Source organism: Verrucomicrobiota bacterium (genome assembly GCA_021413925.1).
Taxonomy (GTDB): Bacteria; Verrucomicrobiota; Verrucomicrobiia; order Chthoniobacterales; family UBA6821; genus UBA6821.
This window is the reverse complement of record JAIOPL010000003.1, coordinates 1-100556: the sequence shown is the minus strand read 5'-3', so window position 1 is coordinate 100556 and position 100556 is coordinate 1. Positions and strand designations below refer to the sequence as shown.

Sequence of the window (100556 nt, the reverse complement as noted above, 5' to 3'; positions counted from 1 at the left end):
GCCCCCCAACCCTTCGGGCGAGGACAAGGGACCCCGTCTGGCGGTGTTGCCTGCTCGGTCAAAGCCCGCAGGGGGATTCTCGCTCGCAGGCGCCTTCCCATCCAGTATCCCTTGCCCTCGCGCGACTCCTCCCAATTTCTTCACACGCTCTTTATGCCACCATGCCAACAGGCTTCCTCCCAGGAACTCCCAAGCCCGGTAAGGCGTCAAAAAGAAATCCGCCGTTCCGGCATGCACCGACATCCAGAGATTACACCCCAGTGAAATAACCAGCAGCACCAGCATGATCGAAGCAATGGGCCATTTCCTCTTCCAGATGAGCAAGAGGATCGGGGGAAAGAAGATATAGAACTGCTCCTCCACGGCCAATGACCAGAGATGGAGAAGGGGCTTAAGGCTCGCCGACGTGTCGAAGTATCCGCTCTCCTGCCAGAAGACGATGTTCTGGATGAAGAGTGTACCCGCTGCCACATGCTTGCCGAGCTGTTCAAACTCATCGGGTAGCAGGATCACCCATCCATAGGCCATGGTGATCACCAGTACGGTGATCAGAGCAGGAAAGAGTCTCCTGATACGCCGTGCGTAGAACTCTTTGAAACTGAAGTTCCCTGCGTTGTGTCCCTTGTACAGAATCCCGCTGATCAGGTATCCGCTGATCACAAAAAAGATATCCACTCCGATGAATCCGCCGGGGATCACCCATGGAAACGCATGGTAGATAACCACCCCAAGCACCGCCACTGCCCGAAGGCCGTCAATGTCAGATCGATATTTAAGCAAGGTCATGACCGGGCATTTTACAGTTAACGCCTTTCTTCTTGAAGTTCTTGGATCGTCCGCCTGATTCCCTGTTCCATCGATAATTCAGGCACCCATTCCAGTTCCTTGGAGGCTAATTTATTGCACAAAATATTTGAGGGGATGTCAAAATCACGTCCAGGCAAATGAACCTTCTCGACTTGTTGCCCGACTGAGTTGCTGATGATGTCTACAAGTTCATTGAGATTTGTTCCTCTTCCCGAACTGATATTGAAGATCAGCTCATCACCTTGATAATCCAAGGCCTTGAAGAAGGCCTCCGCAACGTCGCTGACGTGTAGATAGTCCCGGGTGACCGAGCCGTCACCCCAGATCTCGATGGGTTCTTTGCGAAGCGCCTTTTGAATGAAGGCCGTCACCGCTCCTTGAGCTGATTCAACCCGTTGCTTTGAACCGAATGGATTTGATACCCGGAGAATCACGGGTTTGATATCATGAAGGTCGCGATAAAGCCGGAGATACTTTTCAATGGCCAGCTTGGTAATACCGTACGAGACAATGGGGTTTGTGGGATGCTTCTCATCCAGCGGCAAGTATTCCGGCGTTCCATAGACGGTTCCCCCGGATGAGATGAAAATGATCCTTCCCACCTTCTGCGCGACCATCGTCTCAAGCAGTCTTAGCGATCCCACAAGATTGCTCTCCACATCATAGATCGGGTCCTCATTGGAACTCTTGGGAAGAGTTGTTGAGACCAGATGGAACACTGCATCCATATCCTGAAGACACCTTTTCAGATCCCCCTCGCTCAACATGTCCCCTTCCATCCATTCTACATCCTCTCCCCGATCAAAAGCTCGGTAAGGCTGAACCTTCGGCCTTTCGAAAATCCGTACCGAGTGCCCCCCTTCGAGTAGACGATCACAGATGGCAGAGCCGATAAACCCTCCCCCCCCAAAGACTGCACACTTCATCGGCACTTTACTTGGAAGTTTTCCCATTGAATCACAGCGGCATTTGCACAGCAAAGACCATGCCCCCCTTGGCCTGAATCAGATAGGAAGCATACTGGGCTGGGAGCAGGGCGCTCACCACCTTCCAGATAGGAGCGGCTTCTTCGGAAATATCCTCGATCACCACCCACCCTCCAGCCTTGAGTTTTTTAAATGCAAAGGCGAGAACCGCCACGTTGGCATTAGGGGCATGCAGTCCGTCATCGATAATCAGATCTAGCTTGCCGGGCATCTTCTCACCGAGTTCCGTGATCGTGGTAGCATCCGTCTGGTCGACGAAGTAGGTTTTGATAAGTTCTTCTTCAAACAGAATCCTCTTGTCGACGTCGGCCCCATAGATGAGGGTGCCGGGAAGATACTCACGGAAGGCACGCAGGGAATTTCCGGGCACCCAGATCTTGCCCATATTAGAGACGACATCAGTATTGGTCGTTCCTAGGCCAATCTCGAGCATCGAATCGATCTTCTCGAGATTCTTCAGCACCGCACCATAGACAAAGTGGTAGTCGTGGTTTCGTGACTTGTCGCAGCCATAGGAGTCGAAGACCTTCTTCAGTGTAGCAGCCTCCTCCTCGGCCCCAAGGTCTTTGCAGAACTGTTCCGCCGTGATGGGAGTGAGCGGCGCTTCTCTGAAACGATCGGCGATTGACGCCAGCGTTGGAAAAAGCTGAGTGGCTGATAGCAACGTCAGATCATGGATGGTTTTTTCTAATCCCTGATAATAACCCGAAGTATTGGGGGCAAACTGCCCGAGCCTTCTGATCTCACCGATCTCCCGCCTATACATGAAATTACTGACCGCAAGTTCCAGACTCCTCTTTAGGGAGTAATAAGCATGGTTGATCCTGACAAGGAACGGAACCTTCCTAAGTAATTGAATGACTGTTTCCATGATGATGAAAATTGGATGGATGTGGCTCGGGAGGATACCTCGGGCTTCGGAACTACAAACAGCCTTTTATGGTGCCAATCGAAGAGCCAATTCACGGGCCTCCATGCGGATCGCCTCTGAAATCTCCCCGGCCGTGGTGCCCATGCTTCCTGATGTCCCGATAATGGCCGGAGAGATCTCCAGCATCCTCACCGAGGAGGAGCGTCCCATCAGATCGTCATGAAAGGCGCGTTCCAGCGTATAGCCCAGACCATCCTGCACCCGGCGGTAGGATTGACCCAATGAGCTGAGGTAAAAGGCCTTGTTCACCCGATACAGACGAGTGTCGACCAAGGCTCCGGGAGCGGACGCCACGAGCCCCCAAGGGATCCTCATCCGCCGTTTAAGAAATCCCAGCGCCCTGCTTCCTCGCTGACTTTTATAAAGAGGCGAAAGCATCCTTCTGATCGCCATGAAATCTTCCTTAGGCACATGCCTGCTGACAAAAAACTCGCCCTCACCCTCTCCGGAAAAGATCCCCCCGGTGCCAGGGCAAAAAAGCTTTCCTGTTACTTTGATGAAATCGTCAGCACCCTTCAGAAGATCACTCTTTTCTAAAGCCTGCCGGATCAGGTCACCTTCACCATACCCCTTCCCTTGGATCACAGTCCTCTTGGAAGAGTCAACCTGAACGAACTCCAACTCCTTTCCATAGTTACGGGCCGTCGCCACCAAGACCTCGGATCGGATTCTGGCAGAGCAGTTTTTCGCAAAAACAACCTTCTCAGTGCTCGGGTCCCCCAACCATGCAAGCAGTCCCTGCATATGGGCTTCGGTCCGGTCGCTCGTCGCCGAGAGTGCCACATAGGGTGTGATCCCGGCATCGAGAGATGCAGTGATGAGCAAGGGCGGTCGCTTCATGCTTTTTAGGCAGACCTTCAGTGAATCAGAGAATAGACCCTATAATATTTACCGCTCCAATCCAGATGATATCCCATCGGAACCACCCCTTCGTCTCCACTCACAGCCTCCACGATAGCATCGGCATTGTTTGGAGCAGCCAGATGACCGCTGCGAAGCCTCACCAGAGACAACTCCATATGAACCTCTCGGAGGAGCCCATAGATCGGCGAGTCCTTGCCATCGACCATGACATTGGTCGCATGCTTTTCCTTGAGAATACCGGCCACCTTCCTGATTTCCTCCATGCGCCCTGTGAAGGCGACACTCATCTGCTCCTCCTTGGGCATCCGAAAAACAGACCACCATCCGAGCAAGTGACGCTGCCCCGTATAGGAGATGTGCTGCCACAGGAATGCCATCATGAGTGCAGTAACGAGAATGGGAATCCACTTGGGTCTGAAGAGATCTTCCGCCTTCCCAACAAGCGGCGCCGCCATGAAGAATGCGGGAATCAAAAGTCTCCCGCCCCACGGCTGCCAGCGAAAGATTGCACAAAAGAGCAGGAATGAGCCCATTAAGACACAGCTTAGGGCTATGGTTCCCGATCCCTTTCTAAAAGCAGGGATCAACAAGAAAAATGGGATTAACAAACATAGCCCGGTCTGAACGGGGGAGGGGATCACATCCTCACATCCCAGGAAGTAGAAAAAGTGTAGATTAGGACCTCCCAGTTGAGCTGCCCCGATATTTGTGTATGGATCATCGGGGTTCAGTCCGAGAGATAGCAGCAGATTGCGCGTGACCAACTCGACTTGATGAATCGAAAAATCGGATCCCCATGCAAACTGATTGGCAACATTTTTGATGCAGACTCCCAGTACCGAATCGGGATCATACCTCTCATTAGTCATTCCGACACTTGGCCCCGTGATGGAACAATACGAATGAAGATTTCTGATGGTATTTGGTAGGATGACAATCCCCACGATCATCACTCCTGGCAAAAGGGCGACAGCAAGACTCCTCCAGGCTCCAGCGCGCAAGGTAGCGACCAGAAGAAGGAGCGCTATCGGTGGTAAATAGGATACGGCAGTACCCTTGGCTGCCATGGCAAGACCTGCGGCAAGAGCAGCAAGTAAAAGCAGCGCAACCTCAACCTTCCACTCCTTGCTACAGATCCGCAGACCTATCAGGAGAGGGATTAGAATGAAGAACGAGGCCATAATATCGTTCTTCGCATTGGAAGCCTCAAAAAACACCACCGGCACCAAGGCGACAAAGAGAACGGCAAGTGCCTGAGCTCGTGGACTTCCCTCGATGGATTTGACCATCAGAGTGAGAACCCCACATGCGGCCGTGAAGAAAAACCATTGGCTCAGATTATGCCAAGCATCACCTCCCGAGAGCAGCATCAGGTTCAGCCCCAGAAATTCCGATAACACGGGGTGGCAGTTTTGAAATGGATAGGTGGCGTCGAAATGCTCCACACTTCCCTGCATAAGCCAGTAGATCTGGCGGGGAAGATGATAGGATTGAACATCGTAGTTGCAAGGCGGCGAGGCCATCGCCATGCGGAACATTACGAAGATCAGGGCCGCCATCACCGCAACCATCCAAATCGGCAAACCTTTAATCTTAGACCACACTCGCCTCCACTCTGCACTCCAATCAAACCTTTTGCGCAGAGAGATCAGCAGAGTCGCTGGGATGAGTAAATAAATGCACCAGGCCGCAAAGACCGGCACGAAGGTAAGAGAGCGCAAGAAGGACAGTGCCTCCGTCAGGACAAGGACAAAGCTTCCTAAAAGCACACAAGCAAGAGCAAAACTCCAACGCCAGGATCTCTTACGCGACTCTGAGCGTTGATAAAAAAACAACGCCCAAGAGAGCGTTGCGGCGTAGGGGAGAATACCTAAAAGCGTCATAGCGTGAGCATTATCTGAAGGACATGCGATCCAATCGTTTCATTCTTTAACCTAAAAGATTGTATTTAAGAATGCACCAGATGGCCTGGAATCCATCCTTCCAGTTGATTTTCTTCCCCTCGGCATAGGTGCGCCCGTGGTAAGAGACAGCCACCTCGTAGATTCGCACACCCTTCTTGGAGAGCTTTGCAGTTATCTCGGGCTCGAATCCGAAGCGATTCTCCTCAATCACTATACCCTGAAGGATCTCCCGCTTCACCGCCTTATAGCAGGTCTCCATGTCTGTAAGGTTAAGGTTGGTAAACATGTTGGAGAGAAGAGTCAGAAACCTATTTCCAATCGAATGCCAGAAGTAGAGCACACGATGCTCTTGCGAGCCTATAAAACGCGATCCAAAAACAGCATCAGCTTTTTCCCTGAGGATAGGACCAATCAAGACGGGATACTCAGCTGGATCATATTCCATGTCTGCGTCCTGGATCAGAACGATAGGCGCGGTAGCATGAGCGATCCCAGTTCGAAGAGCAGCCCCTTTTCCTTGGTTCTTCTTATGATGCAACACGCGGATTCTTTCATCGCTTGACTTCAACCCCTGGAGTACTTCTCGAGAGCGATCGGTAGAGGCGTCATCCACTATGATTAGTTCTAGCACGCTCTCTTGAGCGAGCACCGTGACGATCACATCAGCAACAGTTGCCTCTTCGTTGAAGACAGGCATGATCACGGAAAGACAGGGTTTCACTTGAGACATCTTTTTTTCAGATATTGCATGACTTTGCTCCGATCATCTAAACCAGTAATAGTTGGGTTTGAGCGTAAAGATCAACTCTTCTGCCCGTTGTTTCTGATCGCGAGGCAGTTCACTTTTTAAAAGCTCAGACAGGGCGGAGTTACCTCCTGTTTGCATAGCGACGATATCACGATTGATAAGCCAATATGGAGTTTCGAACATATAGCGTGCAGTTTTAGAGCTATATTGCTTGGCGACTATTGCATCAAGCTGATACCATGTATAAAATGGCAATCGGATCACAAAGGATTGGATGGCTATCAATGATATTCCGAAGAACAACAGCCCCAGAACACTTGCTATTCTGGCCCACTGTTTCTTTATAGAGGAAACATCTTCCAGTAGATAAATTGCAGGCATTCCAACCAAGGAAAGGATCGGCAGCAAGTATCTTGGCCCATAACACCAAGTCCCTCGCCAATTGATAAAACATGAATTAATTGCCAGAATGATGGCCGCCGTAGATAGAATCATGACTGCTTCTATTCGGTTCATATTATAGAACCTTCTCCAATAAAAAAAGGCGATCATAATTATTGGAAAACAGGATAAGACTCCCCACTGCCCATCAAATATATATCCCCACATCCCCTTGATGACATCACCCGAAAGTGGCTTGCTTTCAGCAACCCATTGAGAATAACCAGTATTATAGATAGATCCAAATTTAAAATGATTCAGCGCAAGAAGAATTGTACAGAGGAGGCCGACCGGAATACAGAACCAAGCTAATCCGATCAATCTGACCCGATTATTTGCTTCTTTGAGTGATAAAAAGAAGAATGCGAAAAAAGCCGGCAACAGAACGACATATAGAGTCTTAGAAAGAATTAATACTCCCAAGAAGAGAGCACATGCCAATATCCAGGCTCGTACAGATCCCGCTATCACACTAATTCCTTGAATGAGTAATTCGCGGCGCCCCCTGAATGCGGAGTAGAATGCCCCCGAAAGAAACAGCAAGGCGTGGATTTCAAAAATCTGTGCCCTGAAGTAGTACCAACAAAAGGTCATGTAAATTATGCTTAAGACATAAATACACGCCACAGTTTGGCTTTGAGTGAAAAGTCGCACTGTGAGATAAAAAAGCGCGGCACACATTAAAGAAAGCACTATATTATGAATGTTAAGCAACAGTAGCCTGAGAGGACTTATTGGGTATTCCAACTTACCCTCGAGCAGTTGCTCCAATCTCAGCGCAGGGACGTATATTAGGGAATTTATAACCCCATATTTTGGAAACCATTTTCCTGTCACCTCATTCTTACAAAAGAACATACCTTTATCACCCCAGTACTTTGTTGCTATTTCCTCCGGAACACCCAGCTTTCCTTCTTTTAGTAAATGTACGGTTTCTACCCTGACTGCCATTGCATCGCCGGAACATTCTTCGGCAGGCATCATCAAAATACCAGTGACTAAAACTACGATCAGTGTAACAAGAATCCCTAAATCTATTTTTGTCATACTGTTTGATTTTTTGCCGCTTCTATTATCTTTGATATAATCTCTTTCCAGAAACAACGATCATACCGCGTCCATGCATGACATCCGAATGGTAATTTTCTCCCATTCTTCTCATAGGACCATTTAGGTGAAACCTCAAAGGCAAACGAGAGCGCAGGCTCCGCGGGTGCAACCTGAAATGAGGGATCAAATTTGGGCGCCTCAATAGCCCAGAAAACATCCTCATTGTAGGTAAAGCGACTCAGCTCGTCTTCCACGGAATACTGCCGGGCAAAGGGATTGATCCCGTGAAGCGCCGATACTTTTAGATAGAGCCCAGGCTCCATGGACTCGAACGGAGGCTTCCACGCATAGTGCCCCCATCGCGGGTAAATTGATCCAGCAATGATAGACTGCCTCAGAACTCGGAGATAAGACTCCACCCGTCTCAGTGAAAGTCCTCCGTTCCCTGCCCGCCAGAGCCCTGACTTGTGATTCTCGGAGAAACCCTTGAACCAGGGCGCTGCGAGATAGTCCCATCCCCTATCCATCCACTCATTCAAATTGCTGCTGAAGATCAGGCAATCTAGCTGGGCAATCAGGATATAGTAACTCTCCTGAAATCTCTCATAGAAGCGACTCGACTTGAGCAGTCGGTTGTATCCCTCGATTCCTGAGAAAAACTCATCAGAGAATCTCTCGACCTCCTCACCCGACCGTAGGACTCCGGAGAGATCCAGAGACTCAGGCGCGATAAAACAAATCCCATATCCGCTCAGATGCTTGCGGATTGAGGCTAACGAGATCTCCTCATCGGCCGTCAATTCCGACCGATACATCGGAACAACAATCTGGCATTCTGAGTGTTTTGGCATCTCCTGCTTGATTCCTTTTTTAGTCTTCAGCCTTCAGACATTAGACTTTGTATCCCCTAATGCCTAAATCGCTAAAGCCTTTGGCTTTCATTTTACTGGAGGAACCACATTCACTCCCTTGATCCGGAATGCCTTGGCAGCGGCCAGCAAATGAGCGTCGTTGCTATGAATTTCCCGGAATCCGTGTTCCACCGCGCAGGCAAGATGAAGGGCATCGGCTGAGCGCAGGTAAACAGAAGGCGCCAGTTTGCGAAAACGTGTTGTCACGTCGGCAAACAACTCGTGGTTAACGGTGAGCCAAGTCCAGAGGCGGTTCCCTTCATCCAGATCGAACTGCTTCCAGAGGAGAAGAAACTCGGCGGAGGAGATCGTCGCTTGACGCAGATTGCGGTGGAATGTCGCCGCAAGCTCGATCCGTCCGAACTCACAACAGGCAATCTTCCCGCCAGCTGCCGCGAGATCCCGCACCTCCTTGCTGCCATGCTCATTGAGATAGCACTTGGCCAGATAGGCCGTGTCGAAATACATCATGCCCGGTCGCGATCCTCGGAGATAAATCCAGCCGAATCTCCCTTGTGTTGCGCCATCTTCGCGAAACCTCGTACCAGCTTACGATCGGCAAAGGTCGCCCCCGACTCCTCTTCCTTGAAAGGCACAATCCTCGCCACGGGATGCTTCCTGTCGAGAACCACAATTCCCTCATGCCGGGCAGCCCTGCGGACCCAGTCACCGGTCTTCATATGGAGATCCCTGATCGTGATGGCAACCATGTGCTCAAAGTGACACATCTTGAGGATCGCGTCAAAATAGAATTGGCCCCATCTTCCATCTTCCATCTTCCATCTTCCATCTCCCATCTTCTCGGATAGTCTTTCCCAGTTTCATCCTTCATGAATCAGACCTTCTTCTGGCTCTCGACGCTCGACCATCGACCTTCGACTCAGTTGTTTTAGCCCTTTAGCCTTTCGAATTCAGCCTTTAGCCTTTCATCAGGCCCCTCCCCTGGATCCCGATCGATCGGCAGATAATTCTTAAGCATCAGGAAGCGTTTCTCGACCAGGTTCCAGCTCAGCCAAGCCAATCCCAGCACGCAGGGGACGGTCAGCAGAAAATTTACCAAGGGATCTCTGAGTGATGGGCTCATGGCAAAAAGCTGCTGTACCGGATAGGCATAGAGATAGGTTCCGTAGGAGAGATCGGTGCGATGCGTCCAGTCGAAGATCGATACCTTGGGACCATATCCCAGCCATAGCACCAGATAGCCACCGGCCACCGGCATCAGGATCGAGATGAAGGGCTTGAACTGTGATGCCAGGACTAAAAGGAACAAGCATCCCGCAGCGAGTAATGTGCCGTAGGGAATCTTATCCCTCCAGAGCCAGAAATTCATCCCCACAAAGAAATAGCAAAGATAACGCCGGTCCATTTGCTCCATGTCAGCTCCCACAAGCAATCCCTTCGCATAGGCGGCATAGATAACCAATGCCGCAAGCAGCGTCAGCCATCGATGCTTGAAGATGGCGAACTGCCCAATACCCGCCACCAGCAGGTAACAGAAAAACTCCTTCTGAATCGTCCAGAGGGAGGCATTCGCACATCCGGGATAGGGATTGTCATCAAAGACCCCCTTCCAGCTGATGCTGTTGAAGGTCAGTAAGATACAATCCTTGAAAAAATTAATCCCCCAGGAAATCAGCGTAAGGAGATAGGGTGTGCCCCGATGCTCCGGCATGGCACGGAAGGCGGGGCAGATTCCCCAGATCAGAAGCGCGCAGAAGGCCAGAGTCACCATATACGCGGGATAGATACGGAGCACCCGACGCTGCAGGAAATTCTGCATAGAACTACTGTGCAGCCAACTCGCCGTGATTAGGAATCCACTGATCAGGAAGAAGAGATCCACAGCTAATCCACCTGCTGTTTGCTGCCCATGGCTAAGCCGGTTTATCAGATCTACTCCCCTTCCAGCCCCAAGCGATAGCGGATAGGCATGGGCATAAATCACAGCCAGTGCCAGTACAAGCCGGATCAGGTTCAGGTTATTAGTCTTTTGACCGGAGAGATGACCAAGGAGACTGCGGTTGAATGAAATCATGGAAAATAGGGGTTTAGCGTATAAGGCCAGAAACATGGGTCAGCAAGGTTCGGTAGCCGATCTGCTCAGGAATGATCCCAAAAAGCCTCTCAATCGCATGCAGGATGCTGCCGTCCTGTGATATTGGCTCCTCTGGGTAGTCTTCCCAGCGAAGCCCGAGATCGAACAAAGGCTTCAGAGCTGCGGTTCTAGCCCAGAACATCGATCCCGCTGGATAATTGAAGAAGGTGTTTTCATTCGGAATAGCTAGACCCAGCTTTTCGAGAAGGGTCTTTCCTATGGTGTAGTTCTCAAACCATCCCCAGATCATCGGGTCGTCAGGATAGACAATCCCGATGCCTGAATCGGCGGCCATTCTATCCAAAATCGTATCCATCATTTGTCCGCACAGGCCAATCAGATTTCCAGAGAGGAAAGCATTCCATCGTTTCACAAAATCCGGGGGCGCATGCTTGGATCCCTTCGTATGAAAGTGCCCCACGATCTCATAATTCAGAAGCGACTCGCGGAAGCCGGTGAGGAATGGCCCCAGATCCCGGCCCCTATTCGGAAAAACAGCAATCTCACGACACTTCACTCTGTATTTCTCGAGCAGCCCTTTCACTGACACCTTCCCCTCTTTACTCGTCAGACTGATGAATAAGTCGGGCTTCTGACGTGCCGTCCCTAAGGCTCGAATTAGAACATCTGCCTGCTCGGGATAATGCAGATGAAGATGCAGGGCCGCTTGGATTGGCTCCTTATTCCCTTTGACTCGTTCGCGCCCGCTCAGCTCGCCCCGCTGGGGTCCCGCTGTCGCGGGATCTATCCAAGCCGTTCCCACGGCTATGTATTCCCTATCACAATCACTTTTAACCTTTAACCATTCTGCTCCACCCTCCCTCATCACTTCTGTTAGCCACGGGCCTTCTGGCCTCCCTGCCTTCAGGAAATCAATGGTGGGATCACCCCGTACCTCCGGGTGGTGATCACGGTAGATCCCTGGATGAAATCCTGGAAAGGGCTTTCGCAATTCAAGTCCCGCGCGCCATGCCTCCATATAGCGTCTGGCCCAGTCATGACGATTTTCCAGCCAGAGCCTACCCACATAGTCGGGATGCAGCACCTTTGCCAGCATTAGCCCATCCTCATCCAATGGAGACGAGTCACGCTTGCCTCTCCTAGAGAGCAATTCGTGGATCCTCGGAAAGCGTCTTAAAAAGCCGAATTGATCGAACTTCTTTGAATTATCATCGATGGGTTCCGAGCTAGTCACTATACAGGAGGAGTTAACGATCGCCGTTCAGCAGGTCCAGCACCTTCGGGGCAACCACTGATTCAGAGAAGTTCTCCCGGTAATACTTCAGCCCCGCTTCACGACGGCGTTGCCAGAGAGCTTCATCCTGCAGGAGATCCTGTACAGCCTTTGCAAAATCTGCGGGATCATCGGCCACTGCAATCGCATCCTCATATCCAGGCAAACCCTGGACACCGATTGAGGTTGTCACCACAGGCACTCCCATGCGGAGGGACTCTACGACCTTTCCTTTCACACCCGCCCCAATACGCAGAGGAGCCACGACAACTTTCACCTTGTTATAAAGCGAGCGCAGCTCCTCTTCGCTGACCCTCCCAGTCACGACAACCTGCTTACTTGCCCGCGCCTTGATCTCGTCGGTGGGAGCATTTCCGGCAATTGAGACATGAAGATCGGGAAGCTTCTTAGCCATGAGAGGATAGACCTCCTTCAGAAACCAGAGCACGGCATCTTGATTGGGAAGATGTGAGAACCCTCCCACAAAGAGCATTCCATCGCGCTCTCCAAAATCATTTGGAGTCACCGCTTCATTAATTTCTGTGTCTGCCCGGCATTCGATGGGCAGGATATTGATCCTTCGATGAGGATACTTTTCACGCAGTAAGTTCACCTCATCAATGGACGGGTAGAGGATCACATCGCTTTTATCCCAACACTCCTCCTCCATGTTCTTGACTGCTTCAACCGTCTCTTCGGTGAATGATCCCGGAACGAGGATGTTCTGGAGATTCATCCGCTCCACATGGAGGTCATGGCCGTAATAGACAATCGAGGCACTAGAATTTTTTTTGATAGCATTCAGAAATTGGACCGCCACGTGCGGCCTACTGAGGAAGACAACTTTAAGATCGTTACCGAACGCCTTGATCCAATCCTCAAAGCTGAAGATGTAGGGCGCCTTATGCAGAACCTTGATACCCAATGAATTCAACACTTGGACAGACTGAGGGTCATCACATCCATCATAGGACCAGAAAACGATTTGATATCCCCTCCCCGCGAAAAGCTTTAGATAACTCAGCATCTGCCGTGAACCGGCATCCTCATCTCCTCTAGCAGCCCTCTGGTCGATGAAGAGCATGAGCGGATTTACGGCATTCCCCTTAGGCAGCTCTCTCCTTCCACGAAAATGAGTGTTCAAGCAACTCAGCTTCCACAGGCATCCCTTTGTAACTCTGGCTATTTTTGCAAACACAGACAGGAGAAAATAATTACTTCGAATCCAGAAACACTGGTTCCGGAGACATACACTTTTTGAGAAGACGGCTGATCATCCGATACCTGTTCCCATGATGCCATTGCCCCCAGTGCTTGTTCAGGAATACATCCTTGAAATGCCCTAGAAAGGCAGTCGGTCGGAGCAGAATCTCCTGGAGCAACATGCCGAGCGTACATTGCCCTGACCTCCATTCCTGAATCCTCATCTGGATCAGATCTCGCTCAAGTAGATGCCCAGCGTATTGAGACCATGAGGAACGAACGCCACCTCCGGAAATCGTGACGGACTTCTCGAAAGCGGCATCCACCATCTGAAGCATCTTCTCCCGGCGCACGTAGGTATCAGCATGATCCGTGGCCTGACTGGCATGATGGCGCCATGTGGCGAGCTTTTCGGGAATATAGACACAGTTTTCCAGCAACCCTACCCGCATCCCCCACTCGAAGTCGCTGATCGCACCCCATCGGCCGTCGAATAGACCGCATCTACCAAAGACCGACTTTCTTATGAGTAACTGGGTCAGGGACGTGTAGATGGTCAGAAGCCCCGGATGCAGAAGACCATCATGAGGGGCCATGCGCTTGTTCCGTCTGGAGACCAGCTGAGGATTATACATGCCGAGGGTATACCGTTCCCACTGCTTCCCCTCTGGCAATGAAATGCCACTTCCATCAATAATTGTCAGCGCACATTGCGCGATACCGCACTCAGGATGATTCTGGAGCGTTGCAAGCAAACGCTCCAGGCACTCTGGCTCCATCGTGTCATCGGCAGTAGCAATATAGATGAATTCACCTGATGCACGACGGATGCACTCATTGATTCCGGCATAGATCCCTTGTCTGAGAACACGATGGAGGGATACCCGATGATCTGTAGCAGCTATACTTTGAATAAACTCACAGGAGCCATCATCGGAGCCGCTATCGCAGACGATCAATTCCCATTCCTGAAAGGTCTGGTTGCAAATCGAATGCCAGCGCTCCGAGAGATATTGCCTCGCATTCAGAACCGGTATGCAAATCGAAATCTGATGGGCGTCTTTTCTCACTTATCAGCAAAATCTCAGTTTCTACCAGAAATGAATGTAGGATTTGAGTTCATATCTCAGATCTTGGGAACGTTCACCGATTTTCTTGGCTGGAACTCCAGCAACGATCGAATAGGGCTCCACGCTCTTCGTGACAACAGCACCCGCCGCCACCACTGCACCTTTACCGATGCGGACACCAGGGAGAATCACCGAACGGCAACTAACCCAGGCATAGTCCTCGATAACCACCTCTGCAGATTCACAGGCGAAGTCCGGATCATTGACTTGATGCTGCATAGTCCAAACCCAGACACCAGTAGAGAAGTTCACCGAATTCCCAATGGTTAGTCCTCCGCGCCCATCCAAGATACATTGATCTCCAATGCAGCTATGATTTCCAATGGATATCCTGTGCGCATCCCTGATCTCACAACTATTATATATGACTGAATTAAGTCCCAATCTGATTCCGTAAAAAAAGCGGTAAATAAAATGGCGAATCCTCTGACTCGGAATTTTTCCCGAGAGATTGATACAATAAAAACTGAATGATTCAGTTATTTTCATTTTTGAACTAAAGATCGCTCGTATTTTTTAAGCGATAAAAGGCTACACATTTCATACCATGCATGGAAGAAACTCAAAAATACACCCCTCCACCCACCAGTCAACCCTCTTAATGCGAAGAGATTGTATGATAAATCCCTTGAAGTATGCACAAAAAGCAGGATATAACTAAATCTAATGCCTTTATTATACCTGGCCTTCCCTTCTAGTTTAATGTACCTATCATGTTTTTCAAAAAGTTGACGTATTGTGTCAATCCAGAAATGTTTTATTTTATACATTTCGGGAAGAACCATATCCCATATTTGATATCCTTGATTCGAATCAGCGTTCTGATGCACGTCATCTCCTTGAATAGATCGGTTCTTATTAAATAAGAATTGTTTTCTTAATTCTTGCTGCCCCCAGGTTGTAGTAGTGAGTTTTTCTCCAAGAAAATAGAATTGTGTAGGAATGCAAATAATTGATGAAGAATCAATTTTCGCCTTATTTTCCATAATACATTGAACAATATTTTCATTAAATATTTCATCTGGGTCGATTAAAAGCACCCATTCATTTTTAGTAAGGCCTATTAAATATTTCCTGATATAGGAGATTTCAGGCACCCATTCATGGGAAATAATATTCGCACCACTTAAGCGTGCAATTTCTAAAGATCGGTCTGTGGAACCCAAATCAACTACTATAATTTCGTCGCAGAATTTTATATTATGGAGGCATTCGCTTAGATGGCGCTCCTCATTAAAAGTAACAACGACCGCTGATATCAATACAGCAGCTTTATTTTTTTGCATCTGGGATAATAAATAAAATATGAAATTGATCAAGAAATCCTCCGTAGAATTTCCCAAGAATCTGCACCCACCACCATTTTTTGGGGTGCACTAATGTTGAATTTTCGACATCTAATAATTTTAGTCCATAAAATTTAACAAAGTTTCCCAACCCAGTCGGCGTAAAATGCCAAAAGTGCTGATTAGGCATCCATGCATACCACCGATCTTTTTCTATAGTTGGAATGATTCCTTTATAGTTGGCCTGCACTAAAAACAACATGCCTCCTGCTCCCACTTTTTTAATTTCTTGGATAATTAAACCGGGATCCTGAAGATGCTCCAGTACATGAGAAAGTATTATAACATCGTATTTTTTATCAAGATTTGTGTTTGGAAACTCTCCCGTGATTACATTAAGGCCTTTTGTTCTTGCCCTCTCGCTAGCAGTCGTGCTTGGTTCGATTCCTGTAACATTATATCCCGCTTTAAATAACTCGTTTAAAAGAAGGCCTTCCCCGCATCCTATTTCAAGTATTTTCGCATCCTTATGTATGGACCTTTTTAGATGTCGTACTTGCTGGTAAATACTTTTTTTCCATTGGCTAGGTAGATTCTCTATATCCATTATTTGACTGACTTGGGATTCAGTCGCGTCAGAATGAAAATCGTTGTTTTTATAATCGTAAATATCCGGCAGTGGGTGAGTCCATGCGTTATCACATATTTTACACATTATAATTTTTTTATCACTTGCATTTGCAATTATTTTAGAAGCAGAACTATTGCATAATGGGCAGATCTCAAGTGTTTTGTATATCATATATTGTTTTAATTATACTTTAATGCCAATCCATAGTGATTTCGATAAATGTAAAAACTTATATTCTTTCTTTTTATTAATTATATTTTTTATTACCCAAGTAGGCCCGAGTTCTACTCGATTGGCATAGTAATCATGGAATAATATATAACCCCCTTTAACTATAAACTTATCAAAATATTCAAAATCTAAGCGGCATCCTTCTATAGAATGATCTCCATCAATAAATAAAAGATTTATTTTTTTGAAATTATTTACGAAATCTTTTGAATAGCCATGTAATATTTCAATCTTATCAATCACTCCTAAATTTGCCATCCCTTCTTTAAATTGCAAAATCAATTCTTTTTCACCTTTTTCTTTTTCATATTTTTCAGCACTCTCTGTTTCGCCGGCTGCATTAAATGGATCAATTGCAAATACTTTCCCATTTTTTAAGCCTCTAGCTAAGCAAAAAGTGCTTTTTCCTTTCCATGAACCAATTTCCACAATCACCCCATTTTTTACTTTTTTAGAGAAGTAATATAATGCTGCTGCTTCTTCTGGCTGTAGAAATCCTTCGATTAGTTCATAATTCCTGATTTCAATAGGAAGTTTGGAAAACTTTCTTTCGTAGTATTGAGATTTTAGCCTAGTGATCATTAATTTAAAAATGTCTTTTTTATATTATTTGTCATTTCTTATACATTTATAGTCCATTACTACACATCCGTCTCTTGGTGTTATTTTCATTGTTTCTGTATCTGCTTTAAGGCTTGAATCATTATAATAGCTTCTTAGAACATCTCCCCCACCCGACCCCTCTCCAAATAAACAGTAGGGAGCAAGCCATTCTGGAACATTTACCAGACAAACTGTGGCTCCGTGGGGTGGTCTGGGCATCTTACTCAAGAAGTTATAGATCTTTTTATTCTCCCGTCCTACTGAAAGATAAAAACCTCGATAAGTGCGATTCATCCCATTCGTACTGATGAATGTCAGCATGAGGAATGCAACTCCTGCAATTGCCACAGGTCGCCAGTTTTCAGAACTGCTCCTCTTTCCTCCAACAACCCAGCAGAGTCCTGTGGCTGTCAGAATGCTAAGGATCATCGATGGGATGTAGAGGTAGAGTCTGGTCTGCATGTTCTGCATGGGTAGAACCGGTGCGATCAGTAGTACGAACAGAAGTGGGATTAAAATCAGGGGGCTTCTATCCCTCAGGTAGCCACTGACCGCGAGCCAGAGGAAGCCAAGACATAGAACCGCCCAGAATCCGTAGAACGGCCACGACCAAGCCCCGTTTGATGCAATGTAGTCGTCCTGGAAGGGATTGAAATAGATTGCCAGATAGCGGATCAGGTTTCTCAGGAGAATCAGCGGGTCATGGGAGAGGAAATAGGGGCTAAGCGGATCATCAAGATCGTGATTTCTCGACTTGATCCAGAGGATCCGACTCACATAGGCCACCATCAGCACCAAGAGCCCTCCCAATAGAGCGGGATTCCACGAGAAAGGACGCCCAAGTTCCTTCCTACTCCAAGTGATCTGCCAAACCGTTATGCAGGCCAGCATACAGGGAAGCAGAACTGACATCTCCTTCGATCGCAGGGCCAGACCATAGGCGAGAAGGCAGATCAAGGATTTCCAGATTCTTCCCTTCCCGTCCTGAGCCAGGAAGTAGAAATAGGAGGCGACGAGGACAAAAAATCCCGCCAGCAGGTCAAAGACCGCCGAATCCCAGTAAACAGCTCTGAGCGTCGATGTCGACCATCCAGCAAAGAGAACTGCTGAAATCCATGGTAGTACACCCATCCATTTACGGGATGGATTCCCGAGGTAGTCCCGGAGAATGAGACTCATGACGGCGTACAGGAGCAGGCTGCTAACCAGATGGATGAGCAGGAGTACGGCATGATGGGCGACCTCGTTCATCCCGAACAGGGAGAACAGACCCTTAATCAATACAGCCCCGACCGGGCGGTCGTTGTAGGGAGCATTAGGGATGACGTTGAAGAGGTCGCCGAAGGATGTGTTCAGCGTTCTCCACTGCCATATGTAGTCGTCGAACTGGAAGAAATTCGTGCGGCTCAGCCCCCATCCGCAAAAGACAATCCCGGCAAGAAGGATCAGCGCTACATGGATCCATAACTTGGAAAGATCAATAGCCTTTTTCTCACAGAGTTCCATGCGTTTTTAATTCGGCTGGATAGATTGCACGCAACGGGAAATCCGGACAACTTCAATTCCCATCAAGATCGAATCCCGAATGAGGCTCACTTTGCTGCCCGGCACATCATGCCAATCGATAGGAAACTCTATCATTCTGCTCTCTGACGCCTGAAGGAGCAGGCAGAGCTCCACATCAAATGCGAATCCAAGAGTCTGCATTCCAGGTCGAATTTTTCTGTAAGTGTCGGTTTTGAGGATTTTCAGACCGCACTGAGTATCATAGGCGGGCACATTCCCCAGCCATGAAACCAATGTTGCAAAAATGCGGCCGGAAAGATGCCGCTTCAGTGATCGGGTCACAGTTCTGCCAAGCATTTTCACGCGACTCCCAAAGATGGCATCAACTTCTTGGTGATTTTTCCTGATATGCTGCTCGGCACGCATGATCTCTGTTACGGAAACAGCTCCGTCTGCATCGGCAAAGGCCAAAAGAGAGAATTCACGGGCCTCCCCGTAGTCCCACCCCCTGCGAACTGCGCCACCCTTGCCTGTATTTTTCTCCACGAAATGTGGGGGCAAAACGATCGGGCCGCTCTCTGAGCCTGGTGATGTGTATTTGCCAATAACCTGGTTCAATCTCTCTCTCTGGCCAGAAGCCGACCCATCATCCGATACAAGAATGGAGAAGTGAGAGGGCAATACTTCCACCAGGTTCTTCAGAAATGGCTCCAACCTATCTGCATCATTATAATGTGGGATGACGAGGAGTGTTTTACTCACTGATAAAAAGAGGGAAGGCTATTAGGCGTTAACACTTTATGAAGAAAGAGATGAAAATGTTATGGTAAACTTCAGGTTCAGAGAGAAACTATAGTCTTAACCGCTTCATTCTAAACACTTTCTTGTTTCACCCCAGTGCGTGGTACTTCTCGAGTACCTCTTGGGGATCTCCTATCATCTCTAGTTTTGATTCGTGAATGAGGATGGCACGGTCGGCGAAGCGTTCCATGGCTCCTGGATCGTGGGTGACTAGGATGATAGTTTTCCCCTCTTTCTTGTACTGCTCAAAGAGAGCGAAGCATTTCTCCTGAAAGACAAAATCACCAACGGCTAACACCTCATCAAGGAGCATAATCGGAGCATCAACCTGTGTAGCAATGGCGAAGCCTAGTTTCACAGACATACCGCTGGAATAATGCTTCACCTGTAGTTCCATGAAGTTCTCAAGCTCCGCAAAGCGAACGATCTCCTCATACCGCGCGTCGATCTCGCTCTTTTTCAGTCCAAGAATCGTGGCGCTCAGGTAGACATTCTCTCGGCCGGTCAGTTCTGCATTGAATCCCACTCCTAGCTCTAGCATGGGGGCGATACGGCCATGGATGGTGAACTCACTCCCTTTATCTGGCTTATAGATGCCGGCTAAGATCTTGAGTAATGTTGATTTCCCAGAGCCATTACGCCCGATGATGCCAAAGAACTCCCCCTGCTGGATCTCAAAGCTGATGTCGTCCAAGGTCCCCTTAGCCTTCCGCTCGTTTCTCACACCGAACTTCATCAAACGCTCACGCAACGTTCCCCTGCGCTCCTCGGGCAGGCGGAAGGTCTTGGAGAGGTTTTTTACAGTGATGGCGGGAGGCATGCGGAGGAAAGTCTAAAGGATGAAGGCTAAAGGCTAAATCAACTGAGTCGAGAGGTCGAACCAAGCTCCAGGGAAGGAGCGCGGTAGACTACTACTCAGTCGTAGCCCCAACGGGGCGCCACGGCTTCCGGGAGGAAGTGGCGTCAATGTCGAGAGCTTTAAGAAAGAATATAAGGGGGAAGCCTGTTTGAGAAGATGGAAGATGGCAGTTGGGAGATAAAGAAAAGCTGATGGGGAAATCAGTAAAAAAAGTTAAATGTTCGAAGGTGGAAAGGTAGCCGAGGTTTGATGAAACTTGCCGTAATGGATGCGAAGTAATGCCCGGGCAAGCAAACCTGAATGGGGAAAAGCGAAAATAACTGAGAAGAAGATATCTCAAACTCCAAGTGCCAAGGGGTTCCAAACTTCCTTGAAGCCAAATCCCTTGAAATCTTTTTGGTTTACGGTGGCAAATCGATCCACTCCATGATGTTGGAGAGTGAAGGCCAAGCGTGCATCGATGATGTGTCTATAGCCGGCCTTGGTCTCAGTCGCGTAGTCCCAAAGCTTCTTTGAAACAGCGGGATCGTAATCGACGCACCTCCAGGATGGATTCTTCTTCAGCTCAAGACAGTAGGAAGCGGACTCTAGCGCGGTATAGGGTCTCGCAAAGACAGCCGGGTTGCGTAGAAGCATGTAGAGCTCAACCAGAACGAGCTCGCAGAGTACAAACTCCTCGTCCGTGTACTCGATGTCATCAAAGAAACTCCTGGCCGCGCTATGCTGAGCTGAATCGGGATCGGCCGCATGAACAAAGAGGTTGGTATCAGCGGAGAGCATTTATTGATGATCCAGATGGCGACTCTCTATCGCATTAGCCTCGGAACAGGCCTTTGCCGGATCCATAAGATGCCCCCCACTCCCGCGAAGCACGGGCATACTCCAACTTCCTTTCTGAGGTTCGGCTTCCGGCATTGTCTTCACGTACGCTTCCATCCCGCGTCGGATAAGCTCTGCGACAGACCAATCACGGGCACTCGCGATCCTCTTGATTTGAAGGAAGAGAGGCTCAGGAAGCTGGATTTGCGTTCTGGTCATGCCATCAATATGATGCCAACATTATTCTGTTGTCAATATTTACTCCTTTAGAGTGCAGTAGGCTGGATTTTAAGTAGGAATGTATTCCAAACATCCATCTGATTTTTCTCCAATAAGTGAGGGCTTGATGCGACGGTCAAAGGTGGCAAGCACCCCTTTGTTTCTCTTACAAAGGTTTAGTAGGTAAGCATCCGTGGAATGAGCAGATCCAATTGTTAGCCTCTTATCAGAAAGCCATTCGGACAATGAGTAATCATTGCTCCAGAAGGAGTGCTCCCTTGATGCCTTCTTGAATTCCTCAAGGCGGTCGGCCAGTTCCGCCATCGGGAGTGGAGAGTTCGGATAGGCGGGATGTGAGAGGATTCTCAATATTCCATTCTCTGTAATCGGGCATGTGGCCCATCCATGGGCTCCGTATTGAGAAAACCATGCATGGGCTGCAAAATGGTGGATGTGAGCCTCGTCGAAGAGGGCCACAAGGGTATTTACATCCAACAGAAACTTGATCTCGCGACTCATTCGTCCCTGAGTTGATTGACCATCTCCAATGTTACTGGCGCTGCATCCTGAGATCTGGTTACCACCCGAAGCCCATTGCGAACTACTTCCTTCTGCTGTCGTTGTGGGGAGTGTATTCCCTTGCGGATCAAGAGTGAAACTGCCTTCCCGAGGCTCAGACATTGATGCCGGGCGACATCTTTAGCCACCTCCAAGACATCATCTTCAATTTCAAGCGTTGTTCTCATTTTCGCATCATAACATCACAGCATCATTTCGTCAATTTCTTCTCTGTACGCAATAATAATATGACCCAGAAAGTTAAAGGGAAAATGGCGGAGTCGAGCGACGAGAGGTCGAGAGGTCGAGAGCCACTTGGGGGCAGTAAAAGGTTAAAGGTAAAAAGTGGAAAGGTATGCCGAGGTGAAGGAAAGCGGGAGGCTAAAAAACTGAGTCGAGAGACGAAGGACGAGAGTCGAGAGCTAGCAGGAGGCGGTAAAAAGTGCGAAAGTGAAAGAGGAGAGCTTGAGAGTGAATGGAGGATCGTGGGGGTGGAGGTCGGAAGGGATCTATTTCCTGAAGTACCGCACTCCGTTGACCCCCTCAAAATGAGCATCCTGCGTCCAGAGCAATGCCTCATGGCGCAGCGCCGTTGCGTAGATGATGCTGTCCGCCAAGGGAAAGGGAAGTCCAGCCGACTCCAGGGCCAAGGTGGCATCTAGTTCGATAACCCTCCCCAAACTCATCACACCAAATACTTGCGCGGCCATATCCTCACCTTTGTCTCTGAGAACTTTTTTGTAGACTTCGTAGATCGATATTACAGGAACAATGAGTCTATCAGTATCCTCAATTGCCTCGGCGAAAAGTGCAGCTCGATCTGTGCCCGCCAGATATTCCAGCCAAGCAGAGGAATCGACCACATTCACAGGCGATCTTCCTCTCTCTCAATGGTTGTATCCATACCCTTTAGGAATCCTCTCATGGACTTGGGCGAGCGCACAGGAATGAACTCCACGCGGTCGTCATGGTTGAAAACATGCAGTCGCATCCCAGGCTCCAAGCCCATCCGCTTGCGGATCTGACGGGGAATCACTACTTGAAACTTTGGAGAAACGGTTACGGTATTCATATCGATACATAAATTGTATTCCGTTTATTCATCGATGCAAGTTCCGATACCTTGAGTATTTTGTAATCTCTCATCCTAATTCCTAAAAGCGAACTCCTAAATACCTCTTCTAGTCGCTTCGCGACTAGAGATCCTCTACCATCTCGCCTTCTTTCCATTTAAAGACAGCAATTCCCAAGAAAAAGACGAGCAGGCTAACTCCAAGCACATAGCAGTATCCGAGCTTGCTCAGCCCGCCGAGTCCAATCAGGACATAGCGGGAATACTCCAGAATACCGCTCATGGGATTCAGAAATTCAAAGAAACGGTATTTCTCAGGCACATTGCTCATGGGATACATCACTGGGGTGAACCAGAACCCCAACTGGGTCACCACTTCCCACAGACTCAGGGTATCGCGCACCTTCACCACCACGATACTGAGGATAAGGCCTATCCCCATGACCAGAAGGTAGAGGGCGATAACAAGGGGGATGAACCAAAGCATCCGAAGCGACCAGTCGACCCCATCAAGGAGTGCAAAGACCAGAAAAACGATCAGGTTGAAGAAAAAACCGATAAAGGCACCGGAGACAGCTGCCATGACAAGAATGATCCGAGGAAGATAGACCTTTCTAATCATCTGATAGTTGCCGATGAAGCCATTCATTCCAGCCATGGTTCCTTGTACGAAGAAGTCCCAGATGATGATTCCAAGCAGAAGGAAGAGTTTGTAGTGAGGGGCCGACTGCTTCATCACCACCGTGAAGACGATGTAGAGAACGCCGAACATTGCAAGCGGCTTCAGAAGAGACCAGACGTAGCCCAAGATGCTGCCGTAGTAGCGCATCTTGAAGTTTGTCCAAGTCAGCGTAGTAAAGAGACGCCACTGGTAGGCTAGGTTTGAAGTCATGAAAAGTGAGACTTTAGGGATTTAGGCCTTGGGCGCTTTTGGTACTTAGAAAAAAAGGCCTCAGTTCCAAGCTGATCCTAATCGTATTTCTCACAGTCCTCAAAGGAAGCCGCGATGGCGTCCTTCTGTGATACGAGTGGTGAGATGCCGATATCAAGCGGCCATGTGATGGAGAGCGTTGGATCATCCCAACGGAGGGAGCGTTCGTCAGATGGAGAGTAGGGTGAGGAGACCTTGTAGTGGAAGTCGGCGATTTCACTCACCACTAGGAATCCATGAGCGCATCCAGGAGGAACCCAGAGACGCTCGTGAACTTCTGCCGTGAGCCTGTAGCCGTCCCAAAAGCCGAAAGTCGGCGAGCTTTGCCGGAGATCAACCAGAACATCGAAGACAGTACCAGAAGTCACCCAGACGAGCTTCCCCTGTGCTGCGGCTCCAGCTTGGTAGTGGAGGCCTCGGAGGACATGACGCGCGGAGCGGCTATGGTTGTCCTGCACAAAGTCGGCATCGATGCCAAGGTCCCGGAAGGTGTCCCTATTCCACGACTCGAGGAAGAAGCCTCGGGCGTCGCCGAAGACCTTGGGCTTGAGGAGGAAGGCGTCATGGATTTTAGTAGGGAATTTGATCATAGAGAGAAGGATGAAACCTGAAAGTTGAAACCTGAATGAGTAATGAAACCGTCGGATAAGTGGAACGGATTAGTTGCCACTCAAGGGGTTGATCACTTCCATGAAGTCGAACTTCCGGAAGTCTGAATCGGCAGTGTAAATTCTCAAAACGCCATGCTGTTTTAGAATCACAGCCAGGTGTGCATCGGGGACAAGATTTCCCTTCACCCCAACCAAGTTGGATAACTGGGCGTATTCCCCCGCGAATCCCTCCTGCTCGCCGGTCACTCGGCAACGCGGGAGAGACAAGAGGCTTTCTACATTTTCCCAAGCCTGTTGGGCACTTAGCGGGTTTCTGAAAATAGAGGGGTGGGTTGCTATTCTCTGGTAGCCCATGAGGATGCCCCAAGTCAGGCAAAGCAAATCCGGGTCATCTCCCCTGCTCTCCATGAATTGCTTCGCTTTTTGATGGTGAACCGACTCCTGATCAGAAGCATAGAGGAGGATATTCGTATCAATCGAATAGCTCATTGTTTATCCAAAATTCGATACACAGCATCCTTATCGCTAAGATCAATTAGCGCTCCCATGCGACCGGTATTCCATACAAGCCTAGCCGGTCCCGTTGTTCTGTTATTACGAAAAGCCAAGGCGTCTGCCAAGAGACGGGATGCCAATTTCCCCAGGGACACGCCCTCCTCTTGCTGGACTCTTTTCAACTCCTCTAGAATAGGAGACTCAATATCAATGGTAGTCCTCATGATGTATGATGCTAACGCATAACGCATCAGATGTCAAGTTACCTCTTCCGACGCTTGAGTACCTCGCGGAGGTAGGTGCCGTAAGTAGATTTGCCCAGAGGCTCCAGGGAGCGCTCGAAGGCCTCCTCATCAAGGAAGCCCATTTGGAGTCCAATCTCCTCCAAGCAGGCGATACGAAGCCCTTGTCTGTTCTGAATGGCCCGGACGAAGTCCGCGGCCTCGAGTAGGGACTCATGGGTGCCGGTATCAAGCCATGCCGTCCCACGGCCAAGCTTCTGAACCTGAAGGCGTCCTGCCTCGAGGTAGAGGCGATTCAGGTCGGTGATCTCGAGTTCTCCGCGTGGAGAGGGCTTCAAACCGCGCGCCATCTCCACGACGTCGGAGCTGTAGAAGTAGAGTCCGGGAACGGCGAAGTGGCTCTTGGGATGAGATGGCTTCTCCTCCAAGGAGATCGCCTGTCCCTTGGCATCAAACTCCACCACTCCATAGGCGGAGGGATCCGCCACTTCGTAACCAAAGACGGTAGCGCATTCTGTATCTCCATTTGCCTCGGCCAGCGTATCGGTGAAATCGTGCCCGTAGAAGAGATTGTCGCCCAGTACCAAGGCCGCGGGCGCTCCGGCCAAAAACTCAGCACCGATCAAGAAGGCTTGAGCAAGACCATCGGGACTGGGTTGCTCGGCATACTCGAATTGTACCCCGTAGCGGGATCCGTCCCCCAAGAGTCTGCGAAATGAAGGCAGATCATGTGGCGTAGAGATGATGAGAATCTCCCGAATCCCAGCGAGCATCAAAACCGAGATCGGGTAGTAGATCATCGGCTTGTCGTAGACAGGCATGAGCTGCTTGCTGACGCCGAGAGTGAGGGGATGGAGACGGGAGCCGGATCCGCCGGCGAGAACTATGCCTTTACGATTCATAGATTAGGATATGGGAGTTGGTAGATGGAAGTTGGGGGGAGTGAAAGGGGTGTAGCGGGATAGACTGTAGGCTGTTAGGAGGAGAAAAAGCCCAGCAACGAGGGTCGAGAGGCGAGAGCTCAAAGTAGAGAGTTAGATACTGCCGAAGACAGGTGGGATCTCACGCATCATCGAGCGAAGGCTGTGACCCTCGGCCTGCAGTTGATGATCAAGCTGCTCGTCAGGGAGGGATGACTCCAAAATCCGTTCCACTAGGGCTCGTTTGCCGCGGAATCTTTCTGCGTAGGGATGCTCAGGATTCAACCAGTGGGCCAGCAGTCGTGACCGCGCGCCAGAGTTCCAAAGCAAGCGCCCATACTCGAGTCGGGCGATGTCCTGATAGTTTGGATAATTTCCCCAAATGCTCATAGCACCTTCCTTGCCCACTCTGCGTGGGCTTTGTCCCGGGGCTCTCCCCTCTTGAGTTTAGGAATAAGGAGATCATCAACAGAAGGCACGATGACTTCCAGCAGACCATAGGTTTTCCTAAATGATCTGGATTTCCAATCAGCGGGCATCTCGGAAAGAACGGCTATCGGCATGAGGTTGACATGCCATCCGTGGCTTTTCTCAAAATCACTGCCGATCATGGCCTCGTAACCAAGTAACGCCACTTGTTCGCTTTCCGTGACCGGGTCGACATCCATGCTGTTTTCAGGAAGCGGCAACTCAAGATTGCGCTGTGCAGCATGCCACAAAAGAGCCCCAGAACCGATCAGCACCATGCTTCCTGATTCTGTGAGTTGACTCCCCCATTCCATGAGCCAGCTTTCGATCTGACTTGGATTTTTTAATTCCCGAAGAGGCATAGCGAAGTGAAAGGGGAGAAGCTATTTAGGCTGAAGACTGTTAGAGGGAGAAAAAAGTCGAGCGTCGAAGGTCGAGGGACGAGAGCTGCGAAAAGAGAGGGGGAGGATTTAAGGCCGGGGCTGAATGATGATATGGTTCATTTGCTATAGCCTAACAGCCTACAGTCTAAACCCCTATTCAGTCTGATACTGCTTGGTGACCCAGTCCTTGTAGGCACCTGTGGTGATGTTCTGCACCCACTCCTGATTGTCGAGATACCATTGCACGGTCTTGCGGATGCCGGTCTCGAAGGTCTCAGCTGGCTTCCAACCTAGATCCCAGTTGATCTTGGTCGCATCGATCGCATAGCGCCGATCGTGCCCCGGGCGATCCGTGACATAGGTGATCTGCTCCGCATAGCTCTTGCCATCGGCACAAGGTGACAGCTCGTCGAGGATCGCGCAGAGCGTGTGCACCACGTCGAGGTTCGGCTTCTCATTCCAGCCGCCGACATTATAGGTCTCCCCCACCCTGCCAGACTCAAGGACACGACGGATGGCCGAGGCGTGATCCTTCACGTAGAGCCAGTCGCGGACCTGCTGTCCATCTCCGTAAATCGGGAGGGGTTTGCCGGCAAGAGCGTTGTGAATGACGAGAGGGATCAGCTTCTCAGGGAAGTGGTAGGGGCCGTAGTTGTTCGAGCAATTCGTTGTCAGGACCGGCAGGCCGTAGGTGTGATGATAGGCGCGGACAAGGTGGTCCGAGGCAGCCTTACTGGCCGAGTAGGGACTATTCGGCTCGTACTGCTTCGTCTCAGTGAATGCGGGATCAGTCGGTGATAGCGATCCATAGACCTCATCAGTGGAGACATGGAGAAATCGGAAGGCTTTTTTATCCGTGTCGCTGAGGCTGTTCCAGTAGGCACGGGTTGCCTCCAGAAGCTGAAAGGTGCCGACAATGTTCGTCTCGATGAACTCGGCAGGCCCATGAATCGAGCGGTCGACATGCGACTCGGCGGCGAAGTTCACGATCGCTCTTGGCTTATGATCAGCGAGAAGTCTGGCGGCCAACTCGGCATCTCCGATGTCACCACGGACAAATGTGTGTCTGGGATTCCCCTCCAATGAAGCAAGGTTCTGGAGATTCCCGGCATAGGTCAGCTTATCGAGATTGATGATGGAGTCTTGTTCACGGGACATCCAGTCGAGCACGAAATTGGAGCCGATGAAGCCGGCACCGCCGGTAACGAGGATTGAGGGCATAGTAAGTCGAGAGACGAGAGTCGAAGGTCGAAGGCTTTTAGATTACTTGGTTCAAAATAACTCCATTAACGATAGGATTGCTCGGCCATGCTGCCGCCCTTCGCCGTGGGTAAACCCATAGGTATGGACAGTAAACATGATTGGGAGTCGTGACTTGAAAAGCGGGAGGCCGAACAGGGCGGTACAAGATGACATTCCATCATGAATTTTGCCAGATGACCACTACGGAGACGGAGGGAATCCGGAAGCTTGATCTCACGCAAAAAAGCGAAACTACAACAAGAATTCACAGGGATGAAGTAGATGAAAGGGATGCCGCCATAGGATAGTTGACCCCTCATCCCTTTAACTTACGCCTTCAGCCTTTAGACTTACGCCTTTCCTGACACCCACCACTCACGCCATTTGGAGGGAGCCCATTTTGAGGGAAGGTAAAGAAGGGCCGCGAGTGCCACGATCCAGCTGAGAGTGCCAAGAGCGAGGCAGAGGGAGTACCAAGCGGGAGCCTTGAACTTGAAGGTCACTTCATGGGAGCCAGCCGCCACAAAGGTGCCAAGCAACGCGGCCTCGGCCCGGGTCGTCTGCGCAGACTTCCCATCGATCGTCACGGTCCAGTCAGGATGATACGCCTCGGAGACCACGAGCCATCCCGAGGCGGTCGGGGGAAGCTGATAGGTCATCCGCTGGTAGTCATCCATGCGGTTGCCAACAAGAGGGACTCGACCGAATGGCTGTCCCGCCTTACCCTGGTATTGCGCCTGCAATTCGATCTGGTTGGCGCCTTTGGCCATTCCGGCGAAGCCTGGGATCGAGGGATTAGGAGCAGCCATCTCCACCGTAGCGATATTCTGATTCAGGAGTTGTAGAGCGGCCGGCGCCATCGCGTAGCTGTCAGGAGGCAGCGAGACAAAATCATGGGCCAGGAAAGCGGGGTAAAGAGTTCCGGGATTTGCCAGCACCGCGAAGTAGCGGTTCTCAAAAACCACTGGATAAACGGATCGAAAGAAATCCTGCATCTGCTTAGGCGAGAAGGGATCCTCCTTATCGAGCAGGATATAGGCGACACCAACCACATTCATGAAGCTCCTTAACGAATCGCCCGATGCGTTACCGGCCGCTTCCAAATGACGGACCCACTTTAGCTGGAAGTGGCGTAGCAGTGATTCACTGTCGATAGCACGTCCTGCCTTCTCGGGAAGAGTGAGGTAGAAATATCGCCCACTGAGAGGATGAACACGTCCCTGGAGAGGTGCCGTCTTGAGGAAAGCAGCAGCCTGATCATACTCCGTGAAGAGCTGGCGATCCATTCCGCGAGTCCAGTAGGCCGAGTGAATCGGATAGAGTTCAACCAACAGGACCACTCCCACAGCTATCGCGAGTGGCTTGCGCCATGCTGACCTCACGACCTCAGTGAAAAGCATCCAGAAGGCCATCCCCACCGCGGCGGCGAGACAGCAGAATCCACCCACGCTCCAGAATGACTCGGGGGCCCGGATGTCGTTAAAAAGAGGTAAGAACTCCGCAATCTTGAAGACCGGCACCACTAGTACGATCACCGTAACGAGAGCGGATACCAACTTATAATTGGGAAGTAACTGCGATGCGGTTTTGTAGATCAGCCAGCCAATCCAGATGACTGAGAGCCATAGAATCGGGATCGATGTATCCGGCAGTCCTTGGGAGGTCTTAAGGACATTGATGTGCCCGAGCAGAATCCCATCGGGACCGGAAGCGAACCAGATCGAGAGAAGCCAGCACCCGCTCAGAGTCAGGAACCAGCGTCCAAGCTTCGATGCCCGCCACTCGGCAAGATTGGAGAGTGAAAGCGCCAGCGAGAGGGCCAGAAGCGGGATCAGACCAATCTGGAACATCTGGGCATCCCCCATCAGTTCCGGATTACCCTTGGTCAGGAATCCCCAAATGTCGATCCAGAGTAGAGGCGTCTTGAAGGCGTAGTGATGCTTCCAGCCATCAACAGGATCAAAGAGAAATCCCGCCGCGAATCCGAACTCTCTGGATCCAGGCAGAAGGAAGATCACCGCCGTGCCAATCGCAACAAGTATGGCAAACCCATAACCGATCAATGCGCGGCGGAGATGAAGGCGGTTCTGACGAAGGACCTCTGCAGTCCAGATAAGCAGCATCGGCGACATCACAACGGCGATCTTTGTGTAGCTTAATGCAAGGGCTGCAGCAGCGAGTCCAAGTCCCACGATCTCACGTGGAGAGCCTTCCTCTGCAACTGCAACGATCCCTCGCAGGATCAGGGGAGTGAAGACAAAGCAGAGTCCTACAGTCCAGTGTTCGTAGTTGCCTATCGCCACATGGATCGAGGGAAGAAGGATGTACACCAGCGCAATCCATGAGGACATCGAACGCCCGAATCCGAGCCGCTTGGTCAGGGCCCACATGGAGAGGGCGCTCAGCGGAATAAAACTCAAAATCAATAGCTTGAGGGTGATGAAGGAACCCAATAAACCGCCAAAGAGTAACATCGCCGATTTTGCAAGGAAGGTCGCCAACGCCGCCACATCATAGGCTACGGAGCTATGCCCAAGCATGTAATTAGGAGTCCATCCCGCCACTGGGCCCTTCAGCATATCCCAGAGCTTTCCAGTATCCCCGAAAAGTTCCTCTCGGGAAGGGGCCTGAAGCAACCACCCAACCGCAATAATTAGAATAAAGACTAGCCCGCCCCAGAAAGGCCACCGAAGGCTTGTTTCAGAGGGGGAGAGGGATGTGTTTTTCGATGACATAATCAGGATCGTAAGAGGGTTTCAGATAAACTATAAAGGTCATGAAGAAAAAACCTCCCTCCAACTTTGTGGTCTCCATGCCCTTCATGGTAAAATTTTTTGATTTAGAAGTTGATTCGCTCCTTTTCAACAACCAACGGTCTCTTAAGAACCTGTGTGTGGATCGCCCCGATATACTCGCCCAGGATGCCAATGAAGAAGAGCTGGACTGAAGCGAAGAAGAAGAGGCCTATCACCAGCGGCGCCGTACCGACAGGCAGGCTGTACCAAAAGATCAGCTTGTAGATCAGGTAAACCAAGGCAACGAGAAGACTGAAGATTGCCATTACAAAGCCCAACATGGCGGCCAACCTCAGCGGCACCTTGGAGTGATTGGTAATGCCGAGCATCGCCAGATCATAAAGGGTGAAGAAGTTGTTTTTCGTGATTCCGCGCTTACGGGCCGGTTGATGATACGAAATCTCGGCGATCGGGAGGCCGATCTCGGAAATCTGACCCCTGAAGTAGGGGTAGGGATCAGCCACCTTGCGGCAGTAATCCAGGATCACACGATCATAGAGACCAAAGCCGGTGAAATTCTTCACGGTCTTGAACTCAGCGAGGCCCTCCACCAGCAGGTAATAGAGTCGCCGAACTGCGAAGAAGAGGGTCGATTCGTCGCTTGATTCTTTGATCGCAACCACGGCCTTAGCACCCTCCTCCCACTTCTTGATCATCTCAGGAATCAACTCCGGCGGTTCCTGCAAATCGGAGGCTAGATAGATCGCTGCATCTCCCGAAGCCTGCATCAGACCATGATAGGGTGAGCGGATATGCCCGAAGTTTCTGGCATTCAGGATCAACTTCAGCCGGGGATTGCCAGCCGCCAGTTTCCTCAGAATCTCCTGAGTTCCATCTGTGGAGGCATTGTCGATGATGATCTGCTCGTACTCGAAGCCCGGCAAGGACTCCATCACCTTGGCCACCCGAGCCACGAGTTCCTCGACATTTCCAGCTTCGTTGAAGCAACCGGAAACAATGCTGATCTTCTTCACGATGGGGGATGGCAGCCTGGAATCTCTTAGATACCACGCTCATAAATGAGAGCTTTGAGCTCTTCATCATAAGCGTACGGGGTATCAACTCCGTCGATAAGCAGGGGATGATCCTTGGGAATATCAGCCAGAAGCGTCTGCCCCCTCATGATCTCACGGCAGGAGAGTTGCCCTTTCTGAAGCGGAACAGCCAGGTAGACATCCTCATCGGAAATCGATTCCCCTTTCTTCAGGTCGCGCTTGGCATAGACGCCGCGCACAAGAGCGTCGAGGTACTTGACCTCCTCGGCGGGGCAGCGACGCTTCGCGACACCGGGGGTGCCGCACATCCGCTTCACTTTGCGGAAGGTCTTGAACCACGTGTCGATCTGATGGGGTATCGAGCAGTAGGGAGATACGGAGATGCCTCCATCCTCGATGTCAATGTGACGCTCAAAGGTACGGGCCCCCTTCGCATAAGCAATCGTGAGGCTAGCCTCCCAGTCCTCATACTCATGGGTTGAGAGACCGATCGTGTTCTGCGGATAGCGGTTGCGGAGATAATCGATCTGGTTGAGCTCCAGATCGGCCTGCTGGGTCGGGTAGAGGGAGACGCAGTGGTTCAGTCCGAGAGGAATCTTGCGATTGTCAAAGAAGGTTACCAAATCATCCAGATCCTTAAGCGATGATCCTCCAGAAGAAGCAAGCACCGGCTTCTTGGTCTTAGCAATGCGCTCGATCAGGAACCAGTCATTGACATCCGAACTGGCCAGTTTGATGACCGGCAGGTCAAGTTCCTCACACAGATCGACCGAGGCCTCGTCGAATGGCGTGGCACTTGGTATACATCCAGACTGACGAATGGCATCGACCAGAGTGGCGAGATCCTCCTTGGAAAGACGCGTGTCGAGCGTCTTCTTGATGTAGCGGATGTCGGTACGATCCTTGAAGTCCTTGTGGATGAAGTTGTGAACATCACGGAACTGCAACTTGATCGTCGCACGGACATTGTTGAATCGGACAATCTTGGAGAAGGCGTCGATGATCTTCAGACCACGCTCCAAACTTCCCCAATGGTTATTAGCCATCTCGAGGACGAAGAGTTCGTCAAAAAAGTCGCGGTTGATCATTTGTAAAATTGGTTCAGTCAATTACCTTGGCCAGATCGGTGGAGCTTTTCAACCGCAACCACTCTTTCCCTGTGACAATTTCGTCAAACTGTCCATAACCATACCCGGCTTCCATAAATGCGAATCCGACTGCCCGTGCCGCCTTCAGATCATCTGGACTATCCCCTACAAGCAAAGTCTCGGAAGCTATTAGCGAGTGTTTCTTGGCGAGGAGAAGCGCCCCCTCAGACTTGCTGGAAAGAGGCGGTTGAATCGAATCGGGGGATAGGATTTCCCTAAAATGAAATTCCAACCCCAGATGTGCGAGAATCCTTCTGGTCGGAGCTTTGGGCTTATTGGTCAGCACGAAGAGCGCAATCCCCAAGGCTTGGAATTGATGCAGGGCCTCCGGAATTCCAGGATAGGCGACTGAAAAGAGAAAGCCCCGGTTATTGTAATCTGATCGGAACTCGTACAATACCTTTTTTCTTATCTCCTCATCGTGCTGAGGCCACATTCTCGAGAGCATTTCTGGCAATGGGGGGCCGATATGCGTCTTGAGCTCAGTCAGATCCAGGGAGGGATTCACTTGTACGACAGCATGTCCTAATGACTCAAGAATTCCGGGAAACGAATCGATCAATGTCCCATCGAGATCAAAGATAATATTCCTGAAGACTCTTCTAGTCATCTCTTGCTCGCGTAAAGAACAGTGTCAAACCCATTGAATCGATGAGCCCGTAAAGAGAGTCGATAAGCGGGGAAAAGCTTCCTTATCAGTTGGGGAATTTCCCAAAGATGGGTAGGCGTATGGTAAACGCAAACGGCTAGATCTGGCATTCCTTGCTGGATTGTTCGTCGGGCGCCATTCAGAGCTTCAATCTCTGCGCCTTCGATATCCAACTTTATCAGGGTGGGTTTGAAATTCGGCAGCACATCGTCAAGAGCCATCACCTGCACATGGAGATCACCACTCTCGGTCAACTGACTCCCTGCTCCCTGTCCGCTTTGGAACCGTAGCATTCCGGTCTCTCCGCCGATGCCACAGGGATAGAGCAATGTCTCGATGCCCTCTGCTGTGTAGCGGGTTGACGCATCGACCAGCTTCCGGAAATTGATCATGTCAGGCTCAAACGCGGCCACAGCTTCTATCCGGACCCCCTGATCGAGAAAAAAATCAACTGTGTCGCCGATGAAGGCCCCCCCGTCAACGAGTCGCATCGGTTGACGAGGAGGAGGAAGATCCGCAGGAGCATACTGCGTCTCGATCAAAGGAGAGGCCAGCAGGCTCTGGTCAAAGGTCAGGCGGAAAGCCAGATGATCGTGATAGACCTGCCGGCTTACGGGATCCCCAAAAAGCTCGAGTCCTTTCAGGATTTCCTCCTTCCGTTCATTCAAACCAAGACGGGGTGCCAGCCAGAACTCCGGCGCCATTCCGAGGCGCTCGTGGATTTCAAAGTAGGAGATGATCGAGGCGAATCCGATCTCCTTCAGAAGGGAAATGATCGGTGTCGGATCAGCCGCATAATTAAAGACTCCAAGAATAGCCGGAATTCCTTTCGCAGCCAAGGCACAGGCCTCTTCCGAGACCGGCAAATGACAGGGTATCCCATCGACCGTTCTTAAGGATTCAGCCCTGGCATCCAGGAAGGCAAGGACTCGTATTCCTTGGGCGATTGTTGTTTTGGCAAGTTTCCTGCCGCAGTTGCCAGCTCCATAAATGACGATCTCCGGAAGGTCCCGCTCAGGAAGCGGGTGGGAAGCTGTCTCCAGCAGGGCGCTTAGACTTTTACGCAAGATATCCATTAACAATCCTTTAGGGGCTCAACTAGCATATTGGAGAGAAACTCTTCGCGCTCTAGAAAGGGCGCCATATCCTCCAAGGGAGCAGTGACCATGCGTCCATCAGGTAGGCGCTTGGAACTGGTCTTAGGCTCGAAGCCCTGATCCAGATCGAGCGGCACCACCACAACTTGAGGCCCATCCGCGTTCAGGACCCGCGAGATGTCTGCGGCAGGATTCTCCGTGTCGAGAAGATGGGAGGGAAGACCATAGGCTTCCGCAAGTTTCACGAAATCAGGAAAACCGAGACCGCTCTCCGGACCCTCCCCCACAAGGCGACCAAAGAAATTGCGCTGGGTGGATCGAATCGAGAGATAGCCACCATTTTCCAGCACGAAGACTTTCACGGGCAACTTCAACGAGGCAAGGGTGGCAAACTCCTGCACGTTCATCTGCAGACTCCCATCTCCCGCAAGGCAGATCACTGTCCTGCCAGGATCAGCAACGGAAGCGCCGATGGCGGCAGGAAGATCATAGCCCATCGAGGCGGAACCGGAGTTGCTGAACAGGCGCTGCCCTTTTTTCAGAACGCCCGCCTGAAAGGGGGTGATGCAGGCGGTGGCATTCCCGCAGGCAAAGACCGCATCATCGTGAGCCTCAGAGAAAAGAAGCTCAATGAAATGATACTGGTTGATACGCCCGAGGGGAGCAGTGCGATGCTTTTGAAGCACGATAGGATTCCTCTCCACGCGCTCACGACACCAGGAGAGCCAATCTTCGCGTTGCACCAGCTCAGTGGGCTGACCTTGCCCGGACTCGCGAAGCAGAATCTCCAGAAAGTCGCGCACATCGGCCTCAATCGGAAGATCGGCTTGGAATGTCGGCTTGGAGAGTTCAGCCGGGTCGATGTCGACCTGAGCAGTGCGGGCCGTACGGGCAAAGCTCGACCAGTTGTAACTGATCTGCCGGATACAGAGACGGCTGCCGAGAATCAGGACGAAGTCGGCATTCTGAACGGTAAAATTTCCCGCGCGGGTTCCAATGGTCCCCTGCCTGCCGGCATAAAGTGGATGATCAGAGGCGATCAGATCATGGGTCCAGGCCGTGGCGATCGGAACCCGCAGGGTTTCAGCTACCCGGAGAAGCAGTTCCTCAGCCCCCGCAAGTCTCACCCCTGTGCCGGCCAGGAGGATCGGTCTTTCCGCGGAACTGAGCAAGGCGAGCACCTCCTTGGCTTTGGCTTCCAGGTCGGCTCGATCCACTTTTTTGTCATCCTCTGCAGGATTGTAAGGGCGCATTGTATCGGGATCGACTTGTGCGGCCTGGACATCCACCGGGATGTCGATCCAGCAGGGCCCCGGTCTGCCGTTGGAAGCAAGATGGATGGCCCTCTCCAGATGGTACCGAATCGTCTCGGGTTCCGTGATCGTGACCGCGTATTTGGTGATTCCCCGGACCATCCCGATGATGTCCGCCTCCTGGTCGCCGAGTTGCCTGATCCGGCCGATCAACCCATGGGTCTGCATCATGGTCTCCCGCTTTACCTGTCCGGAGATCACAAGCATCGGAATCGAGTCGGTCCAGGCTCCGAAGACACCGTTCAGCGCGTTGATCCCCCCGGGGCCGGTCGTGACGTTAACAATGCCGGGTTTGCCGCTGATCCTTGCGTAGCCTTCCGCCGCGATCGCACAGGCCTGCTCATGATGGCAGCAAATGCGGTGAATCCGATTTTCGATGGCAACGGCATCGTTGAGGTGCATCGCTCCCCCACCAGTGACAAGAAAGACATGGTCGAGCCCTCTGTCGGCGAGAGTTTGGAAGATATAATCGGAAAGACGGATCTGGCTCATTCTAATCCTTTGAGCAAGGTGGCGACAGGGTTCGTAAGATTCAAAGTGCGGATAGTCTCCAGAATGGAATCCGCATTAATGAGCGAACAGACAAGAATAGGCATTTGCGGCGCATGGATTTCCGAACCTGCAATGACTTTGATGCCATGCAACAACTTGCCCTGATTGATAGGGTTTCCATCCACGAAAGCCGCTATGTTGGCATCACGCAGACAAGTATCGGAAAGTAGCTTCAGGGTCAGTTGACCAGTTCCCCAAACAATGATTTTGGGATATTCATTGATCAACTTCCGGATATTTGCATCGATACGGGCCATCAGTAAATGGGAGGCCGCGACATAATCCTCCAAGGATCCTTCAAGTGATTCATCCTTAACGACAGGCGAGCGTTCCTCCGACTTCCGTGCGAACCAAAATAGCGCGGGGTAGGGCATATCCTTCGAGGAGTAGATGATCTTGGTTCCGCTAAGTTCAGGCAAGAAGCGGTTACGACGACAGAGATTGGCCAGACTCGTCTCCGAGAAGTGATTGATGTGTTCAGTATTGAAATCCTGAAACGGGGCCACGAGAAACTCCTTGTAGCGAGAAGCATCTGGCACCTCGATGTAAACCCATCCTCCAGGATTCAGCAGTCGATGCACCAATTCCATGGCCGCCGAGAGGTCCCTAACATGCTCCACGACATGACTAAGGATGATGCCGTCAAAGGTTCCCGCTTCCTCTGGAATAGATGCCAACGTGCCAACCCAAGCATCTCCCTTTGCGAGATTAAGCGTGGCCTCCACGCAAGCCGGCGAAGGATCGATGCCGAAGACATTCAGGAACCCCTTGGACTGCAGGGCGGTAAGGAGCCCTCCGTTTGCGCATCCGATATCTACAATACGGGCGGTGCGCTTGTCGCAGAAACCGGCCACTTGATCCGCCAAGCCGTCTAGACGCTCCTTATCCCAGGGAAGGACGCCGGCACCCGTCGAGGTAGCATTGTCTGCATACTTCGACATGGCGGAGTAGTAAGCGTCATATCCAGCCTGGTCGACCGCGGTATCGGAAAAGACAAAACCGCAGGCATTACAGACAACATAATCGCAAACCGAAGGAAGGAGATGCCCCTCGCTTAATTGAAAGTTCTGGGTATGGATCACCCTGCCGACACGGCAGTCGCAGATCGGACAGTGACGAAGGAGAGCTTTTTCCTGCATGGGTTTTGGATCAGCGTTGGGAAGTATGCCATGAGGCAGTGCGCAGAAGCGACTCTCTCAAGGGGATCTTCATATTCAAATCCATTTCGGACAATGCACGCTTCACGGATGGAACGTAGCGAGATGCTGGAGAGTTGAAGTTAGAAATTGAATCAGAAGGTAGAACAGAACCACCAAGAGTGGAGGCAACTGTTTCAGCGAGATGAGCGATCGTGATCTCCTGATCGGAGCCGATATTGTAGGGACGACATGCCGCTCCCTTGAAGAGAATGGTCCAAAGCCAGATAGCAAGATCAGCTGCATAGAGATAGGAACGATAAGGGGTGCCATTCTTAACCTTGATCTGATCGCCCTTCATGGCGTCCCGGATGAAATTCCCAATGGCGAAGTGTGCATCAAGCGGAAGATGGGGGCCGACAAAGGCAAAGCAGCGGGCGATCGTGGTATCCAAGCCATGCTCCTGATGAACGATGGCGCAAAGGAGTTCACCAACACGCTTTCCCTCTCCATAAGCAGAGTTCTGATCCATTGGGTCGGGAGCTCCCTGATAAGTTTCCGAAAGATGGGTCACTTCGGGAGGCTGCTTTCCATAAACTGCGCCTGAACTGACAAAGAGAAAGCGCTTAGCTCCGGACGCTACCGCGAAATCCAGGGTGCGACGGGTTCCCTTAATAATGGTGTCCAGCATCTCGAGCGGAGCAACGGGACTGCTGGATGTCGTGCCGGCATGGATAACATGTGAGAAGGCTCCCTCGGGAAACTCGAAATCCCTGACATCTCCCTTGATCAAACTGATAGAGGGATGATCAACCAGATGCTGAGCCTTGGCCTCAAATGCCTTGGGATCACGACTCAGTCCTACCAACTCGGAGCCAAGGCTCAGGCTCTCGTTTGCATATGCAAAACTCTCCAACAGCCAGATACCGAAGAACCCTGTGGCTCCGGTCACAAAAATCCTAGCACCGCGAAATTGTTCCCAAAGAGGGCGTGTATGCGCGAGTACATGCTCCAGATCTTCCTCGGGAAGTGGGGGGAATGGCATCGGATCAGTTGATATTTACCATGAAGTTCATGAAGGGAATGCCAATAGCGATTCTTATCTCTTCTACATGTTCTTTATGCTCTCCATGGTGAACTTTTCACCGATCCCGGACAAAGGCTCTAATTGTGTCGATTTCGTAATCCATCATCTCCTTAGTCAGGCCAGGGAAAGTCCCGAGGAAGAGGGCTTGGTTCATGATGGCGTCAGCACCAGTCATCTCACCCACAACACGGAAGGAATCAGGACGATCCTTGCGGAGTTGCACAAAGACGGGTTGGCGAAGGAGGTTTCCCCCGAAGAACATCCGGTTGCCAATTTTCTTGGAATCAAGATGTCGCACCAGATCGGTGTGCTTAAAGGCAGCGGAAGGCTTCACACGGAGCATGAAGCCGAACCAGGAGCAATGAGTCGTGCTTCCAGAAGAATCCCAGCAGAATGACGAGAGTCGAGGGTCGAGAGTCGAGGGCTTATTCCATGCGGTCGCATGAGAAGGGAGGCTAAATTCAAAGACATCTTCCAGATCGGCAAGGCCTGTCCTGAGATACTCCCAATTTCTGGTTCGTGCATCAATGAAAGCCGGTAGCTTCTTAAGTTGCTGTCGGCCAATTGCTGCCTGTGGATCAAGTGGCTTCAGGTTATAGCCGAGGTGGCTGTAGGTGTACTTGTGATCGTAGCCCGGAGGAAGTTCCCCGAGATTCCAGCCAAATCGCTTTCCGCAGGTATCGTCCTTGCCGGAAGGACACCAGCAGTCGCGCCCCCAGTCACGGAAACTCTCGGCATAGGTCTTAAGCGGTGGGCGGGAGATGATATTCACGGCTCCACCTTCTCCCATGGTCAGGTGATGCGGAGGATAGAATGACTGTGTAGAGATATCGCCGAAAGTCCCGGTGTAGGCCACAAGCTGGCCATCGATGATGGCTGGCAGCTTGTGGGGAGTTGTTGGTTTCTGGTTGTTGGCTTCATCCAGCGAAGAACTATCAATCATCAACGAGCAACTATTCTGTTCTGCCAGCTTGATGAGATGATCAAGGCCCAAGGCCTTGGCTCTGGCTATGGGCATCGAGTAGGTACAACCGAGGGCATCGCAATTATCCTCGACCAGCCAGAGATCGTGATTTCGGCAAAACTCAAGAACAGATGCGACATCGAAAGGGTTTCCGAGAGCATGGGCGATCATGACGGCCTTCGTCTTTCCGGGAGAAAAGGCCGCCTCCAGTTGCTCCACCCGGATATTTCCTGTCGTGGGATCGTTGTCGATAAAAACAGGTATGGCACCCAACTGGATGATCGGGGAAACCGTCGTGGGAAATCCCGCGGCAACTGTGATCACCTCGTCACCGGGTGTGATCCGTTTATGATCCGGAAGCTTGTGAGTGGTAAGGGTGGCAAGGGCAACCAGGTTGGCCGAGGAACCGGAGTTAACGAGTAGCGAATATTTCACTCCGAGAAATGAGGCTAACTCTTTCTCAAAAGCCTCACCTTCAGGCCCAAGGGTTAGCCAGAAATCAAGCGTACTTCCAACGGCTGCCTCGACCTCGTCCTCAGTAAAGACGCGTCCCGCGTACGGCACAGTAGTTTCTCCGGGAACAAAGGCGGGGCGACCAGCATCGCCTCCCGGGCGCTGTGCTGAATGGGCACGGGAGGAATATTCCCGCGTCAGGCGCAGAATCTCGGCTTTCAGTTCAGGAAGGGATTTGTTCATAGGTGAAAAGAGTTTTTTACCATGGAGGGCATAAAGAACATAAAGCGAGAAATGATATACTCTTCATGATCTTCATGGTGGAGCACATTAATTCAGGAAGCTTTTGATGCCATCCTTGAGAGCGCGTACATTGAAGTTGATCAAAAGCCCCTGCTTCAGACCTGAAAGTTTCAAGTAGCTGATGATCTGCGCCTGATGAATGGGTTGGAGAGATTCCACGCTTTTTAACTCCAGAAGAATCGTTTGATCCACCACCATATCCATCCGGTAAGCACAGTCTATACGCTCACCTTTATAAACTATCTCCAAAGCTGCCTGACTCACAAAGGGGATGCCTAGAATGGTTAGCTCATGACAAAGGCATGCTTCATAAGCCGACTCCAGCAAGCCAGGGCCAAGTTGCCTGTGCACATCAATGGCAGCACCAATCACTTTAGTAGCTAACTCACTCTTTGCAGTCTTTATCATCTCCATGCTCTTCATGGTAAATTCTCCTGATATTCAGCGATCTGTGATTGGGTGATTTCCAAAGCTGAAACGGTTCCGATATGAACCCGTGCATACCAGGCAACTGTCTTTGAAATCGTCTCCTCAAAGCCCCATTTAGGCCTCCACCCTAATAGTTGGTCTGCTTTTTCAATGGAAAGATTCAAGAGGGTGGCTTCATGTAGGGCGGTAGGATCACTGGCATCAGTCCACTCACCCTTCCGGTGTTTGAGAATTTCCACAACGAGATCGGAAACTGTTCGGTTAGAATCCGGCCCGGGCCCAAAGTTGAATGCAGTTGCAAGCGCTTTGTCATGGACAAGGCCGGACACAAGCGACAGGTATCCGCCAAGGGGTTCTAGGACATGCTGCCAAGGACGAACTGCTCTGGGGTTACGGACGGAGATGCTTTCTTTGTTGTCCAAGGCCCTCATGGCATCAGGAACAATTCTGTCTTCCGCCCAATCACCACCGCCGATAACATTGCCTGCCCGGGCGCTGGCAATGCGAATCGTGCCATTCTGAAAATAGGATTTCCGGTAAGCCGCTGTAGCGATTTCGGCCATAGCTTTGCTCGAACTGTAGGGGTCGTGACCGCCGAGTGAATCACTCTCTTCGTAGTCCCTACCGGACTCATGGTTCTCGTAGCACTTGTCCGTGGTGACAATGACTGCGGAACAATTCGTTGTGAGTCCACGAAGTGCCTCGAGCACATGAATCGTACCCATGACATTAGTCTCATAGGTCTCGATGGGGATTGCATAGGAGCGCCTCACAAGTGGTTGCGCCGCCATATGAATCACGAAATCAGGCCGGAAAGAGTGGATGGATTTGCCAACAGTCTCCCCATTCCGAATATCGGCCACTTCATGCTCTAGTCTACCGACCAATTCAAGCTGATCGAAGAGTGCCGGTTTTGTGTCGGGAGTCAGGGCATATCCACGGACAATGGCCCCGAGATCAAGAAGCCACTCAGAGAGCCAAGATCCCTTGAATCCGGTGTGACCGGAAAGCCAAACCCGCTTTCCTTCGAATGACTGCTTTAAGTTTACCACGTTATGTTTACCACGTTTTCCAGGAGGCTTTATGGTTTTTCCAAAACTCCTCGAGAAGCTGTTTGTCACGAAGTGTGTCCATGGGCTGCCAGAAGCCGCGGTGCTGATGGGCGTAAAGTTGTCCTTCAGCGGCAAGTCTCTTGAGGGGCTCCTGCTCCCAGGTCGTGGAGTCATCCTTGATGTATTCCAGCACGGAGGGCTCCAAGACAAAGAATCCTCCATTAATCCACCCTCCATCACCCTCCGGCTTCTCGATGAATCCCTTAACAGAGTTGCCCTTCACGTGGAGTGCTCCAAAGCGGCCCGGCGGTTGTACGGCTGTGACCGTTGCCTTTTTGCCCGAGGCCTTATGAGCCGAGATGGATGCCGGAATGTCCACATCCCCCACTCCGTCACCGTAAGTCATGCAGAAGGTCTCATTACCAACGTAGTTGGCGACTCTCTTCAAACGACCCCCGGTCATGGTATTGTCACCTGTATCGACGATGGTGACACGCCATGGTTCGGCGTGTTTTTCGTGCACCTCCATGGAGTTCTTCTCCATATCGAAAGTCACATCGGACATATGAAGGAAGTAATTCGCGAAGTACTCCTTGATGACATATCCCTTATATCCGGCGCAGATGATGAAATCGCGTATGCCGTAGAATGAGTATATCTTCATCACATGCCAGAGAACAGGCTTCCCACCGATCTCGACCATGGGCTTGGGACGGGAGGCTGTTTCCTCACTGATGCGGGTTCCCAGACCCCCCGCCAGAATGACGCATTTCATCTAGAATCTCCTACACGCCCGCTTCAAGGAAGGGAAGGTTGGATTGATATCAGCTGCATGTGCTCACACTCGCTCCGTTCAGCGAACCTCTCGCTCAATCAGACATCTCAATCACTTGATATTTAAAAGATGTTAACTTTTAGTTATTTTATTTTTCGTGCAACACGTTGAAGCGTTGTTGGTTGAATCGGTTTTGTGCTTGATAAGCAGATCTTATAATCTATTTTCCTGTTTATGCCTAAACGCCGCGACGGGATCATGACAGTCCGTATTCCCACGGACGAAAAAGACCTTCTTCAAGCCATCGCAGACCATGCCGATGTCACGCTGAGTGATGTTGTCGTGCGTGCTGTGCGTGACTTTATCGAAGCCAACCAGGGTTCCTTGAAGAAGGGTGCACCCAAGCCCAAGGTTCGTCCTCTAGGGTTCTAAAGCTTCCGAAACTTCACTTTAAGAAAGCCGCGTGCGAACCACGCGGTTTTTTTGTGCACTCCTTATCGCGCAAAGGCGCGAACGAAACAGTTATCAGGCCTTAAAAAAGCAACGAAGGTTGATTCTAGCGGATGCCATATGCATCGCCTGAACATAATAGTTGCTGGATAGTGCTTTTAGCTATTCCCCTGAAATTTGCTCTGCGCCCCTGCGGGAGAATGTTTTTCCTTATTCCGCAATTTCGACAGCAACCTTGCGACCATCCTTCTCGGCGGAGGCCCTGAGAAGTTCCCGGATTGCTTGGATCGTACTTCCTCCTTTGCCAATCAGACGACCCACGTCGGTCTGACGCATGGAGAGAAGATAGGTGATCTTGTCACCCTCCTGACGCTGGCTGATGAGCACCTCGTCGGGATATTCGACGAGCTGCTGCACTACGTAGCGCAGAAACTCGTCCATAACCGTATCAATTAGGCTGCCGGAGCCTCGGAAGCCGCAGCGGAAGCCTTGCGAGCCTTCGTGATAAAGCTCTGAACTGTCTGGGAGGCACGGGCCCCGACGCTGAGCCAATACTCGGCGCGATCCAGATTGATCTTGTAGTTGTCACCGGCCTGCTTCGGGTCGTAGTGACCGATGAGCTCGATGAACTTGCCGTCACGAGGGCAGCGCTGGTCGGCTACCGTGATACGGTAGAAGGGATGGTTGCGGGCGCCTTCGCGTCGGAGTCTGATTGCTACTGCCATGGGATTCGGTTCGGTAAGGGTTGGTTTGGAGAGAGGCCGGACATTCCGCCGGAAGCGAAACGGGACATCATTTTTTTCATTTTTCCAGTGTTCTTGGCCAGTTTTTTCATCTGACCAAACCTCAGGAGAAGGTTGTTTACCTCGGTGACGGAATTTCCACTGCCGCGAGCGATTCGTTGGCGACGTCGCGCATTGAGGATATCAGGGCGCTTTCGTTCGCCGGGCGTCATGGATAGAATGATCGCCTCGACCCGCTGCAGTTCTTTTCCATTCACTGCGAGACTAGGGAGATTAGCCGCGCCAGGGATCATGCCAAGCAGATTTTCAAGGGGGCCCATCCGCCGGATCATTCGGAGCTGGCTGAGGAAGTCCTCCAGGTCGAAGGAGGCGTTCTTCATTTTGGCCTCCAGTCGGGACATTTCCTCCACCTCGACGACTTCCGCAGCCTTCTCAACCAGACTCACGATATCCCCCATCCCCAGGATCCGACTGGCCAACCGGTCCGGATAGAAGGGCTCAAACTGCTCCACTTTCTCACCGACTCCAGCGAACTTGATCGGCTGTCCGGTGACCGACCTCAGGGAAAGAGCCGCGCCGCCCCGGGCATCGCCGTCGAGCTTGGTCAGGATCAGCCCCGTCAGACCGAGGGCCGCATGGAACTTCTCCGCGACGCTCACGGCCTGCTGGCCGGTGGCAGCATCACAGACCAGCAGGATCTCCTGGGGACGGAGCAGCTCCTTAAGCCGGACCAACTCCTCTACCAACGAATCGTCAATTTCGCGACGTCCGGCGGTGTCGTAGATCTCGACATTGCCGCCTTGGCTCTCGCACCAGCTCTGGGCACGACGGGCTACTGCAAGGACATCCTTCTCGGAAGGGTCGGGACGGAAAACAGGAACATCGATCTGATCGCCGAGCGTGGCAAGTTGGTCAATGGCGGCAGGACGGACCAGATCGAGGGCGATCAGGAGCGGGGAGCGGGCGGTCTCCCCCTTCATCGTGCTGAAGAGACCGGGATTCTTGAGCAGACGAGCCAGCTTTGCCGAGGATGTGGTCTTTCCGGCGCCATTCAGACCGACGATTAGGATTCGGGTCGGCTTGCCAAAATTGATCGGCGAAGCATCTCCGCCCAGCAACTCAGTCAGCTCGTCCTGGAAGATTTTGACGATCTGCTGACCGGGGGTGACGCTCTTGAGGACCTCCTCGCCCATGGCACGCTCCTTGACCTTGGCAATGAACTCCTTCGCCACCGCGAAATGAACGTCGGCATCGAGCAATGCCATTCGTACCTCGCGCAGGGCATCGGAGATGTTCGTCTCGGAGAGGCGTCCATGACCACGGAGACTCTTGAAGGTCTGCTGGAGTTTGTCTGAGAGGCTGGAAAACATGAGCGCTAGTGAAAAGTAAAAGGTGGGAAAGTGAAAAAAGTTGAGAGAGACGAAGGTCGAGGGTCTAGAGCTGATGAAACTAACCCAAGATTCCTGAACTTTCCAACTCCGACAGCGTAATTGGAGCTGAACAGGTGGAGTTCTCGCAGCGGTAGAGAGCGGCCTTACCCTCGATAGGCCCCATGTTGGCGATGGAAGGAATCCTTTCAGCTAGCCATGCCTGCCCTTCTCCTCCATCTGCTCCCCCTACCAGTAGGATGACTTGCTCGGGATGAAATCCCCTCCTCGCCCACGCAATGAGAGCCTCCGTGTCAGATGCTCCCGGTTTTCCCGCAATGACTACCTGTCGCCCAGAGGACCGGCTGTATTGGAGCGCCACCAAGAGCTGAGGCACCGCAGCGGGCATTCCCTCCAGCGTGCGGCTGGAGAATGCAAAAATGCGCATAGCTTTCTCCGCAGTTACGGCCTCGGGATCACCGAGCATACGTGAGAATCGGAGGAGATTGAGCCCAGCCACCGAATTCGCCGAGGGTTCGGCTCCGTCATAGTCCTCCTTCATTCGGACAAGTAGATGGGGATCCCCCTCGGCACTGCTGAAGTAACCTCCCCCCGCTTCGTCCCAGAAAAGACGATTCATGATGGCTTGCAGGTCCACAGCCCACTGAAGCCATCCTATCTCAAAGGTCGCCTCGTAGAGATCCAGCAATCCCTGGATCAGAAAGGCGTAATCCTCGGCAAAGCCGGTCTCAGGCACCTTCCTACCGCGCCAACTGCGACGAAGTTCCCCGGTGAGGGGATCAGTCAGATGTGCTTTGATGAACTCCGCCGCCTTCACGGCAGCCTCGAGATACTTCACCTCAGCCAAAGCCGCGCCAGCACGGGCAAATGCGGAGATCATCAGTCCGTTCCAAGCGCAGAGGATCTTGTCATCCAGATGAGGTCGGGGTCGTCGGGAGCGTACTTCAAGAAGGATTTTCTGGGATCGGGTAAGCGACTCCCCTTCATCCTCAGAAATCACACCCTGCTGTTCCATGATCATCAGCACATTCTTTCCTGTTAACTCTCCGTGAGGATCGCTTGAGGGATTCACGTTCCCCTCTGGCCTCACGCCGTAATGCTCACAGAAAAGAGCAGCCTCTTCGGATGGGAGTGCCGCCTCGATCTCCTCCTTGGTCCAGACAAAGAAGGCTCCTTCGGCATCCTCTGTGGAGCCTTGCTTAATAAGACTGTCGGCATCTTCAGCCGAGTAGAAGCCACCCTCCGGAGATGTCATCTCCCTCTGCACATAGCTAAGGATATCGCGAACGACTTCGGCATGTCGCTTTTCCCCGGTCATTTGCCAGGCTTCCAGATAGGCGATGGCCAGCTGGGCCTGATCATAGAGCATTTTCTCGAAATGAGGCACGTGCCACTCCCTGTCGACCGAGTAGCGGTGAAAGCCTCCTCCGAGATGGTCATGGATTCCACCCGCAGCCATTCGGTCCAGCGTCCCGAGAACACTGCGTAGCAATTCCTGATTGGAAGTCGAAGATTCAGAACGGGCTTGCCTTAGCAGAAAATAGAGCACCGAGGGGCGCGGAAACTTAGGAGCCGAACCGAAGCCTCCCCATTCCTCATCGTAGGTCCGCAGAAAATACTCTGCGGCCCTTGCTAGAGGTGCCTCGAGATTAGCCGCTGTCGCTGCATCGAACTGAGCGCTGGCTTGAAGGGCCTCCAGCGAACGGGTCGCCTCTTGTTCGATCTTCTCCCTGCTTTGCTCCCAGAGTTGAGAGAGTTGCATGAGTACGGAGGGAAATCCGGCCCTACCATGCCTATTCTCCGGCGGGAAGTAGGTGCCGCCGAAGAAGGGCTTCAGTTCGGGCGTGAGCCAGACACTCATCGGCCATCCGCCACTGCCGGTCAGCCCCTGCACATAGGCCATATAGAGACGGTCGACATCGGGACGCTCCTCGCGGTCGAGTTTCACGTTGATGAAGTGATCGTTCATCAGGGCGGCGATCTCGGGATTCTCGAACGACTCGTGAGCCATCACATGGCACCAGTGGCAGGTGGAGTAGCCGATCGAGAGAAAGATCGGCTTCTGCTCCTCTCGGGCACGAGCAAACGCCTCCTCTCCCCATGGGTACCACTCCACAGGATTCTCCGCATGCTGCAGAAGGTAGGGGGAGGTGCACGTGGAGAGGTGATTCATAGAAGCAGGACTGTTAGGCTTTTGGCAGATTGGACTATTGGCTCAAAGAATTCTGTGTGCCACACCCAACAGTCTAAAAGTCTAATAGCCCAATAGTCTCTCCTGGCGCCTACGGCAGTAGGTCCGGTTGAGACTCGGGGGCCTTATTCCTCGGCGCGGGAAGGCCGAGCTTTGCATAGGCCTTGGGCATCGCCACACGTCCCTGCGGGGTGCGAGAGAGATAGCCCTGCATGATCAGATAGGGCTCGTGGACATCCTCGAGAGTTCCCGACTCTTCTCCGACAGCAACCGCTAGGGAGTTGAGCCCTACGGGACCACCGCCGAATTTATGGATCAATGCCTCGATGATCCGTAGATCCATCTCGTCGAAGCCCTCAGCATCGATGTCGAGCATCTCGAGCGCCTTGGAGGCGGAATCCTTGTTCACCACTCCTCCGGTGCGGACTTGGGCGAAATCCCTTACCCATCGGAGAAGATTATTAGCGATGCGGGGCGTGCCGCGGGAGCGTCGGGCCACCTCGAGAGCTCCCTCCTCGTCGATCGTCATCCCAAGTAGCCCACCCGTGCGCAGGACGATCTTTCTAAGTTCCTCGGCCTCGTAGTAATCGAGGCGGCAGTTCATTCCGAATCGGGAACGGAGCGGCGAACTGATCATGCCAGCGCGCGTGGTGGCCCCGATCAGCGTAAAGCGGGCCAGATTGAGTCTCACACTCCGGGCATTCGGTCCCTGGTCGATCATGATATCGACTCGGAAGTCTTCCATCGCGGGGTAGAGATACTCCTCGATGGCAGGTTGGAGGCGATGGATTTCGTCAATGAAGAGGACACCTCCACGCGGCATCGTCGTGAGCAGACCGGCCAGATCGCCAGCCTTCTCGATCGTCGGACCACTTGTGGTGCGAACCTCGGCCTCCATGGCATTACCCAGGATGTAGGCTAGCGTCGTTTTACCGAGACCGGGAGGGCCGCTCAGCAGGATGTGCTGGAGCGGTTCGTCCCGCTGACGGGCCGCCTCGACCATCAGCAACAGACGCTCGATCGTCTTCGTCTGCCCACAGAATTCCTCGAACATCGGGGGTCGCAGCGACACATCGAACGGCGTGTCCGGGGTCTCGGGATCGATTGAAAAATCTTCGGAGTTCATAAAATAATCAGGAAGAAAGAGATTCCTCAAAGGCGGCGAGGGCGAAGCGAATTCCGGCCGGATCGCGTAGGATCGAGGTTCCCACGAGAGCCGCCTGAAATCTCTCACTCACCGTGGCAATATTCCCGGCATCGAGACCGCTCTCAGCGACCCGAATCGTGTTCTCCGGCAAGCGATCCACCAGTTCAAAGGTGTCGAGTCGGATACTAAAGTCCTTCTCCGAGGATTCTCCCTTAGCAACGAATCCTCCGGATTCCACAGGTGCCTTGAACCGACGGCTGTTGATTCCTACAATCCGCGCACTCTTGGGCAGCGCGTCCACCTCCTCCTCATCGTGCACCTCGAAGAGAGCCTCCATACCGAGCTCCAAGGCCAGTTGATGAAACCCCTTGAGCCTTGGCGCATCAAGCACACTGGCCATGAGCAGGATCGCATCGGCGCCGAAAGCACGGGCCTCACGGATCTGGTATTCGCTGACCATGAAATCTTTTCGAAGGACAGGCTTGGAGACCCTAGCTCGAATCTCCTGCAGTCGTTCCATGTTGCCGCCGAAGTAACGACTGTTTGTCAGTACGGAAAGGGCTCTCACCACCGAGCTCTCTTCATAGGCATCGGGTGCCTCGGCGACATTCTCCAGCCTCATGGCTCCCACACTGGGAGAGCAGGCCTTGATTTCCGCGATCAGTCCGAAGTTTTGTACTAACGCATCCGGAAGAGAGCGTACCGGTGGCGCATCGGCGATCATTGCACGCAGGTCAGCCTCGGAGCGCAAGCGCTTCGCATCGGAGATCTCTTCCTGCACATCTGCAAGAATCCGGTCGAGAATCGTGGGGGTGGAGTGCGCGGACATGAAGAAGAATGAGGCGAACCTATTTTCTAGCCACTTACCCAATCTTACTCAAAGACTCTCTTATAAAACCGTTAAGTTTAGTAGTGATACCAATCACAGGAAGAAATGGCACTATAGCGGCGAAGGAGTTTTGGTGGGTGGCACGGAGGAAGAGTGATGGCTACCTTCAGGTAACCAGAGCGATGACGACACTGCTACACGCCAAAAGAACCAGCCGTAGAGCGTCATTTCTGATGGTGATTGGTATTAGGTCAAAAAAGCTCTTTTCGGAAACCCATCCCTCCCGGAACATCCCCTGATGACTGATCTAAGCAGCCATGCGAAGCAAGGCACCCACGATACACTCTCCCCGTCATGGGAAGTAGCACTCCTGGTGATCGCTGCGCTCTGTTACTACGCCTTTTACTGGAGATGCGGCCTGATGCTAAGCGGAGAGGAAGGTGTAGCAGCTGTCGTAGCCCAGCGCCTGAATGCCGGGGAGCGCCCGATCGTGGACACATTTCTGGGATACAATGTCGGGTGGTTTTATCCCATCGCTTGGCTCTTCAAGTTGGCCGGGCCGAACTATCTTGTTCTGAGGACTTACTTTTTCCTTCTTGGCACCCTCTCCGGCCTGAGCGCTTACTTCACCATCCGATTAGTTACGCGGAAGGGTCTGATCGCCGTGGGAACAGGACTCCTCGTGTTCCTTATGCCTGGAGTCATCGGCAGGAATTACATGGGACTGCTCGGCATTCTGGGAATGCTCACCATTCTCGGGGTCTTTCTCATCCCTTCATACAAGAGGCTGGTCCGACCGCTCCAACTGCTCTGGATGATCGCGGCCGGAGTTTCCATCTCACTCGCGTGGCTTATCAGAATTGATCTCGGGTTCTTTCAAAGCATCCTCTTTCTGCTCACGGCGCTTCTCTATCTTCTCAAACCGGAGCCTGGGTTTTTGCGCCGACTGGGTAGTGCGGCGATTGCCATCCTCATTCTTATCGGATCTTTTTTGGCCATCCAGGGACCGGTTTACCGGGATGCCATCCAACGCGGATTCGGTCCGCAATTTGCGCAACAGTATTGGGTCTGGCCATCAATGATCAGAAACGGCGCCTGTCAACTCGCGCGTCAGCTCTCAAAACCCCGGAATGTGCCAACCATCACGCCGGCGCATTCCGCGATTAGTAACGAATCCCCATCCGCTCAAACTTCCCCTTCCCCTACTCCCGTCTCCCATGAGGAGAACGATTCCTCCTCTTCCGGATCCTACAACGATGTCAGCCTGAAACGTCCTCCCCTGAGCGACATCCTCCACGCGCCTAAATTCAAAGACCGGGTCTTCGCCCTCTTGATTTACCTGCCGGTCCCTGTAGCGCTTCTCTTCATCGGTTGGGGACTTTTCTCCATCCTCAGTTCCTGGATTTCACGCAGTCTTGGATGTTGGCAAAGCGGAGGCATTCTCCTTGTCTCCACGGGCAGTGCCCTTGTGCTCTTCCCCCAGTACTTCTTCTGGCGACCCGACATGGTGCACTTGGCGGAGTTCATGGTCCCCTTCATGGTAACGCTGGTTATCGGACTCTGGCTTGCGACCTCAGCTTGGCGGAACTCCACGTCAGGAAAACGCCTCCTGCTTGTTCTGATCATGCTTCCTGCAGCCCTTGATCTCGGACTCTATGCCATCAAAGGCTGGCAGACAGACAGCGCAGGAAGCATCGCCGCATCTCGGAAGAGGCATCTTGAATTTACGGCCCTGAACGGCGTCCATGTGAAACTGAATCCGCAGGAACTCACCCGCGATACGCTGCTGCGCGATACAATCCTCAGCCATTCCAAGCCGGGTGACTATGTCGTCTGCTACCCTTATTTCCCGATGGTCAACTTCATGACCGACCGACCCTCCTATGAGTACAACCTGTATGCAGACAATGCCCTTCCTTCGCGGCAGTTCTTTGATCAGGCCAAACTCAACATCGAGCGTTTCCACCCGACTGTGATCGTCATTGGCACAGGAAAAGTGAATGATACCGAGTCCTCGCGCTTTCAAAACTGGGCCTCCGAAACCTATGCCTACATCAAGGAGCATTGCACCTTGGTTGCCTCGGACGAGGAGGTGGAAATTTATACCCTCAATCAAAGATCACTTCTGCCTCTTAAAAAACCGCCGGTTCCTTAACGCACCGCACTGATCAGTAACTGCTGATACTGATCGAGGGAGTGCTTGATATCAAACTGGGCAGCCATCGACAGAGAGGCAGTACGTGCCTTCATCAAGGCGGCCGAGTTGAGAAGAAGAGGTTGCAACGCAGCGGCAAATCCTTCCGCTCCTTGCGCCAGCTCGAAAAGCCGTGCATTCGCATGCTCTTCGGTCTCATGAGCCACATCCGCAAGGCCTCCAATCCGGCTACCGACAATAGCCAGCCCGTGAGCCAAGGCCTCAACAGCCACCATAGGCAAACCCTCAGAGAGGGATGGAATTAGCAGAATATCAGCGTTCCCCATGGCCGCGCTGACCTCCTCGGCCGAAGCCCATCCCCGGAAATCAATCCTCTCCAAGATTCCTAGGCGAACAGCCTCAGCCTTCACCTCGGCAAGCAGAGGGCCATCCCCGATCATCGTGCAGAGCCAGGAAAGATCCTTGAGAAGTCCCAAGGCCTGAACCGTCAGGAGTGGATTCTTTTGAACGCTCATCCTGCCGGCCATGAGGAGCCGTGTGGGTTCATGGACCTCCAAAGTAGGTGGAGCTGACATCTCCATCCCATTGAGAATGATCTGCGGTAAGCGTCCGTAGGCCTTCTCAGCAAGTCCTGCTACAAAGCTGCTGACTGCTGTGGTAGCTGCCGCGTCTTTCCAGATCGGGACGGTGAAAGGCTTAATCCAGCGAAAGAGTCTACCTGTCTGCTCGGGCACACCTCCCGGCACATCCCCCAGATGAGCCGTCAGAACATAGGGAACACCCGTCAACTTGCTGGCTACCCACGCAACGGCCCCTGTTGGAACGGCGAAGTGGGCATGAATCACATCCGGCTTCCATCGACGCACTTCGGCTATGGCGGCGGGAATTGCCAATGCCACCCAAGCTGCCATCTCCGGCACACTGCATGTATCCTCACGCTTGCGAAAGGCTCTGAGCCTACGGATCTCCATTCCCTGCTCAACAGACTCAGGGGGAAGATGAGGCATCCCTGCGGTCAGCACTCTGACTTGATGCCCGCGAGCGACCAATCCCGCACCGACTTTTGCCGCGAGCCTGCCGCCTCCACCCCCGATGGGAGGATGCTCGTAGTTGAGGATCAGGATTCTCATCGGGCAGCAACGGCTTTCCTCCACTCCCCAAGAACATGCTGGCACCAGAGAAAGAGCCTCTCATCGCCGCGACCCGCCCGGTGGGAACGCAAAGCCCTCTCCACAAAATTTCCGGCTATCCCTCCGGGAATTTCCGGCACAAGCCCCCCCTCGCGGAACCACTGCCCGAGGGGCGTGCCGAATCCTTTCTTTTTCCGGTAGAGAATCGAGGCTGGAAGAACAGGCTCCAGAGCCTTCTTGAGGATCCACTTGGTCGTCCCGCCGCGCAGCTTTACCGTGTGAGGGAGCTTGCGGGCGAAATCGACAACCTCGAGATCCAGAAACGGAGAACGGGCCTCGAGCCCGTGGAGCATGCTGGCTCGGTCCACCTTGGCCAGAATGTCATCCTGCAAATAGAGGCGGGTGAAGAATTGAGAGGCCCTGTCCACCGGATCGGCATGCTCACCTGCCGATTCCCATGCCGCGATTGCCTCACTGAAGAGCTCCTCGGGTGGCGTGTGGTCTCCGAAGTACTCGTCGATTTGCCTCGGCTCCAGGGGGCCCATCCAGACCGGCAGGCGAAGCCTCTCGTCATAGGAGAGCCCGCGGAGCATCCGCTTGATCTTGAAATCGAGGCTGATATTGGCATGCGAGACCGGCAGGCGCGCAGCCAGCATACGGATCGCCGGATGGAGGGCCCGAGGAACCAAACTCGAGTAGAGGTCAGCGGCATGGAGGGCCTTGAAGGGATCATAGCCGGCAAAGAGCTCGTCGCCTCCATCTCCACCGAGAGCCACGGTGACATGCCTTCTAGTGAATCCGCAGAGGAGCCAAGTAGGCAACAGGGACCCGTCCCCCATCGGCTCATCCAGTCGTGCCAGCAGACCTGGGATCAGCTCCCTAGCGCGTGCGAGATCGAGAATCTCGGATTCATGGACAGACCCGATGAAGGCAGCAGCCTCGCGGGCGTAGGGGAGCTCGTCGAAGCTGGGATCAGTGAACCCAACACTAAATGTCCGTAGGCGCCCCGCCGGCAGATGCCTGGCCGCTAGAGCCGCGATCGCTGAGGAATCAATCCCTCCGCTCAGAAAAACCCCGAGCGGGACATCGGCCATCAGGCGCCGCTTGACGGCCCCATTTAATTTCTCAAGCAACTCTTCGGCCCAAATACCACACTGGGCATTTGTAGGTTCAGAAGCAGAGGGCTCCAACCGGAACTCCCACCACTTGCGCGAAACCCATTGGCCGCTCACAAGATCGAGCGTGCCGCACCAGCCTCCCGGGAGCTTGCCAATCCCCTCGATCACCGAGTGGGGTGCCGGGATATATCCGTAGGCGAAGTATTTTTTTAGGGCGATGGCTGACTCGTTTCTCGGTGAAGACGGATGACGCATTAGTGCCGTCAACTCCGAGGCAAAGGCAAAGACGCCATCTTTTTGAAACCAGTAGAGCGGTTTTTTCCCTAAGCGATCGCGGGCTATGAAAAGTTTGTTGTGAACTTTGTCGAAAATGGCAAAGGCAAACATGCCGTTCAGGCGCTCCAACATCCCCTCACCCCACTCACGGTAACCCTCGAGCAGGACCTCCGTGTCGGAATGATCGCTCTGGAACAAATATCCCTTGGACTGAAGCTGAGCCCTCAGCTCACGGTGATTGTAGATCTCACCGTTGAAAACGATCACCAAATCACCACCTGATGTCGCCATCGGCTGCGCTCCTCCGGAGAGATCGACAATGGCAAGACGGCGGTGTCCGAGATGCATTCCTCGTTCCTCATCAATAAAATACCCTTCAGCATCAGGTCCACGATGGGCCAGCGCCCGGGTCATTCGTTCCAGAACCTCTCTGTCACCCGTGCCACGGGAGGCGACGAATCCCGCGATCCCGCACATCAGCTTTGCGGAAAATTCCTGGTCTGCTTTACCAGGTAGATCGACTTATTCTGACTTTCGTGGAAGGTGCGGGTGATCATCTCGGCCAGCAGGCCCAGCAAGACACAGAGAATTCCCGTCATGAAGGAGAATACTGTCATCATCGGAAGAGGAGTCGCCGTGAAGTAATATCCCTTGTACCGCATCCAGAGCGTCAGAACCCCGAACACAGCCGAGGCCACAAAGAAAATACATCCCCAGAGACCGAAGAGGTACATCGGCTTCATCATGTACTTGTCCAGGAACTTAACCGTGACCAGATCCAGGATGACCTTCAGGACGCGCTCGAGCCCGTATTTCGAGCTGCCGGTGGTGCGGGCGAAATGATTGACCGGGATCTCGGTGATGCGGGCTCCATGCCACTTCGCGTAGATCGGCAGGAAGCGGTGCATCTCACCATAGAGCCTGACATCCTTGACTACCTCCGCCCGGTAGGCCTTGAGCGAGCATCCGAAGTCATGGAGCTTCACCCCGGAGAGCGCGGAGATGAGCTTGTTGGCCAGCATGCTAGGCAGATTGCGTTGAATGGCGCTATCCTGGCGGTCACGCCTCCATCCGGAGCAGACATCATAGCCCTCCTCCAGCTTGGCCAGCATCTTGGGGATATCCTCAGGATCGTTCTGGTAATCCCCGTCCATCGGGATGATCACGTCCCCCGAGGCATGGTCGAACCCGGCCATCATCGCGGCCGTCTGGCCGAAATTACGCCTGAAGTGAACCACCTTGGCTTCCGGATTTTTTGCGGCCAGGCCGTCCAGCATCACTCCACTGCCATCCGTGCTGCCGTCATTCACAAAGATCACCTCGTAGCGGCGTCCGAGACGGTCCATCACCTCCTTGATCTTTGCAAAAAGAGCCTCGATGGCCCCGTGTTCATTGTAGATCGGAATGGTGATGGAAATCATGTCGTACGGTGAAACATTTAGAAAACCGCAACCCTTTTGCGAGGTCAAGGTTGGCGGACCCTCCGGGGATAGGAAATAGGGAATAGGCAATAGGGTCGAAGATCCCCGGCCCCATCACCCATTTCCCATAACCGATACCCATTTCGGCTTTTCTCGTGCTAATACCAATCACAGGAAGAAAGGGCACTATAGCGGCGAAGGAGTTTTGGTGGGTGGCGCGGAGGAAGAGTGATGGCTACCTTCTGGTAACCAGAGCGATGACGACACTGCTACACGCCAAAAAAACCAGCCGTAGAGTGTCATTTCTGATGGTGATTGGTATAAGCTTTCTCTTGTGTCAGGAACAGTCGACCATCTCCCTGCCTCTAACCCTCTCTCACGGGCCAGCGCACTGCACCGCAAGCTCCGTGAGGTGCCTCACAAGCCCGGCGTTTATGTGATCCGCGACCGGTTCGCCAAGATCATCTACGTCGGGAAGGCCCGTGATCTGCGCCGCCGTCTCTCTAACTATTTCACCCCATCCAGCCGGAACCGGGTGGATCTGAAGACTCGGGCCCTGATTGACAGCACGGCCGACTATGAATGGCATCTCGTCAAGAGCGATGCCGAGGCGGTGCTCTTCGAGGGAAAGCTAATCAAGGAATGGCGCCCGAAGTACAACATCAGCTTCCGGGATGACAAGCGCTTCATCATGGTTAGAGTGCAGGTGGCGGATGCGATTCCTCGCTTTGAATTGGTGCGCTTCCGAAAAGAAGATGGTGCCCGCTACTTCGGCCCCTTTGCCAATGCCGGCGCCCTCCGCACCTCACTGCAAGCCATCAAGAAGCAGTTTGGCCTCCGCTCCTGCCGTCCGCTGGAGCCCACCGAGAGGGATTTCAAGCATTGCCTCGACCATGTCATCAAGAACTGCTCGGCACCCTGCATCGCGCGTATCTCGCGCGAGGAGTACAAGATTCGCGTTGAGAAGGCCTGCGAGGTGCTTGAGGGAAAATCGAGGGAGATGACCGCCTCGCTGGAAGAGGAAATGGAAAAGGCCGCCGAGAAGCTTGATTTCGAGAAGGCAGCCTCGCTTCGCAACCTCCTGAAGGATCTCCGCGAAACCAGCAAGCCGATGCGGCGCTTCACCCGCAAATCACTCCCTAACAGCATTAACCCCCGAGAAGATGTCACCGAGCTCAGCGACGCGCTCGGACTGGCTCGTCCCCCGCGTACCATGGAGTGCTTCGATATTTCGAATATCTCCGACAATCACATCGTTGCCTCGATGGTCCGCTTCCGCGACGGCGTGCCGGAGCGTGAAAGCTACCGCCGCTACCGCATCACGTCCACCAAGGGTCAGAATGATTTTGCCAGCATGGCGGAGGTGATCCGACGTCGTTACAAGCGCCTCCTCCAAGAAGCGCTCAAGACGGCACCGGAACTGGCTGATTCTCAGGAAATCCCTACCGAAGCACTCGATAGGTTGGGCAGATCTGGCAATGAAGGGAGTCGCCTCCCAGATCTTATCATCGTCGATGGCGGCAAGGGCCAGCTCGGCATGGCCTGCCGGGAGCTTCAGACTCTGGGACTCCACGACCAGCCGGTGATCGGCCTAGCCAAGGAATTCGAAGAGATCTACCGGCCCGGTGAATCAGCCCCTCTCCGCCTCGACAAAGACTCGGGTGCACTGAAACTCCTACAGCGGATCCGAGACGAGGCCCATCGCGTCGCCAACGGCTACAATGAGCTCCTCCTGCGGCGGCGCATCTCCGAGAGTGCCCTTGATGATGTCCCCGGTGTCAGCGAGGCAAAGAAAAAGGCGCTTCTCAACCGCTTCGGCAGCATCTCTCGGATTAAGAAGACAACACCCGATGCCTTGGCTGAGATTTCAGGTGTCAGCAAAGAGCTGGCTGAGAGAATCCTTTCCGCTCTGAATCAGAAATCCGCGAAGAGAGTTTGAGAGACGTTTACTCCTCCAAGTGACGGTTACGCATGGCGTCGTACCGGCGTGCTTTGCTCGGTTGGTTCTGGCGCTCCCTTCGTTCGAGAGTCATCTGGCGTTTCTGTCGGCTGAGCCTGAGTTTTTCGATTTCCTCCTCCAGCTTGAGAAATCCCTCGAGCCGCGAGAGTTCCATCTTCCCCTCTGCCATCGCCGCACGGATCGCGCAGCCCGCGTGGGGACCGTGCCGGCAGTTGTCGAATCGGCATTTTCCGGCCAGCTCCACGATGTCCGCAAACTGCTCGCGGAGCGTCGCCTCATCTGTCCACATGTGGACCTCCTTGATGCCGGGGTTATCGATGATGATCCCGCCGCCCCGCAGCACCATGAGTTCGCGGGCCGTGGTGGTGTGCCGTCCTTTTCCGGTGCTTTCGTTGACCTCGTCGGTAAACTGGTAGTCACCACCAAGCAGGTAATTGATCACTGAGGATTTTCCCGTCCCGCTGGATCCGATAAACGTGATGGAAACGCCCGGCTTCAGATAAGCCTTCAGCGCCTTGAGGCTGCTCTTTTTCTTTAAGCTAGTGACATGCACTTCCGCCTCCGGATTCTGGGTGCGGATGGCTTCCGCGGCCGCCAGATTCTCCTCTTCAGAGAAAAGGTCGGCCTTGTTGACCAGCACCACCGCTTTGGCCCGACTGCGGCCAATGATCGCGAAGTACCGTTCCATCCTTCGGAGATTGAAGTCGGGTCCCGCATCGGTAACCACGACGACGATCTGGATGTTGGAGGCGATCACCTGTTCCTCCATGCGCTTCCCAGATGCTTTCCGGGAGAAGCAGGTTTGCCGGGAAAGCCTTGCCCGGATGATATGTTCGTTGTTCTCGTCCCCGACCTCGAGCGCCACCCAGTCGCCGACGGCGGGCAGCTCCGCATCCGAGGCGGCATCATGGTAGACCTTACCGCCCATCACCACTTCCAGCTCACGGCCATCTCCCATAAGGGCGCCGTAGGTGATCTTATTGTCGCGGATCAGACGGGCCGGTTCCCAGCCCTTTCCATCAAATGCGGAGAACTCTTCCGCGAAGGCCTCGTTCCAGCCCAGATCCTCGAGCGTCATGCAGAGGTTTCTGATTTTTCTGCGAGTGCGTCACCGATCAGATTGAGGATTTCCTTACGACCCTGCTGATCCTTCGAAGAACTCAGCACATAGGTCGGCTCCTCCTCGGTGATCTCGCGCATGCTGACCAGGAAAGTCTCGATGTTTTTCTGGACTGCCCCTTTGGAGAGTGTGTCTGTCTTGGTAAAGGCCAGGATCAGAGGCAGGCCACATCCGACCATCCAGTTCAGAAATTCCAGATCCATAGCCTGGGGGCTGAGCCGGGAATCGATCAGCACGAAGGTTCCACGGAGGTTGGGGCGGTGTTGCAGATAGTCCGAGACGAAGGCGCTGAATTTACCCCGCTCCTTCTTGCCGACCTTCGCGTAGCCGTAGCCTGGCAGATCGACCAGGTTCCAGGTGTTGTTGATCGTGAAGAAGTTGATCAGCTGTGTTTTGCCCGGGACCTGCGAGACCTTAGCCAGCCCCTGCGAGCGGGTCAGCATATTGATGAGCGACGATTTTCCGACATTCGAGCGGCCGATCAGCGCGAATTCCGGCAGGGCTGATTCCGGGCATGATGCTAGATCGGGAGAACTCGCCTTGAAAGCCGCGGTGAGGATCTTCACGGTTCCCGGCGATGATGAGGTGCCGAAGAGGGTCTCTTCACCCGGTTTCCGGCAGATGCCATGATCTCCACATAGACTTCATCCACGCCCGCCAGAGCGACAGACTCCACTGCCTTCGGAACCTCAGGCAGTGGGATTGAGGTGGCGGTCCCGCTGTCGGATCCGACCTTGCATGCGAAATCCCAGACATCGAACTCCGGAGGCAATGTCTTTCGCCTCTCACGCTTCACATACTTGGTGATCTCAAGCTTGATCGCATCCAGAACCCTCGGGGCTTCCTTGCCCGGAACATGGAGTGGAAAAGTTTTTTTCATCTATTTCTCAGCCTACCACAGGTACCCACATACGAGTGAGTTAAAAGCTGGAGCCGCTTGCCGGATTATCCCTCCCTGCGGTAGGGCTCTGGATCATGGCTTCGCGAATTCTAGTCCAAACAATACATGACCTCTACTGCTTGCCGGATGTCCCCTCTTTCGCGGGGTGCTACAGTGTGGCTTTCGCCAAAAAGGTTTGCCGCTAATCGCGGCATGGTGATCAATACGTGCCCATGGGAATGGGCCGGATAGACTGTAGCAGGAGCGAGCGAGTCAAACCTCGGTTCGACTCCGGCGCTCCATCAAACTCTTTCAGAGCTGATGGAGCCGCTTGCCGGATTCGAACCGGCGACCCTCTCATTACGAATGAGATGCTCTACCAACTGAGCTAAAGCGGCGTCGCAAACTGACGAACTGGAAAATAACGGATTTCCAAACCATGGCAAGATCGGGCGCTCAGGCGCCTACTAGACTGACTCCGAAATCTTCACTCCCCGGCGCTTCAGGATCCGCCCGATAGCCGCGCGGACATCCTCATCTCGGATTTTCTCCATCTCCCCGTGAAGTTGCTTGGGTTGGTCTGGGTTCAACTCGGAACGGGGGAGCTCGATCACCTCATGTCCATCGCTCAAATCCGTTGGGCCAAATCCGCTCGCAGGACTTGAATGATGCAGCAGGGCAAGCGTGGGGCACCCGACTGCGATTCCCAGGTGCATGACGCCGGTGTCCGTACTTACGAGCATGACGGCACGGGTCAATAATGCCGCTGTTTCCTCCAATGTCGTTTTGCTACACAGGTTGATCACCCAAGGGCATGCCTCCTCGATTGCTGCTGCGGTGGCCTCATTATCCTTGCCCCCCGTCAGGATGACTTTGAGATCGCTGACTTCAGCTAGCCACCGGATGGTCCGGACATAAGACTCCACGGGCCAGTTCCTCCATGACAATGTCCTTCCCCCACCCGTCTGGAAGATGAGAAAAGGCGTCTGGACCCAAGCCTGAAACCTGTTCTCGATCCCGCTGAGGTCTTCGGGTTTCGGAGCATAAACCATCTTGGGCAATTGTTTTATTCCCCCTGCGGCCTCGGCAATAACTGTCCCATGCCTGAGAATATGTTCTCCTTCAGGCATCCTTAAGGAATGAGAGAGCAGGTTCTTGAAATTGCCGGCCCTCCACTCGCCACCGAACAGGGCCTTCCGGTTGATGCAATAGGCAAGCGGAACAACCTCCTCATTGCTCCGCAAGAGAATCACTAGGTCGGGTCGCTGGCGTCGGAATCGCAGAAGCAATCCGATCCAAAGAAACGGGGATTTGCCGTAGGGGACCACCTCGTCTACGTCCGGCGTATGACGGGCAACCGTCATCCTCTTGCGATGAGCGCACACGACGATCCTCGCCTGGGGATAAGAGATCCTCAGGCTCCGAATGGCTGCCGTGTCGAACAGGGCATCCCCGATCCCTGTCGTGCTGAAAATCAAGATCAGCTTGGGATCCTTGGGAAGATCGCCCCGAGTCGGCGGAAAAATCGCCGCAAGCACCCGGAATGTGGATTCCGTGATGAACTGGATGAAACGCTTCCACATGGATTCAGTACTATGGGTTCTCAACTGCGACTGAATCAAGCCCCTGGGAAGGTGCGAGGCAATAGGTGGAAAATACTCTCAAGTCTCGACTTGAGGCCCGCAATCCCATTACGTACAATTCCTACTACTTGGAGGGGTGGTAGAGCGGTTTATTGCACCAGTCTTGAAAACTGGAGAGGTCACAAGCCTCCGTGGGTTCAAATCCCACCCCCTCCGCCATCTTTTGAAAGGGGTGGCGAAACTAGGGTTTCTGCAGACCTACCGCGAAAGATCTCCCTGAGTCAGGATCTGATACCCCTCCCCTTGCAGGACGGTCGATGCGCATTCGTTGTCATCCACATGGAGGACCAGCAGGGCCTTGCCGCGGGGGCGCACAAGCAGGGGATAGCTGAAGAGGAGATTCACTTCGGCCATCAGCAAACAATTCAGCACACGCCCCAGATCCGCGGCTCCCTCGGCCAGTTCCACGACCAGCACAGTGGTCTCGACATAGGCAATATCCCGCTCATGCAACAACTTACCCACCAGCACGGGATCGCTGACGATCATGCGGGCAATGGCGGACTCGGCGGAATCCACAATGCTGAAGGCCAAAACAATGACTCCCTTCTGCTCGAAGAACTTCACCACCTCAAGAAGGGCCCCCACCTTGTTGTGAAGGAATATCGAGAAGTGCTTCACGGGAACTCCCGTGACGGTTTCCTTGGTGGCTGGTGAGGGCGAGGACATGGGATTATTTGTAGCAGTAGACCAGAGAAAAATCGAGAGGCCCTTCGGTTGGGCCTTTCATACCCTCCACTCCGATAAAGTACTTCCCGCTTTGAGTCGGCGCAACTCCCGTGGCACTCCGTGTCCCCTCGGCATTGGCCGTATTGTGCCAGAGTTCACTTTTTATGGGCTTTCCGGAGGCATCATAGACCGTGACGTGCAGCAAGGCCCCGGTCGTCGGGGAGGCCGCCACAAACCAATAATTCTCTCCGGCAAAGAGCGTCACCTGAAGGAAGAGGGGCATTCCCTTGGAGAGAGTGCCGCTCCACTCACCGTCACGGATTCTGAACCCGTCGTTCTCAAAAGCCCCGGCCGTTTCCAAAGCCAGCCTGCGGGGGTCCATCGAAATCGGTTCAACCACCTTCAGGAGTGAAGGAAGAGCATCCTGTGCCATCATCCTTCCAGTAAAAACCAACACTAGGAGTACCTGCAGGAGCAGTCGTTCCTTCCTCATGATTTGGAGGGGGTAGGCCCCGGAAGGGGCGAAGGAATCGTCGAGGGGGCTTTCATCGAGGAGCTCAGGATCGCCTTCACCACAGCCGAGCAATCGTCATGAATCTTAGTGTAGTTTTTACGCTGGGTGTCCGTCTTGGTATCTTGAGTCTCAAGCAAGGAGGCCGCTGTTTCCATAGTGCGCTTTACCGCCGGTACAAGGGCCCCTCTCTTCATACGATCGGGAAGCGAGTCGAGTTCCGTGGCGAGCCTTCGGGCTAGTTCTGGCTGATAAAGCGCCCCGGCCCCCTGAAGAGAATCACTGGAAAGCACGACGCCGGTGGCGACTTCCAGGCCTCTCAGCCATGCGGCGGCGGAGGTAAGAACGACCAGATCGCGGTCTTTCTGCCCCATCATGGTGTTTTTAACCTCGTTCTCGGTGGCCTCCAGCTCATCGGCAAGAGCGTCCCAATTGTTGTTATCGGCAAATTCTATGAGACTGTTTCCCCTCCCGAGCAGGCTCTGGCTGACACCTAGCGACTTGGCAAGGGCCATCAACTCTCTGCCGACATTCTTCACCTGTTGGCCGTCCTGAGCCTCCACCGCGACATAGCCGTTGGCCGTGAGAACGCCGACGGCTAGGGCAAGCTGAGGACGCTCAGTGGTTACCGGCGCGGTGGCGGGCGTGACAAGGGTGGCCCAATTGGGTCTGCAGGCCTTGTTTAGCGCGGCAAAGACCTCGCCAGGAGATGGCACACTCAGCGCGTCCAGGAAAACGGCGGCCTTCTTCTGCGGCTCCGTCATGTGGGCATTCACAGGATCCATGGATTGGGCTCCGTGGCAACCGATGGCCATCAGCGCCAGAACGCCAAAATGTCTGCCAGTCAGCATGATTTCTAGATACACCAGATGACCGCATGTTGCCAGAACCGAACAACTCCCCCTCATTCGAGAGGAGCAATATTATCCGCCGCACCGACCTGCCGATCGAGGAACTGCGCGAAGGAATCATCTCCGAACTGACCCGTGGCAACCGCGTGATCGTGGAAGCTCCCACGGGTTCGGGAAAATCGACCCAGATACCCCAGATGCTGCTCGATGCGGGGATTTTGGGCTCTGGTCGCGCTGTGATCCTTCAGCCAAGAAGGCTTGCCGCTCGCATGCTTGCCGCCCGTGTCGCCCATGAACGCAATGGTCGTGTCGGCGACGAGGTCGGTTACCGCATCAGGCTGGATGATGCCTCGAGCTCCGCAACACGACTCCTCTTTGTCACAGAGGGTATTCTCGTCCGACAGATGCTGGGTGATCCCGATCTGCACGGGGTGAGCGCCCTTCTCTTTGACGAGTTCCATGAGAGGCACCTCTACAGTGACATCTCGCTGGCTCAGGCGCTGGAGCTCCAGGCGACTCGGCGACCCGATCTGAAGATCATCGTCATGTCGGCGACCTTGGATACCTCCGCGCTGGCCGAATATCTGCAACCCTGCGCTGTGCTCCGCTCCGGGGGACGGACCCATCCCGTCGATATCGAATACCTCACCCGGGATCCCGGAGAGGAGAAGCCTTGGGATCTCGCCGCCGAGGCTGCCGAGAGCATGCTGAAGAAGACCACCGGCAACCTCCTAGTCTTCATGCCGGGCACCTATGAGATCTCGCGGACCATCTCGACGCTGAGGGTACGGCTGCCAGCAACGATTGCCGCCCTGCCCCTTCACGGGGAACTCACTCCCGCCGACCAGGATGCGGCGGTCTCGTCGGGCGGCAGCCGCAAGGTGATCGTGGCGACCAACGTGGCGGAAACCTCCCTGACCATCGATGGGGTCACCGGCGTCATCGACAGCGGCCTGGCCCGTATCGCGAGTTTCGATCCCCGGCGCGGCATCAATACACTCCTGATCGAGAAGATCAGTCGCGCCTCGGCCGATCAGCGTGCGGGCCGGGCAGGACGCACAGCACCCGGGGTCTGTCTCCGTCTCTGGACCGAGCGTGACCATGCGCGGCGCATACCCCGCGAGGCTCCGGAGATCCATCGCGTCGACCTGAGTGAGGTTCTCCTCACGCTCAAGGCCGCTGGATTCGCTTCCATGGATGCCATCCGCTGGCTGGATGCTCCCAAGGATCAAGCACTGACCCGAGCTGAAACACTCCTGCGTGATCTCGGGGCACTCGATCACGACGGAGAAATCACTCCGATGGGACGCCGGATGCTGGCCTTCCCCACGCATCCCAGATATGCCCGCATGCTTTTGGCGGCCCAAGAGTACGGCTGTGTCCGCGCCGTGGCCCTGATGGCGGCCTTGACCCAGTCGCGCCCGTTGTTACTCCGCACAGACCGCAAGACGGAAGAGGAGCGTCAAGATCTCTTCGGCGGTGGAGGCTCCGACTTCCTGGTAATGGCCCGTGCCTTCCGCTGGGCTGAGAAGAATGATTTTCGCGCAGACCGCTGCCGCCAACTCGCCGTCCATGGCGATGCCGCGCGGCAGACGGCCAAGATCTTCGAGCAGTTCCTTCGACTTGCAGAGAATCAAGGACTTGATGTCGACGCCCCAGCCGCCCCTGACGAGGCATTGGCCCGCTGTATTCTGGCCGGTTTCGCCGACCAGGTCGCCCGTCGGCGAGGCGCTGGTACAAATCTCTGCGACATCGTCCATGGACGCCGAGGACTGCTTAGCAAGGAGAGTGCCGCAGCAGAAAGCCGGCTTGTCGTTGCCGCTGAAATCAGCGAGATCGGCCAGGGAAGCGGCGATGTCCGTGTCCAGCTCTCGATGGTGACCTCCATCGACGAGCAGATGCTGAGGGATCTCTTCCCGAACGAATTCATAGACAGGAACGACTACTTCTTCGACACATCCACCAACCGTGTCGTGAAGCGCACCGAGAAAGTCTTCCGCGATCTCGTGCTGGAGTCTGTCCATCGCGATGCCCAGCCATGCGAGGAAGCCTCCAGCGTCTTGGCTGCCGCTCTGGCCGAGGGGGATCTTCCCCTCCCCACGTGGAAGGAAGAGACCGAAGAGTGGATGCAGCGGGTGCAATGGCTGGCCCACCACCACCCGGACCTCGAACTCCCGACATTCGATGAGACAGAACGCCAACTCGCTCTTGAGGAGTGGTGCAGGGGAGCCGTGGGCTACCGTGAAGTGAAAGATAAACCGGCTCTCCCAGCTCTCCAGTCGCTGCTGACTCCAGGCCAGCGCTCCGCCCTTGAACGCCTCGCTCCCGACCGCCATGAGCTGCCCGGAGGGCGCAAGGCACGACTACTCTACAAAGCAACCGGTCAGGTCACCATGAGCGCCCTGATCCAGGATCTCTACGGCGTGACCTCAGCTCCGAAACTCGCGGGAGGGAAAGCCGAAGTGACGATCGAAATCTTGGCCCCCAATCGCCGTCCCATTCAGATTACCAAAGATCTCAACTCCTTCTGGAAAGAGACCTATCCGAAGATCAAGCCGGAGCTTTCACGCCGCTACCCCAAGCATAAGTGGCTGTAAGCCACAGAAGGATGAAAGCTGAAACTTGAAACCTGAGTAAAAACTTAAAATCGGATGGCATTTGTAACCTGCAGCCCTTTCAGGTTTCAGGTCTCAAGTTTCATCCTTTGCTACAAGTCAGTTCGAGGTCTTCGGGAACTGGGGCGGGTTCTGGACATAATCCGAATCCGACTTCTTTACGGAACTGTCACCCGTCATCTTCTCTTGAGACCAGGTGGCGGCTCCCGAGATGTCTTCCCCAACTCCCTTGAAGGTGTTGCATCCGGCAAGCATGAGAGGAGCCACGATCAGGGGAAGGAGCAGCAGAGTTTTCATGGTAAGATCCATATCCCCAGGCGTACTGCTTGTCATCCCATTTTCTACTCACAGGGATAAAAGGGATTAAGGGGATAGGTGTAAGATGGCGAAATCGTAATATTAGCCCAGATCCAAAGCCCGTAGCGATTCCGTAGCGACCTGCCAATTCGAGTTGTTCAGCAACCCCAACATCCCATTTTCTGGAAAAGGACCGCACTGAAAATCCCTTGCCCAAGTCTTCACTCAACATCCATCACCTTCATCCCCTTGATCCCCGTGAATTCTATTTCTTAACTCTGTCGATCAGCTCCTGAAACGGCTCATACTCACCCGCATAGAACGGATATCCCTCACCCTCAGATCCTTCCGAACCCTTAGGCCGGTAGCGCCAGTGTTTGTAGCTCCAGAGCCAGAGTTCAGGGTGAGTATGGAGACCCGGTTCCAAGGCGTCCCAGCAGGCTTGGGCAATCTGGGCGGGCGTGGTTTCCGCAGTCACGGGAAGCTCGGGCAGATAGCGAACGATATAGCCACCATCCTTTCGCGGGAGGCATTCCACGGGGACAAGGGCTGACCCGGTCCTTAGGGCAAGTTCCGCCGGCAGTCGGGTCACCGGAGTCAGGAGGCGCCCGAACTGTCGGATCACAACAGGTCCCTCACTCGGTTTAAGATTCAGGTCGATCAGCATCCCCATTTTTCCCCCATCCTTGAGATAACGGATGGTCCTTAGCATGGCTCCCTTCTGGGGCATGATCTCCTGGCCGAGAGCGGATCGCCATCCGTCGAAGAGAGGGCCGAGTAGCGGATTCTTTAGGTTCTGGGCGATGACCGGGAAATTTCCAAAATGCCGACAGGTGATCTGACTGAGCCACTCGAAGTTCCCTGCATGAAGGCAGAAATAGAGAGCAGGCCTTCCCTCGACACCATGGGAGGGCATCGGATCGAGTCCCTCGGTGGTGATGATCTCGTCCAATACTTCCTTCGAGAGATTCGAGGACCAGAGAAGCTCAAGAGCCGTTCGAGCAAAGACGCCGTAGGATTTTCTTCCGATACAATCATACTCTGCCTCCGAATAGCGCTCTCCGAAAGCTGAGCGCAGATTCGCAATGGTCACCTCACGGCGGTGAGCGTCCAAGGAGTAGAAGAGTGATCCGACGAAATTTGCGAGCGGGGGGATCACTCTCCATGGCAGAAGGCATACCAAAGCAGAAGCCAACCTGAGGCCCCAATATTCCAGGCGATAGCGCTGACGCTTCCAAAAAGGGAAGGCTCTCAAGCCAACAGCCTGTCCGGATGTAGTCATGTAGCGGAATCGCCAATTCCCTCAACCGACATTTCCAATCTCGGGAAGACCGGCTTGGGTTCGCCACATCGGTATCCCTCGGGTAATGCGGTGATTGCTAATCCCACGAGCTCCAAGGCAGGAAGAGCAATCTGGCGTAGGATCTCGGTGGCGGCCTCCGGAGCTACAGGTAAGAGGAGCGTTGCAGCGGTGCGGGCCGAGAGGATAAGAGTGGAAAGCACGGCATCAAGCCTGTCGGCCTGTTCCGGATCCTTGGCGAGCTTCCAAGGCGCTGCGGAATCCACCAGGGCATTCGCCCTATTCACCAAGTCGACCATGGTCTCGATTCCGGCATGGATCTGGGTGGCATTCATCTGAGCGACAAAGACCTTCACTGACTCGGCATCAGCAGCCAGATGGGCGGCTAGGTCCGTAGGAAGAGCCACCTGCTTTGGCGATCCCTCGCGGTAGCGATGGGTCATGCTCAGGGTCCGGTTCACGAGATTACCGAGGCCGTTCCCCAGCTCGGTATTATGACGCAGGATTAGACGCTCCTCGCTAAAGTCGGCATCGCGCCCCATGACGGCATCGCGCATGAGATAATACCGAAGTGCGGTAACTCCATAGGTCTCCACCAGCGCGGCGGGATCAACCACGTTTCCGGTGCTCTTGCTAACCTTCTCGCCGCGCAGGCTCCAGAAGCCGTGAACCAGCAGATGCGGCATCCGATCATCGCTGAACCCCATGGCATGCAGCATGCAGGGCCAGTAGACGCCGTGGGCTGGGATCAGAATGTCCTTGCCGATCACGTGATGGTCGGCGGGCCAGAGCGTGTCGAAAGCAACCTGGCCCTCTTCTACCTCAACACCATAACCGGCAAAGCTGATGTAGTTGATCAAGGCATCGAACCAGACATAGGTGACAAAGCCGGAATCGAACGGCAGCTCGATCCCCCACTCCAGGCGGCTCTTAGGACGCGAGATGCAGAGGTCCCCTGTGATCTTCGCAGCAGCATTCTTCAGCTCGGTCTGACGGAAGTCAGGGGTGACGAAATCCTTGCGGCTCTCCAGGAAGCTATGGAGCCACTCGGAGCACTTCGAGAGACGGAAGTACCAGTTCTCTTCGTTCAGCAGGACGACCTCGCCCCATTCGGGTCCGAACTCTCCGTCGGGCCCCCGCTCCTTGTCGGTCAGGAACTGCTCCTGACGGACGCTGTAGTGGCCGCTGTAAGTCGCCTTGTAGAGCCAATCGCGCTCCTTGAGATCCTGGAGAATGCGCTGGACCGCCGCCTTGTGCAGAGGGGCCGTCGTTGCCGCCCAGGCGTCGTAGGAAATACCCAGCGTTTTCCAGAGTGTGAGGAATTTCTCGGAAACCCTGTCGGCGAATTCCTGGGGAGGAATTCCTTCACGTTCGGCACTCTGCTGGACTTTCTGGCCGTGCTGGTCGACCCCTGTCAAAAAGAAGACCTCCCGCCCCCTCTGGCGCTGATAGCGGGCCAGCACATCGGCCAAGATCTTCTCGTACGCATGGCCGACATGGGGCGGTGCGTTGGTGTAATCGATCGCGGTGGTGATGAAGAATGGTTTCATGGAGCGGGTGATTCGGCAGACGGCTCAACTCTACCCTCTTCTTTGGCGATCTTGCCACCCCAGGAAAGGATCCTAGCTTTCACGCCGGCAGACTCAGCCTCGGCGATCTGGTGGTTGCGCACATAAAACATGGAAAGACTCGACCACGCTAGCTGGTCATTGGGTTGGAGTTGCGTCGCCTTCAGGCCCGCCTCTATGGCCTCTGGGAAGCGGCCCGTTTTCATGAGGGCCATCCCCAAGGCATGCCATCCGTCAAAGAACAGTGGGTCGATCTCGATGCAGCGACGGTATTTTTCCACGGCAGCCTCGAGTTCCCCCACGGCGACATCCCCGCTGGCCTCATCAAAAAGGTCAAGGAGGGTCGCAGCGTCACCACTCTCGGGCTGAGTTTCAGGCATGAAAACTTCTAAGCCCCTCCGCTGGGATTCTTACTGAGGGCCCTGGGCAGCTTGAGAGCCCTGAGCATTCTGCGCACCTTGCGAGTTCCGGGCATCTCGTCCAAGCATCTTGATCTGAGCAGAGGTGCGGGCGGAACGGAGCCAATCCATGTAGAGTAGGTCCTGCTCATTGGAGAGAATCGTCTTGGAAAGCGTGGCTTGGTGCTCTTTCCACTGGGCATCAGTAAGCGGGGTTCGCTTCACTAGGTAGATGGCAACGCCGCCCCAGGGAGCCGGCTGTAGAGAGCCAAGCTGGCCGTCCTTCAGACCAAGACTGGCCGAGGCCAAAGCCTGCTGCTCCTGCGAGTTCTTCTGGTCGGAAGGAGTGACTCCCGCAAGAGCTGTCGTCTTCACACCGCCGGCTTTTGCAGCATCCGCGAAGGATTTTCCAGCAGCCATGTCGGCACGGATCTTATCGAGGGATTTGGAAGCCGAGTCGGCAAGAAGCTTGACCGCTTTTTCTTCTTTCAGATGAGTAATAATCTTTTCGGAAACCTCTGCCAGTTCAAGTTGGCGGACGGGATTCACTCCATCCACGGAAATGACATAGAAGGAATTCCCCTCCTGAATGATGTCGGAAAGCTCGCCTGTCTTCTGGAGACGGAAGGCCGCGGACGCAACGGATAAAGGGATGCCCGAATCCTTTCCCTTCACGCTCCCGTCACGCTGGAGGCCGGTCACTTTCTCGGGTTGCAGGGCAGCCACCTGCTTTGCAGACTTGGCAAAGGCGCTCCCCTTGGAAATCTCGCCACGGATGATCTTTATGGAACTCTCCGCCTGATCCGCCAGCTTCTGCTGTGCAGCGGCCTTTTCCTTGCCGGTGAGTTTTTGCTGCGCGTCAGGCAGGTCGAAGACCACATAGGTCACGTCACGGCTCTCGGGGGAAAGAAGTCCACCCTTGTTCTTGGAATAAAAGGCGGCCACTTCCTCGTTCGGTACTGTGACATTCTTACCAAATGAATCCCGCTCGAAACGCAGCACCTGAGCCGTGATCGGCTGATAGATCCGTGCAGCCTCGCGGACCTGGCCCTCGCCGATGGCCACGGGTGAGCTGATGATCCGATGCAGTTCCCTGACACGCAAGGAATCCCGGACGATCTCCTCCATCTGTCGCTCGGTAAAGCCATTGGGAGCCAACTGATCCTGGATAAAGGCGGCATACTTAGCCGGATCAAAGGTACCGGCAGTCTGAAGAGAAGGGAGTCCCTTGATCACATTGGCAACTGCCTCGTCGGCAGGGTGAATGCCAAGTAACGGAGCTTGGTTGCGGATGACAAAGAGATTCAGAATGAAATCGCTCACGGAGGCCTCCTCATTCTCTCCCATGCCTCCGAGGTCACGGACGAAATCGGTCAAACCCAGGGCTAGAGCAAGACGGTAACCACGTACCTGATGGTCGATTTCGGCACGCTGAACCACGCGACCATAGATCGAGATCACATCATTGGATCCGAACTTTTGAAATTTGTCGGTGGGGTTGTAGAGCCAGATGAAGGCAACGATCGTCAGTATGGCGATCACCAGCATAAGAACCTGTTGATTTTTACGGATGACGGTCAGCATGGGAAATTACGGAAGAGGTTCTGGGTGATGGGTAATCGGGATAAAAACCCGCGAAAAGTGATCTATCTGACTAATGAGGTGCAAGGGCGAAAGCAAGCACGACGAAGGAGATCGGGAGTGGATCCGTTAAATGGTTAAACAAGTTAAAAGTAGCTATCTGTAGAGAACGAAGACGTTTTGAGATTCTGCCTCCCTTCATCCCTTCAACTTTTCACTCCTGGGAACGGGACTTACTTATTGATCGTCACAGCCAACCTGCGAACGGCTTTCGCAAGACCCGGATCACCAATCATTTCCAGGGCATCACTGAATGGAAACAGCCGGCGGCGGCGCACGTTCTCCTCGGGCCAGCTCTTCAGGAGCTTCGAGATTTTCATCGCGTAGAGTTGAAGAAAGCGGCCGTCGGACATCTGGCATCGGGTCCGCAGATCCTGCCTGATAGTTCCGAGCACCCCCGCTTCTTCCACGGCCTCCATCATGGCAACCTCATGGGATGTCATGTCGGGTTCCTGACGGCCCTTGGGGAAAATCCACCGGTTCCCCGAGGAACTGGTGATGAGCAGGAGATGCAGTCGCCGATCGATAAAGGTGTAGGGCAGGATTCCTAGCTGGCACATGCCGGAGGGCTCCGGTGCCCCGTGGATCGCCATTTCTGCCGTCTGGTATTCATCCCGTCTGGTCACCTCCTCCCCAAGGAAATCGGGCTTCTTGAAGGATTTGCTATCAGCCGCATCCGTAAAAAAGATCTCCGCCAGACGGAGCGGCGCATGTTCCCCCGTAAACTCATCGATCTTCATCTTCAGCCTGCCGAGCTTCATGATATGACGGATACGGGTGATCCGCTGTCCGAGTGTGAAGGGCCAGAGCTTCTCGAACTGTCCTTTGGTGATGCGGATCTCCTGACCGGTGACGGTCCGCCCGGAGCGGTCGCGAGCCGACAGGGAGTAGCGGCTCCCCTCGCGACGCATCCGGAGTTCCTGTCCGCGCTCCCTGACAATGTACCCCTGCTCGATCTCCAGACAGCTCGAGAGAGCCATCTGGGAGGGTGCTGAGGAGAGTAGGAATTTGCGCCTGATGGGCGCCTTGGGTTTCGTTGTCGGCATGATTCTTTTACTAGCTTTTCACCTAATGCTAGGATTGACAACTCGTGCCGCAAAGACATGATATCAAACCCCCTTTTGGGAGGAAACGATGGTGGCTGTAGCTCAATGGTAGAGCTCCGGTTTGTGGTACCGGCTGTTGCGGGTTCGAGCCCCGTCAGCCACCCGTTTTTTAAAGAACTTCAGGAGTACCCCAAGAGCATCTTGAGATTCTTCACCGAATCGAAGCACTCCACCGCAGTGATACGGGCCGCCTTGGAAAGTGCAGGCCAGTCGCTAAGAACCCTCTTGGAGGCCTCGACCGCCTCCTCCAGGTTGCGCACAAAGAGCATCCCTGATTGCGTCGGAAGAAACCGCTCGGCACCCGTCGGCTCCGTCACCACGGGACGGCCCAGTGCCAGAAATGCGGCGGCACGATCACTCAGCCATCCGCTACCCATGATGGCCTCCAACTTCACCGCAGTAAACTCGGCGGTGGCACCTGCAAGATAACGGTAATAGGACGCAGGCGTCCGGGTCAGAGTGTGCGGCGTGGCGACCTTCCATCCCAAGGAACGAAGACGCGCACGCTCGGGGTCATCGGGATTCAGATTCATGGCCAACTCAAAAACCGCCTCCGGAACCCGACCGGGAAGTTCCATATAGGGGGCGAAAGCCGCCTGCTTGGAGTAGTCGTAATACTCATTGCCGATTTCGATATTCCCATCCCAATACCACTGGCCGATCGTTGTGAACCGGGGCTTGCCAGGCCCCATGGGGCGGGGTTGAAGTTTTAGAAGTTCGGTGTCGACCAACGGAAAATAGCTTTTCCAGTGCACGATCGGCTTGGGGAGTCGTGGATCGATCGCCTCCATGCAGAGACCGACGGACCAGAACTCATCATGGGAGGACTGCCCCATCTCCATCTGGTCCATCCAGAAAAGCACCTCGGTCGGATCGAGACTGCAGAGTAGCCGACGGCCGAAGAGATTGGTGAGCGGCGGCTTGATCGAATAACTGAGATTCAGCAGGACGGCATGGGGTGCCAGTTCCTTCAACTCGGCGATCGGCATCCCGAAGGACTTCATGCCCACACCCATTGCCGAAGGATCATGCTCCTCAGGTCCCTTGGATTTCTGTGTCGGGCGAAGCAGTAGGCAATATTCGATACCGTAAAGAGTCATCCGGCGACAGAAGGTCCGGATGCACTGGACATCCTTTTCCGGATTGCCGCTCTCCTGCAGCACCTCGAGCCAGACACCACGACGTCCCATCCGCTTCAGCCCCATGAGATACTGGAGCGGAACGGAAAAGTTCCCGCCACCCTCGGGATACTTGGCCGCAAAACCACAACCAACAAAGACGGGAGGCAGGGAGGATTTCACAGGGATGAAGGGGATGAATGAGATGGGTGAAAGAAAAGACTGCTAAGACAAAATTATCTTTATCCACTTAATCCCTTTCATCCCTGTGAGTTAATTTAGACCCCGGCTCGTTCGAGAAGGGAGGCCAGCACTTTCTCAGCTTCGAAGACTTCGCGGGCGATTTCGAGGGCCGCGCGGCTGTGCTTCTTGTAATCGGCGCGGATAGCGGTGACCGCATCCACAATCTCCTCCATGGTCGAGAAGGTGAGGAGCCCCTCCTTGCCGCCATAGTGGGCAGTGAATCCGGTCTCCTGGGTAATCACGGGACGCCCAGCCGCTAGATAGCAGGCTGTGCGGTCACTGAACCATCCCGTGTTCAACCGTATATACTGGTCCTTGGCGCAGGTAAACTCCCCCTTGGAATTTCTGATGTAATCACGGTAGCCGTTCCAATCGACGCTCAAATCATGAGGCAGCACGAGCTTCCAGTCGTTTTTTCGGAACAGCTCTAACTCCTCTTCCTTCTTGATATCGGTCGCCATCTCGAAGGGTTCCCCAGAGAGTTTAGGAGCCTCGATGAATCGGAGGAACTCGAGCGATTTGCTCCAGAGGTAGTTGGAATCCTTCCAGACGATGTCCTTCTTGCCGCTGGTTGACCAGTTGCAGATCGTGGTGAAGAGGGCTGCGGGATCAGGCACCGGAGCCTCTACTCCCGCACACCAGAGATCGGTCACCACGGGTTGCCGAGTCGGCAGCCATTTGAAATCATGGGTGGGCACAATAAAGGCAGGCGTGCCGATATTCTCTCCGAAGGTGAAAAGGCGCCGGTGCTCTTTCAGGTAATCGATTGTCTCAAACTCCCCTTGGTCGATCTTGATCTGCTCCACGCCGGGATCGCTCTCGACATAGATCAGGTTCCGAATGGTCCTCAAATCGTCGTTCATATCGTGCGATCCACAGATATTGAGCGCACAGTCGGCCTCCTTGTAGAGAGTCCTAAGTTCGGCAAGCGACATCCCGGCAATCTCGGCGGACTCCTTGAAGCGCGCGCAGTAGGCCCAGCGACCCTCAAACCCGTGTTCCCTGGCTAAGCGCCCCAGCGTTTGTGTCGCATAGGAGTAATCGTCGGAGATGTTGAAGGCGACCGGATCGTAGGGATAGTTCAGCGTGTCCTCGACATAAGTGACCTCATGACCCAGGCGCTGAAGCCCAACAATGTAGTGGATATGCTGCCAGATGACCCCGGCGATGGGCATGCCGCCCATGAATCCCAGGACGATGATCTTTTTACGTTTCATGATTCGTTAGTTCCTTTCGGTTCGTGACCGGCAGCATGGTAGAGGCGGGCGTAGGATCCTCCCAAAGCGAGAAGCTCCGGACCAGTTCCCTGCTCGGCGATGCGGCCATGCTCGAGAAGCACCACGCGTCCGAGATGATGGACCGTCGAGAGTCTGTGGGTGATGATGAGGGTGGTACGCCCCTTCATCAGCTCTGCGATCGTCTCCATGATAGCCTTCTCGGTGGAGGGATCGAGTGCCGAGGTCGGCTCGTCCAGAAGCAGGATCGGGGCATTCTTCAGGAACGCACGGGCAATACCGAGACGCTGACGCTGCCCGACACTCAGATGCCCCCCGCGCTCTCCGACCGGCGTGTCGAAGCCCTGCGGTTGGGCCATGATAAAGTCATAGGCTTGGGCGCGTCGCGCCGCCTCGATGATCTCTTCTTCAGTCGCGCCTTCGCGCCCGTAGGCAATGTTCTCCCGGATACTACTGGAAAAGAGAAGGGTATCCTGCAAGACCATGCCGATCTGGGTCCTAAGTGAAGCCTTGGTGACTCCTCGCAGGTCATATCCGTCGATCCTCACGATTCCCGCTGTCGGATCGTAAAAGCGCGGCACTAGGCTCAGGAGAGTGCTCTTCCCAGCACCAGTCCCACCCACAAAGGCCACCGTCTCGCCGGGAGCAATCGCCAGATCGACTCCAGCTAGTACCGGAGCCTTCGGATCGTAGGCAAAGGAGACTCCGGCAAAGGTTATCTCCCCTTTGGCAATCGGCATCGTTATCGCACCGGGGTCGTCCTTGGTCTCCTCCTCGCGGTCTAGGATTTCGAAGCAACGCTGAGCACCTGCGGCGGCACCTTCAAGGGCCCAAGCCGTGTAGGTGAGTTGCTGGATCGGTTGGTAGAGTGTCGCCAGATAAGCGACAAAGACCGTCAGGTCACCAATGCTCAACCTGGCATCGAGCACCTGGATAGTTCCCACATAGTACATGGCCGAGGTTCCCACGGCGATGAGCGTCGTGACGACAAGAGCGCTCTTCATGGAGGTCATGTTCAAGCGGAAATTTGCCTCAAGGCTTCTTGTCGCATGACGGACAAACTGACTCACCTCGAATGATTCTCGGCCGAAAGCCTGGACCATCCGGATCGAGCCGAGTCCCTCCTGAGTCGTCGCGAGAAGATCGCTCTCCCTCTCCTGGATTGTAGTGGACTCCCTGCGAATCCGCTCTCCGTAATGTTGAATCACCCAGAAGAGAGGCGGAATTACTGTCATCGAGACAAGTGTCAGTTGCCAGTTCATCCGGAACATGATGGATAAGGCGCCTGCCAGGGTGACCACTGCTCCGAAGATCGTTGCGAATCCCTTGTTGTAGATCGTCTGGAGTGACTGGGAATCGTAGGCCACACGGAATGAGGAGTCGCTGCTGCGCCTCGTGTCGTGGAACTGAAGCGGAAGGGATTGCAGGCAGCTGTACAGCTGCGTACGGAGATGCAAGAGCGCCTTCAGGCCGATCTTGATCAGAAGTGTGCTGGAAAGGAGATTCACCAGACCCGACACAACGGCTATCAGGGCCATGATCACGCAGAGCGTCAGAGCAGCTCCCCGTGCACTGGTCCAGGAGAACCAGTGGGTAATGAAAGCATGGGCCTCGGCAACTCCGGGTGCCGTTTCGGGCTGGAGAATGCCGTCCACCACATATTTGAACGGCCAGGGGGCCAGCAAGTTGAATCCGATGCCGGCAGACATCAGCGCCACGGCCAGAATCGTCTGCCCTTTGTAGGCACGGAAGTAGCGGAGCGTGCGGAGATAGATGGCCATGCTTACCTCTTGCCTAGGGCAAGAATCCTTTACCTTCAAGCCACGTCATTCAGGACTCTGAACCCGGATTCCGGATCAGCCCAGAAACAGAATCTCCGGATACAACCATCTCCAGAGTCCCGTCTTCAGTAAACCGGTGGATCCTAGAACCTTTGGGAATAACGATTCCCGTCAGCTCAGCTGTACTGAGTAGGGCCTGGGCTCCGGGAGGCATGCCGGCCAGAAGCGCATCGCGTCGTGAGGGATCCAGCTCTCCGAAGATATCATCCAGCAGGAGCAGAGGGGGTCTTCCATTCTCCCGGTTCAAGAGCGCGGCGACAGCCAGTTTCAGAGAGAGCGCGATCGTCCGCCGCTGACCTTCAGAGGCATAAGAGCCTGCAGGAATACCATTCAGGAGGATTAGGATATCGTCCCGCTGCGGCCCGACCCGGGTCTGGCGCAGACGCAGCTCCTCATCACGGCTAGAGAGAAGAGTCTCCATCATCGGGACTGTAGCCCCCGGCTCATAGCGTATCTCAAGTATTTCACCCGAGATCCTTCGGCACGAATCCGCAGCAAGTGGCGCAAGGGAAGCAACCAGGTCCCTTCGGAAGCCTAGGATCCGATCACCCGACTCGGCGAGCGGATGGTCATAGGCCTCGATTTCCCGGCGAGAACGACCCTCGCGAAGGAGCAGATTCCGGGAACGGAGGGCACGGTCGTAATCCCTGAGATCCCGGCCATAACTCCTGTAACTTCCGCTAGTCTGGAGTCCCACGCTATCGAGCAGCTTACGGCGCCGTTCTGCCGGACCGTTCACCAGCATAAGATCATCACTGCCAAACCAGACGATCGTTCCCTGCTTCAGGTATTCCGTACTGGAGGACTGAGAAACCCCATCGAGTTTGAGCGCTCGCGTCGGAGGTGTGCAGGTCACGCCCAGGCGAGTCTCCCCTGAATCACTCCGCACATCACTCCGCACAAGGCCCTCAAGCAGAAAGGCCGCTTCCCCAAACCGAACCAGTTCAGCCAGCGCTGAAGTCTTGGGGGAACGGAGGCGCATCAAGAAACATGCCCCCTCCAAGATCGATGTCTTTCCCCGGGCATTGGGGCCGGTGATGAAGTTCAGACCGGGACCCGGTTCGTAACGCAGTTCCGGGAAACACCGGAACTCCCTGAAGATGAGTTGTGTGATCTGGCTCAATCTCGGAGATGGGGGGTCGCCCCCCTCCAGAAGGGTGGCTAAAGGGCTAGCGAAGAGCCGCCAGCAGAGGGGCCGGATAGATTCCGAGGATCAGAATGCCTGCTCCGAGCAGAAGAATAAGCCACTTGGTGGTTGCAGAGACGGGGATGACAGTTTCCTCGGAGGGTTGCTGCCAATACATCGCTCGGATCACCTTGAAGTAGTAATAGAATCCCGCCGCCACGGTGACACAACCAAGCATCACAAGGCCATAGTGACCTTGCTTCAGGGCGACCTCGAAGATCAGCAGCTTGCCGATGAATCCCGCAGTGAAGGGAATACCGGCTAGCGAAGCCGCGGAGAGAAGCATGGCGCCTGCCAGGAAGGGAGAGCGCTTGGAAAGACCATTGAAACGGGAGATCTCATCACCTCCGGTAGCCTCGGAAACGGCCTGCAGGACTACAAAGGCAAGCATAGTCATGGCAAGGTATCCGGCAAAGTAGAAGCCGATCGCGGGGATCGCCATGAGGGAAGCTAAGCTTGCAATACCCATCAGGAGATATCCGGCATGGGCGACGCTTGAGTAACCAAGGAGCCTCTTCATGTTGGTCTGGGGAATCGCGGCAAAGTTACCAAAGATAAGTGTCAGGGCGGCAAGCAGCGTGATCACCGCGTTGAGCTTATTGGCCAGGGCTGGGATCGCTTCCAGGGAAAGAAGGAAGCGGATCAATACCACGAATCCGGCAGCCTTGGAAGCAACAGACAGGTAGGAAGTAATGGGCGTTGGGGCACCTTGGTAGACATCGGGAATCCAAAACTGGAAAGGGAAGGCGCCCGTCTTGAAGCTAAGAGCGACCAGGATCATCGCGATCCCGAAGAGCAGTGCGTAGAGCGAGGATTCAGGCAGAGTCGAAATGGCGGCGGGCAAAGCCAGGATGTTTGTTGTGCCGGTGACTCCGAAAATCCAGGAGATGCCATAAACGATGAAGCCTGTGGAGAGAGCACCCAGGATCAGGAACTTGGTCCCGGCCTCCAAGGAGGCCGTGTTCTGGCGGAGATAGGTGACGAGCACGTAGAGTGTGATGGTCGCAAGCTCCAACGAAACGAAAATCATGATGAAGTCGATTGAGCTGACCATCCACATCAGCCCCGCGCAAACAAAGAGCGGCAGGATGGCGAATTCACCGACGCCACCGCCCGCACGTTCTGAGGGAAGATACCGCTCCAGAACCGTTCGGTAACCCGGAATCATCAGAAGCGTGACGATCGTCGCAACCAACAGGAACCGGACGAAGAAAACCGAGAGAATATCGGATGTGATGAAGGCGGCCTCAGAGCTTGCCGGAAGTGGCCCGATCTGCGGAAAAAAGCTCAGGGCAAGAACCCCGGTCAGACCAACGGCCCCCAGATAGGCCAGGTAATCCTTGTTGGAACGGTCGGAGAAAGCCTCCACAAGCAGGAGGACGATCCCGAGCAGGACGACAGCGATTTCAAGAAAGAGCGAGTTCACGGAATTCTAGGCGGCGGGTTATCGGGGAATAGCGGTCGTGACCATCTTCACGAGAAGCTGGGGATAGAATCCGACGATCATCAGCGGCACAAGGAGAAGGATAATGCTCCATAGAGCCGTCGGCGTGATGTCCGTCAATGACTCCCATCGGGCCATCATCGGTCCCCAGAAGGTACTGCGGTAGGCGCGGAGCATGTAGATCGCTGAGATCACGACTCCCCAGACTCCGACGATCACCGGAAGGATCATCGCGGGTCCGTAAGCTGTGGCTCCGAAGAAGACAAGAATTTCACCGGCGAAGTTGGCGAATCCGGGAAGACCCACGGAGGCCATTGCTGCAAATCCAAAGAGAAGACCCAAGACGGGCGTGACTTTGGCAAGACCTCCAAGTTCGGAGTAGTCGAGCGTGCCGGTGCGGCGGCGGATTTCCCCGCATAGAGCGAATGCCGCGGCCACTGAAAGACCATGGGCAAACATAAGGATCATGGCGCCGTTCACACCAATGATGTTCAGCGAAGCAAGGCCAAGGAAGATGTAACCCATGTGCATCACGCTCGAGTATCCGATCGTCCAGTCGAGTCGCTTCTGGGCGACCGTGATATAGCCGATGTAGAGGATATTGCCGATAACGAGCAGAAGAAGGAGACCGTTGAACTGGTGCATCGCCTCGGGGAAAAGCGGGAGCGCAATGCGGATAAGGCCGTAGAGACCGAATTTCTTCAGCACACCGGCATGCATCATCGCAGTGGGAGCCGGGGCGCATGCATAGGCAGGAGGCGCCCAGGAGTGGAACGGAAAGAGCGAGACCAGTGATCCGAAGCCGACGAGCAGGATCAGATAGATCACGGAAGAGGGATGGAATGTCCCGGCGGCGGCCATCTGGTCAAGCTGACGAAGATCCATGGTGCGGGAGACTGCTGGAATGCTCAGATAGAGAGCCAGCAGGCCGATCAGTAGGATAAAGCTTCCAAGGCCGAGATAGATCGTCGCTTTCCAGGCCGCAGCCTGGCGGTCTCCGGAACCCCACACGCCGATCATGATGAAGGTCGGAATCAAGGCGAGTTCATGGAAGGAGTAGAGGAAGAGTACATCCAGGGAGGCAAAGGCACCAATCACACCGGCCGAGATGAAGAGAAGGCAGACGTAGTAGACTCCCTCGCGTTTATCGATCTTCGGTGCAATCCAAATGGCAGAGAGGGTCACCAGCGATGCAAGCAACAGCATCGTGAGGGTCAGGCCATCAGCTCCCAGGGTCATGTTGATCCCGAGCTTAGGAAGAATCTTCCATTCGGAGAGAAACTGCCATCCGCCCGCAGTGAGATCGTAACGGGCAAAGAGCGCCACCGAGATCAGAAGATTCAGGACGGCGGCACCGAGGGCCATGACGCGGGGAGCAGCACCGAGCATGATCAGCACGGAAGCGGCCAGAGGCAGGACGATCAGGAGAATGAGAAGAAGGCTCATGTCAGGAAGTAGTGGTGATCGCTAAAGAGTTCTATCGGACGTGCAGGAGCAGGTAGATCAAGCCGACCACGCCGATACCGAAAAAGAGGGCGTAGGCCTGTATATTACCCAACTGCAGGAAACGGAGGGCAAATCCAACTGTCCAGACAAGCGTCGCGCTTCCCCGGACCAGAATTCCGTCGATGAACCATCTGTCGGTGAAGGAGCAGATTCTGGCAAAGCCACCCTGAATGACGCGGACGATCCAGAAGTAAAGATCATCGATGTAGAAGCGATTTTCCAGGAAGGGAATCCGGATCGGATCCTTCGCCACATTGCGGTAGAGGACAAATGCAAGCGCAAGGCCAGCCAGAAAAACACCAAGGAAAATATTGGGAACAAAAGAGGGTACTTCCGGCTCGGCCAGAGAGCCAACCTCATGGAAGAAAAGATGCTCAAAGAAAGGATAACCGGCTACGACCGCCGGAATAGCCAGCAGGATCAGTGGTATGGTCATCACGAGAGGTGACTCATGGGCGTGCTCGGAGTGCTCCGAACGAGGCTTCCCGAAGAAGACAACCATCGCTTGGCGCATCATGTAGAAAGGGGTCAATCCGGCGGCGATAACGACCACCCAGAAGATCCCGCGATGATGCTCCCAGGAGCAAGCCATGATGAGGTCCTTGCTGTAGTGGCCGCTGAAGAAAGGGCAACCGGATAGGGCCAGCATGCCGCAACAGTAGGTCAGGAAGGTGATCGGCATCTTGCCCTTCAGCCCGCCCATCTTCCAGATATTCTGCTCGTGGTGCATGCCGAGGATCACGGATCCAGCCGTGAGGAAAAGAAGACACTTAAAGAAGGCGTGCGTGAAGAGGTGGAACATCGGGAGCGCCGCAGAGACAGCAAGTCCAGCGCCGGTCACCATGTAGCCAAGCTGAGAGATTGTGGAGTAGGCGAGGATGCCCTTGATGTCATCCTGCTGGGTGGCAAGGATACCGGCCCCTAGTGCCGTGATCGCTCCAGTCCAGGCAACGATCTCGGAAGCCTCGGGAGAGGAAGAGAGGATCGGGAAAATACGGGCGAGCAGATAGACACCTGCGGCGACCATTGTAGCGGCGTGAAGTAGTGAGGAGACGGGGGTCGGACCTTCCATCGAGTTCGGGAGCCAGACATGCAGCGGGAACTGGGCCGATTTACCGACCGTTCCGCAGAAGATCAGAACCACCGCAGCGGCTAGGAGCGCGGGATTCTGAATAAAGATCGGGGCAGGATGGTTGATCGCGGCGAAGGTGAAGGTTCCGCCTTCCGGACCCCCGGTAGCTATCCAGAAAAGCAGAATGCCAAGCATGAAGCCGAAATCGCCGATCCTATTCACCAGGAAGGCCTGCTTGGCGGCATCGGAGGCCGAGGCCTTATGATAATAATGCCCGATCAGGATGTAGGAGCTGACTCCGACCAGTTCCCAGAAGATGAACATCATCACCAGGTTGTTAGCGAGGACGATGCCGAGCATCGAAAAGAGGAAAAGGGCCAGGCCGGCGAAGAAGCGCCAGTAACCGACCTCCTCCTTCATGTAGCCGATGGAGTAGATGAAGACGATCGGGGCAATCGTGGTCACCACGACCAGCATGGTGCGACTCAGGGGATCGAGCGCCAGATCGAAGGGAATCGACAAGGTCTGTCCGAAATCAACCCAGTTGAATCCATGGTAAATCCCATCGGCACTCTTGGCGAAGAGGATCCACCCGCCGACGGTCGTCATCAATGCGGAGAGGATGGCCAATCCGGCAGCAAGCGGCTTGCTTGCGCGGGTCACAAAAAGGATCAACGTCGCCGCAACCAGCGGTACGAAAAGGGTGATCCAGGCGATAGTGGAGAGGTTCATCAAAGAAAAGTGGTCAGAATTTCAGCGTGTCGAGATCCTCGACATGGGTGGTCTGGCGAGCGCGGTAGAGGGAGACGATGATCGCAAGTCCGACGGCAACCTCGGCAGCTGCCACGGAGATGATGAAGAAAACCAGGATCTGAGCATTGTAGTTCTGGTGACCCGAGACGAGCCCGTAGCGGGAGAAGGCCACCAGCGAAAGATTCGCGGCATTGAGCATCAACTCAAGACCCATGAAGATCACGATGATGCTGCGGCGGAGCATCACGACACCGAGGCCGGTGGCAAAGAGAAGCCCGCTGGCGATCAGATAATTGGCGAGTGTGGGCATGCGTGTGAGTGTAGGATGCTTAGCGGAGGGTTCGGCGACTCAGGACAACCACTCCGACCGTAGCGGAGAGCAGGAGGACGCCGATGACCTCAAAGGGGAGCCGGAAGGAGTGAAAGAGGGTCATGCCGATCATCTTCACGTCCGAAAGCTGCGGTCCTGCAATCGTGGGTGTCGGGATAGCAAAGGCGGGGTTGGATAGAATCACTTGGGTCATGATCGAGAGGAAGGCGGCCACGACCAGAACGCCTCCGAGAGTCACGCCGAAGTTCAGACGGCGGCTCTTCTCCTCACGCAGGTCCAGAAGCATGATGATGAAAAGGAAGAGCACCATCACCGCACCCGCATAGACCAGCACTTGGATGACGCCGATGAAGGTCGCATCAAGCGTCACGTAGAGGGCCGCGAGGCAGATGAAGGACATGACCAGGCTCATGGCGCAGGAGACGGGATTGCGCAGCAGGACGACGCTCAAGCTGAAGAGGAGCATCAGCGTGGCAAAGAACCAGAAGGCGGCGAGGAGCATGGTGTTCGGAAAAGATGAATTATGAAGGATGAAACTTGAAACCTAAAACCTGAGTCAGAAGGAATTTAAGAGCTGGAGATTGGAAGAAATGGGGATTGGGAAGAAGCTTCTATCTTTTTCACTCTTTTAACCTCGGATCGGTGTTACTTCAGCTCGTTCCACTTGAAGGTGAGACCCTTCATGACACCGCCCAGCTTGTAGAGCGTCTTCTTGTCATGGACCATCTCGGCGCGATTGAGACCTGTGATGGAGTAGTCCTTGCGGAGGAAAATGGCTTCTTCGGGGCAGACCTCCTCGCAGAGACCGCAGTAGATGCAGCGGGCCATGTCGATGTCGAACTCCTCGGGACGCTTCTCAACCTTGCGCCATTTATCGTTCTCGGGGATCTCCATCGGCTTGATGGTGATCGCACGGGGGGGGCAGATGAATTCGCAGAGCTGGCAAGAAACACATTTTTCTCTGCCATTCTCATCGACGACAAGCGTGGGGGCACCACGGTACCAGTCGGGCAGGTTAGCATCCCATTTCTCCTCGGGATACTGCATGGTGACGATTCCCTTGTTGAAGAGGGCTCTTTTCAAGTGCTTCCAGGTGATCGCGAGTCCCGCGAAGATCGCTGGCAGGTAACACTTCTCCGCGAAGGTCAGCTTGGGACGATTGACGACGATAGCCATGGGATCGGTTTGGTTGGAAAGTTTAGTGATGAACGATCATGTCCATGATCAATGGTGCACGACAGCGAGAATGATCGCAGTGAGGAAAATATTGAAGAGCGCGATGGGGAAGAAACCGAGCCAGCCAAGCTTCATCAGCTGATCATACCGGAAGCGGGGAAGTGTCCAGCGGATCCAGATCATGAAGAGGAGAATAACAGACACCTTTGCGAACCAGGCCCCGATGTTCACCAGACCCCAGACCCAGCCGTGAGAGCCATCTGGGATGATCGGCAGACTCCAGCCTCCTAGGAAGATGGAGACGATAGCCCCGGAACCTGCGAACATCGCGGCGTATTCGCCGAGGAAGAACGATGCGAAGTTCATCGAGGAATACTCGGTATGGTATCCGCCGACGAGCTCCTGCTCGGCCTCAGGAAGATCAAAGGGGAGACGGTTCGTCTCCGCGAAGATCGAAACCAGGAAGATAACGAAAGAGACCATCATGGGAATCCAGAGCAGGAAACGTTCCAGACTCACGCCGGCAATCAGGGAGTGGATCAGATCCTTGGGATGCAAGAGCTGATCCAGAGAGAACCCATGCGGCCAGTAGGGAGCCACCAGCCAACCATTCTTAATCTGCCAGTCCACGATCTCATTGATGTTGAGTGTGCCGCAGACCATAAAAATCGGGATGATCGAGAGGCCGAGCGAAAGCTCGTAGGAGATCATCTGAGAAGAGGAACGGATGCCTCCAATAAACGGGAATTTCGAGTTCGAGGCCCATCCGGCAATCGTGATGCCGTAGACGCTGAGGGAAGTGACGGCGAAGATAAAGAGAACGCCTACATTGATATTGGCGATGGTCATCTCGACTCCGAAAAGCGAGCTGCCGAAGGGAAGCACCGCCAGCACCAACAGAGGCGGGAGCAGGACCAGCTTCGGAGCGAGCCAGAAGAAGAACTTGTTTACACCGGCTGGGACGAAGTTCTCCTTGGTCAGGAGCTTCACCGGATCGGCAATCATCTGGCCCAATCCCCAGAGAGGAATATCCTTTTTACCCCCGAGGAGAGTCATCGGAATACCGACTCGGTTCGGGCCGGTGCGGTCCTGAATGAAGGCGCTGACCTTGCGCTCGGCAAACACGGTGACCGAAACGACGCCGAGAACCACGTTCAACAGGATGAAGGTCTTCAGGAAAGTCGTCCAAATAAGGAACACCAACGGAGTGGTCAGAAAATGAAGGATCAGAGCGGTGTCCATGGGTCTCGTTTAAGATCGAAGCCTAAATGTGGTATCCTTCCGCCGTCTGAGTGTCGAGACGCAAGAGAGAAAAAACACTTCTAGGCGCTCCTCTCACTGCGTTATCCGGGAGACATCTTGCGGTATTTTCACTCCGTCAACCGACTCTGGAATACCTCGTAGATCAAGCGGCGTGATCCCGCAAAAACACAGGTGACAGCTCTTTTGCCGCCTATCATCTTGTACTCGAAGAGCACCCGGTGACTTCCCACGCGCAGCCTGTGGAAGCCCTTCAACTCTCAGAGAAAGTCACCGCCCCCACGCCGCGGAGTCAGCCAACTAAAAAAAGTGTCCCGCGCTGAAACGGAGAAGCGGTCTGCCAATCGCTTGTGAATGCGATCTTTCAAGAGTATATCAACATCAATGACCACGAAAGAACAGGCCCTCACGGCGATCAGTGAATTGCCCGAAAACACGGATCTGCTGTCGATCATCCGCGAGCTTTCCTTCCTAGCTGGCATTGAGGAGGCATCCCGAGAAATCCGTGATGGTGAGGGTATGGATTCGCATACCTCCAAAAAGAAATTAAGGGAATGGATCGGCGCGTAATCTTCGCACCAACATCCATCCGTGATCTTGCCGATTCGGTTTCTTACATTTCCCGTTTCGATCCGAATGCAGCAGCAAAATTGGGTGACTCGTTGATCGAGGCGGCGGAACGGATGCTTGGAAAGCACCCCCTGTCAGGTCCAGTCTGCCCAGAGTATCCCGAAGTTCCCTACCGATACTGGCTCCATAAGGGTTACAGAATTGTTTGCCAGATTTCTGAGACTGACGATCAAGTCGAGATCCTGCGCTTCTGGCACTGCGCCCAAGGAGACGTTCCTCTCGTTAAGGAGTAACCATCTGCGCCCGTAGCTTCCTACGAGCAGCCTCTAACTCCCGGGAGAAGTCATTGCCTCCTCACCGCGGAGTAATCTTTCCCCAAGGCTTGGAAGTTTCGATGCGGCGCAAGGCCTGCAAGCGAACCAAGCCTCTGGGAAGAGGAGCGGAGAAGTTTCTGTAGGAAAATCCGAAGGGTGACACGGCTTTGCGGGAGCAAAGTGCCGTTCAAGCTGTAGTTATATTGCCTCGCCGTCTCCCGACGGCCTCGCCCCTTTCGGGGCTGTACTTCGTACAGGCTACTCCGTGCTTCCCAGCACTCGGCGTTGCGAGTACAGCAGAACGCCGCGATGCGCGAAAATCCCAAGCCTTCTATTGAATGCCGACCTTACGAAGCCTCTCCTCCACGTTGGCGAAGTGACGCTCGGGCGAGCAGATCCGACTGAGTTCGGCCGCATCGATGTGCTCCATGACCTCGCTCTCCTCGCTGAGGGTCTGGAGGAGAGGAATCTTCTCGGCCCAGGTCCTCATGGCGGCGCGCTGGACAGCCTCATAGGCATTCTTACGAGCCATGCCTCGGTCGGTGAGCTCGAGCAGGACCGCCTGGCTTCCCCAGAGTCCGAGAGTCAGATCCATGTTCCGCTTCATGTGCTCCGGATAGACCGTCAGGTCGCGCACGAGACGGGTAAGGAGGACCAGCATGTAGTCAAGCAGAGTGCAGGAATCGGGCAGAATAATCCGTTCGGCGCTGGAATGACTGATGTCGCGCTCGTGCCAGAGGGCTACATTTTCCATGGCGGTCTGGGCGTTTCCGCGCAGGACACGGGCTAGTCCGCAGAGACGTTCGCCGGTGATGGGATTGCGCTTATGCGGCATGGCGGAGCTCCCCTTCTGGCCCTTGGCAAAGGCCTCCTCCACTTCGAGCACCTCGGTGCGCTGGAGATGGCGGAACTCGGTGGCCCAGCAGTCGATGGAGCAGCCGATCAGGGCAATCGTCATCATGAACTCGGCATGACGGTCGCGCTGGATGATCTGGGTCGAGATATTGGCGGGCTTCAGCCCAAGCTTTTCGCAGACATAGGCCTCGACCTTCAGATCAAGATGGGCATTGGTCCCGACCGCACCGCTCAGCATGCCGTAGGCGACGCGATCGCGGGTCTCCTTCAGACGCTCGATGGATCGGCTGAACTCATCATACATCACGCCGAGTTTCAGACCGAAGGTCACTGGTTCCGCATGGATGCCATGACTGCGGCCGATCATCGGGGTAAACTTGTGCTCCTTGGCCCGGGCGGCGATGGCCACGAGGAGTTCCTCAAGATCCTTGAGCAGGATGTCTGCCGACTCGACCATCTGGACCGCAAGAGTCGTGTCGAGCAAATCGGAAGAGGTAAGTCCGCGGTGGATCCAGCGGGCCGGCTCGCCGACATGGACGGCGACCTCCTCCAGGAAGGCGATCACGTCATGATTCGTCCTCTTCTCGATTTCGCGTACCTCCTCGATGCGGAAGGTTCCCTTCTCACGAATAGTCTGGGCATCTTCCTTGGGAACGATCCCGAGCTCGGCCATCCCCTCGCAGGCCAGAGTCTCGATCTCGAGCCAGATTTCCAGTTTACGTTGCTCCGTCCAAATGGAGCGCATCTCGGGTCGGCTGTAGCGTTCAATCATCGGAGAAGTCTAGCGTTCAGACGTCGCCAAGGAAGCCTCTTTTGAATGGAGAGGCCCATTCCAATCTCTCTTTTAGGACTAATCCAAAAAGAGTCGCACCGGATTCTCGAGAGCTTCTTTGATTTTAATCAGGAAAGTCACCGCCTCCTTGCCGTCGACGACCCGGTGGTCATAGGAGAGAGCAAGATACATCATCGGACGGATCTCCACCTTGCCATTGATGGCGACGGGACGCTCCTGGATCTTGTGCATGCCAAGGATGCCGCTCTGGGGCGGATTCAGGATCGGAGTACTGAGGAGAGATCCGTAGACGCCGCCGTTGGAGATGGTGAAGCAGCCACCTTGGAGGTCGGAGAGTCCGATCTTTCCCTCGCGGGCTTTCACGGCGAAGCCTACAAGTTCCTTCTCAAGGCCGGCCAGAGAGAGCTTCTCGCAGTCGCGCAGGACGGGAACCATGAGTCCCTTCTCCGTGCCGACAGCCACGCCGATGTCGTAGTAGTGGTTCTCGATGAGTTCGTCCCCCTCGAGTTGGGCATTGATCTGGGGAATTACCTGAAGGGCCTCCACCACAGCCTTGATGAAGAAGGACATGAAGCCGAGCTTCACACCATACTTGGCCTGGAAGCCCTCCTGGACGTCCTTGCGGAGATTCATGACTGCGCTCATGTCGACCTCGTTGAAGGTGGTAAGGATAGCGGCGGTCTGCTGGGCATTGACTAACTGGAGAGCAATTTTCCGACGGAGAGGGGTGAGCTTGCGGCGGGTCACTCGCCCTTCGGGCTGCGCCTTAGGCGCGGGGGATGGGGAATGGGCAATCGGTGATGGGGTGGGAACTGGAGCGGCCTTGGGTGCTTCGGCCACAGGTACTGGCTTGGTCTCGGGCTTTTTCTCAGCCACTTCAGCCTTCAGCCTTTCGCCTTCAGCCTTTTTTGGTGCGGCCGCGGCCGTATCAATCTCGGCGACCGTGGAGCCGATCGGAATCTCGGCTCCTTCGGCGACTTGAATTTTAAGGACTCCGGCCTCCAGGGCTGTGACCTCCGAGGAGACCTTATCGGTATCGAGTGTGAAGAGAAGGTCGCCCACGGCGACATGATCCCCGTCTTTTTTATGCCAGGCGGAGAGAACTCCGGAAGTAATGGATTCGCCGACGGCAGGTACGATGACAGCAACGCTCATGATGGGAATGGTTGGGAGTTGGGAGATTTGTTCGTTATTTACCGCTTACTTTTTCACCGAAAGCTTGGGCAATGAGGTTGGCTTGCTGATGCTTGTGGGCAGCAGTTGTGCCAACAGCCGTGCTGGCACTGGCCTCGCGGCCCGCATAGCTGATGGCGCGTCCAAAGAACTTCATCAGGATCGGGAGTAAATGATGCCAAGAGCCCATGTTCGAGGGCTCTTCCTGACACCAGACGATCTCAGGTTTTGCACCCGCACCAAGATAGGTCGCGGTGATCTTGCGGAGCTCCTCTTCGTTGAGCGGATAGATCTGCTCAAACCGGACGAGAGCACTACGGTCGCTCCAGCCGTTCTTTTCCCTATACGCCAGAAGGTCGTAGTAGACCTTACCGGAGCAGAGGATAAGACGCTCGACCTTTGCTGGATCTGCGGGCTTGGGTCCCTCAAGGATCTCATGGAACGAGCCCTTAGTGAAATCCTCTGTCGTGGAGACGGCCACTTCGGCACGCAGGAGGCTCTTCGGCGTCATGATGATCAGCGGCTTGCGGAAATCGCGGAGCATCTGGCGGCGCAGTGCATGAAAGTACTGTGCTGGCGTGGTGAGGTTGCAGACCTCCATGTTCTGCTCGGCGCAGAGCTGAAGGAAGCGCTCAAGGCGTGCGCTGGAATGCTCGGGACCCTGACCCTCGTAGCCATGGGGCAAAAGCATGACCAGTGAGCTGGGTCGCAGCCACTTGGTCTCTGCCGAGGCGATGAACTGATCGATGATGATTTGTGCACCGTTGGCGAAATCACCGAACTGGGCCTCCCACATGCAGAGCATCTTCGGATAATCCATGGAGTAGCCGTAGTCGAAACCGAGCACGGCCGCCTCGGATAGAGGGCTGTTGTAGACACAGAAACGGGCCTGGTCGCCAGCGAGATGCTGCAGCGGGATGTAACGCTCGCGATTCACCTCGTCATAGAAGACGGAGTGACGATGGCTGAAGGTGCCGCGGCGGCTGTCCTGTCCGGAGAGTCGGATCGGTATTCCCTGAAGCATGAGCGAACCGAAAGCCAGGGCTTCTCCATATCCCCAGTCATAGCCGGTTCCTTTCTCAAAGACCTCGCGACGACGCTCAAGGATAGTCTTGCGGACTTTCGGAAGGATGCGGAAGTCGGCAGGCACTGTCGTGAGACCGTCGACGATCGTCCGGAGGGTCTTCTCACTGATGGCTGTCTTGACCGGCTGAAAGGAGTAGTCGGGCTGGAAGACAGCGGTGGAACCGACAAAGGCCTTCTGGTTGGCCTTCACATCGGTGACGATCCCCTTCTTCATCTCGGCAAGGGCTCTCTCCAGATGACCTTGGGACTTCTTCCAACTGGCGTCGAAATCCTCCTGGGTGAGCGTGCCAAGCTGCTTCGCACGCTCCAGGAAAACCTCGCTTGGGCGCTTGTGGGCACGGATTACCTTATAGAGATCAGGCTGGGTGAAGAGCGGCTCGTCCCCTTCATTGTGGCCATAGCGGCGGTAGCAGACGATATCGATAACGATGTCCCGGCCGAACTCCTGGCGGTAGGCGATCGCGATGCGGGCCGCCTCGGCAACGGCGATCGGGTCGTCGCCGTTGACATGGAAAACGGGCGCCTCGACAGTCTTCGCAATCTCGGTGCAGTAGAGCGAAGAACGCGAATCCTTCGGAAGCGTAGTGAAGCCGATCTGATTGTTCACGATCAGGTGTATCGCGCCTCCCACTTTGTAACCTTCCAGTTGGGAGAGGTTGAAGCACTCTGCGACGATGCCCTGACCCGGGAAGGCAGCATCGCCGTGAATCAGGATCGGGACGACTTTCCGACGGTCGATCGTGTCATCGAGAATGCGCTGACGTGCGCGTGCCTTGCCAAGGACGACGGGATTCACCGCCTCCAGATGACTGGGGTTGGCGGCGAGATAGACCTCCACCTCCTGGCCCTGCTCGTTGCGGCGCGTCGTCTGGTAACCGAGGTGGTACTTCACATCGCCGCTGGCCTCGCCGAGATCGGGATCGTACTTATCGCTGAATTCGTTGAAGAGGATCTCGAAGGGTTTCTTGAGGAAATTCGTCAGGATGTTCAGGCGGCCGCGGTGGGCCATGCCAAGAACGATCTCCTTCACACCGGCCCCTGGGGACCGGAAGAGGATCTCTGAGAGGGCCACCATCATCGACTCGCCACCCTCGAGCGAGAAGCGCTTGCTCCCGACATAGGTTGTGTGAATGAAGTGCTCGAAGCTCTCCGCCTTGTGGAGTGTGCGTAGGATCCTGTAGTGGGGAGTCTCCGTGTCGGCCTTCCCTGCACGAGCCTCGACCCGCTCGCGGATCCAGTGGCGGATACGGGGATTCTGAATGTGCATGTACTCCACACCGAGGGTGTCGCAGTAGATAGCCTTCATCTCCTCGATGATGTCGCGCAACTTCATCGGAACTCCGTCGCGGAAGGAACGGGAACAGACCGTGGTATCCAGATCAGCCTCGGTGAGTCCGAATTCCTTCAGCTCCAGCAGTGGCTGGTAAGGAACCTCATCCACGAGAGGGTTGAGACGCGAGGCCGTGTGACCAAGCGTCCGGTAGGTGTAGATCAGCGCCTCGACACGGCTCTGAAGGGAGGTTTCACCTGCAACTAACTCTGTCGTTGTTGCTGTGGAGGACTGCGTGGAAGAGGTGGGAACGACTGCGCCGATTGGCTTAGCAGGTGTTTTCTGATAGCGCGCGTAGCCAAGTTCAAACCCCTCGAAGAAGGAGGCCCAGTCAGGCGATACGGAGGCTGCGTCCCGTTGCCATTTTTCGTAATTTTCATCGATGGCCGCTTCGTTCCAGCGGGCCGTGAAGGATGTGCTCATGAAGGTATGAAAAGTCGTGTCATCCGTGGCTCAAGCTGGATTTTCCCAGCAAGGACACAGAAATCTTATTCTTTAACAGATAAGTGGAGAGGAGCAAGCTGGCAATGTCGGCTGCCCGAGCATTCTTGCACCGCCGGCTCATAGCAGTTAGTTTTCTTATCTTCCCGGCCTCCGCATGATCTCTGTCCAAGGACTCACTAAAAGCTACGGCGCGACCGATGCCGTCCGGGATCTCTCTTTCTCGGTCGATCGAGGCGAGGTGGTCGGCTTCCTGGGGCCTAACGGCGCCGGCAAGAGCACGACGATGAAAATCCTCAGCGGATATCTCCCAGCAGATGCGGGCGAGGTGAGGATCGCGGGTTTCGATATCCTGAGCCAGTCGCTCAAGGCACGGTCCCGGATCGGCTACCTTCCCGAAAACGTTCCTCTCTATCCCGAGATGCGCGTCGGAGAATACCTCCGCTACCGAGCCGCCCTAAAAGGAGTCCGCTCCCGCCGTATCACCGAAAAGGTTGAGGATGCCCTGGAGCTCTGCACCATCAGTCATGTTCGCAATCAGCTCATAGGAACTCTCTCCAAGGGATACCGCCAGCGCGTTGGACTTGCTGATGCTCTGGTGAATGAACCCGACATCCTTATCCTCGACGAACCGACCATAGGTCTCGACCCGGGTCAGATCCGTGAAGTCAGGGAACTCATCAAGGGACTGGCGAAGCGGCATACAATCCTGCTTTCCAGCCATATCCTGAGCGAGGTGGAGATGACCTGTTCCCGCGTCCTTATCATTAACAAGGGGCATATCGTCGCGACCGGCACGCCCGCAGAGTTACGGGAACGCTCCGGCATTGCTCTCTCGGGCTCGGTGAGAATGGAAATCCAGACCGCCGATCGGGCCAACTCGGAGGCCGTGCTCGCGATCCTGCAATCCCTGGAAGAAGTCGCCTCGGCATCCCTTGCAGAAGGCATCCCATCCTCCACCAACTCCACCTCTAGTTGGACCCGTTACGAGATTATCCCATCTTTATCTTCATCCTCCTCTGGGGACCCGCGCCCCGCACTCTTCGAGGAGGCTGTGCGTAGAGGCTGGAAGCTCAGGGAACTCTCGGCGCACGAATCATCCCTCGAAGAGATCTTTACTTCGTTCGTCGACCGAATCCCCGGCACGCCGGAGAGGAAGACGTCAACCAAGGAGCCTGCCAAGCTATGAGAATTTTTTGGATCCTCTGGAAACGGGAGGTCGCCTCGGCCTTCCAGACACCCATGGCCTGGGTGATCCTCTTTTTCCTGCTATTGGTCACGGGCTTCAATTTCTACGCCGGTGTCTCCGTCCTGAATCACGGACCAACGGAAGTGACCGTGGTGGAGTCCTTCTTCAATACGGTCTTTTTCTGGTTCTCCTTCCTGCTGCTTTTTCCGCTACTCACGATGCGCCTCTACTCGGAGGAATACCGCAGCGGCACCATCGAACCTCTCATGACGGCTCCAGTGCGTGACACTCAGGTGGTGCTCGCCAAGTTCTTGGGCGTCCTCTTTCTCTACGCGTTCCTCTGGATGCCGACGGGTCTCTACTTTCTGATCTTCTGGTGGCAGACCCATCTCACGTCGGCTGGTGCCATTGGTGCCTTTGTCGGTTCCTATCTGTTGCTTCTCCTCATGGGGATGTTCTATCTCTCACTCGGCTGCTTCTGTTCCTCGCTCACGCGCCACCAGATCACCGCAGCGGTGATCACCTTCGCCGTGATCGCACTCTTTTTCCTGACAGGACTCCTCTCCTTCCTAGTGGGCCATGTCGATACGATGATGCAAGGGATCACGATCACCTTCTCCCCGATCGATCAGATGACCCAGTTCTCCCGCGGGATCTTCGACACAAGGCCGGTGGTCTGGTACCTCGTGATGACAGGGCTCTTTCTCTTCCTGACACTCCAGAGCTTCCAAGCCCGCCGCTGGCGCTCCTGATCCCCTATTCTTTTCGCCCCTCGCATCATGGCATCCCAAGACAGAAAGCCCTCCCACCTGCGCAGTATCCGCCTCCGTGTCATGCTGCAGATCGCCGCGGCGCTGATCGCGGCAGGCAGCATCGTCGGATGGTCGCTCAACCACTACCGCCGCTACGATTTCAGTCGATCCCACAAGTACGAGCTCTCCAGTCAGTCCAAGGAGATAATGTGGTTCCTGAAAGCACCGGTGCGGGTCATTATCTATTTCTCACCTAGCTCCGCCTCCCCCGGCGCCGAACTCTATGGCGACATCACGGCGCTCCTGCGGGAATTCCAGTTCTACGCGCACCACTATCGTGACCTCACCGTCGAGCGTATCGATCCACTGAGAAACCCTGCGCGCGCTCACGAACTACAAGCCCGCTACAAGTTCTCCGGCGGAGAGAATGTCATCATCGTGGAATACAATGGGCGCTCGACCATCATTCCCGCGCCGGAGATGGGGGAATACGACACAGCTCCGACCCAGTACGGAGACCGCCCCCGATTGGTAGCCTTTCGTGGAGAGCAGATTCTCACCTCTGCGCTGATTGCCCTGATCGAACCCGCATCAAACAAGAAAGCCTACTTCCTCCAGGGTCACGGAGAGGGCCTCCCCGGCGTTCCACCTCTCCAACTTGTGGGACAGAACCTAAAGCGGCAGAACATCATGGTTGCCCCGTTGAACCTTGCAGAGACAGCCTCCGTGCCCAAGGATGCGGCGCTGGTAGTCATTGACGGGGCTCATTTCGATCCCTCACCGGACGAGATGGCGGCCCTGAAATCGTATTGGAAGGCGGAGGGGCACCTCATGATCCTGCTGGATCCAACCGGGGAAACGCCTGAATTGGATGCCTTCCTTGCCGAATCGGGCAACATCATCGCGCGCAACGATCGCGTCCTGCGCCTAGTCAATCTTGGCGGAACGATGGTCATTCTGCGAGATGTGACCGGTGAGTTCTTTGCTGGCTCTGAGATCACCTCACACCTTGTGGGGATGAACATCCTTATGACTGGAAACACCCGTTCCCTCGCGATCAACGACCAGCGTGATAAACTGCTCTCCAACCCGATCCCGCCCTCCGCTCCGGCTCCCTCAACCAACACAGAGTCAACCACCACGACCTTATCATCGAACACCCCGGTGACAGCGGCCGTCCAAGGGACCACTCGACCACTCATCCGGGCCATCCATGGATTCCGGGGCTGCTCCAAGTACGCGAATTCTGATGGCAAGGGTATCACCTTCGACCCTGCCCGGGACACCTTCTTCCCAGTCGTCATTGCGGCCATGACCGATCTCGGTGGCGTGCATGACGACCGATTGGCCCTGGGGGCGTCGCGTATGGTCGTCGTCGGCAACAGTGAGTTCCTCAAGGACAAGTACCTTGCCGAAACGGGCCTCGATTTCTTTTCCAGCGCGATGAATACCCTCATCGACCGCACCCGACTCGCCGGCACCACTCCCAAGACCAAGGAATTCTTCACGCTGAATCTGGATGAGCAGCAACTCCGCTTTCTGGCTCTCTGGACCATGCTGGTAATCCCCATGGCCGCGGCACTACTTGGCATCATCGTCCTCTGGAGGAGGCGCTCGTGAGCTGGAAAGGAACGCTGGCCCTTCTGTTCCTGGCGGCTGCAGCCCTGATCATTCTGTTTTTTTCCGGGCGATCGCACACCCGTTCTGCCACGGAGCCGCTGCTGAACCTCCGTCCAGCAGATGTCATGAAGATCACTATCCGGGAGGGTGGAGGGGAGATCGTGCTGAATAAGCAAAACGGAACTTGGATGGTCGGATTAGGGTCTCTCTCCAGTGCCAGTTCTGACCGGGCCAATGCACGATTGATCCGTTCACTGCTTGAGGGGGCGGCTGGAATTACTCCTCTCGACATCTTAAAACCCTCTGATCTGAAGGGAAACGTGACCATGAAATCACTCGATCTCAACATGCCGAAGCGCGCGCTGACATTTTTCGACGGAATGGATGGAACAAGCAGAACACTTGCATTCGGCATTGAGGGTGCCGCAAAAGATCAGATCTACGCCCGATTGGATGGGGGCAAAACGGTTTATCTGATTCCTTCGGATTTAGTGGAGACGGCCTTCCGACCTGTGGAGGAGTTCCGGGATCCTCGCCTGACCTCCCTTGATCCCGACCGCCTGGAGTCAATCAACTTCACCAAGGGATCGGTTTTTCAGCGCCTCTCCCTACAAAAAGGGGATTCTGGTTGGAATCTCACGAGCCCCATGACCTCTCGGGGTAACGGCAAGGCCGTGGTCGACTGGGCGACAAGTCTCGTATCGTCCAAGGTCGATCATTGGATACCCGCAGGAACAGATCCCGTTAACTCTGGGATGGACTCGTCGGCTATTGTCATCTCGGCACATGAATCAGGAAGCAAATCGCCGGTGACGATCACTATCGGATCAGCCGTTGCAGGATCCCCGGAGAGTCATTATGTGAGCTGCAGCGACAGACCAGGAATCTGCATTGTTCCCGGATTGGCAAGGTTTCTTGAAGTCACTCCCTCGACGCTCCGGTCAAGACAGCCAAAGCCGTTGCGCCTGGATGCCGTGGATAAAATCGAGATCGGGATTCATCCCCAGGAACAAACAAGCAACCAAGCAACGACGTTCACTCTTTCGCGTAAAAAGGGAAGCGATGATTGGGAAATTACCGGTAGTGGCATAGGAACTCTTGCGGCGGCAGAAGTCAGCACTTGGTTTGAAAAGCTGCAATCACTGACCGCCAGCACCTTCGAACCGTCAACACCCGAGAAGTTGGAAAGCGTCGGATTGACTCATCCCACCGTTATCCGCTTCATCGCCCATCTTTCGGAAAATACCGCCGAGGAAGCAGCCGGCGACCTGATCCTGGCGGAGTATGCCTTTGGGACGGCCCGGAATGGATTTGTTTCCTTCCGCGAAGGTACTTCCTCGGATCTCATGATCCTCCCGGAAAGCTCCCTGGAGTTGACGAAGGGTCCGAGCGTAGTCAGTGAAGCCTTAAAGCGTTGAAAGGTTAAAAAGTTGCAGCGTTGAAACGATCACTCTGTTTCTGATTACCTACCCATCCGATTCATCGGCTTCCTTCATCATTCATAATTCTTCCTTCATCCTTTTCTTCCCATGACCTCCACCGAGATCCGCCGTTCGTTCCTCGATTTCTTCCGCAGCAAGGAGCACACCATCGTCCCTTCCTCCAGCCTCCTGCCCGACTCCCCTAACCTTCTCTTCACGAACGCCGGGATGAACCAGTTCGTGCCGATCTTTCTTGGCACAACGCCCTGTTCCTATTCCCCAGCGCGTGCCGCCGACACCCAGAAGTGTATCCGAGCCGGAGGCAAGCACAACGACCTCGAGGATGTCGGGCTCGACACCTACCACCACACCTTTTTCGAGATGCTGGGAAACTGGTCCTTCGGCGATTACTTCAAGAAAGAGGCTATCACCTGGGCATGGGAGCTGCTCGTCGAGCGCTGGAAATTCCCCGCCGAGCGTCTCTATGCAACGGTCTACAGCCCAGCTGAAGGCGATCCGGCATCCTTCGATGCCGAGGCCCACGCACTCTGGTCAGAATTTTTCCTCTCCAAGGGACTCGATCCCGCGATCCATGTCGTTCCCGGCAACCGGAAGGATAATTTCTGGATGATGGGTGAGACTGGGCCTTGCGGCCCGTGTTCGGAGCTGCATATCGACCTGACTCCGGCTGGCGACACCAAGGGAGCCCTCGTCAACAAAGGTAGCGCCGAGTGCATCGAGATCTGGAACCTGGTCTTCATCCAATTCAATGCCAACCCCGATGGCAGCTTCGTTCCTCTCCCTGCCTGCCATGTCGATACCGGAATGGGCTTCGAGCGAGTCTGCTCCGTGATCCAATGCACGAAGGGGTTCACAGAGTTCAGCAATGTCGTGATCTCCAACTACGAGACTGATCTCTTCCGCCCGATCTTCGAAGCGATCGGCACCCTCTGCGGCAGGAAGTACGGCTCGACCCTTCCTCAACCCTCGGGCGATGGAGCGATGATTCCCGTCACGGATCAGGAGAAGGATGACATTGCCTTCCGTGTCATTGCCGATCACCTGCGCACGCTCGGGTTCGCGATCGCCGACAACATCCAGCCCGGCAATGCCGAACGTCACTACGTCCTACGCCGCATCCTCCGTCGCGCCGTCCGCTACGGCCGCACACTCGGCTTCAACGGCCCATTTCTCCATAAACTCACCCCGGTCCTGGCATCCCTCATGGGAGATGCCTTTCCGGAGCTGCGCGCCAAGGAATCCCTCATCACCGAGACGCTGAAGCGGGAGGAAGAGGCCTTTCACAAGACCCTGGACAAGGGACTAACACTCTTCGAGGCCGAGGCAACGAAGGGGAAGGAGATCTCCGGCGAGGTGGCTTTCCGCCTCTATGACGAGCAGGGATTCCCACTCGACCTCACCGAACTCCTTGCTCGCGAGCGCGGACTCTCCGTCGATCATGCAGGCTTCGAGATCCTCATGCAGCAGCAACGCGCACGCGCGCGTGCAGCCCAGAAAAAGGAAATCATCAGCGTCTCCTCGCTTGAGACGACAACCCCCACGGCCTTCACGGGATTCGATTCAGCAGAGACCGAGGCCACGGTATTGGAGATCGTCCGTATCAAGGACCGGACAGCAGTCATTCTTGATCGCTCCGTCTGCTATGCCGAAATGGGAGGACAGCTTGGGGACACCGGATCGCTGACGACCGGAGGCTCTCTTTGGAGGGTCACCGACATTCAGAAGAATGGTCCCACATGGCTTCATTTCCTGGAGCTGACCGAAGGCGAGGACGCCCCACTCCCGGGAGCCACTGTCATTCTCTCCATCGAGCATCCGCGGCGTGCCTCCATCCAACGCCATCACACCGTCACCCATCTCCTGCATTGGGCTCTGCGCGAAGTTCTTGGTGAGACGCTTTCCCAAAAAGGTTCCTTCGTAGGAGCCGAGAAGCTCACCTTTGACTTTTCAAGCGGTGCCTTGACACCCGACCAGATCTCCAACGTTGAACGCCTTGTCAACGAGCGCATCCTCGAGAATTCCTCGGTGAGCTGGCAAGAGTTGCCTTATGCCGAGGTGAAGGGACAACCCGGCATCCTCCAGTTCTTCGGCGATAAGTACGGTGATATCGTCCGTGTCGTTCAGATCGGAGGCATGCCCGGATCGCTTGATGGCTACTCGATGGAACTCTGCGGCGGAACCCATGTCCGTGGAACCGGCGAGATCGGTCTCTTCCGAATCCTAAGCGAAGCAGCAGTGGCGGCTGGAATCCGTCGCATCGAAGCCGTTGCGGGCCATGAGGCCCGGAGCGCCTCGAAGAGTGATGCCGAGCGTCTCCAGAGTTTGGCATCACGTCTTGGATCGCCTCTTGCCGAAGTGGAGAAGAAGCTCGAGGTAACACTAGCACGTCAGAAGGAACTGGAAAAGGAGTTGGAGGCCTTCCATCAGCGCGAAGCCGCCGGACTTGCCAAGAATCTGATCGATAAAGCCACTGCAGGGGCGGTTCCCTCAATCGTGGAGGAAGTTCCGGGAGCCGACGGCAATGCTTTGCAGGCCGTAGCTGATGCCCTTAAGTCGACATTCGACGGAGTGATCCTGCTTGCAGGAGTCTCGGATGGGGCGGTCTCACTCGTTGCCTCTGTAAGCAAAGCCCATCAGGCCAGCCTTCCCGCAGGCAAATTAATATCTGCGATCGCACCCCTTGTCGGCGGAAAAGGTGGAGGCAAGCCAGACAGCGCACGAGGCGGTGGCCGCGATATCTCAGGTATTACCGCAGCTCTGTCTAAGGCCAGGGAACTGATCGCGGCAGGGAAGATCTAAGGAAGATTTGATTTCGACGCATACTATTCACAGGGATGAAAGGGATGAAGGAAATCCCGCAGAGGCGCTGAGACGCAGGGGGTTTCTAACCCACAGTCGGAATCAGCAAAAGACATGTAAACAACTCTTATAAAGCTGTTTGCGTGTCGGTAGTTGGATCTCCCAAAAGTGCCAAAAATAGGGGTTACAGAGAGTAAATACGAATTCCTTTGGCAAGTTTTGGCAAGTAGCAAGCCGCAGAATTTGGGCGAAAAAGAATCTTTCCGTACTCTTCCGAATCCCTTCTTGGATTGCCTTTGGGTGGTGGGAGAGGTAGGTGAGGAGGAGGCAATGAGTCAAATTTCCACCATATCTGTAGCTGCTTGAAAGGTGATGAAGATCTCCAAGTCCAATGCAGCCTTTTTCAGAGTGTTTCTCTTAACCACAAAGACAATCACGGCTGATTTGCAGCCTAGTAACTGTTCGACTAAGCTATGATTCTCATCCTCGCAGACGGTTACATTCCTCTTGCACCAATTGCACCAGTAGCACAAGCCATACTCCTAATCTTTATCACTAGTGTCCGGTTGAGAGGGTGATTGGTTTTTGTTGATACTTCAAGATGAGTGATTTGCGATCCAAAATGGATGTGAGGGATTTGAACTTGGAGAGTCGTTTGGTGACGATCTGTGGCAATGAACACCGGCCGCTA

The 100556-nt window shown here is 54.3% G+C and carries 91 protein-coding genes, 3 tRNA genes and 1 pseudogene; 13 read left to right on the top strand and 82 right to left on the bottom strand.

Annotation, left to right across the window (positions count from 1 at the left end; genetic code table 11):
• From K8R57_02435 to rfbF, 45 genes are all read right to left on the bottom strand, one after another.
• Positions 1-786, bottom strand: a 786-nt coding sequence (locus K8R57_02435; protein MCE9587152.1) for an acyltransferase, incomplete at its 3' end; no start/stop codon positions are given.
• A 17-nt stretch (positions 787-803) separates the two neighbouring features.
• Positions 804-1733, bottom strand: coding sequence for an NAD-dependent epimerase/dehydratase family protein (locus tag K8R57_02430; protein ID MCE9587151.1), 930 nt, complete (start codon positions 1731-1733; stop codon positions 804-806).
• Between the two features lie 31 nt (positions 1734-1764).
• Positions 1765-2664, bottom strand: coding sequence for a class I SAM-dependent methyltransferase (locus K8R57_02425; protein MCE9587150.1), 900 nt, complete (start codon positions 2662-2664; stop codon positions 1765-1767).
• Positions 2665-2730: 66 nt separating this feature from the next.
• On the bottom strand, positions 2731-3564 hold the full coding sequence (locus K8R57_02420) for a hypothetical protein (GenBank protein MCE9587149.1): 834 nt from the start codon (positions 3562-3564) through the stop codon (positions 2731-2733).
• Positions 3565-3581: 17 nt separating this feature from the next.
• Positions 3582-5147, bottom strand: a complete 1566-nt coding sequence (locus K8R57_02415; protein ID MCE9587148.1) for a glycosyltransferase family 39 protein — start codon at positions 5145-5147, stop codon at positions 3582-3584.
• A gap of 370 nt (positions 5148-5517) precedes the next feature.
• Positions 5518-6222, bottom strand: a complete 705-nt coding sequence (locus tag K8R57_02410) for a glycosyltransferase family 2 protein (GenBank protein ID MCE9587147.1) — start codon at positions 6220-6222, stop codon at positions 5518-5520.
• A 33-nt stretch (positions 6223-6255) separates the two neighbouring features.
• Positions 6256-7728, bottom strand: coding sequence for a hypothetical protein (locus tag K8R57_02405; GenBank protein MCE9587146.1), 1473 nt, complete (start codon positions 7726-7728; stop codon positions 6256-6258).
• Positions 7725-8582, bottom strand: coding sequence for a hypothetical protein (locus K8R57_02400; protein MCE9587145.1), 858 nt, complete (start codon positions 8580-8582; stop codon positions 7725-7727). Before K8R57_02400 ends, K8R57_02405 begins: the two co-directional genes overlap by 4 nt.
• A gap of 87 nt (positions 8583-8669) precedes the next feature.
• Positions 8670-9113 (bottom strand): type II toxin-antitoxin system VapC family toxin, encoded by a 444-nt coding sequence (locus K8R57_02395; protein MCE9587144.1) that lies wholly within the window; start codon positions 9111-9113, stop codon positions 8670-8672.
• A complete protein-coding gene (locus K8R57_02390) occupies positions 9110-9352 on the bottom strand; it encodes a hypothetical protein (GenBank protein MCE9587143.1) in 243 nt (80 codons plus the stop codon). Before K8R57_02390 ends, K8R57_02395 begins: the two co-directional genes overlap by 4 nt.
• 179 nt (positions 9353-9531) lie before the next feature.
• Positions 9532-10677, bottom strand: coding sequence for an acyltransferase (locus K8R57_02385; protein MCE9587142.1), 1146 nt, complete (start codon positions 10675-10677; stop codon positions 9532-9534).
• 13 nt (positions 10678-10690) lie between these two features.
• The gene (locus tag K8R57_02380) at positions 10691-11794 is read right to left on the bottom strand and encodes a rhamnan synthesis F family protein (GenBank protein MCE9587141.1); all 1104 of its coding nucleotides are present in this window, start codon (positions 11792-11794) and stop codon (positions 10691-10693) included.
• A 151-nt stretch (positions 11795-11945) separates the two neighbouring features.
• A complete protein-coding gene (locus K8R57_02375) occupies positions 11946-13115 on the bottom strand; it encodes a glycosyltransferase family 4 protein (GenBank protein ID MCE9587140.1) in 1170 nt (389 codons plus the stop codon).
• Positions 13116-13185: 70 nt separating this feature from the next.
• Positions 13186-14244, bottom strand: a complete 1059-nt coding sequence (locus K8R57_02370) for a glycosyltransferase (protein ID MCE9587139.1) — start codon at positions 14242-14244, stop codon at positions 13186-13188.
• A 21-nt stretch (positions 14245-14265) separates the two neighbouring features.
• Positions 14266-14793, bottom strand: coding sequence for an acyltransferase (locus K8R57_02365; GenBank protein MCE9587138.1), 528 nt, complete (start codon positions 14791-14793; stop codon positions 14266-14268).
• Positions 14790-15590, bottom strand: coding sequence for a glycosyltransferase family 2 protein (locus K8R57_02360; GenBank protein ID MCE9587137.1), 801 nt, complete (start codon positions 15588-15590; stop codon positions 14790-14792). Before K8R57_02360 ends, K8R57_02365 begins: the two co-directional genes overlap by 4 nt.
• A complete protein-coding gene (locus K8R57_02355) occupies positions 15577-16392 on the bottom strand; it encodes a class I SAM-dependent methyltransferase (GenBank protein MCE9587136.1) in 816 nt (271 codons plus the stop codon). The genes K8R57_02360 and K8R57_02355 overlap by 14 nt, the downstream gene beginning before the upstream one ends.
• Before the next feature lie 12 nt (positions 16393-16404).
• Complete coding sequence (locus K8R57_02350; protein ID MCE9587135.1) at positions 16405-17034, bottom strand: class I SAM-dependent methyltransferase; 630 nt, start codon at positions 17032-17034, stop codon at positions 16405-16407.
• A gap of 24 nt (positions 17035-17058) precedes the next feature.
• Complete coding sequence (locus K8R57_02345) at positions 17059-18561, bottom strand: hypothetical protein (GenBank protein ID MCE9587134.1); 1503 nt, start codon at positions 18559-18561, stop codon at positions 17059-17061.
• Positions 18562-18567: 6 nt separating this feature from the next.
• Entirely contained in the window at positions 18568-19323 is a 756-nt protein-coding gene (locus K8R57_02340) for a glycosyltransferase (protein MCE9587133.1), read from the bottom strand.
• Positions 19324-19450: 127 nt separating this feature from the next.
• Positions 19451-20182: an ABC transporter ATP-binding protein gene (locus K8R57_02335; GenBank protein ID MCE9587132.1), complete on the bottom strand. Its 732-nt coding sequence runs from the start codon at positions 20180-20182 to the stop codon at positions 19451-19453.
• Positions 20183-20557: 375 nt separating this feature from the next.
• Positions 20558-21001 carry a type II toxin-antitoxin system VapC family toxin gene (locus K8R57_02330; protein MCE9587131.1) on the bottom strand — a complete coding sequence of 148 codons (444 nt, stop codon included), beginning with the start codon at positions 20999-21001 and terminating at the stop codon, positions 20558-20560.
• Positions 21002-21259 carry an antitoxin gene (locus K8R57_02325; protein MCE9587130.1) on the bottom strand — a complete coding sequence of 86 codons (258 nt, stop codon included), beginning with the start codon at positions 21257-21259 and terminating at the stop codon, positions 21002-21004.
• Positions 21260-21328: 69 nt separating this feature from the next.
• Positions 21329-21766 carry a VapC toxin family PIN domain ribonuclease gene (locus K8R57_02320; protein MCE9587129.1) on the bottom strand — a complete coding sequence of 146 codons (438 nt, stop codon included), beginning with the start codon at positions 21764-21766 and terminating at the stop codon, positions 21329-21331.
• A gap of 560 nt (positions 21767-22326) precedes the next feature.
• Positions 22327-22686, bottom strand: a complete 360-nt coding sequence (locus K8R57_02315; GenBank protein MCE9587128.1) for a type II toxin-antitoxin system VapC family toxin — start codon at positions 22684-22686, stop codon at positions 22327-22329.
• Positions 22683-22889, bottom strand: coding sequence for an AbrB/MazE/SpoVT family DNA-binding domain-containing protein (locus K8R57_02310; GenBank protein MCE9587127.1), 207 nt, complete (start codon positions 22887-22889; stop codon positions 22683-22685). Before K8R57_02310 ends, K8R57_02315 begins: the two co-directional genes overlap by 4 nt.
• A 124-nt stretch (positions 22890-23013) precedes the next feature.
• Entirely contained in the window at positions 23014-23781 is a 768-nt protein-coding gene (locus K8R57_02305) for an ABC transporter permease (protein ID MCE9587126.1), read from the bottom strand.
• 77 nt (positions 23782-23858) lie between these two features.
• A complete protein-coding gene (rfbC, locus tag K8R57_02300; GenBank protein ID MCE9587125.1) occupies positions 23859-24410 on the bottom strand; it encodes a dTDP-4-dehydrorhamnose 3,5-epimerase in 552 nt (183 codons plus the stop codon).
• A 69-nt stretch (positions 24411-24479) separates the two neighbouring features.
• On the bottom strand, positions 24480-24920 hold the full coding sequence (locus tag K8R57_02295) for a PIN domain-containing protein (protein ID MCE9587124.1): 441 nt from the start codon (positions 24918-24920) through the stop codon (positions 24480-24482).
• A gap of 268 nt (positions 24921-25188) precedes the next feature.
• Complete coding sequence (gene rfbA, locus K8R57_02290; GenBank protein MCE9587123.1) at positions 25189-26070, bottom strand: glucose-1-phosphate thymidylyltransferase RfbA; 882 nt, start codon at positions 26068-26070, stop codon at positions 25189-25191.
• Positions 26071-26202: 132 nt separating this feature from the next.
• Positions 26203-26478, bottom strand: coding sequence for a hypothetical protein (locus tag K8R57_02285; GenBank protein MCE9587122.1), 276 nt, complete (start codon positions 26476-26478; stop codon positions 26203-26205).
• A complete protein-coding gene (locus K8R57_02280; GenBank protein MCE9587121.1) occupies positions 26475-26918 on the bottom strand; it encodes a hypothetical protein in 444 nt (147 codons plus the stop codon). The genes K8R57_02285 and K8R57_02280 overlap by 4 nt, the downstream gene beginning before the upstream one ends.
• 174 nt (positions 26919-27092) lie before the next feature.
• Positions 27093-28160, bottom strand: a complete 1068-nt coding sequence (rfbB, locus tag K8R57_02275; protein ID MCE9587120.1) for a dTDP-glucose 4,6-dehydratase — start codon at positions 28158-28160, stop codon at positions 27093-27095.
• 371 nt (positions 28161-28531) lie between these two features.
• Positions 28532-30760, bottom strand: a complete 2229-nt coding sequence (locus tag K8R57_02270; GenBank protein ID MCE9587119.1) for a YfhO family protein — start codon at positions 30758-30760, stop codon at positions 28532-28534.
• Between the two features lie 260 nt (positions 30761-31020).
• Entirely contained in the window at positions 31021-31950 is a 930-nt protein-coding gene (locus K8R57_02265) for a glycosyltransferase family 2 protein (GenBank protein ID MCE9587118.1), read from the bottom strand.
• Positions 31951-31976: 26 nt separating this feature from the next.
• Positions 31977-33059: an N-acetylneuraminate synthase family protein gene (locus tag K8R57_02260; GenBank protein MCE9587117.1), complete on the bottom strand. Its 1083-nt coding sequence runs from the start codon at positions 33057-33059 to the stop codon at positions 31977-31979.
• Between the two features lie 13 nt (positions 33060-33072).
• Positions 33073-33729, bottom strand: coding sequence for an HAD hydrolase-like protein (locus K8R57_02255; GenBank protein ID MCE9587116.1), 657 nt, complete (start codon positions 33727-33729; stop codon positions 33073-33075).
• The gene (locus K8R57_02250) at positions 33726-34835 is read right to left on the bottom strand and encodes an FkbM family methyltransferase (GenBank protein ID MCE9587115.1); all 1110 of its coding nucleotides are present in this window, start codon (positions 34833-34835) and stop codon (positions 33726-33728) included. The genes K8R57_02255 and K8R57_02250 overlap by 4 nt, the downstream gene beginning before the upstream one ends.
• Positions 34836-34843: 8 nt before the next feature.
• A complete protein-coding gene (locus tag K8R57_02245) occupies positions 34844-36670 on the bottom strand; it encodes a thiamine pyrophosphate-binding protein (GenBank protein ID MCE9587114.1) in 1827 nt (608 codons plus the stop codon).
• Positions 36667-37869, bottom strand: a complete 1203-nt coding sequence (locus K8R57_02240) for a class I SAM-dependent methyltransferase (protein ID MCE9587113.1) — start codon at positions 37867-37869, stop codon at positions 36667-36669. Before K8R57_02240 ends, K8R57_02245 begins: the two co-directional genes overlap by 4 nt.
• 10 nt (positions 37870-37879) lie before the next feature.
• Complete coding sequence (locus tag K8R57_02235) at positions 37880-38911, bottom strand: NAD-dependent epimerase/dehydratase family protein (GenBank protein MCE9587112.1); 1032 nt, start codon at positions 38909-38911, stop codon at positions 37880-37882.
• A gap of 97 nt (positions 38912-39008) precedes the next feature.
• A complete protein-coding gene (gene rfbH, locus K8R57_02230) occupies positions 39009-40613 on the bottom strand; it encodes a lipopolysaccharide biosynthesis protein RfbH (protein ID MCE9587111.1) in 1605 nt (534 codons plus the stop codon).
• Positions 40614-40700: 87 nt separating this feature from the next.
• The gene (locus K8R57_02225; protein ID MCE9587110.1) at positions 40701-41087 is read right to left on the bottom strand and encodes a GxxExxY protein; all 387 of its coding nucleotides are present in this window, start codon (positions 41085-41087) and stop codon (positions 40701-40703) included.
• A gap of 5 nt (positions 41088-41092) precedes the next feature.
• Positions 41093-42187 (bottom strand): CDP-glucose 4,6-dehydratase, encoded by a 1095-nt coding sequence (gene rfbG / locus K8R57_02220; protein MCE9587109.1) that lies wholly within the window; start codon positions 42185-42187, stop codon positions 41093-41095.
• Entirely contained in the window at positions 42162-42929 is a 768-nt protein-coding gene (gene rfbF, locus K8R57_02215) for a glucose-1-phosphate cytidylyltransferase (protein MCE9587108.1), read from the bottom strand. The genes rfbG and rfbF overlap by 26 nt, the downstream gene beginning before the upstream one ends.
• A 234-nt stretch (positions 42930-43163) precedes the next feature.
• Between rfbF and K8R57_02210 the strand changes: the two genes are divergently transcribed.
• Positions 43164-43361 carry a hypothetical protein gene (locus tag K8R57_02210; protein ID MCE9587107.1) on the top strand — a complete coding sequence of 66 codons (198 nt, stop codon included), beginning with the start codon at positions 43164-43166 and terminating at the stop codon, positions 43359-43361.
• Positions 43362-43589: 228 nt separating this feature from the next.
• Here K8R57_02210 and K8R57_02205 read toward each other — a convergent pair whose 3' ends face one another.
• The 6 genes from K8R57_02205 to K8R57_02180 all read right to left on the bottom strand — a co-directional run bounded on the left by K8R57_02205 (position 43590) and on the right by K8R57_02180 (position 49677).
• Positions 43590-43820 (bottom strand): KH domain-containing protein, encoded by a 231-nt coding sequence (locus K8R57_02205; protein MCE9587106.1) that lies wholly within the window; start codon positions 43818-43820, stop codon positions 43590-43592.
• Positions 43821-43831: 11 nt separating this feature from the next.
• Positions 43832-44104, bottom strand: a complete 273-nt coding sequence (gene rpsP / locus K8R57_02200) for a 30S ribosomal protein S16 (protein ID MCE9587105.1) — start codon at positions 44102-44104, stop codon at positions 43832-43834.
• Positions 44095-45492 carry a signal recognition particle protein gene (gene ffh, locus K8R57_02195; GenBank protein ID MCE9587104.1) on the bottom strand — a complete coding sequence of 466 codons (1398 nt, stop codon included), beginning with the start codon at positions 45490-45492 and terminating at the stop codon, positions 44095-44097. Before ffh ends, rpsP begins: the two co-directional genes overlap by 10 nt.
• Before the next feature lie 79 nt (positions 45493-45571).
• Positions 45572-47683 (bottom strand): thioredoxin domain-containing protein, encoded by a 2112-nt coding sequence (locus tag K8R57_02190; protein ID MCE9587103.1) that lies wholly within the window; start codon positions 47681-47683, stop codon positions 45572-45574.
• 109 nt (positions 47684-47792) lie between these two features.
• Positions 47793-48827: a Holliday junction branch migration DNA helicase RuvB gene (gene ruvB, locus K8R57_02185; protein MCE9587102.1), complete on the bottom strand. Its 1035-nt coding sequence runs from the start codon at positions 48825-48827 to the stop codon at positions 47793-47795.
• Positions 48828-48834: 7 nt separating this feature from the next.
• Entirely contained in the window at positions 48835-49677 is an 843-nt protein-coding gene (locus K8R57_02180) for an indole-3-glycerol phosphate synthase TrpC (GenBank protein MCE9587101.1), read from the bottom strand.
• 298 nt (positions 49678-49975) lie between these two features.
• Between K8R57_02180 and K8R57_02175 the strand changes: the two genes are divergently transcribed.
• Positions 49976-51832: a hypothetical protein gene (locus K8R57_02175; protein MCE9587100.1), complete on the top strand. Its 1857-nt coding sequence runs from the start codon at positions 49976-49978 to the stop codon at positions 51830-51832.
• Here the strand turns inward: K8R57_02175 and K8R57_02170 are convergent.
• The 3 genes from K8R57_02170 to K8R57_02160 are packed head-to-tail and all read right to left on the bottom strand — an operon-like array spanning position 51829 to position 55777.
• Positions 51829-52962 (bottom strand): glycosyltransferase family 4 protein, encoded by a 1134-nt coding sequence (locus K8R57_02170; GenBank protein MCE9587099.1) that lies wholly within the window; start codon positions 52960-52962, stop codon positions 51829-51831. The genes K8R57_02175 and K8R57_02170 overlap by 4 nt on opposite strands.
• On the bottom strand, positions 52959-54833 hold the full coding sequence (gene asnB / locus K8R57_02165; protein MCE9587098.1) for an asparagine synthase (glutamine-hydrolyzing): 1875 nt from the start codon (positions 54831-54833) through the stop codon (positions 52959-52961). The genes K8R57_02170 and asnB overlap by 4 nt, the downstream gene beginning before the upstream one ends.
• Complete coding sequence (locus tag K8R57_02160; GenBank protein ID MCE9587097.1) at positions 54833-55777, bottom strand: glycosyltransferase family 2 protein; 945 nt, start codon at positions 55775-55777, stop codon at positions 54833-54835. The genes asnB and K8R57_02160 overlap by 1 nt, the downstream gene beginning before the upstream one ends.
• Positions 55778-56189: 412 nt before the next feature.
• Here K8R57_02160 and K8R57_02155 point away from each other — a divergent pair, with 412 nt between their 5' ends.
• Positions 56190-57716 carry an excinuclease ABC subunit UvrC gene (locus K8R57_02155; protein ID MCE9587096.1) on the top strand — a complete coding sequence of 509 codons (1527 nt, stop codon included), beginning with the start codon at positions 56190-56192 and terminating at the stop codon, positions 57714-57716.
• 7 nt (positions 57717-57723) lie between these two features.
• Here the strand turns inward: K8R57_02155 and rsgA are convergent, their stop codons facing one another.
• The 5 genes from rsgA to K8R57_02130 form a co-directional block, all read right to left on the bottom strand.
• The gene (gene rsgA, locus K8R57_02150) at positions 57724-58815 is read right to left on the bottom strand and encodes a ribosome small subunit-dependent GTPase A (protein ID MCE9587095.1); all 1092 of its coding nucleotides are present in this window, start codon (positions 58813-58815) and stop codon (positions 57724-57726) included.
• Positions 58812-59423: a ribosome biogenesis GTP-binding protein YihA/YsxC gene (yihA, locus tag K8R57_02145; protein MCE9587094.1), complete on the bottom strand. Its 612-nt coding sequence runs from the start codon at positions 59421-59423 to the stop codon at positions 58812-58814. Before yihA ends, rsgA begins: the two co-directional genes overlap by 4 nt.
• Positions 59420-59737 (bottom strand): DUF6172 family protein, encoded by a 318-nt coding sequence (locus tag K8R57_02140; protein ID MCE9587093.1) that lies wholly within the window; start codon positions 59735-59737, stop codon positions 59420-59422. Before K8R57_02140 ends, yihA begins: the two co-directional genes overlap by 4 nt.
• A 322-nt stretch (positions 59738-60059) precedes the next feature.
• Positions 60060-60135 (bottom strand) — tRNA-Thr (locus K8R57_02135).
• A 69-nt stretch (positions 60136-60204) separates the two neighbouring features.
• On the bottom strand, positions 60205-61320 hold the full coding sequence (locus K8R57_02130; GenBank protein ID MCE9587092.1) for a glycosyltransferase family 9 protein: 1116 nt from the start codon (positions 61318-61320) through the stop codon (positions 60205-60207).
• A 130-nt stretch (positions 61321-61450) separates the two neighbouring features.
• Here K8R57_02130 and K8R57_02125 point away from each other — a divergent pair.
• A tRNA-Ser gene (locus K8R57_02125) sits at positions 61451-61539 on the top strand.
• Between the two features lie 39 nt (positions 61540-61578).
• Here K8R57_02125 and K8R57_02120 read toward each other — a convergent pair.
• The 3 genes from K8R57_02120 to K8R57_02110 are packed head-to-tail and all read right to left on the bottom strand — an operon-like array spanning position 61579 to position 63411.
• On the bottom strand, positions 61579-62049 hold the full coding sequence (locus K8R57_02120) for an acetolactate synthase (protein ID MCE9587091.1): 471 nt from the start codon (positions 62047-62049) through the stop codon (positions 61579-61581).
• A gap of 4 nt (positions 62050-62053) precedes the next feature.
• Complete coding sequence (locus K8R57_02115; protein MCE9587090.1) at positions 62054-62542, bottom strand: hypothetical protein; 489 nt, start codon at positions 62540-62542, stop codon at positions 62054-62056.
• Positions 62539-63411, bottom strand: coding sequence for a hypothetical protein (locus K8R57_02110; protein ID MCE9587089.1), 873 nt, complete (start codon positions 63409-63411; stop codon positions 62539-62541). The genes K8R57_02115 and K8R57_02110 overlap by 4 nt, the downstream gene beginning before the upstream one ends.
• 26 nt (positions 63412-63437) lie before the next feature.
• On the opposite strand from K8R57_02110, the gene hrpB reads away from it, so the two are divergent.
• Complete coding sequence (gene hrpB, locus K8R57_02105; protein ID MCE9587088.1) at positions 63438-66008, top strand: ATP-dependent helicase HrpB; 2571 nt, start codon at positions 63438-63440, stop codon at positions 66006-66008.
• Between the two features lie 219 nt (positions 66009-66227).
• On the opposite strand, the pseudogene K8R57_02100 reads toward hrpB, so the two are convergent.
• From K8R57_02100 to K8R57_02075, 6 genes and pseudogenes are all read right to left on the bottom strand, one after another.
• Positions 66228-66323 (bottom strand): annotated as a pseudogene (locus K8R57_02100) (entericidin).
• A 265-nt stretch (positions 66324-66588) separates the two neighbouring features.
• Positions 66589-67605 (bottom strand): lysophospholipid acyltransferase family protein, encoded by a 1017-nt coding sequence (locus K8R57_02095; protein MCE9587087.1) that lies wholly within the window; start codon positions 67603-67605, stop codon positions 66589-66591.
• Positions 67602-69173 carry a class I tRNA ligase family protein gene (locus K8R57_02090; GenBank protein MCE9587086.1) on the bottom strand — a complete coding sequence of 524 codons (1572 nt, stop codon included), beginning with the start codon at positions 69171-69173 and terminating at the stop codon, positions 67602-67604. Before K8R57_02090 ends, K8R57_02095 begins: the two co-directional genes overlap by 4 nt.
• Positions 69170-69571 (bottom strand): tetratricopeptide repeat protein, encoded by a 402-nt coding sequence (locus K8R57_02085; GenBank protein MCE9587085.1) that lies wholly within the window; start codon positions 69569-69571, stop codon positions 69170-69172. The genes K8R57_02090 and K8R57_02085 overlap by 4 nt, the downstream gene beginning before the upstream one ends.
• Positions 69572-69601: 30 nt before the next feature.
• Positions 69602-71173 (bottom strand): peptidyl-prolyl cis-trans isomerase, encoded by a 1572-nt coding sequence (locus tag K8R57_02080; GenBank protein ID MCE9587084.1) that lies wholly within the window; start codon positions 71171-71173, stop codon positions 69602-69604.
• Positions 71174-71403: 230 nt separating this feature from the next.
• Positions 71404-72276, bottom strand: a complete 873-nt coding sequence (locus K8R57_02075; GenBank protein MCE9587083.1) for a hypothetical protein — start codon at positions 72274-72276, stop codon at positions 71404-71406.
• Positions 72277-72367: 91 nt separating this feature from the next.
• Between K8R57_02075 and K8R57_02070 the strand changes: the two genes are divergently transcribed.
• A tRNA-His gene (locus K8R57_02070) sits at positions 72368-72439 on the top strand.
• Positions 72440-72455: 16 nt separating this feature from the next.
• Here K8R57_02070 and K8R57_02065 read toward each other — a convergent pair.
• The 11 genes from K8R57_02065 to K8R57_02015 all read right to left on the bottom strand — a co-directional run bounded on the left by K8R57_02065 (position 72456) and on the right by K8R57_02015 (position 85483).
• The gene (locus tag K8R57_02065) at positions 72456-73637 is read right to left on the bottom strand and encodes a hypothetical protein (protein MCE9587082.1); all 1182 of its coding nucleotides are present in this window, start codon (positions 73635-73637) and stop codon (positions 72456-72458) included.
• Between the two features lie 95 nt (positions 73638-73732).
• Positions 73733-74914: a hypothetical protein gene (locus K8R57_02060; protein MCE9587081.1), complete on the bottom strand. Its 1182-nt coding sequence runs from the start codon at positions 74912-74914 to the stop codon at positions 73733-73735.
• The gene (locus tag K8R57_02055; GenBank protein ID MCE9587080.1) at positions 74911-76713 is read right to left on the bottom strand and encodes an ABC transporter ATP-binding protein/permease; all 1803 of its coding nucleotides are present in this window, start codon (positions 76711-76713) and stop codon (positions 74911-74913) included. The genes K8R57_02060 and K8R57_02055 overlap by 4 nt, the downstream gene beginning before the upstream one ends.
• 49 nt (positions 76714-76762) lie before the next feature.
• Positions 76763-77896: a DNA replication and repair protein RecF gene (gene recF, locus K8R57_02050; protein ID MCE9587079.1), complete on the bottom strand. Its 1134-nt coding sequence runs from the start codon at positions 77894-77896 to the stop codon at positions 76763-76765.
• 46 nt (positions 77897-77942) lie between these two features.
• Complete coding sequence (locus tag K8R57_02045) at positions 77943-79385, bottom strand: NADH-quinone oxidoreductase subunit N (protein MCE9587078.1); 1443 nt, start codon at positions 79383-79385, stop codon at positions 77943-77945.
• 18 nt (positions 79386-79403) lie between these two features.
• A complete protein-coding gene (locus K8R57_02040) occupies positions 79404-80849 on the bottom strand; it encodes an NADH-quinone oxidoreductase subunit M (protein MCE9587077.1) in 1446 nt (481 codons plus the stop codon).
• Between the two features lie 31 nt (positions 80850-80880).
• Complete coding sequence (gene nuoL, locus K8R57_02035) at positions 80881-82713, bottom strand: NADH-quinone oxidoreductase subunit L (GenBank protein ID MCE9587076.1); 1833 nt, start codon at positions 82711-82713, stop codon at positions 80881-80883.
• Between the two features lie 13 nt (positions 82714-82726).
• Complete coding sequence (nuoK, locus tag K8R57_02030; GenBank protein MCE9587075.1) at positions 82727-83044, bottom strand: NADH-quinone oxidoreductase subunit NuoK; 318 nt, start codon at positions 83042-83044, stop codon at positions 82727-82729.
• 19 nt (positions 83045-83063) lie between these two features.
• Positions 83064-83567, bottom strand: a complete 504-nt coding sequence (locus K8R57_02025; GenBank protein ID MCE9587074.1) for an NADH-quinone oxidoreductase subunit J — start codon at positions 83565-83567, stop codon at positions 83064-83066.
• Positions 83568-83710: 143 nt separating this feature from the next.
• On the bottom strand, positions 83711-84241 hold the full coding sequence (locus K8R57_02020) for an NADH-quinone oxidoreductase subunit I (GenBank protein MCE9587073.1): 531 nt from the start codon (positions 84239-84241) through the stop codon (positions 83711-83713).
• Positions 84242-84289: 48 nt separating this feature from the next.
• Positions 84290-85483 (bottom strand): NADH-quinone oxidoreductase subunit H, encoded by a 1194-nt coding sequence (locus K8R57_02015; protein ID MCE9587072.1) that lies wholly within the window; start codon positions 85481-85483, stop codon positions 84290-84292.
• Between the two features lie 402 nt (positions 85484-85885).
• On the opposite strand from K8R57_02015, the gene K8R57_02010 reads away from it, so the two are divergent.
• The gene (locus tag K8R57_02010; GenBank protein ID MCE9587071.1) at positions 85886-86071 is read left to right on the top strand and encodes a hypothetical protein; all 186 of its coding nucleotides are present in this window, start codon (positions 85886-85888) and stop codon (positions 86069-86071) included.
• On the top strand, positions 86056-86364 hold the full coding sequence (locus tag K8R57_02005) for a type II toxin-antitoxin system RelE/ParE family toxin (GenBank protein MCE9587070.1): 309 nt from the start codon (positions 86056-86058) through the stop codon (positions 86362-86364). Before K8R57_02010 ends, K8R57_02005 begins: the two co-directional genes overlap by 16 nt.
• 352 nt (positions 86365-86716) lie before the next feature.
• On the opposite strand, the gene purB is transcribed toward K8R57_02005, so the two are convergent.
• The 3 genes from purB to K8R57_01990 all read right to left on the bottom strand — a co-directional run bounded on the left by purB (position 86717) and on the right by K8R57_01990 (position 92045).
• Positions 86717-88012: an adenylosuccinate lyase gene (gene purB, locus K8R57_02000; protein ID MCE9587069.1), complete on the bottom strand. Its 1296-nt coding sequence runs from the start codon at positions 88010-88012 to the stop codon at positions 86717-86719.
• Positions 88013-88090: 78 nt separating this feature from the next.
• The gene (sucB, locus tag K8R57_01995; protein ID MCE9587068.1) at positions 88091-89188 is read right to left on the bottom strand and encodes a dihydrolipoyllysine-residue succinyltransferase; all 1098 of its coding nucleotides are present in this window, start codon (positions 89186-89188) and stop codon (positions 88091-88093) included.
• 34 nt (positions 89189-89222) lie between these two features.
• Positions 89223-92045, bottom strand: coding sequence for a 2-oxoglutarate dehydrogenase E1 component (locus K8R57_01990; GenBank protein ID MCE9587067.1), 2823 nt, complete (start codon positions 92043-92045; stop codon positions 89223-89225).
• A gap of 175 nt (positions 92046-92220) precedes the next feature.
• Between K8R57_01990 and K8R57_01985 the strand changes: the two genes are divergently transcribed.
• From K8R57_01985 to alaS, 5 genes are all read left to right on the top strand, one after another.
• Complete coding sequence (locus tag K8R57_01985) at positions 92221-93252, top strand: ABC transporter ATP-binding protein (protein ID MCE9587066.1); 1032 nt, start codon at positions 92221-92223, stop codon at positions 93250-93252.
• The gene (locus K8R57_01980; GenBank protein MCE9587065.1) at positions 93249-94004 is read left to right on the top strand and encodes an ABC transporter permease; all 756 of its coding nucleotides are present in this window, start codon (positions 93249-93251) and stop codon (positions 94002-94004) included. Before K8R57_01985 ends, K8R57_01980 begins: the two co-directional genes overlap by 4 nt.
• Positions 94005-94031: 27 nt before the next feature.
• Entirely contained in the window at positions 94032-95624 is a 1593-nt protein-coding gene (locus K8R57_01975; GenBank protein ID MCE9587064.1) for a GldG family protein, read from the top strand.
• A complete protein-coding gene (locus K8R57_01970) occupies positions 95621-97042 on the top strand; it encodes a DUF4340 domain-containing protein (GenBank protein MCE9587063.1) in 1422 nt (473 codons plus the stop codon). The genes K8R57_01975 and K8R57_01970 overlap by 4 nt, the downstream gene beginning before the upstream one ends.
• A 111-nt stretch (positions 97043-97153) precedes the next feature.
• Positions 97154-99865 carry an alanine--tRNA ligase gene (gene alaS / locus K8R57_01965; GenBank protein ID MCE9587062.1) on the top strand — a complete coding sequence of 904 codons (2712 nt, stop codon included), beginning with the start codon at positions 97154-97156 and terminating at the stop codon, positions 99863-99865.
• Positions 99866-100556 lie beyond the last annotated feature (691 nt).

Coding starts and splice junctions, on each gene's coding strand:
- K8R57_02190 (MCE9587103.1), bottom strand. CDS start 47,683: ATGAATCACCTCTCCACGTGCACCTCCCCCTACCTTCTGCAGCATGCG.
- K8R57_02385 (MCE9587142.1), bottom strand. CDS start 10,677: ATGATTTCATTCAACCGCAGTCTCCTTGGTCATCTCTCCGGTCAAAAG.
- K8R57_02025 (MCE9587074.1), bottom strand. CDS start 83,567: ATGCTCCTCGCCGCCTTCTGGTTCTTTGCCACGCTGATGCTCCTCTTC.
- K8R57_02335 (MCE9587132.1), bottom strand. CDS start 20,182: ATGCCTCCCGCCATCACTGTAAAAAACCTCTCCAAGACCTTCCGCCTG.
- K8R57_02400 (MCE9587145.1), bottom strand. CDS start 8,582: ATGCCAAAACACTCAGAATGCCAGATTGTTGTTCCGATGTATCGGTCG.
- K8R57_02285 (MCE9587122.1), bottom strand. CDS start 26,478: ATGAGCATTTGGGGAAATTATCCAAACTATCAGGACATCGCCCGACTC.
- K8R57_02055 (MCE9587080.1), bottom strand. CDS start 76,713: ATGGCCATCTATCTCCGCACGCTCCGCTACTTCCGTGCCTACAAAGGG.
- K8R57_02255 (MCE9587116.1), bottom strand. CDS start 33,729: ATGACTAGAAGAGTCTTCAGGAATATTATCTTTGATCTCGATGGGACA.
- ruvB (MCE9587102.1), bottom strand. CDS start 48,827: ATGAACTCCGAAGATTTTTCAATCGATCCCGAGACCCCGGACACGCCG.
- K8R57_02110 (MCE9587089.1), bottom strand. CDS start 63,411: ATGCTGACTGGCAGACATTTTGGCGTTCTGGCGCTGATGGCCATCGGT.
- K8R57_02330 (MCE9587131.1), bottom strand. CDS start 21,001: ATGCTCTCCGCTGATACCAACCTCTTTGTTCATGCGGCCGATCCCGAT.
- K8R57_02095 (MCE9587087.1), bottom strand. CDS start 67,605: ATGACTACATCCGGACAGGCTGTTGGCTTGAGAGCCTTCCCTTTTTGG.
- K8R57_02075 (MCE9587083.1), bottom strand. CDS start 72,276: ATGCCGACAACGAAACCCAAGGCGCCCATCAGGCGCAAATTCCTACTC.
- purB (MCE9587069.1), bottom strand. CDS start 88,012: ATGATTGAACGCTACAGCCGACCCGAGATGCGCTCCATTTGGACGGAG.
- K8R57_02345 (MCE9587134.1), bottom strand. CDS start 18,561: ATGGAACTCTGTGAGAAAAAGGCTATTGATCTTTCCAAGTTATGGATC.
- K8R57_02430 (MCE9587151.1), bottom strand. CDS start 1,733: ATGAAGTGTGCAGTCTTTGGGGGGGGAGGGTTTATCGGCTCTGCCATC.
- K8R57_02270 (MCE9587119.1), bottom strand. CDS start 30,760: ATGCTGAAGGGCCCAGTGGCGGGATGGACTCCTAATTACATGCTTGGG.
- K8R57_02395 (MCE9587144.1), bottom strand. CDS start 9,113: ATGATGTATTTCGACACGGCCTATCTGGCCAAGTGCTATCTCAATGAG.
- K8R57_02280 (MCE9587121.1), bottom strand. CDS start 26,918: ATGCCTCTTCGGGAATTAAAAAATCCAAGTCAGATCGAAAGCTGGCTC.
- K8R57_02140 (MCE9587093.1), bottom strand. CDS start 59,737: ATGAAAAAAACTTTTCCACTCCATGTTCCGGGCAAGGAAGCCCCGAGG.
- K8R57_02010 (MCE9587071.1), top strand. CDS start 85,886: ATGACCACGAAAGAACAGGCCCTCACGGCGATCAGTGAATTGCCCGAA.
- K8R57_02060 (MCE9587081.1), bottom strand. CDS start 74,914: ATGAAACGTAAAAAGATCATCGTCCTGGGATTCATGGGCGGCATGCCC.
- asnB (MCE9587098.1), bottom strand. CDS start 54,833: ATGTGCGGGATCGCGGGATTCGTCGCCTCCCGTGGCACGGGTGACAGA.
- rfbH (MCE9587111.1), bottom strand. CDS start 40,613: ATGAACAAATCCCTTCCTGAACTGAAAGCCGAGATTCTGCGCCTGACG.
- K8R57_02090 (MCE9587086.1), bottom strand. CDS start 69,173: ATGAAACCATTCTTCATCACCACCGCGATCGATTACACCAACGCACCG.
- K8R57_02425 (MCE9587150.1), bottom strand. CDS start 2,664: ATGGAAACAGTCATTCAATTACTTAGGAAGGTTCCGTTCCTTGTCAGG.
- rfbA (MCE9587123.1), bottom strand. CDS start 26,070: ATGAATCGTAAAGGCATAGTTCTCGCCGGCGGATCCGGCTCCCGTCTC.
- K8R57_02225 (MCE9587110.1), bottom strand. CDS start 41,087: ATGGAGATGATAAAGACTGCAAAGAGTGAGTTAGCTACTAAAGTGATT.
- K8R57_02360 (MCE9587137.1), bottom strand. CDS start 15,590: ATGCAAAAAAATAAAGCTGCTGTATTGATATCAGCGGTCGTTGTTACT.
- K8R57_01985 (MCE9587066.1), top strand. CDS start 92,221: ATGATCTCTGTCCAAGGACTCACTAAAAGCTACGGCGCGACCGATGCC.
- K8R57_02015 (MCE9587072.1), bottom strand. CDS start 85,483: ATGGACACCGCTCTGATCCTTCATTTTCTGACCACTCCGTTGGTGTTC.
- K8R57_02175 (MCE9587100.1), top strand. CDS start 49,976: ATGACTGATCTAAGCAGCCATGCGAAGCAAGGCACCCACGATACACTC.
- K8R57_02405 (MCE9587146.1), bottom strand. CDS start 7,728: ATGACAAAAATAGATTTAGGGATTCTTGTTACACTGATCGTAGTTTTA.
- K8R57_02170 (MCE9587099.1), bottom strand. CDS start 52,962: ATGAGAATCCTGATCCTCAACTACGAGCATCCTCCCATCGGGGGTGGA.
- rpsP (MCE9587105.1), bottom strand. CDS start 44,104: ATGGCAGTAGCAATCAGACTCCGACGCGAAGGCGCCCGCAACCATCCC.
- K8R57_02390 (MCE9587143.1), bottom strand. CDS start 9,352: ATGGTTGCCATCACGATCAGGGATCTCCATATGAAGACCGGTGACTGG.
- rsgA (MCE9587095.1), bottom strand. CDS start 58,815: ATGACGCTCGAGGATCTGGGCTGGAACGAGGCCTTCGCGGAAGAGTTC.
- K8R57_02020 (MCE9587073.1), bottom strand. CDS start 84,241: ATGGCTATCGTCGTCAATCGTCCCAAGCTGACCTTCGCGGAGAAGTGT.
- ffh (MCE9587104.1), bottom strand. CDS start 45,492: ATGTTTTCCAGCCTCTCAGACAAACTCCAGCAGACCTTCAAGAGTCTC.
- K8R57_02245 (MCE9587114.1), bottom strand. CDS start 36,670: ATGAGCCAGATCCGTCTTTCCGATTATATCTTCCAAACTCTCGCCGAC.
- K8R57_02415 (MCE9587148.1), bottom strand. CDS start 5,147: ATGGCGGCCCTGATCTTCGTAATGTTCCGCATGGCGATGGCCTCGCCG.
- alaS (MCE9587062.1), top strand. CDS start 97,154: ATGACCTCCACCGAGATCCGCCGTTCGTTCCTCGATTTCTTCCGCAGC.
- K8R57_02325 (MCE9587130.1), bottom strand. CDS start 21,259: ATGACCAGAACGCAAATCCAGCTTCCTGAGCCTCTCTTCCTTCAAATC.
- K8R57_02005 (MCE9587070.1), top strand. CDS start 86,056: ATGGATCGGCGCGTAATCTTCGCACCAACATCCATCCGTGATCTTGCC.
- K8R57_02160 (MCE9587097.1), bottom strand. CDS start 55,777: ATGATTTCCATCACCATTCCGATCTACAATGAACACGGGGCCATCGAG.
- K8R57_02040 (MCE9587077.1), bottom strand. CDS start 80,849: ATGAGCCTTCTTCTCATTCTCCTGATCGTCCTGCCTCTGGCCGCTTCC.
- nuoL (MCE9587076.1), bottom strand. CDS start 82,713: ATGAACCTCTCCACTATCGCCTGGATCACCCTTTTCGTACCGCTGGTT.
- K8R57_02410 (MCE9587147.1), bottom strand. CDS start 6,222: ATGTCTCAAGTGAAACCCTGTCTTTCCGTGATCATGCCTGTCTTCAAC.
- hrpB (MCE9587088.1), top strand. CDS start 63,438: ATGTTGCCAGAACCGAACAACTCCCCCTCATTCGAGAGGAGCAATATT.
- K8R57_02380 (MCE9587141.1), bottom strand. CDS start 11,794: ATGCTGGCAAAGGTGCTGCATCCCGACTATGTGGGTAGGCTCTGGCTG.
- K8R57_02085 (MCE9587085.1), bottom strand. CDS start 69,571: ATGCCTGAAACTCAGCCCGAGAGTGGTGACGCTGCGACCCTCCTTGAC.
- K8R57_02260 (MCE9587117.1), bottom strand. CDS start 33,059: ATGATCAACCGCGACTTTTTTGACGAACTCTTCGTCCTCGAGATGGCT.
- K8R57_01980 (MCE9587065.1), top strand. CDS start 93,249: ATGAGAATTTTTTGGATCCTCTGGAAACGGGAGGTCGCCTCGGCCTTC.
- K8R57_02235 (MCE9587112.1), bottom strand. CDS start 38,911: ATGCCATTCCCCCCACTTCCCGAGGAAGATCTGGAGCATGTACTCGCG.
- K8R57_02205 (MCE9587106.1), bottom strand. CDS start 43,820: ATGGACGAGTTTCTGCGCTACGTAGTGCAGCAGCTCGTCGAATATCCC.
- K8R57_02130 (MCE9587092.1), bottom strand. CDS start 61,320: ATGTGGAAGCGTTTCATCCAGTTCATCACGGAATCCACATTCCGGGTG.
- K8R57_02365 (MCE9587138.1), bottom strand. CDS start 14,793: ATGAAAATAACTGAATCATTCAGTTTTTATTGTATCAATCTCTCGGGA.
- K8R57_02120 (MCE9587091.1), bottom strand. CDS start 62,049: ATGTCCTCGCCCTCACCAGCCACCAAGGAAACCGTCACGGGAGTTCCC.
- rfbC (MCE9587125.1), bottom strand. CDS start 24,410: ATGATCAAATTCCCTACTAAAATCCATGACGCCTTCCTCCTCAAGCCC.
- K8R57_02295 (MCE9587124.1), bottom strand. CDS start 24,920: ATGAGCTATTCGATTGATACGAATATCCTCCTCTATGCTTCTGATCAG.
- sucB (MCE9587068.1), bottom strand. CDS start 89,188: ATGAGCGTTGCTGTCATCGTACCTGCCGTCGGCGAATCCATTACTTCC.
- K8R57_02355 (MCE9587136.1), bottom strand. CDS start 16,392: ATGATATACAAAACACTTGAGATCTGCCCATTATGCAATAGTTCTGCT.
- K8R57_02180 (MCE9587101.1), bottom strand. CDS start 49,677: ATGTCCGCGCACTCCACCCCCACGATTCTCGACCGGATTCTTGCAGAT.
- K8R57_02310 (MCE9587127.1), bottom strand. CDS start 22,889: ATGAATACCGTAACCGTTTCTCCAAAGTTTCAAGTAGTGATTCCCCGT.
- rfbF (MCE9587108.1), bottom strand. CDS start 42,929: ATGAAATGCGTCATTCTGGCGGGGGGTCTGGGAACCCGCATCAGTGAG.
- K8R57_02240 (MCE9587113.1), bottom strand. CDS start 37,869: ATGCAGGAAAAAGCTCTCCTTCGTCACTGTCCGATCTGCGACTGCCGT.
- nuoK (MCE9587075.1), bottom strand. CDS start 83,044: ATGCCCACACTCGCCAATTATCTGATCGCCAGCGGGCTTCTCTTTGCC.
- K8R57_01990 (MCE9587067.1), bottom strand. CDS start 92,045: ATGAGCACATCCTTCACGGCCCGCTGGAACGAAGCGGCCATCGATGAA.
- K8R57_01975 (MCE9587064.1), top strand. CDS start 94,032: ATGGCATCCCAAGACAGAAAGCCCTCCCACCTGCGCAGTATCCGCCTC.
- K8R57_02305 (MCE9587126.1), bottom strand. CDS start 23,781: ATGACTTCAAACCTAGCCTACCAGTGGCGTCTCTTTACTACGCTGACT.
- K8R57_02080 (MCE9587084.1), bottom strand. CDS start 71,173: ATGCTGACCGTCATCCGTAAAAATCAACAGGTTCTTATGCTGGTGATC.
- K8R57_02420 (MCE9587149.1), bottom strand. CDS start 3,564: ATGAAGCGACCGCCCTTGCTCATCACTGCATCTCTCGATGCCGGGATC.
- K8R57_02210 (MCE9587107.1), top strand. CDS start 43,164: ATGCCTAAACGCCGCGACGGGATCATGACAGTCCGTATTCCCACGGAC.
- K8R57_02350 (MCE9587135.1), bottom strand. CDS start 17,034: ATGATCACTAGGCTAAAATCTCAATACTACGAAAGAAAGTTTTCCAAA.
- rfbB (MCE9587120.1), bottom strand. CDS start 28,160: ATGCCCTCAATCCTCGTTACCGGCGGTGCCGGCTTCATCGGCTCCAAT.
- K8R57_02115 (MCE9587090.1), bottom strand. CDS start 62,542: ATGAGGAAGGAACGACTGCTCCTGCAGGTACTCCTAGTGTTGGTTTTT.